Origin of the sequence: Rhizobium herbae (assembly GCF_017873135.1) — a bacterium.
Taxonomy (GTDB): domain Bacteria; phylum Pseudomonadota; class Alphaproteobacteria; order Rhizobiales; family Rhizobiaceae; genus Pararhizobium; species Pararhizobium herbae.
The window spans coordinates 110290-218416 of the sequence record NZ_JAGGJV010000004.1 but is presented as its reverse complement, the minus strand read 5'-3'; the positions used below and the strand labels follow the sequence as shown (position 1 = coordinate 218416).

119 protein-coding genes, 1 tRNA gene, 1 other RNA gene and 1 pseudogene (2 of these 122 running past the window's edge) are annotated in these 108127 nt (G+C 60.8%); 68 read left to right on the top strand and 54 right to left on the bottom strand.

What is annotated here, in order from left to right:
* Positions 1 to 882 carry the 3' portion of a GGDEF domain-containing protein gene (locus J2Z75_RS12710; protein WP_209852834.1) on the top strand. The gene continues 27 nt to the left of window position 1, outside the view, so only the last 882 of its 909 coding nucleotides appear in the window; its start codon lies beyond the left edge, outside the window; it ends in the stop codon at positions 880 to 882.
* Position 883: 1 nt separating this feature from the next.
* Here J2Z75_RS12710 and J2Z75_RS12705 read toward each other — a convergent pair whose 3' ends face one another.
* From J2Z75_RS12705 to J2Z75_RS12690, 4 genes are read right to left on the bottom strand one after another with little or no spacing between them, the layout of a single operon-like run.
* On the bottom strand, positions 884 to 1168 hold the full coding sequence (locus tag J2Z75_RS12705) for a YciI family protein (RefSeq protein WP_209852832.1): 285 nt from the start codon (positions 1166 to 1168) through the stop codon (positions 884 to 886).
* A 2-nt stretch (positions 1169 to 1170) separates the two neighbouring features.
* Positions 1171 to 1962, bottom strand: a complete 792-nt coding sequence (locus J2Z75_RS12700) for an aminotransferase class IV family protein (protein WP_234937319.1) — start codon at positions 1960 to 1962, stop codon at positions 1171 to 1173.
* Complete coding sequence (locus tag J2Z75_RS12695) at positions 1959 to 3116, bottom strand: aminodeoxychorismate synthase component I (RefSeq protein WP_209852829.1); 1158 nt, start codon at positions 3114 to 3116, stop codon at positions 1959 to 1961. Before J2Z75_RS12695 ends, J2Z75_RS12700 begins: the two co-directional genes overlap by 4 nt.
* A gap of 27 nt (positions 3117 to 3143) precedes the next feature.
* A complete protein-coding gene (locus J2Z75_RS12690) occupies positions 3144 to 5006 on the bottom strand; it encodes a M3 family oligoendopeptidase (protein WP_209852826.1) in 1863 nt (620 codons plus the stop codon).
* A gap of 204 nt (positions 5007 to 5210) precedes the next feature.
* Here J2Z75_RS12690 and J2Z75_RS12685 point away from each other — a divergent pair, with 204 nt between their 5' ends.
* The 4 genes from J2Z75_RS12685 to msrA all read left to right on the top strand — a co-directional run bounded on the left by J2Z75_RS12685 (position 5211) and on the right by msrA (position 10059).
* Positions 5211 to 6755, top strand: coding sequence for a sigma-54-dependent transcriptional regulator (locus J2Z75_RS12685; RefSeq protein ID WP_209852824.1), 1545 nt, complete (start codon positions 5211 to 5213; stop codon positions 6753 to 6755).
* Positions 6756 to 6939: 184 nt separating this feature from the next.
* On the top strand, positions 6940 to 8808 hold the full coding sequence (locus J2Z75_RS12680; protein ID WP_209852822.1) for a DUF882 domain-containing protein: 1869 nt from the start codon (positions 6940 to 6942) through the stop codon (positions 8806 to 8808).
* 286 nt (positions 8809 to 9094) lie between these two features.
* Entirely contained in the window at positions 9095 to 9544 is a 450-nt protein-coding gene (msrB, locus tag J2Z75_RS12675) for a peptide-methionine (R)-S-oxide reductase MsrB (RefSeq protein WP_209852820.1), read from the top strand.
* Entirely contained in the window at positions 9541 to 10059 is a 519-nt protein-coding gene (gene msrA / locus J2Z75_RS12670) for a peptide-methionine (S)-S-oxide reductase MsrA (RefSeq protein WP_209852818.1), read from the top strand. Before msrB ends, msrA begins: the two co-directional genes overlap by 4 nt.
* A 112-nt stretch (positions 10060 to 10171) precedes the next feature.
* On the opposite strand, the gene J2Z75_RS12665 is transcribed toward msrA, so the two are convergent.
* The 3 genes from J2Z75_RS12665 to J2Z75_RS12655 form a co-directional block, all read right to left on the bottom strand.
* Positions 10172 to 10435, bottom strand: a complete 264-nt coding sequence (locus J2Z75_RS12665; protein ID WP_062584009.1) for a DUF2312 domain-containing protein — start codon at positions 10433 to 10435, stop codon at positions 10172 to 10174.
* A 139-nt stretch (positions 10436 to 10574) separates the two neighbouring features.
* Complete coding sequence (locus J2Z75_RS12660) at positions 10575 to 10880, bottom strand: DUF1244 domain-containing protein (protein ID WP_209852806.1); 306 nt, start codon at positions 10878 to 10880, stop codon at positions 10575 to 10577.
* A gap of 22 nt (positions 10881 to 10902) precedes the next feature.
* Positions 10903 to 11697 (bottom strand): N-formylglutamate amidohydrolase, encoded by a 795-nt coding sequence (locus J2Z75_RS12655; RefSeq protein ID WP_209852804.1) that lies wholly within the window; start codon positions 11695 to 11697, stop codon positions 10903 to 10905.
* 192 nt (positions 11698 to 11889) lie between these two features.
* On the opposite strand from J2Z75_RS12655, the gene J2Z75_RS12650 reads away from it, so the two are divergent.
* Together J2Z75_RS12650 and pyk are read left to right on the top strand one after the other, a co-directional pair.
* Complete coding sequence (locus J2Z75_RS12650; RefSeq protein ID WP_209853377.1) at positions 11890 to 12366, top strand: DUF1036 domain-containing protein; 477 nt, start codon at positions 11890 to 11892, stop codon at positions 12364 to 12366.
* Complete coding sequence (pyk, locus tag J2Z75_RS12645; RefSeq protein WP_209852801.1) at positions 12366 to 13805, top strand: pyruvate kinase; 1440 nt, start codon at positions 12366 to 12368, stop codon at positions 13803 to 13805. Before J2Z75_RS12650 ends, pyk begins: the two co-directional genes overlap by 1 nt.
* A gap of 194 nt (positions 13806 to 13999) precedes the next feature.
* On the opposite strand, the gene J2Z75_RS12640 is transcribed toward pyk, so the two are convergent.
* Positions 14000 to 14275 (bottom strand): hypothetical protein, encoded by a 276-nt coding sequence (locus J2Z75_RS12640; RefSeq protein WP_209852798.1) that lies wholly within the window; start codon positions 14273 to 14275, stop codon positions 14000 to 14002.
* 147 nt (positions 14276 to 14422) lie between these two features.
* Positions 14423 to 14632 carry a cold-shock protein gene (locus J2Z75_RS12635; protein WP_209852795.1) on the bottom strand — a complete coding sequence of 70 codons (210 nt, stop codon included), beginning with the start codon at positions 14630 to 14632 and terminating at the stop codon, positions 14423 to 14425.
* Between the two features lie 395 nt (positions 14633 to 15027).
* Here J2Z75_RS12635 and J2Z75_RS12630 point away from each other — a divergent pair, with 395 nt between their 5' ends.
* The 3 genes from J2Z75_RS12630 (at position 15028) to J2Z75_RS12620 (ending at position 18041) form a co-directional block, all read left to right on the top strand.
* A complete protein-coding gene (locus J2Z75_RS12630; RefSeq protein WP_209852793.1) occupies positions 15028 to 16470 on the top strand; it encodes an ATPase domain-containing protein in 1443 nt (480 codons plus the stop codon).
* Positions 16467 to 17507 carry a sensor histidine kinase gene (locus tag J2Z75_RS12625; RefSeq protein ID WP_209852791.1) on the top strand — a complete coding sequence of 347 codons (1041 nt, stop codon included), beginning with the start codon at positions 16467 to 16469 and terminating at the stop codon, positions 17505 to 17507. The genes J2Z75_RS12630 and J2Z75_RS12625 overlap by 4 nt, the downstream gene beginning before the upstream one ends.
* Before the next feature lie 162 nt (positions 17508 to 17669).
* A complete protein-coding gene (locus J2Z75_RS12620; RefSeq protein WP_209852790.1) occupies positions 17670 to 18041 on the top strand; it encodes a response regulator in 372 nt (123 codons plus the stop codon).
* Positions 18042 to 18049: 8 nt separating this feature from the next.
* On the opposite strand, the gene J2Z75_RS12615 is transcribed toward J2Z75_RS12620, so the two are convergent.
* The 6 genes from J2Z75_RS12615 to J2Z75_RS12590 form a co-directional block, all read right to left on the bottom strand.
* A complete protein-coding gene (locus tag J2Z75_RS12615; RefSeq protein ID WP_209852789.1) occupies positions 18050 to 19048 on the bottom strand; it encodes an alpha/beta fold hydrolase in 999 nt (332 codons plus the stop codon).
* Between the two features lie 120 nt (positions 19049 to 19168).
* The gene (locus J2Z75_RS12610) at positions 19169 to 19762 is read right to left on the bottom strand and encodes a tetratricopeptide repeat protein (protein WP_234937318.1); all 594 of its coding nucleotides are present in this window, start codon (positions 19760 to 19762) and stop codon (positions 19169 to 19171) included.
* Positions 19763 to 19928: 166 nt separating this feature from the next.
* On the bottom strand, positions 19929 to 20054 hold the full coding sequence (gene ykgO / locus J2Z75_RS12605) for a type B 50S ribosomal protein L36 (RefSeq protein WP_034855034.1): 126 nt from the start codon (positions 20052 to 20054) through the stop codon (positions 19929 to 19931).
* 184 nt (positions 20055 to 20238) lie between these two features.
* Positions 20239 to 21288, bottom strand: coding sequence for a 5-(carboxyamino)imidazole ribonucleotide synthase (locus J2Z75_RS12600; protein WP_209852787.1), 1050 nt, complete (start codon positions 21286 to 21288; stop codon positions 20239 to 20241).
* The gene (purE, locus tag J2Z75_RS12595; RefSeq protein WP_113242139.1) at positions 21285 to 21749 is read right to left on the bottom strand and encodes a 5-(carboxyamino)imidazole ribonucleotide mutase; all 465 of its coding nucleotides are present in this window, start codon (positions 21747 to 21749) and stop codon (positions 21285 to 21287) included. Before purE ends, J2Z75_RS12600 begins: the two co-directional genes overlap by 4 nt.
* 115 nt (positions 21750 to 21864) lie before the next feature.
* Positions 21865 to 22068, bottom strand: coding sequence for a YdcH family protein (locus J2Z75_RS12590; protein WP_018327895.1), 204 nt, complete (start codon positions 22066 to 22068; stop codon positions 21865 to 21867).
* Positions 22069 to 22311: 243 nt separating this feature from the next.
* Here J2Z75_RS12590 and J2Z75_RS12585 point away from each other — a divergent pair, with 243 nt between their 5' ends.
* On the top strand, positions 22312 to 22485 hold the full coding sequence (locus J2Z75_RS12585; RefSeq protein ID WP_209853375.1) for a YdcH family protein: 174 nt from the start codon (positions 22312 to 22314) through the stop codon (positions 22483 to 22485).
* A 226-nt stretch (positions 22486 to 22711) separates the two neighbouring features.
* Here J2Z75_RS12585 and J2Z75_RS12580 read toward each other — a convergent pair whose 3' ends face one another.
* Positions 22712 to 22972: an ArsR/SmtB family transcription factor gene (locus J2Z75_RS12580; RefSeq protein WP_209852786.1), complete on the bottom strand. Its 261-nt coding sequence runs from the start codon at positions 22970 to 22972 to the stop codon at positions 22712 to 22714.
* A 143-nt stretch (positions 22973 to 23115) separates the two neighbouring features.
* Positions 23116 to 23895, bottom strand: coding sequence for a sulfite exporter TauE/SafE family protein (locus J2Z75_RS12575; RefSeq protein ID WP_209852784.1), 780 nt, complete (start codon positions 23893 to 23895; stop codon positions 23116 to 23118).
* A gap of 103 nt (positions 23896 to 23998) precedes the next feature.
* Between J2Z75_RS12575 and J2Z75_RS12570 the strand changes: the two genes are divergently transcribed.
* From J2Z75_RS12570 to J2Z75_RS12540, 7 genes are all read left to right on the top strand, one after another.
* On the top strand, positions 23999 to 24652 hold the full coding sequence (locus tag J2Z75_RS12570; RefSeq protein ID WP_209852783.1) for a thiamine phosphate synthase: 654 nt from the start codon (positions 23999 to 24001) through the stop codon (positions 24650 to 24652).
* Positions 24653 to 24661: 9 nt separating this feature from the next.
* Entirely contained in the window at positions 24662 to 25843 is a 1182-nt protein-coding gene (locus tag J2Z75_RS12565; RefSeq protein ID WP_209852781.1) for a tetratricopeptide repeat protein, read from the top strand.
* 105 nt (positions 25844 to 25948) lie between these two features.
* Entirely contained in the window at positions 25949 to 26512 is a 564-nt protein-coding gene (efp, locus tag J2Z75_RS12560) for an elongation factor P (RefSeq protein ID WP_209852779.1), read from the top strand.
* A gap of 70 nt (positions 26513 to 26582) precedes the next feature.
* On the top strand, positions 26583 to 27383 hold the full coding sequence (locus J2Z75_RS12555) for an inositol monophosphatase family protein (RefSeq protein ID WP_209852778.1): 801 nt from the start codon (positions 26583 to 26585) through the stop codon (positions 27381 to 27383).
* Between the two features lie 159 nt (positions 27384 to 27542).
* Positions 27543 to 28643: a MotA/TolQ/ExbB proton channel family protein gene (locus J2Z75_RS12550; protein WP_209852776.1), complete on the top strand. Its 1101-nt coding sequence runs from the start codon at positions 27543 to 27545 to the stop codon at positions 28641 to 28643.
* 3 nt (positions 28644 to 28646) lie between these two features.
* Positions 28647 to 29678 (top strand): peptidoglycan -binding protein, encoded by a 1032-nt coding sequence (locus tag J2Z75_RS12545; RefSeq protein ID WP_209852774.1) that lies wholly within the window; start codon positions 28647 to 28649, stop codon positions 29676 to 29678.
* Positions 29679 to 29810: 132 nt separating this feature from the next.
* Positions 29811 to 31454 (top strand): FAD-binding dehydrogenase, encoded by a 1644-nt coding sequence (locus J2Z75_RS12540; RefSeq protein ID WP_209852771.1) that lies wholly within the window; start codon positions 29811 to 29813, stop codon positions 31452 to 31454.
* Between the two features lie 53 nt (positions 31455 to 31507).
* On the opposite strand, the gene J2Z75_RS12535 is transcribed toward J2Z75_RS12540, so the two are convergent.
* Positions 31508 to 32497 (bottom strand): Bug family tripartite tricarboxylate transporter substrate binding protein, encoded by a 990-nt coding sequence (locus tag J2Z75_RS12535; RefSeq protein ID WP_209852768.1) that lies wholly within the window; start codon positions 32495 to 32497, stop codon positions 31508 to 31510.
* A 119-nt stretch (positions 32498 to 32616) separates the two neighbouring features.
* Positions 32617 to 34422 (bottom strand): ABC transporter ATP-binding protein/permease, encoded by a 1806-nt coding sequence (locus J2Z75_RS12530; RefSeq protein ID WP_209852765.1) that lies wholly within the window; start codon positions 34420 to 34422, stop codon positions 32617 to 32619.
* A 217-nt stretch (positions 34423 to 34639) separates the two neighbouring features.
* On the opposite strand from J2Z75_RS12530, the gene rpmE reads away from it, so the two are divergent.
* The 8 genes from rpmE to J2Z75_RS12490 all read left to right on the top strand — a co-directional run bounded on the left by rpmE (position 34640) and on the right by J2Z75_RS12490 (position 39135).
* The gene (gene rpmE / locus J2Z75_RS12525; protein ID WP_209852762.1) at positions 34640 to 34861 is read left to right on the top strand and encodes a 50S ribosomal protein L31; all 222 of its coding nucleotides are present in this window, start codon (positions 34640 to 34642) and stop codon (positions 34859 to 34861) included.
* A 147-nt stretch (positions 34862 to 35008) separates the two neighbouring features.
* Entirely contained in the window at positions 35009 to 35338 is a 330-nt protein-coding gene (locus tag J2Z75_RS12520) for an ArsR/SmtB family transcription factor (RefSeq protein WP_209852760.1), read from the top strand.
* Positions 35335 to 35817, top strand: a complete 483-nt coding sequence (locus tag J2Z75_RS12515) for an SRPBCC family protein (protein ID WP_209852757.1) — start codon at positions 35335 to 35337, stop codon at positions 35815 to 35817. The genes J2Z75_RS12520 and J2Z75_RS12515 overlap by 4 nt, the downstream gene beginning before the upstream one ends.
* A 79-nt stretch (positions 35818 to 35896) precedes the next feature.
* Positions 35897 to 36313, top strand: coding sequence for a GFA family protein (locus tag J2Z75_RS12510; protein WP_209852753.1), 417 nt, complete (start codon positions 35897 to 35899; stop codon positions 36311 to 36313).
* A 191-nt stretch (positions 36314 to 36504) separates the two neighbouring features.
* Positions 36505 to 37149 carry a lysophospholipid acyltransferase family protein gene (locus J2Z75_RS12505; RefSeq protein ID WP_209853373.1) on the top strand — a complete coding sequence of 215 codons (645 nt, stop codon included), beginning with the start codon at positions 36505 to 36507 and terminating at the stop codon, positions 37147 to 37149.
* The gene (locus J2Z75_RS12500; RefSeq protein ID WP_209852750.1) at positions 37146 to 38096 is read left to right on the top strand and encodes a phosphatidate cytidylyltransferase; all 951 of its coding nucleotides are present in this window, start codon (positions 37146 to 37148) and stop codon (positions 38094 to 38096) included. Before J2Z75_RS12505 ends, J2Z75_RS12500 begins: the two co-directional genes overlap by 4 nt.
* Complete coding sequence (locus tag J2Z75_RS12495; RefSeq protein WP_209852747.1) at positions 38081 to 38488, top strand: hypothetical protein; 408 nt, start codon at positions 38081 to 38083, stop codon at positions 38486 to 38488. Before J2Z75_RS12500 ends, J2Z75_RS12495 begins: the two co-directional genes overlap by 16 nt.
* Positions 38485 to 39135: a CDP-alcohol phosphatidyltransferase family protein gene (locus J2Z75_RS12490; RefSeq protein ID WP_209852744.1), complete on the top strand. Its 651-nt coding sequence runs from the start codon at positions 38485 to 38487 to the stop codon at positions 39133 to 39135. The genes J2Z75_RS12495 and J2Z75_RS12490 overlap by 4 nt, the downstream gene beginning before the upstream one ends.
* Before the next feature lie 82 nt (positions 39136 to 39217).
* Here J2Z75_RS12490 and rcdA read toward each other — a convergent pair whose 3' ends face one another.
* From rcdA to J2Z75_RS12475, 3 genes are all read right to left on the bottom strand, one after another.
* On the bottom strand, positions 39218 to 39736 hold the full coding sequence (gene rcdA / locus J2Z75_RS12485; RefSeq protein WP_209852741.1) for a protease adaptor protein RcdA: 519 nt from the start codon (positions 39734 to 39736) through the stop codon (positions 39218 to 39220).
* Between the two features lie 388 nt (positions 39737 to 40124).
* Positions 40125 to 40313 carry a DUF1192 domain-containing protein gene (locus tag J2Z75_RS12480; RefSeq protein ID WP_209852737.1) on the bottom strand — a complete coding sequence of 63 codons (189 nt, stop codon included), beginning with the start codon at positions 40311 to 40313 and terminating at the stop codon, positions 40125 to 40127.
* A complete protein-coding gene (locus J2Z75_RS12475) occupies positions 40310 to 41587 on the bottom strand; it encodes an MFS transporter (protein ID WP_209852734.1) in 1278 nt (425 codons plus the stop codon). Before J2Z75_RS12475 ends, J2Z75_RS12480 begins: the two co-directional genes overlap by 4 nt.
* A gap of 189 nt (positions 41588 to 41776) precedes the next feature.
* Between J2Z75_RS12475 and J2Z75_RS12470 the strand changes: the two genes are divergently transcribed.
* Positions 41777 to 41932, top strand: a complete 156-nt coding sequence (locus tag J2Z75_RS12470) for a hypothetical protein (protein ID WP_209852731.1) — start codon at positions 41777 to 41779, stop codon at positions 41930 to 41932.
* Here J2Z75_RS12470 and J2Z75_RS12465 read toward each other — a convergent pair.
* The 6 genes from J2Z75_RS12465 to tkt form a co-directional block, all read right to left on the bottom strand.
* Positions 41929 to 42846, bottom strand: coding sequence for a PhzF family phenazine biosynthesis protein (locus J2Z75_RS12465; RefSeq protein ID WP_209852728.1), 918 nt, complete (start codon positions 42844 to 42846; stop codon positions 41929 to 41931). The two genes, J2Z75_RS12470 and J2Z75_RS12465, sit on opposite strands and share 4 nt — an antisense overlap.
* A gap of 168 nt (positions 42847 to 43014) precedes the next feature.
* Complete coding sequence (locus J2Z75_RS12460) at positions 43015 to 44040, bottom strand: class I fructose-bisphosphate aldolase (RefSeq protein ID WP_209852725.1); 1026 nt, start codon at positions 44038 to 44040, stop codon at positions 43015 to 43017.
* Positions 44041 to 44287: 247 nt separating this feature from the next.
* On the bottom strand, positions 44288 to 45487 hold the full coding sequence (locus J2Z75_RS12455; RefSeq protein WP_209852722.1) for a phosphoglycerate kinase: 1200 nt from the start codon (positions 45485 to 45487) through the stop codon (positions 44288 to 44290).
* 13 nt (positions 45488 to 45500) lie between these two features.
* A complete protein-coding gene (locus tag J2Z75_RS12450; protein WP_209852720.1) occupies positions 45501 to 46064 on the bottom strand; it encodes a putative glycolipid-binding domain-containing protein in 564 nt (187 codons plus the stop codon).
* Positions 46065 to 46068: 4 nt separating this feature from the next.
* Positions 46069 to 47079, bottom strand: a complete 1011-nt coding sequence (gap, locus tag J2Z75_RS12445) for a type I glyceraldehyde-3-phosphate dehydrogenase (protein WP_209852718.1) — start codon at positions 47077 to 47079, stop codon at positions 46069 to 46071.
* Positions 47080 to 47151: 72 nt separating this feature from the next.
* Positions 47152 to 49134, bottom strand: a complete 1983-nt coding sequence (gene tkt / locus J2Z75_RS12440) for a transketolase (RefSeq protein WP_209852716.1) — start codon at positions 49132 to 49134, stop codon at positions 47152 to 47154.
* A 338-nt stretch (positions 49135 to 49472) separates the two neighbouring features.
* On the opposite strand from tkt, the gene J2Z75_RS12435 reads away from it, so the two are divergent.
* The 3 genes from J2Z75_RS12435 to ssrS all read left to right on the top strand — a co-directional run bounded on the left by J2Z75_RS12435 (position 49473) and on the right by ssrS (position 50375).
* On the top strand, positions 49473 to 49745 hold the full coding sequence (locus J2Z75_RS12435) for a DUF4164 domain-containing protein (RefSeq protein WP_209852714.1): 273 nt from the start codon (positions 49473 to 49475) through the stop codon (positions 49743 to 49745).
* A gap of 32 nt (positions 49746 to 49777) precedes the next feature.
* Positions 49778 to 50155, top strand: a complete 378-nt coding sequence (locus J2Z75_RS12430) for a cell division protein ZapA (protein WP_209852713.1) — start codon at positions 49778 to 49780, stop codon at positions 50153 to 50155.
* A 60-nt stretch (positions 50156 to 50215) separates the two neighbouring features.
* A non-coding RNA gene (gene ssrS, locus J2Z75_RS12425) (6S RNA) lies at positions 50216 to 50375 on the top strand.
* Between the two features lie 22 nt (positions 50376 to 50397).
* Here the strand turns inward: ssrS and J2Z75_RS12420 are convergent.
* From J2Z75_RS12420 to J2Z75_RS12415, 3 genes are all read right to left on the bottom strand, one after another.
* Complete coding sequence (locus J2Z75_RS12420) at positions 50398 to 51270, bottom strand: LysR family transcriptional regulator (RefSeq protein WP_209852711.1); 873 nt, start codon at positions 51268 to 51270, stop codon at positions 50398 to 50400.
* Positions 51271 to 51450: 180 nt separating this feature from the next.
* Positions 51451 to 51573 carry a hypothetical protein gene (locus J2Z75_RS29515; RefSeq protein WP_268842077.1) on the bottom strand — a complete coding sequence of 41 codons (123 nt, stop codon included), beginning with the start codon at positions 51571 to 51573 and terminating at the stop codon, positions 51451 to 51453.
* 12 nt (positions 51574 to 51585) lie between these two features.
* Entirely contained in the window at positions 51586 to 51798 is a 213-nt protein-coding gene (locus J2Z75_RS12415) for a helix-turn-helix domain-containing protein (RefSeq protein WP_209852709.1), read from the bottom strand.
* Between the two features lie 280 nt (positions 51799 to 52078).
* Here J2Z75_RS12415 and J2Z75_RS12410 point away from each other — a divergent pair, with 280 nt between their 5' ends.
* The 6 genes from J2Z75_RS12410 (at position 52079) to J2Z75_RS12385 (ending at position 56317) form a co-directional block, all read left to right on the top strand.
* Positions 52079 to 52690, top strand: coding sequence for a 5-formyltetrahydrofolate cyclo-ligase (locus J2Z75_RS12410; RefSeq protein WP_209852706.1), 612 nt, complete (start codon positions 52079 to 52081; stop codon positions 52688 to 52690).
* Entirely contained in the window at positions 52668 to 53492 is an 825-nt protein-coding gene (locus tag J2Z75_RS12405; RefSeq protein ID WP_209852704.1) for a TIGR00282 family metallophosphoesterase, read from the top strand. Before J2Z75_RS12410 ends, J2Z75_RS12405 begins: the two co-directional genes overlap by 23 nt.
* Positions 53493 to 53672: 180 nt before the next feature.
* Complete coding sequence (locus J2Z75_RS12400; protein WP_209852701.1) at positions 53673 to 54512, top strand: MBL fold metallo-hydrolase; 840 nt, start codon at positions 53673 to 53675, stop codon at positions 54510 to 54512.
* A 17-nt stretch (positions 54513 to 54529) separates the two neighbouring features.
* Positions 54530 to 55006: a hypothetical protein gene (locus J2Z75_RS12395; RefSeq protein WP_209852688.1), complete on the top strand. Its 477-nt coding sequence runs from the start codon at positions 54530 to 54532 to the stop codon at positions 55004 to 55006.
* A gap of 87 nt (positions 55007 to 55093) precedes the next feature.
* Entirely contained in the window at positions 55094 to 55840 is a 747-nt protein-coding gene (locus tag J2Z75_RS12390) for a YebC/PmpR family DNA-binding transcriptional regulator (protein WP_209852685.1), read from the top strand.
* A gap of 120 nt (positions 55841 to 55960) precedes the next feature.
* Positions 55961 to 56317: a cupin domain-containing protein gene (locus J2Z75_RS12385; protein WP_209852682.1), complete on the top strand. Its 357-nt coding sequence runs from the start codon at positions 55961 to 55963 to the stop codon at positions 56315 to 56317.
* 47 nt (positions 56318 to 56364) lie between these two features.
* Here the strand turns inward: J2Z75_RS12385 and J2Z75_RS12380 are convergent, their stop codons facing one another.
* The gene (locus tag J2Z75_RS12380; RefSeq protein ID WP_209852679.1) at positions 56365 to 57366 is read right to left on the bottom strand and encodes an LLM class flavin-dependent oxidoreductase; all 1002 of its coding nucleotides are present in this window, start codon (positions 57364 to 57366) and stop codon (positions 56365 to 56367) included.
* Positions 57367 to 57540: 174 nt separating this feature from the next.
* On the opposite strand from J2Z75_RS12380, the gene ruvC reads away from it, so the two are divergent.
* Genes ruvC through J2Z75_RS12345 form a run of 7 tightly spaced genes read left to right on the top strand, consistent with a single transcriptional unit; the run spans position 57541 to position 61868 of the window.
* Positions 57541 to 58053: a crossover junction endodeoxyribonuclease RuvC gene (ruvC, locus tag J2Z75_RS12375; RefSeq protein ID WP_209853371.1), complete on the top strand. Its 513-nt coding sequence runs from the start codon at positions 57541 to 57543 to the stop codon at positions 58051 to 58053.
* Positions 58054 to 58110: 57 nt separating this feature from the next.
* On the top strand, positions 58111 to 58362 hold the full coding sequence (locus J2Z75_RS12370) for an AbrB/MazE/SpoVT family DNA-binding domain-containing protein (RefSeq protein ID WP_209852676.1): 252 nt from the start codon (positions 58111 to 58113) through the stop codon (positions 58360 to 58362).
* 2 nt (positions 58363 to 58364) lie between these two features.
* On the top strand, positions 58365 to 58778 hold the full coding sequence (locus J2Z75_RS12365; RefSeq protein ID WP_209852673.1) for a type II toxin-antitoxin system VapC family toxin: 414 nt from the start codon (positions 58365 to 58367) through the stop codon (positions 58776 to 58778).
* A 13-nt stretch (positions 58779 to 58791) separates the two neighbouring features.
* Entirely contained in the window at positions 58792 to 59409 is a 618-nt protein-coding gene (ruvA, locus tag J2Z75_RS12360; RefSeq protein ID WP_209852670.1) for a Holliday junction branch migration protein RuvA, read from the top strand.
* A 39-nt stretch (positions 59410 to 59448) separates the two neighbouring features.
* The gene (gene ruvB, locus J2Z75_RS12355; protein ID WP_209852666.1) at positions 59449 to 60489 is read left to right on the top strand and encodes a Holliday junction branch migration DNA helicase RuvB; all 1041 of its coding nucleotides are present in this window, start codon (positions 59449 to 59451) and stop codon (positions 60487 to 60489) included.
* The gene (locus J2Z75_RS12350; protein WP_209852664.1) at positions 60490 to 61362 is read left to right on the top strand and encodes a metallophosphoesterase; all 873 of its coding nucleotides are present in this window, start codon (positions 60490 to 60492) and stop codon (positions 61360 to 61362) included.
* Entirely contained in the window at positions 61362 to 61868 is a 507-nt protein-coding gene (locus J2Z75_RS12345; protein WP_209852662.1) for an NUDIX hydrolase, read from the top strand. The genes J2Z75_RS12350 and J2Z75_RS12345 overlap by 1 nt, the downstream gene beginning before the upstream one ends.
* A gap of 12 nt (positions 61869 to 61880) precedes the next feature.
* On the opposite strand, the gene J2Z75_RS12340 is transcribed toward J2Z75_RS12345, so the two are convergent.
* The 3 genes from J2Z75_RS12340 to J2Z75_RS12330 are packed head-to-tail and all read right to left on the bottom strand — an operon-like array spanning position 61881 to position 64916.
* The gene (locus tag J2Z75_RS12340; protein ID WP_209852660.1) at positions 61881 to 62798 is read right to left on the bottom strand and encodes an NAD-dependent epimerase/dehydratase family protein; all 918 of its coding nucleotides are present in this window, start codon (positions 62796 to 62798) and stop codon (positions 61881 to 61883) included.
* A gap of 13 nt (positions 62799 to 62811) precedes the next feature.
* On the bottom strand, positions 62812 to 63699 hold the full coding sequence (locus tag J2Z75_RS12335) for a glycosyltransferase (protein WP_209852657.1): 888 nt from the start codon (positions 63697 to 63699) through the stop codon (positions 62812 to 62814).
* A complete protein-coding gene (locus J2Z75_RS12330; RefSeq protein ID WP_209852654.1) occupies positions 63696 to 64916 on the bottom strand; it encodes an NAD-dependent epimerase/dehydratase family protein in 1221 nt (406 codons plus the stop codon). The genes J2Z75_RS12335 and J2Z75_RS12330 overlap by 4 nt, the downstream gene beginning before the upstream one ends.
* A gap of 126 nt (positions 64917 to 65042) precedes the next feature.
* On the opposite strand from J2Z75_RS12330, the gene ybgC reads away from it, so the two are divergent.
* Positions 65043 to 65486, top strand: a complete 444-nt coding sequence (gene ybgC, locus J2Z75_RS12325; RefSeq protein ID WP_209852652.1) for a tol-pal system-associated acyl-CoA thioesterase — start codon at positions 65043 to 65045, stop codon at positions 65484 to 65486.
* 1 nt (position 65487) lies between these two features.
* On the opposite strand, the gene ligD is transcribed toward ybgC, so the two are convergent.
* The 3 genes from ligD to J2Z75_RS12310 are packed head-to-tail and all read right to left on the bottom strand — an operon-like array spanning position 65488 to position 69252.
* The gene (gene ligD / locus J2Z75_RS12320) at positions 65488 to 68103 is read right to left on the bottom strand and encodes a DNA ligase D (RefSeq protein ID WP_209852649.1); all 2616 of its coding nucleotides are present in this window, start codon (positions 68101 to 68103) and stop codon (positions 65488 to 65490) included.
* 9 nt (positions 68104 to 68112) lie between these two features.
* Entirely contained in the window at positions 68113 to 68952 is an 840-nt protein-coding gene (gene ku / locus J2Z75_RS12315; RefSeq protein WP_209852647.1) for a non-homologous end joining protein Ku, read from the bottom strand.
* A 27-nt stretch (positions 68953 to 68979) separates the two neighbouring features.
* The gene (locus J2Z75_RS12310; protein ID WP_209852644.1) at positions 68980 to 69252 is read right to left on the bottom strand and encodes a hypothetical protein; all 273 of its coding nucleotides are present in this window, start codon (positions 69250 to 69252) and stop codon (positions 68980 to 68982) included.
* A gap of 308 nt (positions 69253 to 69560) precedes the next feature.
* On the opposite strand from J2Z75_RS12310, the gene tolQ reads away from it, so the two are divergent.
* The 5 genes from tolQ to pal all read left to right on the top strand — a co-directional run bounded on the left by tolQ (position 69561) and on the right by pal (position 73891).
* A complete protein-coding gene (gene tolQ / locus J2Z75_RS12305; protein ID WP_209852642.1) occupies positions 69561 to 70280 on the top strand; it encodes a protein TolQ in 720 nt (239 codons plus the stop codon).
* A gap of 31 nt (positions 70281 to 70311) precedes the next feature.
* Positions 70312 to 70770 carry a protein TolR gene (gene tolR, locus J2Z75_RS12300; RefSeq protein WP_209852639.1) on the top strand — a complete coding sequence of 153 codons (459 nt, stop codon included), beginning with the start codon at positions 70312 to 70314 and terminating at the stop codon, positions 70768 to 70770.
* A 10-nt stretch (positions 70771 to 70780) separates the two neighbouring features.
* Positions 70781 to 71848, top strand: a complete 1068-nt coding sequence (locus J2Z75_RS12295; RefSeq protein ID WP_209852636.1) for a TonB C-terminal domain-containing protein — start codon at positions 70781 to 70783, stop codon at positions 71846 to 71848.
* Between the two features lie 38 nt (positions 71849 to 71886).
* On the top strand, positions 71887 to 73188 hold the full coding sequence (gene tolB, locus J2Z75_RS12290; RefSeq protein WP_209852633.1) for a Tol-Pal system beta propeller repeat protein TolB: 1302 nt from the start codon (positions 71887 to 71889) through the stop codon (positions 73186 to 73188).
* A 178-nt stretch (positions 73189 to 73366) separates the two neighbouring features.
* Positions 73367 to 73891 carry a peptidoglycan-associated lipoprotein Pal gene (pal, locus tag J2Z75_RS12285; protein ID WP_209852630.1) on the top strand — a complete coding sequence of 175 codons (525 nt, stop codon included), beginning with the start codon at positions 73367 to 73369 and terminating at the stop codon, positions 73889 to 73891.
* An 83-nt stretch (positions 73892 to 73974) separates the two neighbouring features.
* Here the strand turns inward: pal and J2Z75_RS12280 are convergent, their stop codons facing one another.
* On the bottom strand, positions 73975 to 74820 hold the full coding sequence (locus J2Z75_RS12280) for an alpha/beta fold hydrolase (RefSeq protein ID WP_209852627.1): 846 nt from the start codon (positions 74818 to 74820) through the stop codon (positions 73975 to 73977).
* A gap of 324 nt (positions 74821 to 75144) precedes the next feature.
* Here J2Z75_RS12280 and ybgF point away from each other — a divergent pair, with 324 nt between their 5' ends.
* The 9 genes from ybgF to J2Z75_RS12235 all read left to right on the top strand — a co-directional run bounded on the left by ybgF (position 75145) and on the right by J2Z75_RS12235 (position 86905).
* Positions 75145 to 76140 (top strand): tol-pal system protein YbgF, encoded by a 996-nt coding sequence (gene ybgF, locus J2Z75_RS12275; protein ID WP_209852623.1) that lies wholly within the window; start codon positions 75145 to 75147, stop codon positions 76138 to 76140.
* Positions 76130 to 77533, top strand: coding sequence for a tRNA lysidine(34) synthetase TilS (tilS, locus tag J2Z75_RS12270; RefSeq protein WP_209852620.1), 1404 nt, complete (start codon positions 76130 to 76132; stop codon positions 77531 to 77533). Before ybgF ends, tilS begins: the two co-directional genes overlap by 11 nt.
* Positions 77534 to 77628: 95 nt before the next feature.
* Entirely contained in the window at positions 77629 to 79572 is a 1944-nt protein-coding gene (ftsH, locus tag J2Z75_RS12265; protein WP_209852617.1) for an ATP-dependent zinc metalloprotease FtsH, read from the top strand.
* 318 nt (positions 79573 to 79890) lie between these two features.
* A complete protein-coding gene (glmM, locus tag J2Z75_RS12260; RefSeq protein ID WP_209852614.1) occupies positions 79891 to 81243 on the top strand; it encodes a phosphoglucosamine mutase in 1353 nt (450 codons plus the stop codon).
* Between the two features lie 236 nt (positions 81244 to 81479).
* Positions 81480 to 82301, top strand: coding sequence for an outer membrane protein (locus J2Z75_RS12255; RefSeq protein WP_209852611.1), 822 nt, complete (start codon positions 81480 to 81482; stop codon positions 82299 to 82301).
* Positions 82302 to 82490: 189 nt separating this feature from the next.
* Positions 82491 to 83300: an outer membrane protein gene (locus J2Z75_RS12250; RefSeq protein WP_209852608.1), complete on the top strand. Its 810-nt coding sequence runs from the start codon at positions 82491 to 82493 to the stop codon at positions 83298 to 83300.
* 153 nt (positions 83301 to 83453) lie between these two features.
* Positions 83454 to 84632, top strand: coding sequence for a phosphoserine transaminase (locus J2Z75_RS12245; protein WP_209852605.1), 1179 nt, complete (start codon positions 83454 to 83456; stop codon positions 84630 to 84632).
* A gap of 77 nt (positions 84633 to 84709) precedes the next feature.
* The gene (gene serA / locus J2Z75_RS12240; protein ID WP_209852601.1) at positions 84710 to 86305 is read left to right on the top strand and encodes a phosphoglycerate dehydrogenase; all 1596 of its coding nucleotides are present in this window, start codon (positions 84710 to 84712) and stop codon (positions 86303 to 86305) included.
* A gap of 87 nt (positions 86306 to 86392) precedes the next feature.
* Positions 86393 to 86905 (top strand): GNAT family N-acetyltransferase, encoded by a 513-nt coding sequence (locus J2Z75_RS12235; protein ID WP_209852598.1) that lies wholly within the window; start codon positions 86393 to 86395, stop codon positions 86903 to 86905.
* A 5-nt stretch (positions 86906 to 86910) separates the two neighbouring features.
* Here J2Z75_RS12235 and J2Z75_RS12230 read toward each other — a convergent pair whose 3' ends face one another.
* Positions 86911 to 87816, bottom strand: coding sequence for a DMT family transporter (locus J2Z75_RS12230; protein WP_209852595.1), 906 nt, complete (start codon positions 87814 to 87816; stop codon positions 86911 to 86913).
* Between the two features lie 206 nt (positions 87817 to 88022).
* Here J2Z75_RS12230 and J2Z75_RS12225 point away from each other — a divergent pair, with 206 nt between their 5' ends.
* Positions 88023 to 89321 (top strand): adenylosuccinate synthase, encoded by a 1299-nt coding sequence (locus J2Z75_RS12225; RefSeq protein WP_209852592.1) that lies wholly within the window; start codon positions 88023 to 88025, stop codon positions 89319 to 89321.
* A 62-nt stretch (positions 89322 to 89383) separates the two neighbouring features.
* Entirely contained in the window at positions 89384 to 91639 is a 2256-nt protein-coding gene (locus tag J2Z75_RS12220; protein ID WP_209852589.1) for a hypothetical protein, read from the top strand.
* Between the two features lie 79 nt (positions 91640 to 91718).
* On the opposite strand, the gene rpoH is transcribed toward J2Z75_RS12220, so the two are convergent.
* The 7 genes and pseudogenes from rpoH to J2Z75_RS12185 form a co-directional block, all read right to left on the bottom strand.
* Complete coding sequence (rpoH, locus tag J2Z75_RS12215; RefSeq protein WP_209852587.1) at positions 91719 to 92624, bottom strand: RNA polymerase sigma factor RpoH; 906 nt, start codon at positions 92622 to 92624, stop codon at positions 91719 to 91721.
* Positions 92625 to 92860: 236 nt separating this feature from the next.
* Positions 92861 to 93118 carry a DUF2171 domain-containing protein gene (locus J2Z75_RS12210; RefSeq protein WP_209852584.1) on the bottom strand — a complete coding sequence of 86 codons (258 nt, stop codon included), beginning with the start codon at positions 93116 to 93118 and terminating at the stop codon, positions 92861 to 92863.
* A 136-nt stretch (positions 93119 to 93254) separates the two neighbouring features.
* A pseudogene (locus tag J2Z75_RS29680) lies at positions 93255 to 93428 on the bottom strand (DUF1127 domain-containing protein); the annotation flags it as partial.
* 170 nt (positions 93429 to 93598) lie between these two features.
* Positions 93599 to 93760: a hypothetical protein gene (locus J2Z75_RS12200; protein WP_209852578.1), complete on the bottom strand. Its 162-nt coding sequence runs from the start codon at positions 93758 to 93760 to the stop codon at positions 93599 to 93601.
* Positions 93761 to 93866: 106 nt separating this feature from the next.
* Positions 93867 to 94697 (bottom strand): helix-turn-helix transcriptional regulator, encoded by an 831-nt coding sequence (locus J2Z75_RS12195; RefSeq protein ID WP_209852576.1) that lies wholly within the window; start codon positions 94695 to 94697, stop codon positions 93867 to 93869.
* A gap of 138 nt (positions 94698 to 94835) precedes the next feature.
* Positions 94836 to 95720: an AraC family transcriptional regulator gene (locus J2Z75_RS12190; protein WP_209852574.1), complete on the bottom strand. Its 885-nt coding sequence runs from the start codon at positions 95718 to 95720 to the stop codon at positions 94836 to 94838.
* Positions 95721 to 95969: 249 nt separating this feature from the next.
* Positions 95970 to 96995 (bottom strand): RluA family pseudouridine synthase, encoded by a 1026-nt coding sequence (locus J2Z75_RS12185; protein WP_209852572.1) that lies wholly within the window; start codon positions 96993 to 96995, stop codon positions 95970 to 95972.
* A gap of 30 nt (positions 96996 to 97025) precedes the next feature.
* On the opposite strand from J2Z75_RS12185, the gene J2Z75_RS12180 reads away from it, so the two are divergent.
* Positions 97026 to 97409, top strand: coding sequence for a hypothetical protein (locus tag J2Z75_RS12180; protein ID WP_209852570.1), 384 nt, complete (start codon positions 97026 to 97028; stop codon positions 97407 to 97409).
* A gap of 12 nt (positions 97410 to 97421) precedes the next feature.
* On the top strand, positions 97422 to 98243 hold the full coding sequence (locus J2Z75_RS12175) for a TrmH family RNA methyltransferase (RefSeq protein WP_209852567.1): 822 nt from the start codon (positions 97422 to 97424) through the stop codon (positions 98241 to 98243).
* Positions 98244 to 98260: 17 nt separating this feature from the next.
* On the opposite strand, the gene J2Z75_RS12170 is transcribed toward J2Z75_RS12175, so the two are convergent.
* Together J2Z75_RS12170 and J2Z75_RS12165 are read right to left on the bottom strand one after the other, a co-directional pair.
* Positions 98261 to 99466, bottom strand: coding sequence for a DUF2046 domain-containing protein (locus J2Z75_RS12170; RefSeq protein WP_209852564.1), 1206 nt, complete (start codon positions 99464 to 99466; stop codon positions 98261 to 98263).
* 177 nt (positions 99467 to 99643) lie between these two features.
* Positions 99644 to 100177 (bottom strand): DUF1134 domain-containing protein, encoded by a 534-nt coding sequence (locus tag J2Z75_RS12165; RefSeq protein ID WP_407692763.1) that lies wholly within the window; start codon positions 100175 to 100177, stop codon positions 99644 to 99646.
* A gap of 336 nt (positions 100178 to 100513) precedes the next feature.
* Here J2Z75_RS12165 and chpT point away from each other — a divergent pair, with 336 nt between their 5' ends.
* Both chpT and J2Z75_RS12155 read left to right on the top strand, forming a co-directional pair.
* On the top strand, positions 100514 to 101161 hold the full coding sequence (chpT, locus tag J2Z75_RS12160) for a histidine phosphotransferase ChpT (protein WP_209853368.1): 648 nt from the start codon (positions 100514 to 100516) through the stop codon (positions 101159 to 101161).
* Between the two features lie 112 nt (positions 101162 to 101273).
* The gene (locus tag J2Z75_RS12155) at positions 101274 to 101636 is read left to right on the top strand and encodes a response regulator (RefSeq protein WP_209852558.1); all 363 of its coding nucleotides are present in this window, start codon (positions 101274 to 101276) and stop codon (positions 101634 to 101636) included.
* A gap of 217 nt (positions 101637 to 101853) precedes the next feature.
* Here J2Z75_RS12155 and ctrA read toward each other — a convergent pair whose 3' ends face one another.
* Positions 101854 to 102552 carry a response regulator transcription factor CtrA gene (ctrA, locus tag J2Z75_RS12150; RefSeq protein ID WP_056339603.1) on the bottom strand — a complete coding sequence of 233 codons (699 nt, stop codon included), beginning with the start codon at positions 102550 to 102552 and terminating at the stop codon, positions 101854 to 101856.
* A gap of 441 nt (positions 102553 to 102993) precedes the next feature.
* Here ctrA and J2Z75_RS12145 point away from each other — a divergent pair, with 441 nt between their 5' ends.
* The gene (locus J2Z75_RS12145; protein WP_037163972.1) at positions 102994 to 103344 is read left to right on the top strand and encodes a hypothetical protein; all 351 of its coding nucleotides are present in this window, start codon (positions 102994 to 102996) and stop codon (positions 103342 to 103344) included.
* 126 nt (positions 103345 to 103470) lie between these two features.
* Here J2Z75_RS12145 and J2Z75_RS12140 read toward each other — a convergent pair whose 3' ends face one another.
* Complete coding sequence (locus J2Z75_RS12140; RefSeq protein ID WP_209852555.1) at positions 103471 to 103752, bottom strand: GNAT family N-acetyltransferase; 282 nt, start codon at positions 103750 to 103752, stop codon at positions 103471 to 103473.
* Between the two features lie 408 nt (positions 103753 to 104160).
* Positions 104161 to 104436 (bottom strand): CtrA inhibitor SciP, encoded by a 276-nt coding sequence (sciP, locus tag J2Z75_RS12135; protein WP_004430042.1) that lies wholly within the window; start codon positions 104434 to 104436, stop codon positions 104161 to 104163.
* A 534-nt stretch (positions 104437 to 104970) separates the two neighbouring features.
* Between sciP and J2Z75_RS12130 the strand changes: the two genes are divergently transcribed.
* The 3 genes from J2Z75_RS12130 (at position 104971) to J2Z75_RS12120 (ending at position 107352) form a co-directional block, all read left to right on the top strand.
* Positions 104971 to 105717, top strand: coding sequence for a helix-turn-helix transcriptional regulator (locus J2Z75_RS12130; protein WP_209852552.1), 747 nt, complete (start codon positions 104971 to 104973; stop codon positions 105715 to 105717).
* A 191-nt stretch (positions 105718 to 105908) separates the two neighbouring features.
* Positions 105909 to 107105: a tRNA 2-thiouridine(34) synthase MnmA gene (mnmA, locus tag J2Z75_RS12125; protein ID WP_209853367.1), complete on the top strand. Its 1197-nt coding sequence runs from the start codon at positions 105909 to 105911 to the stop codon at positions 107103 to 107105.
* A gap of 170 nt (positions 107106 to 107275) precedes the next feature.
* A tRNA-Met gene (locus J2Z75_RS12120) sits at positions 107276 to 107352 on the top strand.
* A 200-nt stretch (positions 107353 to 107552) separates the two neighbouring features.
* On the opposite strand, the gene J2Z75_RS12115 is transcribed toward J2Z75_RS12120, so the two are convergent.
* A complete protein-coding gene (locus J2Z75_RS12115) occupies positions 107553 to 107720 on the bottom strand; it encodes a hypothetical protein (RefSeq protein ID WP_209852550.1) in 168 nt (55 codons plus the stop codon).
* A 166-nt stretch (positions 107721 to 107886) separates the two neighbouring features.
* Positions 107887 to 108127 carry the final stretch of an AraC family transcriptional regulator gene (locus tag J2Z75_RS12110; RefSeq protein WP_209852548.1) on the bottom strand. Its footprint extends 701 nt past the window's final position, so the window shows 241 of its 942 coding nt (coding positions 702-942); the start codon falls outside the window, past its right edge; the stop codon is at positions 107887 to 107889.

Genomic DNA, 108127 nt, shown 5'->3' with positions numbered 1-108127 from the left:
TCCCTGCGGGATGACACGGAAGCCTTTATAGCGCTCTACGACCAGCGGGATCGCCTGCGCTATGCCAACAGGGCTTTTCGCGCGGCCTTCGCGCTGAATGAGACGGAAACGCCGCTCTGGCCGGATCTGATGCGGCGAAATCATGCCCTCGGTCTCGGCACTGTCATCAGCGTGCCGGACTTCGAGGCCTGGGTCGTCTCCGCGCAGTCGCGGCGCGGCAAGGTGCCGTTCAGGGCGTTCGAGACCGATTTGGTCGATGGCCGCTGGCTCTGGATGACCGAGACCGTTGATCGCAGCGGCTGGATGCTGTGCATTGCCAATGACATCACCCATTTGCGCGCCGATGAACGAACCCTGCGGCAGGATCGCGATTTTGCCGTTAAGGCATCCCAGACCGACGAACTGACCGGTGTTTCCAACCGGCGCTACATGATGGCGCAGCTGGAAGCGATGATCCGCAGCCAGCCGGCGGATGGTCCCGTCAGCGGCTGCATATCCATCCTCGATATCGACTTCTTCAAGGGCATCAACGATCTCTACGGCCATCAGACCGGCGACGAGATCCTTTTGGACTTTGCCCGCCGGGTCCATCCGATCGTCCGGCGGCATGATTGCTTCGGCCGAATCGGCGGTGAGGAATTCATGCTGATCTTACCGGAGACGACACTGGCCGAAGGGGAATGGATCGTCGATCGGGTTCTGGAAACGGTGCGCACAGCCCGCCCGCTGCTCTCAGTGCCGCTGTTTTCCTACACCTGTTCCGCTGGAATTGCTGCCCTGCGACCGGGTGAGACGGCAAAGGAAATCTATTCGCGCGCCGATGCGGCTCTTTACGATGCCAAGCATTCCGGTCGCGACCGTATGGCGGTTGGCGCACGCTGACTTATTGCGACAGTGCTTCCAGGCCGGGTGCGGTTCGGGTTACCGCGAATTCGGTGATGTCGTAATCGGCAACGCCATGGATGGTGAACGGATCCGCCGCAACACGTGCATCGATTTCAGCTCGGGTGCCGCGTGCGAAGATGATCCCGCCGGTGCGCGGGATCTTCCGACCCGATGCGAGAAAGACGCCGCTGTCATAGCCGTCCTTCACCCAGTCCATATGCGGTTCGATATGGCGGTCCACCTCGGAGAGTTCGGCCGTGTAGGTCAGCGACAGGATGAACATGGTCAGTTCTCGGTCAAGAGTTGGGCGCGGATCAACCCGCGTAGCGAATTGCCCATGTACAGTGTGCCGCTCTGCAGGTCGGCCAGCGTCAAGCGCTGGATGCGGGCGCGGCGGGTACAGATCATTTCGGTTCGCAGCACGCCGGCTAGCAGCCCGCAGGAAATCGGCGGTGTTTTCAGGATGCCGGAACCGTCGTCGAGAAAGATCGAGGTGATGGTTCCTTCGCAGGGCTCGCCCTTTTCGTTGAGCAACAGGACTTCATCGGCAGCCGCGGGCGGATATTCGCCCCGCGCCGCCTCGTAAACAGCGCGCCGGGTGGTCTTGTGGCGCAGGAGCTTGTTGGCCGAATCGAGGCGGGCCGAGGCGATCGCGACGTGCCAGATGGTATTTTCGGGCAGTGGTGTGAAGGGCGCGGTGGTGATGGCGATCTCGCCGGCGGGGCTGAGGGTGAGGCGGATGCGGAGAGGGAATTGATCATTGGTTGTCCTGGCGGGGTTACCCCCCTCTGTCGGCCGGGCCGACATCTCCCCCTCAAGGGGGGAGATCAATCCGGAATGGGCTTTCGGGGGGGATGTATCCTGAGCGATCTCCCCCCTTGAGGGGGAGATGCCCGACAGGGCAGAGGGGGGTAAGCTTTCCCCAAGCGCTTCCGCCAGTTTTTCCTCCGCCCGTGCGGCTCCCACAAATCCCAGCCGTCCTGCCGAGCGCTTCAGCCGCGCCAGATGCAGCCGCAGGCGGATGATGCCGGCGCCGGGTTCCCATCGCATCGTCTCGATCAGCGAAAAATCCATCATCGTTCGATCCAGATATCGCCAATCGCGAAGCGGGCCTTCAGCAGGCATTCCTCGTATTCAGCCTCGGCGGTCGAATCGAAGACGATGCCGCCGCCGACGTTGAAGATGGCCTCGCCATCCGGAAAGAGAGACAGGGTGCGGATTGCGACGTTGAAGCGCATGGTGCCATCCGGCGCGATGAAGCCGATCGAGCCGCAATAGGCATCGCGCGGTCCGTCTTCCAGATCATGCAGGATTTCCATTGCCCGCATCTTTGGCGTGCCGGTGACGGAACCGCAGGGGAACAGCGCTTGGAAAATCTGCATGATACCGATATCGGGCAGAAGCTTTGCGCGGACATGGCTGACCATCTGGTGCACGGTCGGATAGGTCTCGATGTCGAACAGTCTCGGCACGTCGAGCGTGCCCACCTCTGCGATGCGGGAAATGTCGTTGCGCAGGAGATCGACGATCATCCGGTTCTCGGCCTGGGACTTCGGATCCTCGCGCATTTCGCGGATCAATTCCCGGTCTTCCTCGGGTGTTGCGCCGCGCCGGGCCGTGCCCTTCATCGGATGCGTCTCGATCCAGCCGTCCTTGTCGACGCGGAAGAACAGTTCGGGCGAGCGCGACAGGAGGATAGGACCGTCGAGCGAAACCAGCGCGCCATATTTCACCGGCTGCCGTTCGATCAGCGACCAGAAGGCGGCAAGCGGATCGCCATTCCAGCGCGCGCTGACCGGCATGGTCAGGTTCGCCTGGTAGCAATCGCCCTGCCGCAGGTGCCGGTGCAGCCGGTCGAAGCGCTCCTTGTAGGCTCCGAAGTTCCAGCTTGCGCGGGGCTCGGTGATGAACGGCTCGTTCTCGATGCGGCGGCGGGGCTCTGTGAGCGGATGTTCTTGCGCGGGCCCGTCGAAGACGCCGAAGGACATCAGCGGGGTGCGGCGGTTTTCCCCAGCGAAGGGGGCAAGCTTCTTTTCGAAAAGATGCCCTGCCTCATAGCTCATGAAGCCGGCAAGCCATTTCCCGGCCTTGTGGGCGGCTTCCATTTCCTTGAGGCCGCGCCAGAAGTCCGCTTGCGTACGAGCGGTGATGACGCGCGACGGCTCGGCGAAGACAGTCGTCCTGTCTTCGCTGTCGTCCCGGAACAGGACATAGGGGCCGGTGTCGGTCATGCCTTTGGTCGCCGATCGAGGTCTTGATTACGCCTGTCTATCAAGCGCCTCAAGCTCGTCGATCAGCCCTTCCAGCATCGACAGGCCCTGTGCCCAGAACGACGGATCGGTGGCATCCAGCCCGAAGGGGGCGAGAAGTTCGGAGTGATGCTTGGTGCCGCCGGCCTTCAAGAGCTCGAAATACTTCTGCTGGAAGCCGGTTTCGGCCTTCTGGTAGACGGCATAGAGCGAGTTCACCAGGCAATCGCCGAAGGCATAGGCGTAGACGTAGAAGGGCGAATGGATGAAGTGGGGGATGTAGGCCCAATAGGTCTCGTAGCCCTCGGAAATCCGGATCGCGGGTCCAAGGCTTTCCGTCTGCACCGACAACCAGAGCTCACCGATGTCGTCGGCCGTCAGTTCGCCGTTTTTCCGCGCAGTGTGGACCTTGCGCTCGAATTCATAAAAGGCAATCTGGCGCACGACCGTGTTGATCATGTCCTCGACCTTCTGGGCGAGCATGGCCTTGCGTTCGCGCTTGTCCTTGGTCTTGTCCAGAAGTGCGCGGAAGGTCAGCATCTCGCCGAAGACAGAGGCGGTTTCGGCGAGCGTCAGCGGCGTCGAGGCCATCAGGGCGCCCTGGCCGCCGGCCAGAACCTGGTGCACGCCGTGGCCGAGTTCATGGGCGAGCGTCATCACGTCGCGCGGCTTGCCCATGTAGTTGACCAGCACATAGGGATGCGCGGACGGCACGGTGGGGTGCGCGAAGGCGCCGGGCGCCTTGCCCGGACGCACCGGCGCGTCGATCCAGCCGCCATCGAAGAAGCGGCGGGCGATATCGGCCATTTCCGGCTCGAAGCCATTATAGGCCGACAGCACGGTTTCCTTGGCTTCGCTCCAGGGAATGAGCGATGTCGGGGTTTCCGGAAGCGGCGCGTTACGGTCCCAGAATTCCATCTGTTCCATTCCGAGCCACCTGGCCTTCATCGCGTAATAGCGGTGCGACAGGCGCGGATAGGCGTCCTTCACGGCAGCGGCCAGCGCATCGACCACGTCGCGCTCGACGCGGTTGGCCAGATGCCGGCTGTCGGCGATGTCGGTAAAGCCGCGCCAGCGGTCGGAGATTTCCTTGTCCTTGGCGAGCGTGTTGGTGATCAGCGTGAAGGTGCGGATATTGGCCTTGAAGGTCTCGGCCAACGCCTGAGCCGCTTTCCTGCGGATGGCCGGGTCGGCTTCCTGCAACATGCTCAGTGTCACTTCGAGCGGCAGCTCCTCGCCGTCGACATTAAAGGTCAGCGACGCCATCGTCTCGTCGAACAGGCGGTTGAAGGCGCTGGCACCGGTCATGGATTTTTCGAGGAAGAGCTGCTCCAGCTTGTCGTCGAGCTGGTAGGGCTTGTCCATGCGCAGGTCGACGATCCACGGCTTGTAGTGTGCCGCCAGCGCATCGTTTTCGATTGCCGTGTCGATGACGGCGTCCTCGATCCGGTTCATTTCCAACGAAAAGAACAGGAGATGGCTGGCCATGTCCGTCAGCTTCGACTGGGCGTCGCCATAGAGCTTGCCGTTGGCCGGATTGGACGTGTCGGAGAAATAGGTGAGGCCGGCAAAGGAGCCGATCTTGCCCATCAGATCCTCGAGCGCTTCGAATTCCCTGACCGCCGCGCCGATACCCTCATCGCCCGAAAGTGTTGCGGCTTGCGCGAGCTTGCCCTTCCATTTGGTCTCGAATGCCAGCGACATGGTCTCGGCCTTCGCCATGTCGCCGAGATATTCCTGAGATGTGGCCGAAGGGTAGAGATCCTCCAGTTTCCAGGACGGCAGATCGCCGAGAAGTGCCGCTTCGGCAGCCACTGAAGAGGCGGCATGGGCAACGCGCGAGGAGGGCTGGAAAGAGGGAAGATGATGCATGAGCGGTCACTCTTTTTGTCGATGCCGGCCCAGACGGGGACGGCGAAGCAGAGGGCGGATATGGGGCCATGACCTAACGTCGGCAATGGATAAAATGCAAGCATTTCTCAAAAGAGGATTTTCAGGCCTTTCTGACAGGAATGCTTCTCACGATACGGCACATGACGTGGCGATCGGGTTCTACGCGGAAAGCAGGAGGCCTTCATGACATCCCAAATTCTCGTCATCGATGACGATCCGGTCCAGCGCCGGCTGCTGACGAACATGATCGAGCGTCTCGGCCATATCGCGCATCTCGCCGACAACGGCCGCAGCGGTCTTGAGCTTCTTGAGCGCAAGCGCGGCCTGATCAGCGTCATCCTGCTCGACCTGATGATGCCGGAAATGAACGGCCATGGTTTTCTCGAAGCGATCGCCGAGCGCGGCATCGAAACGCCCGTCATCGTGCAGACGGGGCAGGGCGGCATCGAGACGGTGGTCATGGCGATGCAGGCCGGCGCCTTTGATTTCGTCGTCAAGCCGGTGTCGCCCGAACGCCTCTCCGTTGCCATCACCAACGCCCTGAAGCTGGAGCACCGCGACAGCAGGGGACGTGCACCGAAACGCTCGCGCAGCGGCTCTGTCGGTTTCGACGACATCGTATCGGCAAGTCCGGCGATGATCCGGGTGCTGGATCTTGCGCGCCGTGCCGCGCAGTCGAATATCCCGATCGTTCTCGAAGGCGAATCCGGCGTCGGCAAGGAAATGGTCGCCCGCGCCATCCAGCATGCGAGCGAGCGCGCCAACAAGCCTTTCGTCACGGTCAACTGCGGCGCCATCCCGCACAATCTGGTCGAAAGCATTCTGTTCGGCCATGAGAAGGGTGCCTTTACCGGCGCCACCGAAAAACATTCCGGCAAATTCGCCGATGCCGACGGCGGCACGCTGTTCCTCGACGAGATCGGCGACCTGCCGCTCGAGGTCCAGGTGAAGCTTCTGCGTGCGGTCCAGCAGGGCGAGATCGAGACGATCGGTGCCCGCCATCCGCAGAAGGTCAACGTCCGGCTGATCTCGGCCACCAACAAGGACCTGATCAACGAAGTGCGCGAAGGCCGCTTCCGCGAGGACCTCTATTACCGGCTGAACGTTTTCCCGATCGCCATGCCGGCGCTGCGCAAGCGCAAGGAGGACATTCCGGTGCTGGTGCGCACCTTCGTCGAGCGTTTCGCACTGGAGCAGCGGCTGGCGGCGTCGCTTTCGGTTTCAAGCGGCGCGATGGCGCTGCTGACCGCCTATGACTGGCCCGGCAATATCCGTCAGCTGGAAAATGCCATTTTCCGGGCGGTCGTTCTGGCCGAAGGCGCGGAATTGTCGGTCAAGGATTTCCCGCAGATCGCCACGCAGATTCCCGGCTACGTCGTCGCCGAGAAGTCCGGCTTTACCTGGGAAGAAACCGGGCCCTCCAGAACGCCGGTGGTGGAAGCCGATCATCTGCCGCCGGTCTACCCGCATTTCAGCGCCGCCGAGAGAGCGGAAGCGCGACATGCGGCCGAGCATCACCCCGAAAACGCGATCGCGAGCGTCGACGACGGTGGAAATGTGCGAAAGCTGGCCGATGTGGAAGAGGAGCTGATTCGTTTCGCCCTCAAATTCTACCGCGGACAGATGAGCCAGGTGGCGCGAAAACTCGGGATCGGACGCTCGACATTGTACCGTAAACTCAAGGATTATGGCATTAATCCGGACGATCCCTTCAGCGAGGCCGCTTAAAAGTAGGGATAACAATCCATCAAAGTCCGTCGTATTTGGCTGGTGTCGTTTAGACCTTGTTAGTGAACCATTCACTATATTATAAGGATAACCGATGACTGTGGCATATATGCCATGCTGTCACCGCATTTGACAGCCATCTGATCAGCCACGGGACGCGTTGTCCGTCGGACGGGGATTGAGTTTGCAAAATTTGTTCGGATTCAAGAAGCCTAACGGCTCCGTGATAACCCGCTTTTGCGCCGCGGTGGCCCTTAAGATGCCGCGTGTTCTCGCATCGCTTCTGATCGCAGCCTCCATGGTCACCCCCGGCATGGCGCCTCCTGTCGAGGCTGCCGGTCAGACGCGCACGCTCAAACTCTATTTCATCCACACCCAGGAAAAGGCCTCGATCACGTTCAAGCGCAATGGCCGCTATGACGCCAAGGGCCTGCAGCAGATCAACCGTTTCCTGCGCGACTGGCGCCGCAACGAGCCGACGACGATGGATCCGCGTCTTCTCGACCTCGTCTGGGAAGTCTACCAGAAGAGCGGATCGCGCGACTATATCCACGTGGTTTCCGCCTACCGTTCGCCTGCCACCAACGGCATGCTGCGGTCGCGCTCCAAGGGCGTCGCCAAGAAAAGCCAGCACATGCTCGGCAAGGCGATGGATTTCTACCTGCCCGACGTCAAGCTGAAGACGCTGCGCGAAATCGGCATGAAGTTCCAGGTGGGCGGCGTCGGCTATTACCCGACCTCCGGCTCGCCGTTCGTGCACATGGATGTCGGCGGCGTTCGCGCCTGGCCGCGCATGAGCCGCAACGAACTCGTGCGGCTGTTCCCGGATGGAAAGACCATGCACGTGCCGGCCGATGGCAAGCCTTTACCCGGTTATGAGGTTGCTGTTGCCGACTACAAGCGCCGAGTGGGCGCCAGCGCCATCGAAGTCGCCGGCGGCGGCTCCAAGGGCCCGGGCGACAAGGATACCAAGCGCAAGGGCAATCTGTTCGCCATGCTGTTCGGCGGCGGCGGCGACGAGGATGAAGAACCCAACGCAATTGCCAGCGCCGATCTCGAAGGTGCGGACGAGCAGCCGGCGGCAAAGACCAAGGTCACGCAGGTTGCGGCGGCTGAACAGGCCCTCCCGGGCGTGGAAAATTCCGTCGAGCAGACAGCTGCTCAGCAAGCAGATACCCAGCAAAAGGACGTCGCGGCTCCGGTTCCGGGCGTAAGGCCAGCTTTCAAGGACGCCGACGCCGGCGTGCAGACGGCGCTGGTTGCGCCGACCAAGGATACGACGCAGGAAGCCTGGGCCGCAGCTTTGCCGGCGCCAGCTGCGACCGAAGGCGAATATGCCGACTTGAGCGCGTATAAGATTCCGGTGCCGCAGATGCTCGGCAAGCGGGGAGCGAACGGTGATGCCGGCAGCGATACGCTGATGGCCTCGACGGATCCGAATGCGGCGGTGCTGCCTGAGGATGTCGCGGCGCTCGGCTTTGTTCCGGTTCCGGGTGCGCGCCCGGCGGGCGAGGAAGCCTTGATGGCCGTGGCCGACGCTGATGTCGCCGTACCGTCCTTTGCCGAACGGGTCCAGCCGCAGGCCGTTGCCTTGGCGCAGCAGCCGGTGGAAGCCGTTGCCGAGGCGCAGACGCGGGTTGCCCTTGCGCAGCCGACACAGCAGCAGCCGGTGGAAATGGCCGCTTTCGTGCCGCAGTCCGGCGCCGAAGCGCGCGCCGCGATCTTTGAGGATGCTTTCGACACCAATATTGAAGCTCCGGCCAAGGGCAAGCGTCCGAAAAAGCAGGAAGCCGACGCAGCGACCCGTTCGTCCGTTCGCACCGAGCCGAAGCTGACGCAGCAGATCATTTCCTCATGGGCCCTGACGAACGGCCGTATGGCAACCCTGTCGAAGCCGGTGAAAGCACCGCGTTTCGTCAGCAAGACGCTGCGTGCCTCGCCGACAACGGTCTATTCCGCCGGCTTCTCGAACGAGGCCGTATCCATAGACACAGCCCGGTTCAGCGGCAGTGCCGTGAATTTCCTGGAAGTGAAGAAGTTCAGCACCAACTGACGCGACAGATGCAAGAACAGACACAGGCCCGCTGGCGACGGCGGGCTTTTGCGTTCTGGCCATGCTTGGCTCTCAGGCCTCACGCGAACGTGTGCATGATGTGAGGTCTGGAGGTGCATCCCGTCTTTGACGGGCGTGGTAAAAGCGCTTTCGCCTTCCTATATCACCGTCATCTCTTTCGCTGGCCGCGCGTTTCCTCTGCCGCTGCAGTTCGCTGCGCGACGTGTTACGCATGCAATCGACGGCCGGAAAGGCGATCCCGCTGGAATGGACAAGGAGTGTGCGAATGCCCAAATACAGCAAGACCGCGGAAGCTATTTCCAAATTGTCTCCGGAACAGTATCGCGTCACGCAGGAAAGCGGCACGGAACGGCCGGGTACCGGGCAATATCTCGACAACAAGAAGCCCGGAATCTATGTCGACATTGTCTCGGGCGAGCCGTTGTTTGCGTCGTCCGACAAGTTTGAATCCGGATGCGGCTGGCCGAGTTTTACCAAACCGATCGATCCGGCGCACGTCGCCGAACTGCGCGATGCGACGCATGGCATGGTCCGGACCGAGGTCCGCTCGACCCACGGCGACAGCCATCTCGGACATGTCTTTAACGACGGCCCGCGCGATCGCGGCGGCCTGCGCTACTGCATCAATTCGGCCTCGCTCCGCTTTGTTGATCGCGACAAAATGGAGGCGGAAGGTTATGGTGACTATCTCGATCAGGTGGAGGATATCCGATGACAACTGAACGCGCAGTATTGGCCGGCGGCTGCTTCTGGGGCATGCAGGACCTTATCCGCCGTTATGACGGCGTGATTTCCACCCGGGTGGGCTATACCGGCGGCGACGTCAGGAATGCGACCTATCGCAACCATGGCAGCCATGCGGAGGGCATCGAGATCACCTTCGATCCGTCGCGGATCAGCTATCGCGACCTGCTGGAATTCTTCTTCCAGATCCATGATCCGTCGACGCTCAACCGCCAGGGCAATGACAGGGGCGCGAGCTACCGCTCGGCCATCTACTATACCAGCGACGAGCAGAAGCGCGTTGCAGCCGAAACCATTGCCGATGTCGATGCTTCAGGCCTTTGGCCGGGCAAGGTGGTGACGGAAGTCGAGCCCGTCGGTGATTTCTGGGAAGCGGAACCGGAGCATCAGGATTATCTTGAACGGATTCCGAATGGCTATACCTGCCATTTCGTCCGCCCGGGCTGGAAGCTGCCGCGCCGCGAGAAGAGCAGCGACGCCGCCTGAGGGGCATTTACGCTTGCCGTGGATGTGATTTCTGAAGAGTGAAAGGCCGGTCCTGTACCGGCCTTTTCAATATGCAGATGCTCACTGATGGGAGCATTGATACCTGACCGGATTATTCCGCGTCCGGCGCGTCGATCATGCCCAGCGCTGCGAGGTAGGTGTCGAGGATGGCTTCCTGTTCCATGCGCTCGTCCTTGTCCTGCTTGCGGATCGCGATGACCTTCTTGAGGATCTTGGTGTCGAAGCCGGTTCCCTTTGCTTCGCCGTACACATCCTTGATGTCGTCGGCGATGGTCTTCTTTTCTTCTTCCAGCCGTTCGATCCGCTCGATGAAAGAGCGAAGCTGATCGCGGGCGACGCCGTGGGCATCCGACATGGTCTTCTCCTTGTTGGGGGATGAATGGGGTTGGGGACTTTGAATTTGTGAGGCTGTGACCTGCCGTGAAGCGCGTTCAAGGTCAAGTGACATTGCGCAACATCACGCGGATTTCCGACCTTTGCGGGACTTAGCGGCGCTACTCCCTGGGCTTGTTCGCCTCAAAGGCCGCCTTTTGTTGGGCGGATGCCTCCTGCTGGTTCAGCGTCCGCCATTCCTCATAGGGCATGCCATAGACGATCTCGCGGGATTCTTCCTTTTCCAGCGGCACGCCGGCAGCGTTGGCTGCATCGCGATACCAGTTGGACAGGCAGTTGCGGCAAAAGCCGGCGAGGTTCATCAGGTCGATGTTCTGCACGTCGCTGCGTTCGCGCAGGTGGGAAACGAGGCGGCGAAAGGCCGCCGCTTCGAATTCAAGCTGTTGTTGCGGTGTCAGATCGGTCATCGTCTGTCTCTTTCTGCCGGTGTCAGAATGCGTAGGGTCCTGTGCGGGAAGGATAACGCCTGATCTCGTGCAATTCAGGGCGCGCGTTCAAATTGGCCAAAATCGGTCCCAGCCGCTTGTCCCATTCCGCCACGCCGCTGTCGTCGCCGATCAGGTCCTGGCGTACCTCGATCAGCGCGTGGGCAATGCCGGTTTCCATGCAGTGGCGGAACATCGTATCGCCACGCAGGGCGCCATCGTATGGCTCGTTGTCGCCCACCAGAACATCGCCCGAAGCCGCAAGCGCCTCGATCAGCGGATGGACCGCGCGTGGATCGCTGTCCCAGAGAACGGCGGCATGCCAGGGGCGAGGCACACCTTTCCAGGCGGGCGTGTAGGAATGAATGGAGATGACCAGCGGTGCCTTGCCGCTTGCCGCGCCGACCGCTGCGATGGTCTGCGAAACGGCGTGATGATACGGGCGGTGGAAACGATTGAGGCGGTTTTCCCATTCTTGCGGTGTGATCGGGTGATTGCCGGGAATGATGGCACCGTCGGAAATCTTCATGATCAGCGTCGGGTCGTCCTCACCCCTGTTCGGATCGATCAGCAAACGCGAAAAGCAGCTGAGCACGGCGGGAACGCCAAGCTGCGCGGCCAGCCGGCGGACGAGCGGCTCCACGCCGATATCATAGGCGATGTGCCGAGCGAAGGCGCTTTGCGGAAGACCGAGCCGGCCATATTCCGGCGGTAGCCGGTTCGTGGCGTGATCGGCCAGAAGCACCAGCCCGGCTGCATTGTTACCCTCAATGATCTCGAAAGGCGACGTTTCCGGCATACAGTATCAACTCGTTGCACACTTGACGAAATTTGATGGCATGCTGTGGCAGCAATCGCAAGACAATGGCGAAATTGCGATGTTTTGGTCAACAAAAAGCCGGATGTAATCGATTAGAGTCGCGTTGACATTCGAGCCCTAGCGTCGCAAGAAAGTGCCACGACAAATCACAACGGAGACCCATTGGAAACCGTGTCCAGATATCCTTTTTTCAGGCTGAATCTGCGGACCTGGTCCTTGAGCGCCACTCTCCTCTTCGTTCTGGCAGCGTTTTCGCCAGTTTTGATCGCGAGTGAAGCGCATGCCGAGTTCCGCGTCTGCAATGGCACCCAGAATCTGGTCGGCGTGGCCATCGGCTACAGGGCCAAGGAAGGCTGGATCACCGAAGGATGGTGGCAGGTTCCCGCGACCACCTGTGCGACCCTGATTGAGGGCGAACTCCAGTCACGATACTATTACCTCTACGCTGAGGATGCTGCCCGGGGTGGGCGTTGGACGGGCGATGTCAACATGTGCGTCGCCGAAAACGAGTTCAAAGTGACCGGCGTGCAGGACTGTTTCGCACGCGGTTTCCAGCGGATGGGGTTCAAGGAATACGACACGGGACGTCAGGGTAGCTGGATGGTTCAGTTGTCCGATACCCCAGGGACTCAAGAAAGCCACAACTGATGAAGCGGAATAGAAAAGTCAAAATCCTCGCAACGCTTGGACCTGCGTCCAACGAAGAAGAGATGATCCAGAAGCTGCATGAGGCGGGCGCTGATCTTTTCCGGATCAACATGAGCCATGCCAGCCACGACATGATGCGCACGCTGATCAAGCGCATCCGCAACGTCGAAGCGCGCTGCGGCCGCCCGATCGGCATCCTGGCCGACTTGCAGGGCCCGAAGCTGCGCGTCGGCAAGTTTGAAGCCGGCAAGGTCGATCTGGTCGCGGGCCAGACGTTCACACTGGACAGCAATGAGGCGCTTGGCGATGCCAAACGTGTCTTCCTGCCGCATCCGGAAATTTTCGAATCCGTCAAGGTTGGCCATCGCCTTCTGATCGACGACGGCAAGCTTCATCTGCGTGCGGAAAAATGCGACGGCAAGACGATCGTCTGCACCGTGGTTTCCGGCACGAAGATCTCCGATCGCAAGGGCGTGAGCCTGCCCGATACGTTGCTTGGCGTAGGTGCATTGACGGAAAAAGACCGCGCCGATCTCGACGCGGTTCTGGAAACCGAGGATGTCGACTGGGTTGCCCTGTCCTTCATCCAGCGGCCGGAGGATTTGTCCGAAGTCCGCAAGATTTCCCGCGGCCGCGTCGGCCTGATGTCGAAGATCGAAAAGCCGCAGGCGATCGAGCGGATCGACGAGATCATCGAGCTTTCCGACGCGCTGATGGTTGCCCGTGGTGACCTGGGCGTGGAAATGCCGCTCGAAGCCGTTCCGGGCCTGCAGAAACAGCTGATCCGTGCGGCCCGCCGCGCCGGCAAGCCGGTCGTCGTCGCCACGCAGATGCTGGAATCGATGATCACGGCACCGGTTCCGACCCGCGCCGAAGTTTCCGACGTCGCGACCGCCGTGTTCGAAGGTGCCGACGCCATCATGCTGTCGGCTGAATCCGCCTCCGGCGACTATCCCGTCGAATCGGTTGCCACCATGGCGTCGATTGCCAGCAAGATCGAAACCGACCCGCATTATCCGGGCATCATCTACGCCCAGCGCACGCCGCCGGAAGCAACCGGCGCCGACGCGATTTCGCTGGCCGCTCACCAGATCGCCGAAACGCTCAAGCTCTCGGCCATCGTCTGTTATACCTCGTCCGGCACGACTGGCCTGCGGACCGCGCGCGAGCGCCCGCAGGTTCCGATCCTGGCCCTGTCGCCGGTCATCCAGACCGCCCGCCGCCTTGCCGTCGTCTGGGGTCTGCACTGCGTCGTAACCTCCGATGCGACCGACCTCGACGACATGGTCAACCGGGCATGCCGTATCGTCGCGACCGAAGGTTTCGGCAAGCCGGGCGACCGGGTGATCATTTCGGCCGGCGTGCCGCTCGGAACGCCAGGCGCCACCAACATGCTGCGCATTGCCTATATCGGTTCCGACGGCCTCAGCGGCGTCTGAGCAAAGCTTCACTGTTGAAAAAACCGCTGGATCACTCCGGCGGTTTTCTCATTTGTGGGGTACTCTCGGATGCCGATGCTGGCGGGTCATTGGTTCGGTTCCCTTCAAAGCATACAAGGGTATCCGAGCCAGGAAATCTTCAATTTCGCCGCAAAAGAATAAGCGCTGACTTGGTATTAACGACGGCTACAAGGTCACGCTTTGTCGTAGGTGAACGAGGTCAATAGCGTGGTCACGAAATTGCTGGCCTTTTCCTTGACGAGAACCTCGGTCCATTCATCCGTGCCGCGCAGCATCAGCCCGGTATAAATGCTGTCGACCGCAGCCTCTTCAATGCGCTTGATATGCGAGTGGAACGACGCCTCGTCACCGGTTTTGTACATGTCCCGGACCACCATCCGCAAAATTTCCTGGATGGCAATCTGCCAGGCTGTATTGATCGCCTGGAGTTCATTGGTTGGCTCTGTCATCGGATCTCCGGGGAATATCGCCCGCAGCAGCCGGTACGGCCATGTCAGCAGGCACAAAAAAAGGCCAGGCAATGATGCCTGACCTCGATTGGTAGTTTGCTTTCGACAGTGCCAGTACATCCGTGGTCAAAGGAAAGCGATTACCGATTATACGGCCTGCAGGTTGCAGGCAGACATCTTGCCCGACTTGCTGTCGCGCTCGAGGTCAAAGCCGATCTTCTGGCCTTCGACGATTTCGCGCATTCCGGCGCGCTCGACGGCAGAGATGTGGACGAACGCGTCAGCGCCGCCATTGTCAGGCTGAATGAAGCCGAAGCCCTTGGTGGAATTGAACCATTTAACTGTGCCAGTGGTCATGATGAACCCTTTCATAGCAATAAGAGACGACCGCGACGCAAATGCGCTGCGGATGGTGATAACGATTTTTGAAAGGAAGGTTCGTTCAGGGCGCGGTGCTAATCGCGCGGTAACCAAAGCTCAGCAAGCAAATATCGACAATGCGATGTATGGACTGCCTTCCAGCTGATGTCAACTTTTAGTTTTTCTCCAGACCGAAGTACAATCAATGCGAGCCTTGATCTTCTAGCACAATCTTCGCCCGCTTTTCGCCATCACGTTCGGAGCGACCTCACATTACGGATCTGTATGTCATTGATGTTTTGAGAACCCCCCATATATCAGTTTCGCATCTTTCAAGGATGCGTGCATTCTCTTTCGGTAATGCGCCAACGGTTTTTGCGGAAGATTGATATATGCCAAAACGGAAAACGCCCGCTGTTGTCAGCACAGGTATTGCTGGATTGAACGAAATTTTGCGCGGGGGTCTGCCGGCATCCAATCTTTATATGCTGCAGGGGGCGCCTGGCTCCGGCAAGACGACGGCTGCATTGCAGTTCCTGCGGGCAGGCGTGGAGGCAGGGGAAAGCTGCATCTATGTCACGCTTTCGCAGACAGCCGCAGAACTTGAGGCCATCGCTGTCTCGCATGGCTGGACGCTTGATGGCATTCGCGTCGAGGAACTGACGACCTCGGGCACGGTCAGCGAGGCCGATGACCAGAGCATATTCCTGACTGCCGACCTCCGGCTTGACGAGACCCGAAAAGCGATCGAAGCGGCGATCGAGGAACACAAGCCGCGCCGCCTGGTCTACGATTCCCTTCTGGAAATCCGCCTGATAACCGGCGATTCTCCGAGGTTTCGCCGCGAGTTGATTGGCTTCAAGTCGTTTCTTGCCAAGCGCAATGTGGTGGCGCTGCTGCTGGATACGCAGACGCCCGGTTATGACCGCAGCGGTGAAGAGGTCGAAGGCCTGGCCCACGGGGTTATCCGCTTCGATAAGGCGTTGGAAGAGTATGGCGGAGTACGCCGCCGCGTCGAGGTCTCCAAGATGCGTGGCGTTCCTGTGGCTGACGGATATCACGACATGGCCATCCGGGAAGGCGAAGGCGTTGTCGTCTTTCCTCGGATCATGCCAAGCATGGTGTCGGAAACGACGACGCCGGAACTGATCAAATCGGGGGTCGCCGCCCTCGACGACATGTTTGGCGGAGGCCAGGAGGCCGGAACCACGACGCTGGTGATCGGACAGTCGGGTACCGGCAAGTCGACCATGTCATCGCTCTATGCGACAGCGGCGCTCGAACGCGGCGAGAGTGTCGCGCTGTTCCTGTTCGAAGAACGGCTGGAGACATTCTTCCGCCGCTCCGAAGGTTTGGGCATGCAGCTGCGGCAATTCCATAAGGATGGCAAGCTGATCCTGCGCGATTTCAACCCGAACGAAATCTCGCCGGGCGAATTTGGCCAGATCGTCCAGGACGCAGTCACGCAGAACAAGGCGCGTGTCGTCGTCATTGATAGCCTGACCGGGTATCTGAACTCGCTGCCACATCGGGAAAAGGCAGTTCGCGATATTCAGTCGCTTCTGAAATTCCTCGCCCGGTCCGGCGTGCTGACCATGCTGATCGTTGCCCAGCACGGCCTGATCGGTCAAAATGTGGGCATCGACGTCGACGTCAGCTTTCTCGGTGACACAGTGCTCCTGCTACGGATCATGGAGCACGAAGGACGCCTGCGTCGGAATATCACCGTGGTCAAAAAGCGCCATGGTCCGCACGACCTCAATATTCAGGAGCTGCTGATCGAGAGCGGCAGCGTCAGTGTCGTCTCCTACAATCCTCTTCCTGATCCGAAATGAATGAGACGCCGACCGAAAGCGAGCTGGATTGGGTGCTCGTCCTTGCTCCCTTTCGCAAGGATGCCGAATATATCGCTGCGTTTCTGCGTGAGGAGAAGGTCGCGGTCAATCATGGCAGGACGGGCAAGGATCTGATCCATCACCTGTCCTTGTCCCCCGGCGTCATTGTTATCACCCACGAGGCGTTGAGCCCGCCGGTTGTCGCCAGCATTGGCGAGCATATCGCGGCGCAGCCAGACTGGTCGGAAGTGCCGATACTGGTCCTGCTGGAGCGGGCAGCACCGATCACGCGAATTCGCAGTCAGCTCGAACGGTCATGGCCGGGTTCGCGCCTGTTGTTCCACACGCGCCCGATCGCTCCGTTGGAACTGGTGAACAGCATACAATCGAACCTGCTCGTGCGGTTGCGTCAGAAGCAGGTGCGGGATGCCATCGAGCGAGAGGTCGAACTGCGCCTGGAACTCAATCATCGGATCAAGAATATCCTCGCCAGCGTGACGTCGATCTTTCAGATGACGCGACGCGGTGCTGCGACGGTAGAGGATTTGGCTGCAGATTTTACCGGTCGGCTGCAAGCACTGTCCAAAGTGCATACGGCCGTGTTCGAGGCAGGTGGAGATGAGGTCTCTCTGTCGTCTGTCGTCGACCTGACCGTGTCACCCTATAACAGCGACGGGTTGAGCCGTATCCATGTTCGCGGCCCGGACGTGTCTATCGGGCGAAACTCAGCAACGACGATCGCCCTTTGCCTCCACGAACTGATCACCAATGCCCTCAAGTATGGTGCGTTGTCCCAGAAAGACGGCACCGTCGATATCGCCTGGGCGATTTCGGATGACGCCGCACCGCTGCTCTCCCTGCATTGGGACGAGGCAGGCGGCCCCAGGGTCATAGAGCCGACGCGACAGGGATATGGTACGAGGTATATTCGCGCGGCGCTCGCTTCCCTGTTTGGTTCCGCCCCCGATATCGCCTTCGCGCCGGACGGATTTCGATGCCGCGTCGTAGGCCCCCTCGGTCGGCTGCAGCAGAGCTGAGAGGAGGTTATGCTCCGGTATCTCGGTGTTCCCTGCGACACATTCAATAAATCACTGAAGAACATAAATAAATTCTCATGGATCATTCTGACGTCAAGCGCGTTAACCGGTCCGACGCCCTATCAAAAGATATAGCAACTGCACCACGACGGAGCTTCGGGGATGGGCTATAACGGCATAACGGTTCTGGTTGTGGAGGATGAAGTCCTTCTCCGGATCGACATTGCGCAGTCGCTGGAAGATCACGGTTTCAGCGTCCTTGAAGCATCGAACGCTGATGAAGCGATTGTCATTCTAAACGCGCAATCCGAAATCCATCTGATGTTTACAGACATCGACATGCCCGGCAGCATGGACGGGCTAAAGCTCGCTGCGGCGGTGCGGGACAGATGGCCGCCCATCAAGATCATCGTCGCCTCAGGCCACCGCGAGATGAGTGATGCGTTGCTTCCGGTGGAGGGGAGATTTTTCGCAAAGCCCTATGATCTGTCGCGGGTCATGAGTGCCATGCGTGATATGGTGGCCGCAGCGTAGGTTTAAGCTTATTTTACGACCGCTATCCCGGCCTCGGCCTGCCCGGCGAGCCTGGTCAGGTCGCGCTTCTTTCCAGCCAGCGTTTCGATTGCGGCAATCGCGAGGTCGGTGACGATATAATCCGGTTTATGGCCAAGGTTATGAATGCGTAGCAGCGTCGAGCCGGTGATGTCTTCATGCAGCTGGCGGGAGTGGATTTCGGGGAGGACGACACGGTCGGCGTCGCCGGTGATGATGGCAGTGGGCGCCTTGATCTCCCTGTAGCGCGGCGACACGCGCTTCACATATTCAAGCAGATTGGCGATATCGATGGCGTTGTTGCGAAAGGCGCGCGGCCTTATGGCCAGATAGGCGGCCGTCTCTTCGATATAGCCGTCCGGCCTGGGATTGGGGGCAAAGACTGCCTTCGTCGCCTTGTCTATGGCGGCAAGGCCTGCCGGCGGCGCAATCAGGGTGGCAAACAACCAGCCCAATACCGGTGTCCTGGTGACGTCATAGTACCATTCGATGCCGCCCGGCCACGGATGGGTGGCGGGCGAGAGAAACAGCAGGCCTGCCACCATGTCCTTGTGGTTCAAGGCAAAGGTTGCGGCGATCGCCCCACCGAAGGAGTGGCTGATGATGATGGCTTTCTTGATGCCGCGTTTCTTCATCAAGGCGGCGATGGCATCGGCCTGACCGTCGGGATAGGCATTCTGTGGGCCGCCACGTTCGGAAAAGCCCAGTCCCGGCCGGTCGAGAAACAGCATATCGGCGCGGCCCTCGAGCTTGTCCCTGAAGGCAACCATCGGGTCGCGAAGATTGGCGCTTGCCCCGTGGATGAAGACGAGAGTCGGAAGATCGGCGCTCTTCGGACGTGGTACGTAGACGCTGTTCATCCGATAGCCGCCGACGTCGATCAATTCGCCCGTATTCGGATTGTCTTTTTCAAAGGCCGCCGCCTTGTAGGAGCTGAAGCCGAATCCGGTAACCAGTACGGCAAGACATAGCGATGCAATGAACAGCATGAGTTTCCTGAAGGCAAAGGACATCAATCACTCTTCCGCGCGCCTGCGCAATCGGCCGGATGGTTTGGCTATCGTCCGATACGAAGGAAAGCGGTCTGCGGTTTCGCTAGTCAGGAAGAATCAAGTGCGGTTGCCGGCAAGTTTTTCCTCCAGCTCGCCAAGCTGTTCCTGCGCCCGGCGGTCGGCTGGATAGATATCGAGGAATTGTTCCCAGGCCCGAAGCGCAAGTTCATCCTTGCCGGCTGCGGTCAGGATCGCCGCCATGCCCGCGAGCGCACCGAAATGGCGCGGCTCGATCGCCAGCACCCTGTTGATGTCCGACATGGACTTTCGGTAGTTGCCCATCTGGTAGTGCAGCGTGGCACGCTGGTTCCAGCCTTCGACATATTGGGGTGAGAGCGTGATGACCTGGTCGAATATATCGAGGGCTGTTGCCTTGCGGTTTGATTCGACCGCTTTTGACGCCCACTGCATCAGAAGGTTCACGGAAGCGCTGCCGGAATCCTGCCATTCGATGCGGATTCGGTCCGAAATCTCGCGCGCCTTGTCCGGATCGCGTTCCCGCTTCAATTCGGAAAAGAGCGCGTCGAGCCGCTGTTTGGGTGTCGTCAGTTCCGACGTCGCGGAGGCCTGTGATGTGTCGGCCGCAAGGAGGGAAGGGGGGCCGGCAAAGGATGCTGCCAGCACGCAGCCAAGAATCAAAAATGAAGACATGAGTTTAGCCATGGCAAATAAGGTAGCCTGCCATGGCCGAAGATCAAATCAAATTTGAGACATCAAACCGGTGAACCGCTCGGGCACCAAAAAAGGCAGGCGCACGAACGCACTCGATCCATATGCGATCGCTCGGAAAACCTGGGTTTCCGGCTGACGCAATGGCTCAGCCCTGACGGGCCTTGAAGCGCGGGTTCAGCTTGTTGATGATGTAGACACGGCCCTTGCGGCGAACCAGACGGTTTTCGCGGTGACGGGCCTTCAGCGACTTGAGCGAATTTTTGATCTTCATTTTTCTGATCCGCAGTTTCGGCGAATCTGATTTCGCCGGTCTTTAACAATCAAAAGCGCGCTTGCAGACGTTTAAGGCCGAGCGCGCTCTTAGGGTGGCAGGCAAATAACCCGGCGTCGCAAAAGTGTCAACCACAGAGAGGCGGTTTTCGCGGCTACCTTCGGCTTTTCTGTGGGTTAAACCCTTATCGAAGCCAAGTGACGTGCCCCATTTTACGCCCTGGCCGCGCTTCTGTCTTGCCGTAAAGGTGAACGAGCGCGCCCGGTTTGGCGAGCCAGGCCGGCAGGTCGTCGATATCGTCGCCGATCAGGTTCTGCATCACGCAATCGGAATGGCGGGCGCCGCTCGCCAGGGCCAATCCGGCGACGGCACGAATGTGCTGCTCGAACTGGGACACCACGCAGGCGGCTTCCGTCCAGTGGCCGGAATTGTGGACGCGGGGTGCGATCTCGTTGGCGATCAACGTCCCGTCAGCCAGAACGAAGAATTCCATGCCGATGACGCCGACATAGCCAAGGGCCGTCAGCACGGCCGTGGCTGCAAGGCGGGCCGCCTCAGCGGTTGTCTCGCTGATTGTGGCCGGGACGGTCGAGGTGTGGAGAATGCCGTTGCGATGAATGTTTTCGGCGGGGTCGTAACAGGAAATCGTGCCGTCGGTGCTGCGGGCGGCAATGATCGAGATTTCCCTTTCGAACGCAACGAAGCTCTCGAGAATCAGCGGAACGCCGCCAAGCGCCCGGTAGGCGCCGGCCGCATCATCGCTCGCATCCTTGAAGACGCGCTGGCCCTTGCCGTCGTAGCCGAGACGGCGGGTTTTCAGCACGCCCCTGCCGGAGAAATCGGCGAGCGCCCGTTCAAGCTGTTCCTGATTGTCGACAGCGTGGAAGCGCGCGGTTTCGATGCCGCAGCCGTTGAGGAACTGTTTTTCGCTCACCCGGTCCTGAGAGACGGCCAGCGCCCTGGGCGGCGGGTAGACCGGAAGCGCGCGTGCAAGTGTCTCAGCCGCTCCGACCGGCACGTTCTCGAACTCATAGGTGACGATATCGCAGGCATCCGCAAGCTGCCTCAGCGCCGTCTCGTCGTCATAGGCGGCGACGATCTGGCCGTTGGCGACCTGCGCGGCCGGACAATCGACCTGGGGTTCCAGAATGATGGTGCGGAAGTTGAGCCGCGCCGCAGCCATGGCAAGCATGCGGCCAAGCTGGCCGCCGCCGATGATGCCGATCGTTCTCATGCCTGATCCACCGGATATTCGGCAACGGCCGCGCTTTGCTGTTCGCGCCAGTCGTCGAGACGATCGGCGAGATCGGGATCGCTGAGTGCTAGAACGGCCGCGGCAAGAAGCGCCGCGTTGATGGCGCCGGCGCGGCCGATGGCGAGCGTGCCGACGGGAATGCCGGCCGGCATCTGCACGATCGACAACAGGCTGTCCTGGCCGGAGAGTGCCTTGGACTGGACGGGAACGCCGAATACCGGCAGCGGCGTCATCGCCGCCGTCATTCCAGGCAGATGCGCAGCACCACCGGCACCGGCGATGATGACCTTGAAGCCTTCGTCGCGCGCGCCCCTGGCAAAATTGATCAACCTGTCCACCGTGCGATGTGCCGAAACGATGCGGGCGTCATAGGCGATGTCGAGGGCGTCGAGCGTGTCGGCGGCATTCTTCATGGTCTCCCAGTCGGACTGGCTTCCCATGATGATGGCGACGGGCGGGGTTGCTGCTTTCGTCACTGTGTTCGTTCCGCTTTGTTGCGAGGCCGAGGTGCGGGCCGGAGCGTTCGCAGCGCGCCCTTTCGGACACGCGGCAGGTTCAGGCGATGATATCGGGAATGATCTGGTCTTCGATCTTGGTGATCTTGTCCTTGATGATCAATTTCTTCTTTTTCATCCGCTGGATGCGCAGGGCGTCGCAGCCTGTCTGGATCATAGCATTGATCGCAACATCATAGTCTTCATGTTCCTGCCTCAGCCGCGCTACGCTCAGTCTGAGTTCGGCCTGATCCTGATCTGGCATGCAATGTTCCCCGTCGGCGCCGACAGCAGATAGTCTGCTATCCGCATAAAATCGAGCGTCGCTCTAGCACAGAATTGTTGGTAACGGGAAGTTATCCCAATACCAAATCTCGCCACCGAGATTTGATGTCGGCCATGATTTCGCCTTCGACAAATGAAAAATAGCATGGCACACTATCTCGGTTACAACGTGGAACATCCGGCATTTACGGATCGGGTGCAAGCAAAAGGAAGGGACTGCCACATGACCATTGAGGCTCATCTTGCAACGCTTGAGAAAAAACATGATGTTCTGGAGCAGGAGCTCCATTCGGCGCTTATCCAGCCGTCTGTCCAGGATCAGCACATCGCTGACATCAAGCGTCGGAAGCTGCGCTTGAAGGACGAAATCGAGAAGATTCGCTCTTCAACTCACTGATTAGGTAAAGCAATCTCATTCATCGGGAGACTTTTGTTCCAGCGCATAAATTGATAACCGGAAAGCCAGAACGAATTTTGGCAAAGTGACACTTGAAGCCGGTTTCAAGCGTTGTCGATAAGCGGATTTGTTTGGCGCGGACATGAAGTTCGCCAAAGCCCGCAGTAGTGAGTTTCCCGATGTCTGACCTTTCGAGGCCAGAAACCTCACAACCAGCCCGTAATCCTCACGACCAGAATTGATCCAGCCATAGGTTGACCCGATCGAAGCCAGGCTTGTTGATCGCGTAAATCCGCTTCGTGCCGCTTGGGGAAACGGAGACGAGATTTGAGTCCAGCAGTGCCTTGAGGTGCTGCGATACCGCCGGCCGGCTGATCGGCAAACCTTCTGCCAGTTCGTTCACGGTGCGCGGTGCGCGACGCAACTCCTCCAGCAGATATCGCCGGTTCGGATCCGAGATCGCGTCGAAGGGATCAGCGTGTGACATGCGCAAAAGCTAGGAGAATTCAAAGCACTCGGCAAGTAAATTGTGCGATGCGGCAATGGAATTTTGCTGTGCGGTATACAAGCCCGGCGTGCAGGATTTCCCGGTTTTAAAACATACCGCGCCGGTTGGAGCCGCAGATGCGCTCAGTGCGCCACTGCAAGCACCAAAACTCCGTCATAGACGAGTTTCAGGCCGGCCAGAAACGCCATCGTGTACATGAACGGGTAGAATGTCTGCGGCTGCATGCGCCGGACAAACCAGGCTCCGGCCATCGTTGCCAGCATCGCCAGCGGAAAAAGCGTCAGCGATGTGGTCAGGTTACTGAGATCCAGCTGCCCGAGCGCGAAATAGGGGATGAGCTTGACGACGTTGAGAATGGCAAAGAACCGCACCATCGTGCCGGTATATTCGCGCGGTGGCAACTTGAGCGGCAGTGCATAGATCTGGAAGGGCGGGCCGCCGGCATGGGCGACGAAACTGCCGTAGCCGGCAAAGGCGCCGAAGAACGTCGCCTGCACCGGCCTTTGCGGCTTGGCTGGGATGACGATACCGCGCCGCGCGCGCCAGAGATTGTAGACATACCGCAGAACGAAAAGGACGGTAATCAGGCCGATGATCAGCCGCAACGCATCGCGTGCAACATAGGCTGATGTGGCCCAGCCGATGGCGATGCCGACAAGGGCACCCGGCAACAGAATCTTCAACGTCTTCATGTCGCCATGCTGGCGCCATGTCCACAGCGCGACCAGATCCATGGCGATCAGGATCGGCAGCAGAAGGGCTGCCGCCTGCACCGGCGAAACGGCGAGCGACAAAAGCGGCACGCCCATGAGCGAAAGAGCTTCGCCCATGCCGCCCTTGCTGAAACCGACGAGCAGGACCGCGGGGATGGCGATGGCATAGAAGTGAAAATCGGGAAGCATGGGTATCGGTTGATCCTTTTGCCCGCAGGGTCTATCGCTTTTGCAGATCGAAATCGAGTAGGGATGGTGCGCGGACGCGCATTTCATCGGGAACAGAGACATTATGAGCAAACAAGACAATCGCTGCCGCCTCGTCCTCATTGCGCCGGATATCGCCGATGTCGATAGCCGCGCGCAGATGCTGGGCGGCGCATTGCGCGGCGGCGACGTTGCCTCGGTCATCGTGCCGCAATATGGGCTGGACGATCAGGCTTTTCAGAAGCATGCCGAGGTGCTGGTTCCGCTGATCCAGGAAGCGGGCGCCGCGGCTCTTGTTGCCGGCGATACGCGGGTTGCGGGCCGCGCAAAGGCGGATGGCCTGCATATCACCGGCAACGCGGCGGAACTGGCGGAGGCAATGGAGAAGTTTTCGCCCAAGCTGATCGTCGGCGGCGGCAATGCGACGGACCGCCATCATGCGCTGGAAATGGGCGAAATCCGTCCGGACTATGTGTTCTTCGGCAAGCTCGATGGCGATATCAAGCCGGAAGCGCATCCGAAGAATGTGGCGCTGGCCGAATGGTGGGCATCGATGATCGAGATCCCGTGCATCGTCATGGGTGGCACCGATCCGGAATCGGTGCTGACCGTTGCCGAAAGCGGCGCGGAATTCGTGGCGCTGCGTCTGGCCGTTTTTTCGGAGCCGGAGCAGGCGCCTGCCATCGTTGCGAGCGTGAATGCGCTTCTTGACGAAAAAGCGCCACGGTTTGAAGCTTAAGACATTTCCATGTTGATCCGTTCTTCTCCATCGCTGTGCCTATTGCCGCTTCTTTTGTTGGGCGGGGCCCTTTTGGGTGTGCCTGTCTGTGCTCGCGCCGACGATGCCCTGCCGGGCGTCAACGATACAGCGCCTGTGGTTGAACAGGGCGAGAACGATGAAGGCGCGGTTGCCAAGCGTGGCCGCATCACGCCGTTCAATGGTGCGGCCCTGCCCGAAGGCGAGATTCCGGCGCTGCAGTCTCCCGAGGAGGCCAAGAAAGTCGATGCGGAAAAGCTTGAGCCTTCGAGCGGCGTCAACGTGCTCGAGCGGATGGGCGCCGAACTGCCCGCCCTGCCGCAGGAAAAGCCCTTTGCCGGCAAGGCCGACGACGCCTATGGCGCATTCCAGCGGGGATATTATCTGACAGCGATGGAACTGGCCTTGCCGCGGGCGCAGCTGGGCGATGCGGCGGCACAGACGCTGGTCGCGGAAATCTTCGCACAGGGGCTCGGCGTTGCCCGCAATAACAAGGACGCGGCCTTTTGGTATGGCCAGGCGGCCAATTCCGGTGATCCGGCCGCCATGTTCAAATACGCGCTGCTGCTGATGGAAGGCCGCGATGTCCCGCGGGACAAGAAGAGGTCGGAAGAGCTGATGAAGAAGGCCGCTGATCTCGGCAACTCTTCCGCCCAGTTCAACTACGGCCAGCTTCTGGTTGCGGACATGCCGGGCGAAAAGGGCCTGAAAGCAGCATTGCCCTATTATGAAAAATCGGCAGAGCAGGGCATCGCCGATGCGCAATATGCCTTGTCGCAGATCTATCTGAATGTCGACGGCATCGATGAAAACAAGCGGGCGAAGGCGCGCGACTGGCTGCTGAGGGCAGCGCGGGCCGGCTTCGATACCGCCCAGCTCGATCTCGCCATCTGGATGGTTGACGGCATTGGCGGCGACCGCAATCTCGACGAGGGCTTTACGTGGATGCTGCGCGCAGCGAGGGGTGGCAACGTCGTTGCCCAGAACAAGCTGTCGCATCTCTATATCAATGCCATCGGCACGCGCCCCGATCCGATCGAGGCTGCCAAATGGTATGTGCTTTCGCGCCGGGCCGGGCTGAAGGACCTCGCTCTTGAAGATTTTTATCTCGGTCTGACCGATGAGCAGCAGAAGGCGGCGTTGAGCGCTGCCAACAAATACCGGTCGTCCTGATCCTGTTTTTGCCTCGAGACTTGAACTTTCAGGGGTTTTGTGGTCTTGAAGCGCCGGATTGGCTGGCCGCAGGGGCGGCTTTCGGTTCTTTAGGGAATACTCCCCATGAAAATCAACGGTAACGAAATTCGCCCCGGCAGCGTCGTCGAACACAATGGCGGTCTCTGGGCCGCCGTGAAGTGCAACACGGTCAAGCCCGGCAAGGGTGGCGCTTTCAATCAGGTGGAACTCAAGAACCTGATCGATGGCACCAAGCTCAACGAGCGTTTTCGCTCGTCGGAAACGGTTGAACTGGTCAGCCTCGAACTGAAGGACTTCCAGTTCCTCTATGAACAGGGCGATGCGCTGGTGTTCATGGACAATGAGAGTTATGAACAGCTGGAATTGCAGAAGGATTTCGTCGGCGATCGCGCCACCTTCCTGCAGGACGGCATGATGGTGACGGTCAAGCTCTACGACGAGAAGCCGATCGGCATCTCGCTGCCCGACCAGGTGGTTCTGACCATCGCGGAAGCCGATCCGGTGGTGAGGGGGCAGACGGCAGCGTCGTCCTACAAGCCGGCGATCATGGAAAATGGCGTTCGCGTCATGGTCCCGCCGTTCGTTGAGGCCGGCGAGCGCATTCTGGTCGATACCAATGAAATCGCCTATCTCCGCCGCGCGGACTGATCCGCAGCGGCACGTCTAAAATTCTCCGGCCGTTGCTGCGGCCGGTTTTCTGTTTCGAAGGAAAGCCAAAATGGCACGCTCAGCTCTTCTCAATGTCATGGTCCAGGCCGCGTTCAAGGCCGGCAAGTCCCTGGCGCGCGATTTCGGCGAAGTGCAGAACCTGCAGGTCTCGCTGAAAGGTCCAGGCGACTATGTTTCGCAGGCCGATCGCAAGGCGGAAAAGCTGGTCCGCGAAGAACTGATGAAGGCACGCCCGACCTATGGCTTCCTCGGTGAGGAAAGCGAAGAGGTTATCGGCACCGACGGCGCGCATCGCTGGATCGTCGATCCGCTCGATGGCACGACCAACTTCCTGCATGGCATCCCGCATTTTGCCATCTCGATCGCACTGGAGCGTCAGGGTGAAGTGGTTGCTGGCGTCATCCTCAATCCGGCGACCGACGAACTCTACACGGCAGAGCGTGGTGGTGGAGCCTTCCTCAACGACCGCCGCCTGCGCGTCGCTGCCCGCAAGAATCTGTCGGATGCCGTCATCGGCACCGGCACGCCGCATCTGGGCGTCGGCAACCACGGCACCTATCTGGTCGAACTGCGCCATGTGATGGGCGAAGTCGCCGGCGTGCGCCGCATGGGTGCTGCCTCTCTTGATCTTGCCTATGTCGCAGCCGGCCGCTTCGACGGCTTCTGGGAACGCGGCCTGATGCCCTGGGATCTGGCCGCGGGCATTCTTCTGATTCGCGAAGCCGGCGGATGGGTTGCCGACATCGACGGCGGCAACAAGCCGATGGACGACGGTTCGATCGTTGCGGGCAACGAATATATCCGCAGGGCGCTGCATGACGTGCTGCACCGTCCCGTACCGGGAAAATAATCCGGTTTCGGCCTGAACGGCCGGCTGTTTCATCCTGTTGATGTTGCCGGTTGTTTCCCCTTCAATTTGGCACAAACTTCCTCTAGTCTCCGCCCTGCGTCGCCAGGTCCGTATCTGCGGGCAGGTTCGTTGCACTGGAAAACCGGAGAAGTGAGCCCCATGGCGAAATTGGAACTGTCGGGATGGGATGCCGACGGAGGGTCGAACGAGGGGTATAATCCCAACAAGCTGTCGAGCCCGATGGTCTTCTTCTGGACCATGGTGATCTTCCTGATCATCGTCGGCTTCGTCGGAGCTATCCTGTTTCGTCAGGCACAGGCGGCTTTCCTGAGCAATCCCGGTCTGAACGGCCTTATTCTGGGCGTGCTGCTGATCGGTATTCTGCTGGTCTTCAACCATGTCTTCAGCCTGCGGCCCGAGGTTCGCTGGTTCAATTCCTTCCGTGCCGCCGGCAGCGCCGAAAAAGTCGGCCGCGATCCGGTCCTTCTGGCGCCGATGCGCGCGCTGATCGGCCAGCGCCATTCCATGTCGATCTCGACCACGGCGCTGCGTTCCATTCTCGATTCGATCGCCACCCGGCTCGACGAATCGCGCGACACCTCGCGATACCTGATCGGTCTTCTGGTCTTTCTTGGTCTGCTGGGCACCTTCTGGGGTCTGCTCGGCACCATCGGCTCGATCAATACGGTCATCCAGTCGCTGGATGCCGGAACGGGCAGCACCGAAGATGTCCTCGCGGCATTGAAGACGGGCCTGTCCGCGCCTTTGACCGGCATGGGCACGGCGTTTTCCACCTCGCTTTTCGGCCTGTCCGGCTCGCTGATCCTCGGTTTTCTCGACCTGCAGGCCGGTCGGGCGCAGAACCGCTTCTACACCGAGCTCGAAAACTGGTTGTCATCGGTGACGGACGTCAGTTCCGACCTGATGGCGATGCCCGGCAAGCCGGCTACCGCACCTGTCGAAGAACTTCGCCAGCTGACGGAACAGCTCACCCGCCTCAACCAGGACGGCGGCATGAACCAGCGCACGACCGCCGCCATGGCGAGCCTTGCTGAAGGTATCCAGGGACTGGTGAAGAACATGCGCGGAGAGCAGCAGATGCTGCGCGACTGGATCGAAGCGCAGCAGGAAGAAGCAAAGTCGATGCGCAAGACGCTGGACAAGCTTTCGGCGCGCATCGGCCAGTCCGATAAAATCGCCGTTCATCCGGACCGGACTCCGACCAAGCTTGCCCGCGTCGAAGACGCAGGGGGGGAGTGATCGATGGCACTTGCGCGCAAGGGCCGTTCGCAGAGAACTGTCGACTACTGGCCGGGTTTCGTCGACGCGCTGTCGACCCTGCTGCTCTCCATCATGTTCCTGCTGTGCGTCTTTGTGCTGGGGCAGTTTCTGCTCAGCCGCGAAATCAGCGGCAAGGATGATGTGCTCAACCGGCTGAACAGCCAGATCAATGAACTGACCCAGCTTTTGGCGCTGGAAAAGGGCGGCAAGCAGGATCTCGAGGATTCCCTTGCCAATCTGCAGGCGTCGCTGGCGTCATCGGAAGGGGAGCGCTCGCGGTTGCAGGCGTTGCTTGAGCAGGGCTCGGGAAGTTCCGATACGGCAAACCAGCAGATCGGCGACCTCACCGGAAAGCTGGACGCGGAGAAGCAGGTCAGCGCCCGGGCAATGAGCCAGATCGATCTTCTCAACCAGCAGATCGCCGCGCTGCGCAGCCAGATCGCCGCCATCGAGGGCGCGCTGCAGGCATCCGAGGCCAAGGACAATGCATCGCAGACGAAGATCGCCGATCTTGGCCGCAGGCTGAACGTCGCGCTGGCGCAGCGCGTGCAGGAACTCAACCGCTACCGTTCCGATTTCTTCGGACGGTTGCGGGAAATCCTGTCGGACCGCGAGAATATCCGCATCGTCGGCGACCGCTTCGTCTTCCAGTCGGAAGTGCTGTTTCCCTCCGGTGGCAACGAGTTGAACCCGGCGGGGCAGGAGGAGATGGCCAAGCTCGCCGCGGCGCTGCTCGATCTCGCCAAGGAGATTCCCTCGGAGATCAACTGGGTGCTTCGCGTCGATGGCCATACCGACAATGTTCCGCTCTCAGGCACCGGACGGTACGCCGACAATTGGGAACTCTCGTCGGCGCGGTCGACATCGGTCGTCAAGTTCCTGATCTCCAAGGGCGTTCCGGCAGACCGTCTGGTTGCCGCAGGCTTTGGCGAATTCCAGCCGATCGCCGAGGGTGACACCCCGGAGGCGCGTTCGCAAAACCGCCGCATCGAGTTGAAGCTGACCGAGAAGTGATTGGCTTCTCCGCCGGTTATTAAGGTGATTTGCAATCATACAAGTTGCTGACTGTGCGGCTGCGTTTCACCGTTGCCCTGACGTTTACGTGTGCGTAATGTTCGGGACAGGTGGAGTTGCAGGAGGGCGAATATGGATTGCGATGTTCTGGTGATCGGGGCAGGGCTTGCTGGTCTTGTTGCGGCGGTTGAGGCTGCCGATCGGGGCCTGCGGGTGATCGTACTGGACCAGGAGGGTGAGCAGAACCTCGGAGGCCAGGCCTTCTGGTCGCTTGGCGGTCTTCTGTTCGTCGATAGTCCCGAACAGCGTCGCATGCGTATCCGTGACGATCTCAATCTGGCGCGGCAGGACTGGATGGGCTCGGCGCAGTTCGACCGTCCGGAAGATTTCTGGCCGCGCCGCTGGGCCGAGGCCTATCTCGACTTCGCCGCCGGTGAAAAGCGCGCCTGGCTGCATCGCCAAGGTATGCGCTGGTTTCCTGTCGTCGGTTGGGCGGAGCGCGGCGGCGGACTTGCGCATGGTCACGGAAACTCTGTGCCGCGCTTTCATGTGACCTGGGGCACCGGGCCGGGTGTGCTGGCGCCGTTCATTGCCCGGGCACGGGCACTGGAGGCCAAGGGGCGCATCCGCTTCCGGTTTCGTCATCAGGTGGACGAACTGATCATCAGCAATGGCGCTGTTACGGGTGCGCGGGGATCGGTTCTTAAAAACGACGGCGTGCCACGCGGTCACCGCAGTTCGCGCGAGGTTGTCGACGAGTTCTGGTTCGAGGCCGGCGCCGTGGTGGTCTCGTCCGGCGGCATCGGCGGCAACCATGATCTGGTTCGCAAACAATGGCCGGTGGACCGCCTCGGACCGCCGCCCGAATTCATGGTCAGTGGCGTGCCGCATTATGTCGACGGGCGCATGGTGGAAATTGCCGAGCATGCCCGCGGCTCGGTGATCAACAAGGACCGCATGTGGCACTATACGGAAGGCTTGCGGAACTTCGATCCGGTCTGGCCGAACCACGGGATCCGCATCCTGCCCGGTCCGTCCTCGTTCTGGTGCGATGCCGACGGCAACCGGTTCGCCGCCCCCGCCATGCCGGGCTTCGATACGCTCGGTACGCTGAAGGCGATCCGCAAGAGCGGGGCCGACTATAGCTGGTTCATCCTGACCAGGGCGATCATCAAGAAGGAGTTTGCGCTGTCCGGCTCCGAACAGAACCCGGATCTGACGAACAAGGACATCCCGCTGCTTTTGAAGAGACTGGGCAAAAATCCACCCGGCCCGGTGCAGGCGTTCATGGACAAGGGCGAGGATTTTGTCGTTCGCGACCGGCTGGACGATCTGGTCGAGGGCATGAACAGGCTGAGCGGGGAGGACCGTCTCTCACGGGATCACCTGCGCCGGCAGATCGAGGCGCGGGATCGCGAGATCGACAATCCGTTTTCGAAGGACGCGCAAATCACTGCCATCCGCGGCGCGCGACACTATCTCGGCGACAGGCTGATGCGGACAGCCAAGCCGCACCGGTTGCTCGATCCGAAGGCCGGTCCGCTGATTGCCGTGCGCCTCAATATCCTGACGCGAAAGACGCTGGGCGGCCTGCAGACGGATCTCGACGGCCGGGTGCTGGAGCTATCCGGCGAACCAGTGCCGGGCCTCTATGCAGCGGGCGAGGTTGCCGGCTTCGGCGGCGGCGGCATGCATGGTTACAACGCACTGGAGGGCACGTTCCTCGGCGGATGCCTGTTTTCGGGACGGGTTGTCGGGCGCAGCGTCGGGGCCTGATGGGGCCAGCCGAAGGGAACAGCTCTCCGGATTGTCCGGAGAGCCCCTGAGAATCAATCCAGATGGACGTTGGCGTCCTTGACCACCGGACCCCATTTGGCAAGCTCGGCCGTCACATGGACTGCCAGTTCCTCTGGTGTCGATGCGACGATGGTGGCGCTGAAATCCTTCATCTTTTCGGCGACGGCCGGATCAGCCAAGGCTTTCTTTGCCGATGCGTTGAGCCGGTCGATGGCTTCCTTCGGGGTTCCGGCGGGCGCAAAGAGCGTATTCCAGGTGTAGGTTTCGTAGCCCGGAATGGTTTCGGCGATGGTCGGCACATCCGGGAAGGACGGCGCGCGTTCCTTGGTGGTCACGGCAAGCGCCCTGAGCGTGCCGGATTTGATATGGCCGGAGGACGAGGGCAGGTTGTCGAACATGATCGGCACCTGATTGCCGATGACGTCGTTCAGCGCCGGGCCTGATCCCTTGTAGGGAACATGCTGCATGTTGACGCCGGCCATTTTCTTGAACAGTTCGCCGGAGAGATGCAACGGCGTGCCGTTGCCCGAGGAGGCGTAGGAATATTGTTCCGGTGCCGCCTTCAGAAGAGCCAGAAGCTCAGCGACGTTCTTGGCCGGCAGTTCCGGATTGACGACGAGCACATTGGGCACGAGCACCAGCAGCGAGACCGGGGCGAAATCCTTCTCCGGATCATAGGGCTTGGTCTTCAGGATCAAGGGATTGAGCGCGTGGGTCGCGACCGTTCCCATCAGGATCGTGTAGCCATCGGGCTCGGCCCTTGCCACCCGGTCGGCACCGAGATTGCCGCCGGCACCCGCAACGTTTTCCACCACGACCTGCTGGCCGAGATCCTCGGACATCTTCTGGCCGATGATGCGGGCAACGACGTCGGTCGAGCCGCCGGCGGCAAACGGCACCACGAGGGTTACCGGGCGATCGGGAAATTCCTGCGCCTGCGCTTTGGTGCCCAAAGCAAGCGCCGATGCCGCCACCATTGCAAGACCCAGCGCAGTGCGCCGCTTCAACAAAGACAATGCCATTCAAATCTCCTCCCAAAGACGTTCCTGTCCGGAAAACGGCATGAAGCCGTCTCTACGTCAACAATAGCGCGGTATGCCAAGAGGGCAACCTTGGATGGAGGATTAACGGTTAAGCGGTTTTAGCCCAGCGTGACGACGTTGTTCGGCTCCGGGCCGTGATCGTTGAACTGCAACCGGGCAAGCTTGGCATAGAGGCCGCCCTGGCGAACGAGGGAGGCATGCGTTCCCTCCTCGACGATCCGGCCCTGGTCCATGACCAGGATCCGATCGGCCTTGAGCACTGTCGCCAGGCGATGGGCGATAACGAGCGTGGTGCGCTCGCGCATCAATCCGTCCAGCGCCTTCTGAACCAACGTTTCGCTCTCGGCATCGAGTGCTGAGGTCGCCTCGTCGAGCAGCAGGATGGGCGCATTCTTCAGGATGGCGCGGGCAATGGCGATCCGCTGGCGCTGGCCGCCCGACAGCGTGATGCCGCGTTCGCCGACCTGCGTGTCGTAGCCGTGATCAAGCCTTGCGATGAATTCGTCGGCCTGAGCGGCGACGGCGGCGGCTTTCACCATGTCGCGGGATGCCGACGGCAGGCCGAAGGCGATGTTGTCGTGGATCGAGGCGGCAAAGATCGTCACGTCCTGCGGCACGATGGCAATACGGCGGCGCAGTTTTTCCGGATCGACGGCGCGGATATCGACGCCGTCGACTGCGATCGTTCCCTTGACCGGGTCATAGAAACGCAGAAGCAGCGAGAAAACCGTGCTTTTGCCTGCACCGGACGGGCCGACGACAGCAACCGTTTCGCCGGGCTTGATGGCAAAGCTCAGCCCCTTGACGCTCTTGTAGCCCGGTCGCGAGGGATAGGCGAAGTGCACGTCGTCAAAGGTCACGGCACCCTGCGCCGGTTCCGGCATGGCGAGCGGATCGGCGGGCGCAGTGATCTCCGGCTGTTCGGCCAGCAGCTCACTCAGGCGCTCGGCTGCGCCTGCTGCCTGCGAGAGTTCGCCCCAGACCTCCGAGAGTGCGCCGAGGCTGCCGGCCGCAAAGACCGAATAGAGCAGAAACTGGCCGAGCGTACCCGCCGACAGCGTGCCGGAGAGGACATCCTGTGCGCCGAACCACAGGACGGCGACGACGCTGCCGAAGATCATGGTGATCGCAAATGCCGTCAGGATGGAGCGGGCCTTGATGGCCGAGCGTGCTGCTTGATAGGCGCTTTCGACGGCGCTGCCGTAGCGGGCTTGTGCTGCGGCCTCGCCATTGAAGGCCTGGACGGTGCGGGCAGCCGAGATCGCCTCGCCGGCATAGGCCGACGCTGTTGCCAGCGTATCCTGCGCCTCGCGCGAGCGGCGGCGCACCGATCGGCCGAAGCCGACCAGCGGGAAGACGATGACGGGGATTGCCGCAATCACCAGGCTCGACAGCTTCGGGCTGGTATAGACCATCATGCCGATGGCGCCGAGACACAGGATCGTGTTGCGCAGCGCCACGGAGGCGGTTGCGCCGACGGCGGATTTGATCTGCGTCGTGTCGGCCGTCAGCCGCGAGACGATCTCGCCGGACTGGTTGACGTCGAAGAAGGACGGGGAAAGCCGGGTGACATGATCGAACACATCGCGGCGCAGATCCGAGACGATGCGCTCGCCAAGCGTGATGACGAAATAATAGCGGGCGGCGCTGGCAAGGGCCAGCACGATCGCCAGGATCATCAGCATGGAGAAATAGGTGTTGATGAAGCCGGAATCGGAATTCGAAAACCCGTGGTCGATCATCCGGCGTACGGCCATCGGCAGCGTCAGGGTAGTGACGGCCGCGACGACGAGCGAAATGCCGGCACCGATGACGAGATTTCGGTAACGCCTTATATACGGCAGCAGCTTGACCAGCGGGCGGACGGACTTTCGCCCCGCCGGCTGAACGACTTCATTCGACACGTTGCCTCCAATAGCGGAAGAAGCTGCAAAACTCGCACGAGTCTTCTCCGGCGGTACTTGTTATCCCGGTGACCATCATGTATAGGCACGGCATCAAATTGGGAAGCCGTGGTCCCTTCAGTGGTCTGCGGCTTCATTTACGTGTTCGGTCCCCATGCCGCAATGGCCCGCAAATGGCTTGCGACAATTGGACCCTGGAACTTGCAGGAAGATTGTTATGAAGGCTGATATCCATCCCGCTTACCACATGATCAAAGTCGTCATGACAGACGGCACGGCTTACGAAACCCGCTCGACCTGGGGTACGGAAGGCCAGACCATGAACCTTGAAATCGACCCGAAGTCGCATCCGGCCTGGACCGGCGGCAACCAGCAGATGCTGGACCGCGGCGGCCGCGTTTCCAAGTTCAAGAAGCGCTTCGAAGGTCTCGGCCTCTAAGCTTTTCCTGCTGGATTATGATTTTTGAAAAGCCCGGTTCGTCCGGGCTTTTTGCGTTTCACGTTGGGCGGATGTTCTCGTGCGCGATAGTCTCGGGTTAAATGATTAGTATTGACTTATTGATTAGTGTGTACTATTTGATTAGCCATGATCGAAGTCACCAATATCACCGCTGTCCTGCGCACCCTCGCTGACCCGACACGTCGCGCCTTGTTCGAGCGGGTCGTCGGATCCGAGGAGATTACCGTGGTCGAGTTGACGCGCGGGAGCGGGGTGACACAGGGCGCGATCTCCCAGCATCTCAAATCGTTGAAGCTCGCCGGCCTGGTCGTTGAGCGCCCGGAAGGGCGCAACGTCTATTATCGTGCCCGTCCGGAGGGCCTCGAGCCGCTTGTCGACTGGATGAGCCATTACGGCGTCTTCTGGCGCGATCGGTTCGCAAATCTCAGAACCTTGCTCAAGGAGATCGATCCATGAACGATAACGCATTGAAATCCGTTACCCAGGATATCGTGGTCGACGAGGTCTTCCCGCATGCGCCGGAAACGATCTGGACGGCGTTGACGTCCGGCGACCTGATCGCCCGATGGTTGATGGCGCCGACCGGATTCGAGCCTGTGGAAGGTACCCATTTTACGTTCACGACGACGCCGGCCGGCGCGTGGGACGGCGTCATTCGCTGCCAAGTTCTGCAGGTGATACCGAATGAACGCCTTTCCTATGCCTGGAAAGGCGGACACGAGGGAAACGTCGGATACGGCTCGCCGCTGGATACCGTCGTCACATGGGTCCTCTCCAAGATCGAGAACGGCACGCGTGTTCGCCTTGTTCACTCCGGCTTCGTGCTGCCGAAGAACGACACCGCTTACAGGAACATGAGCGCCGGCTGGAAAAAGGTTGTCCGAAACCTCGATAGCGTCGCTGCCGAGCAGGATCCTGCGAAGCCGCTGCACTGATGCGCGGCGGGCGCAAACACGGACTTTCGATGCCTTCGAAGCATTTCATGACCTGACAGTATCTTGTGGGAGAAGAGAGATGAGCAAGCCTTACACGGGCGGATGCGCCTGCGGTCGAATCCGCTATGAAATTTCCGCCGAACCGCTTTTCATGAACGATTGCCAGTGCCGGGATTGCCAGCACAGGAGCGGCACTGGACACGGCTCCTATCTGACGTTTGCCGACAAGAAGGACGTGAAGCTTGAAGGGGACGCGACGGGCTGGGACGTTGCCGGCGATAGCGGCGGTATCAAGACGCATGCCTTTTGCCCCGCCTGCGGGTCGCCGGTGTATCTGACGTTCGCGGCGATGCCGGATCTTTTCGCGGTGCATGCCGCAAGCCTTGACGATCCGAGCCGGTACAATCCGCAGGCGGTGACATATCGCATGCGCGGTTACGCATGGGATCACCTCGATCCGTCCCTGCCGAAATTCGACAGGATGCCGCCGGCGTAGCGTGCCGGTTTGCGCGCAAGCCCGGCATCGCAAGCGCTGCCCGGCATCGCAAGCGCTGCCCGGCATCGCAAGCGCTGCCCGGCATCGCAAGCGCTGCCCGGCATCGCAAGCGCCAATGGCTGCTTTCCTCCTGCCGCAACCGTTGCTACAGTCACAGTAGCGTCATGGGACTGGCGGGGGGCGAAATCCGTATGAAGGCTTTGGTTGCGAAGATCGCTGCGGCGGCCGTCGTTCTGTTTGCCCGCGCGATAACCGCGGTTCGCGCCATCTGGCCGGAGGAGGGGCTGCCGTCCCGGCCTTGCGTCTATTTCGCCAACCATTCCAGCCATGGCGATTTCGTGCTGGTCTGGGCCGTGCTGCCGCCGAGGCTGCGGCATCTCGCCCGCCCGGTGGCCGGTGCCGAATACTGGCTGAAATCAAAGCTCAGCGCGTTCATCGGGCGCGACGTCTTCAACGCGGTGCTGATCGAGCGTGAGCGCGAGAATCGGACGCAGGATCCGATCGAACTGATGACCACGGCGATCGATGATGGCTCGTCGCTGATCCTCTTTCCCGAGGGGACGCGAAATCAGACGGACGCGCGGCTCCTTCCCTTCAAGAGCGGTATCTTTCATCTGGTCGCTGCCCGCCCGGATGTGGAGCTCGTGCCGGTGTGGATCAACAACCTCAATCGCGTCATGCCGAAGGGCGAGATCGTGCCGATACCGCTGATCTGCACCGTCACCTTCGGTAACCCTCTGCGCATAACGCCCAACGAGGGCAAGGACGCATTTCTCGAAAGAATACAGGCCGCTCTGTTGGCCCTGTCTCCGAAACCCTTGGGGAGCGGCGAATGAATACGGCAAGCTCCGATCTCTTGACCCTGGTTTTTGGTATTTTCGGCGTGCTCATCCTTGCCTCCGCGATCGGCTACATGCTGCAGCGGCGCTTTTCCGCCAATGGGCCGAATGCCGCGGTGGACAACCTCAACGCCCGCATCAAGGCCTGGTGGGTCATGGTCATCCTGATTGGCCTTGCCTTCATCGCAGGCCGGATCGGCGTCCTCGTCCTCTTCGCCTTCTGCTCCTTTGCCGCCCTGCGGGAATTCGTCACTCTCATCAATACCCGGCGCGCCGATCACTGGGCGCTGGCCTCGGCCTTCTTCATCGTCCTGCCGATCCAGTATTACCTGCTCTGGGCTGAAGAATACGGCATCTTCGCGATCTTCATTCCGGTCTATGCCTTTCTTCTGATGCCGATCATTTCCGTCCTGCGGGGGGATACGGAACGCTTCCTCCTCCGTATCGCCGAGGTGCAGTGGGCGCTGATGATCTGCGTGTTCTGCGCCTCGCATGTGCCGGCGCTGCTGACCCTCGACATACCCGGCTACGAGGGGCGCAACGTGCTTCTGATCGCCTTCCTGGTAATCGTCGTCCAGTTGAGCGATGTCCTGCAATATGTCTGGGGCAAGCTGTTCGGGCGCACCAAGATTGCCCCGAACCTGTCGCCGTCGAAGACGGTCGAGGGCTTTGTCGGTGGCGTGATCAGCGCGACGCTGATTGGCGCTTCGCTGTGGTGGATCACGCCGTTTACGCCATTCCAGGCAGGCCTATTGTCGTTCATCATCACCCTCATGGGCTTCTTCGGCGGGCTGGTGATGTCGGCGGTCAAGCGGGACCGCGGCGTCAAGGACTGGGGCAATCTCATCGAAGGCCATGGCGGGCTCATCGACAGGCTGGATTCGGTCGTCTTCTCGGCGCCGATCTTCTTCCACGTCGTGCGCTACTGGTGGTCGCTGTCGTGACGGCTGCGCTTCGGCGACTGGCGGGCAGCGGCACGGTGCATGTCCTCTTCGCCTTTCTGGCGATGGGCGGCTGGGCCGCCTTTGCCAATCGCGATCATGCCATGCCGCAGCCGCTCTATTCGGGGTTTCTGCAGGGAGCGCTTTCGGCCTGCTTGACGCTTTTCCTGAAATCCGTGATCGACGGTCTGTCGAAGCTTTTCATCGGCATGACGAGATTTTGGGCGCCGCCATTGATCGCATGCCTGGGCTCGGCAAGCCTGCTGGTGGCGCTGCATGCACTCATCAGAACGCCTGAGATAGCCCGCACCGTCGCGGTTCCGCTACTCGTGTCCACCAGCTATGCGGCGGTCTACAATTACTCGATTTCCAGAAGAAGAGGTGCCGGACGATGACGGAGACAGGCGACAGGCGGCCTCTGGCAAGCCGCGACACCCGATGGGCGGGCGCCATCGCACGATGGATGGCGGTGCGGGCAATCACGCCCAACCAGATCTCTCAAGCCAGCATGGCGGCGGCGGCACTGGCCGGGGTCATGTTCTTTTTGGCGGGAGAGGGTGCAGGCGCGGCTCGGATCGTCTGGCTGCTGTTGGCGGGATCGTTCTGCCAGCTCCGGCTGCTTTGCAATCTGTTCGACGGCATGGTCGCGGTGGAGGGCGGCAAGGGCGCACCGGACGGCCCCTTCTGGAACGAGTTTCCTGATCGGGTCGCCGATCTCCTGATCTTTGCCGGTGTCGGTTATGGCATCGGCATGCCGGGTCTCGGCTGGGCGGCCGGCGCCTTTGCCGTTCTGACCGCCTATGTCCGTGAACTGGGGCGGGCGACGGGGCAGCCGAGCGACTTTTCAGGCCCGATGGCCAAGCAGCATCGTATGGCGGTCATCACGGCGGCGGCGGCCATCTCCATCCTGGAGCCGCTGTGGGGAGGCCACAATCAGGTGTTGACGGCAGCCCTCTGGATCGTCGTCATCGGCGCGGCTCTGACGGCGATCCGCCGTGGCCGGACCTTGGTCCTTCGTTTGAAAGAGCCCACCAAGCAATAACCCGCGAAACTGCCGTTTGCGGACAATAAAAAACCCGGCTCAGTGGCCGGGTTTAACGTCTCAGGGTACAGCAGTTCCGGGATCAGTTGGTGCCGAAAGCGGTCTGCAACAGGCTGAGCTGTGCCTTGACGCCATTCTGGTTGTCCGGAAGAAAATTCTGGGCTTCCTGCGGGCGGTAGATTTCGCGATCGAGCAGGGCGACGCGGTTCTGCAGGCGCAGCGACCGGTCGATCAGGTCGCGAAAGCCTTCCGGCAAGTCGCCCCAGCCCGGTGCCGTGCGATCGACGTTGAAGCTGTCGAGGCGAACCTTGTTCTTCTCCGACAGGACCTGCTCGCGGTTCATCTCGCCATTGTTAACGGCGCGCTGAAGGAGAAGCCAGGATGCCATCTGCATCAGGCGGGTGGTGAGGCGCATCGATTCTGCTGCGTAGAGTACCGACGCCATGCGCGGCAGAACCTTGGAGGCTGCGCGACCGGGGCCGTCCAGATAGCTTGCGGTTTCTTCAACCAGGCCCATGCCTTCCGCGTACAGCACCTTGAACTGCGCCGAAGACGCAGCGTGCCCCGCGAAGCTCACAGTATTCAATCCCCGTTCGGACATGGCTTGATTCCCTGGTTAAACGCATCAACTCGGTCAGGTAACGAACGGGTTAACAAAAGGTTTCGTTCCGCTCGTCTTATGACTTGAACATGATCTCATAGCGCATTCCGCGCAAGCCTATTCTTAAGAAAGGGTTAATCTCCACAATTCTTTGCAGGTTGGGGAAAAAAGGACAAAAAAAGAGCCGCAAACGCGGCTCTCAAGGTAAAACAGGGAGAAAAATCAGACCATTCGCCAGTCGGGAAATTGTCTGAGTCCAGAGCGATCTGGATGTCCCAGTAATATCTTATAAGGCTTAATGAAGCGTTACGGCGACCGGATTCACGTCGAAGTGATGTCCTGTTTTCGACAATCGGGTCGGCCGATGTTTCTTTAAATCGCCGGGCCGCTATCGAAAGAAGCTTTCCGCGGCCGATTTACTTGCCGACTTGTTTGTTCTTTCCGCTTCAAGCCGCTCGATTTCCTGTTTCAGCAGGTCGATCCGCAACGAAAGCTCGTCGGCCGACAGCAGCGACAGGTCGCAGCCGATCTCGTGGGCCAGTTGTTTCTTCGGGCGATCATCGTCAAACAGGCTCATTCCGGCCCCCTTGCTGGCTTCTCGCCATTCGGTTCCTCAAACGGTGCTGCCCGTGGCGACAGCTGCAGGCTTTCCGGTGTTGTCAGCGTACCCGGGTTGATGGTGGAATAGGCGTCGCGTTCGGATGCGGGCACGGCTGCGCGCATGCGGCTGCGGAAGATCGCGTAAGCCGTGATCAGCACATGGGCGCAGGCGGTGATCATGAACAGACCGTAGGGGCCGGTGGCGGTCATGATCGGGCCGCCGATAGTCGGGCCGATGATCGTGCCGATGCCGTAAAGTAGCAAAAGGCCGCCGGAAATCTTGACGAAATCCTCCGGTGTGGCGAAGTCGTTGGCATGCGACACGGCGATCGGATAGAGCGCGTTCGCCGTCGCGCCGTAGATGCCGACAAGCGTGATCAGCATGATGACATGCGTGGGCTCGATGAGGAAGATCAGCGTACCGGCGACGGCAGCGATGGCAGCAAGCGCCGCCAGGACGTAGCGCCGGTCGATCATGTCGGAGAGGCGGCCGGCGGGAAACTGCATTACGGCGCCGGCAAAGATCGTCGTACTCATCATCAGCGCGACATTGCTGTCGGTGAGGCCGACCTGGCGGCCGAAGACCGCGCCGAGCGTGCCATAGGCGCCGTTGGCGATGCCGACGAGCAGGATGCCGAGAAAGGAGATCGGCGAATTGCGGTAGAGCCCGCGCAGGTCGAGGCTGACCTGTTTCAGCGGCTGCGGTGAGGCGGCGGTCGAGAGCAGTGTCGGCAGCATGGCAAGGCAATAGACGATGCCGCAGATCATGAAGAATGTTGTCGCCGATGTATCGCCGAACGGGATCATCAACTGGCCGCCGACAACGCCCATCAGGGTGATGGCGATGTAGAGCGAGAAGATCGCACCGCGGCTTTCATTGGTGGCGCGCTCGTTCAGCCAGCTTTCGATGATCATCGACGTGCCGGCTGTCGAAAATCCGGTAAAGGCGCGCAGCACCACCCACCAGATCGGATCGACCAGCAGGCCGGTGAGCAGGGCGATGATTGCCAGCAGCGCGGCAAAGCCGCTGAAGGCGCGCACATGGCCGGCGCGTTTGACGATCGCCGGCGCAAGCAGGCAGCCAAGCACGAAGCCGCTGGCCCAGGATGTGCCGAGCAGGCCGAGCAGCGTTGTCGAATAGCCTTCCGTCGTGCCGCGCACGGGCAGCAACAGGCTGTGCAGGCCATTTCCCAAGAAGAGAAACAGCGTTCCAAGCAGGAGAGCGGCGACGGGCAGGAGGTTTTTTCGCATGTGAAATCCGCTGGTTCCAGGCTGCAATTGAAAGGTAGAGCGACGCCGCCACAATTGCCAGCCGGAATTTTTCATGGACGGGAGATTGCAAAAGACAGCGCTACGGCCTAGCCCTGATCGCGCGCAATAGTGACGGGCGTGTGACGGGCCGCAAGTCTGCCAAGTTGTTTTCCACAAAAGAGAAAAACGATGTCGAAAGCGTTAACGGTGATCCTGCTTCTGGCCATGGTGATCCAGCTGTTGAAGCCGCTCAACCTGCCCGGACTGCGCCAGCGCCGCGACTTCTGGAAGATTGCGGTGTTTGCGATCGCGGTGATGATGCTGACGGTGCTGATCCGGCCCTAGAGGTTGAAGGAGCCCTGCATGACGGCCACGCAGCGTCCCGCGATCCGTACGCTGCGAACCAGCCCATCCGATTTGCGGACAGTCAGTTCGATCAGGCTCCGGCGTCCCATCTCGACGCCTTGCTCGATGGTGATATCGATCTCGGTGTCGCTATCCGGTTGCAGGGAGGCCAAAAGCGCACTCACAGCACCGGAGGCACTTCCGGTTGCCGGGTCCTCGATGACGTTGTCGAGAGGGGCGAACATCCGGGCGCGCAGATGCCATGGGCTTTCCGGCGCGCGCGTATAGAGAAACAGGGCGAACTGATCGTCTTCCGGCGAGTACCGCCGGCCGGCCTCGGCAAAGGCGGCGGTGTTCGGGCAGGCGCGGGCGAGCGTTTCGAGATCGGTCACCTCGGCAACCGCGAAAGGCAGGCCAACGGAAGCGATGACGGGGGTGTGGATCCCGGTGCGAATGTTGCCGGCCTCGATCGCGGCACAGCGGGCGATGGTCTCGCTATCGATCTGTGGTCCGAGCGACAGAGGTTGGGGCGCGACAATGCCGGCGCCGACGACATGCCCTTCGCCGCGTATCAGCACCGCCTCGACGATACCGGCCTTTTCCTCGAACCGGAGCACATCCCCGGCCGGCTTGCCGAAAATGTCGCCCTGGCCGCCGAGAACGAAGGCCGTACCGACATTCGGATGCCCGGCGAACGGGATTTCCATCGTCGGCGTGAAGATTCTCACCCGGGCGGTGTTGGCCGGATCGTTCGGCGGCAACACGAAGGTGACTTCGGAATAGCGGAATTCGGCGGCGATATTCTGCATCTGTGCATCCGACAGGCCGCGGGCATCCGGAATGACCGCAAGCTGGTTTCCGCAAAACCGTTCGGTGGTGAAAACATCGACGGTGACATAGGCGACGCTGTTCATATTGTTTTCTCCCCAGAGGCGTGATCCGGCTTTCAGGGGATATCGCAGGGCGGGGACTGTGCGAACAAGGTTCTTGTCACCCTGACAATCGGTTTCCGCACGCCATGAAAAAAGCCCGGCCGCTTGCGCAGACCGGGCTTCCTCCTCTCCCTCCGTAACTTTGAAAAATCACGCGGCTTTTTCGAGTTCCTTCTTCCATCCGCCCTTGGCGGCAAGGCTGCACATCTGCGCGCGGTGGCTGAAGGCGCGCTGGCCGGCGGCGATGTTTTCGGGCTTGCCGCCCCAGGCATTGAGCGCCTCGGTCTGCAACGCACGGCCATAGGAGAAGGTCATGCCCCAGGGCAGGTCGTAGCCGGCCTTCATGGCGGAGAGGTGCGCGGTTGCTTCCTCGGTGGACTGTCCGCCGGACAGGAAGGCGATGCCGGGAACGGCTGACGGCACGGTGCGCTTCAGCACCTTGACCGTGCGCTCGGCAACTTCGGCGACCGAGGCTTTGCGCGCCTTCTTGCCGTCGATGACCATGCTCGGCTTCAGGATGATGCCTTCCAGGCTGACCCGGGCGTCGCTCAGTTCCGCAAAGACGATGCGGAGCGTTTCTTCGGTCACTTCTTCCGAGCGGTCGATCGAGTGGTTGCCCGGTGCGCCGTCCATCAGCACTTCCGGCTCGACGATGGGCACGATGCCGGCTTCCTGGCAGAGCGCGGCGTAGCGGGCGAGCGCCTGCGCATTGGCCTTGATGGCGCCGAAGCTCGGCAGGACATCGGAGACGGAGATGACGCCGCGCCATTTGGCAAAACGGGCGCCGGCGTCATAGTAGGTCTTCAGGCGGGCGGCGAGGCCGTCGAGGCCTTCGGTGATCGTTTCGCCCGGAAACTTCGCCATCGGCTTGGCGCCGGTATCGACCTTGATGCCGGATACGGCGCCGGCGGCGCGAATGATGTCGACGAAGGGGGTGCCGTCGGCCGCTTTCTGGAAAAGGGTTTCTTCGTAGAGGATGACGCCGGAAATGCAGGATTTCATAGCTTCATCGGCGCGGAACAGCATCTCGCGATAGTCGCGGCGCGACGTCTCGGTCGAAGCGAGACCGATCGTATCGAAGCGCTTGCCGATCGTTGCGGTCGATTCGTCCGCTGCCAGCAAGCCCTGGCCCGTTGCCATCATGGCGGCTGCAATGTCTTCCAGTCTTTCGCTCATCACGTCTCTCCTATTCTTGGCTGTAGCTTTCGATAGCAGAAGAAAATCGATGCGAAAATAAAAATTAAACTTTTTAAAACGATTGAAATAAATTTAATCGATTGAATAGGCTGGGTTATTTCGAGCATCTGCCCGGTGAGTGGGCGAGTGCGATATCGCATGAACAGGAAATATAAACCCCTTGGCCCGGAAGCCAAAGGGTCTGACACATCACTTTATCGCGCAGGGTTTCGGGCAGGCCCGCATCCTACTTCTGCTGGTGCAGGATATCGACACCCGGAAGCGGCTTGCCTTCCATCCATTCGAGGAAGGCGCCGCCGGCGGTCGAGACATAGGTGAGATCGTCGGCGACGCCGGCATGGTTCATCGCCGAAACCGTATCGCCGCCACCGGCAACGGAAACGAGACCGCCACTCTTGGTGCGGGATGCCGCATGCTTGGCGACAGCGACGGTGGCCTTGTCGAACGGGGCGATTTCGAAGGCGCCGAGCGGGCCGTTCCAGACCAGCGTCTCGGCCTTGCTGACCCAGTCGTTGACGGCTGCGATCGACTTCGGACCGACGTCGAGTACCATGGCATCGGCCGGGATCGCCTCGATGTCGACGACTTCGTTCTCGGCGCCGGCCTTGAATTCGCGGGCAATGACGCCGTCGACCGGGAGTACGATGGCGCAGCCGGCGGTCGCGGCTTCGATCATGATCTGCTTGGCGGTATCGGCGAGGTCGTGCTCGCAGAGCGACTTGCCGACATTGGTACCGCGCGCGGCGATGAAGGTATTGGCCATGCCGCCGCCGATGACGAGGGCATCGACCTTCTTCACGAGGTTCATCAACAGGTCGATCTTGGTGGAGACCTTGGCGCCGCCGACGATGGCGACGACCGGGCGCTTCGGATTGCCGAGGCCTTTTTCCAGCGCTTCAAGCTCAGCCTGCATGGTGCGGCCGGCATAGGCCGGCAGCAGGCGGGCGACGCCTTCGGTGGATGAATGGGCGCGATGCGCGGCGGAGAAGGCGTCGTTGACATAGATGTCGCCATTGGCGGAAAGCGCCTTGGTGAATTCGGCGTCGTTCTTTTCCTCGCCCTTGTGGAAACGGGTGTTTTCCAGAAGCAGAACATCGCCGTTGCTCATGCCGGCGATCGCTGTCGCGGCCTTCTCGCCGATGCAATCGGCAGCGAAATGAACGCGCTGGTCGAGGATGTCCTCGACGGCTGGCGCGATCAGCGACAGCGACATGTCGGCGACCGGTTCGCCCTTCGGACGACCGAAATGGGCGAGCAGGATGACCTTGGCGCCTTTTTCCGAGAGTTCGCGGATGGTCGGCACGACGCGCTCGATGCGGGTGGCGTCCGTCACCTTGCCGTCCTTGACCGGCACATTGAGATCGACGCGCACGAGTACGCGCTTGCCGGCGATATCGGTGAGGTCGTCGAGGGTCTTGAAAGTCATGATCGGTCTCCGGTCATAGTCTTAGGAAAAGGGTGGGATAATCCGTCACCAGCCCGTCCTCGTCCACCGGCAGGTCGGCAGTGAAGGAGCGGTCCTCGGCCCCGTATCGATAGAGCCGCCCGTCTTCGAGGCAGGTATAGTTCTGGCCATCGGGAAATGGCTCGAACGTATCGAAAGGCAGATAGAGCATGGTGAGTTTAACGGTGCCGTCCTCAGGCTTCAAGCCGAGGCGGCGGATGGGCAGGGTATTGGTAAAGGGCGTTCCGGCAAGATCGATGTCGATGCAGCCATCCAAGGCGGGCAGGGCGGTGCCGTCCGCATCGTGCCAATGGCCTTTGCCGTCGGACGCCAGGGAAAGCTGGTGGCCGGCTGTCGTGTCGATGCGGAAGGACATGACGGTCCAGGTCTTATCGCAGTCTATGGTGTAGCGGACGCCATAAGGGCGGCCGCCGCGTTCGCCGATCAGGACACTGGAAGCGCGGATGCCCGCCTCGAAAGGTCCGACCGTCAGATGTTCGAGCCCTTCCCCTTCGAGCGGACGCCAGCGTACCGTCTTGAGGGGAAGGGGCCGAAACATGGCTTTAGATGAGCTTTGCCATCGCAACGGCCGTGTCGGCCATGCGGTTGGAGAAGCCCCATTCATTGTCGTACCAGCTGAGGATACGCACGAACTTGCCTTCGAGGACCTTCGTCTGGTCGTTGGCGAAGATCGAGGAATGGCTGTCGTGGTTGAAGTCGCGCGAAACCAGCGGCTCGTCGGTATAGCCGAGGATACCCTTGAGCGCGCCGTCGGCGGCTGCCTTGATGGCTGCGTTGATTTCGGCAACCGTGGTGTCGCGCTTGGCAACGAACTTGAAGTCGACGACCGAGACGTTCGGGGTCGGAACGCGGATCGAGGTGCCGTCGAGCTTGCCCTTGAGGTGCGGCAAGACGAGGCCGACGGCCTTGGCGGCGCCGGTCGAGGTCGGGATCATCGACAGGGCGGCTGCGCGGGCGCGGTACAGATCCTTGTGCATCGTGTCGAGTGTCGGCTGGTCGCCGGTGTAGGAATGGATCGTCGTCATGAAGCCGTGGTCGATGCCGACGACGTCGTCGAGGGTCTTGACGACCGGAACCAGGCAGTTGGTCGTGCAGGACGCGTTGGAGATGACCAGGTGTTCCTTGGTCAGCTCGTTGTGGTTGACGCCGAAGACGACCGTGAGGTCGGCACCGTCGGCAGGCGCGGAAACGATGACCCGCTTGGCGCCGGCCTGCAGGTGCAGGGCAGCCTTGTCGCGCGACGTGAAGATGCCGGTGCATTCCAGTGCGATATCGACGCCCATTGCGGCATGCGGCAGGGTTGCCGGATCCTTGATCGCGGTAACCTTGATCGGCTTGCCGCCGGCAACGCTAATGGTGTCGCCTTCGACCTGCACCGTGGCCGGGAACTTGCCGTGGATCGAGTCGTAGCGCAGCAGGTGGGCATTGGTTTCGACCGGGCCGAGGTCGTTGATGGCGACGACTTCGATATCGGTGCGGCCGGATTCGACGATGGCGCGAAGGACGTTGCGGCCGATGCGGCCAAAGCCGTTGATGGCAACTTTTACAGTCATTTCAGGTCTCTCCCTGTCTAAGGTCTCGGTGTGGAAAACGGAGCGCGTCGGGACGCGCTCCGAAACGGAAAATCAGGCGAGCTTCTTTTCGGCGGCCGCGACGATGGCGTCCGACGTGATGCCGAAATGCTTGAACAGATCCTTGGCCGGGCCGGAGGCGCCGAACGAGTGCATGCCGACGAAATCACCGTCATTGCCGATGAAATAGTCCCAGCCCTGGCGGACTGCGGCTTCGGCGGCGATCTTCACCGGTGCATTGCCGATCACGGCCTTGCGGTAGGCGTCCGGCTGTTCAGCGAAGAGCTCGAAGCAGGGAACGGAGACGACGCGGGTGGCGATGCCCTTGCCGTTCAGCACTTCGGCAGCCTTGACGGCCAGCTCGACTTCGGAACCGGAGGCAAAGATCGACACCTTGGCGTTGTCTGCAGACCGGAGTTCATAGGCACCCTTGGCGCAGAGGTTTTCAGCCTCGTATCCCAGGCGGGACGGCGCAAGGTTCTGGCGGGTCAGCGCCAGGCCGGACGGGCGATGCTGTTCCTTCAGTGCCAGCTGCCAGCATTCGGCGGTTTCCATCGCGTCGGCCGGCCGGAACATCAAAAGGTTCGGAATGGCGCGAAGGGCTGCCATGTGCTCGACCGGCTCGTGCGTCGGGCCGTCTTCGCCGACGCCGATGGAATCATGCGTCAGCACGTGGATGACGCGGATGCCCATGAGAGCTGCGAGGCGGATCGACGGACGGCAATAATCCGAGAAGATCATGAAGCCGCCGGAATAGGGGATCAGGCCGCCGTGCAGCGCGATGCCGTTCATGGCAGCGGCCATGCCGTGTTCGCGGATGCCCCAGTGCATGTAGCGGCCGGAAAAGTCGGTCGGGGTGATCGACTTCATCTGGCTGGTCTTGGTGTTGTTGGACGGCGTCAGGTCGGCCGAACCGCCAAGCGTTTCCGGCACGATGCCGTTGATGACTTCGAGTGCATCTTCGGAAGCCTTGCGGGTGGCAACCGTCGGCGGAGCGTCGGCCAGCTTCTTCTTGTAGACGTCGATGGCAGCATCAAGGCCGCCGGGCAGCGCGCCGGCAAAGCGGCGGGTGAACTCGGACTTCTTGCCGGCCTCGGTGGATGCGAGGCGGCCTTCCCATTCCTTGCGTTTGCCGACCGAATGGGTACCGACTTCGCGCCAGGCGTCGAGAACGTCTGAAGGCACAGTGAAGGCTTCGGCTTCCCAGTTGAGCGCCTTGCGGGTCGCGGCAATTTCCTCGGCGCCGAGCGGCGAGCCGTGGACCTTGTGCGTACCCTGCTTGTTCGGCGCGCCGAAGCCGATGACGGTCTTGCAGGCGATGAAGGTGGGGCGATCGGATGTCTGAGCGGCTTCGATGGCAGCGGCAATCTCATCCGGATTATGGCCATCGACGCGGATCGTGTTCCAGTGCACGGCCTGGAAACGGGCGATCTGGTCGGTGGAATCCGACAGCGACACGGCGCCGTCGATGGTGATGTTGTTGTCGTCCCAGAACAGCACCAGCTTGTTGAGCTTCAGGTGGCCGGCAAGGGCGATTGCCTCGTGGCTGATGCCTTCCATCAGGCAGCCGTCGCCGCAGAGCACGTAGGTGTGGTGGTCCTGCAGGTCGGAGCCGAATTCTTCGGCGAGCTTGCGTTCGGCGATCGCCATGCCGACGGCATTGGCAATGCCCTGACCGAGCGGGCCGGTGGTGGTTTCGATGCCCGAGGCATGGCCGTATTCCGGGTGGCCGGCGGTCTTGGAGCCGAGCTGGCGGAACTGCTTGAGGTCCTCGATCGTCATGTCTTCGTAGCCCGTCAGGTAGAGCAGCGAATAGATGAGCATCGAGCCATGGCCGGCCGACAGCACGAAGCGATCCCGGTCTGCCCAGAGCGGCGCCTTCGGATCGAATTTGAGGTAACGGGAGAATAGGACCGTTGCCACGTCGGCGGCGCCCATTGGCAGGCCGGGATGGCCGGAATTGGCCTTTTCGACGGCGTCCATGGAGAGGAATCGGATCGCATTTGCCATCCGGTCGTGTTTTTCGCGAGAGATCATTGACTGTTCCGCTTGAGTTCGGTGGACAGGGAACGGTCTCTATCCTCCAAAGACCGTATGAGAAGCGGCTGACACATAACAGTTGCTTCGACGGAGTCAACAAATACGGCCTTTTTGACCCGGCAGAAAGATGCTTTTTGAGCAGTTTCGGGCCTGATCCCGGCAAATGCGCCCGAGGCGTACTAATCGATTTAAAATTCGTGATCCACAGGTTACGCAGCCCGCGCAAGCCGTTGGCGTTGTGGAGACTTGCCGAATGGGTTTATTAGTGTGATTGGCTTGAAATACAGGCTCCGGGCGGCGATTCGACGTGGGCCGGCGCGTATCAGGAAAGCGTGATGGCGGCAGGAAAGACAGTCAAGGCAGCGATCGAAGAGTTGCGCGGCGCAGTCAGCAGCCTCGAAAATGCGATTGACGGGCGCTTCGACCGGGAGCGCGACCAAGGCGAAATCGAAGGCGAGGTTCGCCGCGTCAACACCGATCGCTCGCGTCTTGCCCAGGAACTGGACCAATCTCAGTTTCGCGCCAATCGCCTCGAGGAAGTCAACCGTGAAGTCTCGCGCCGTCTGGTGACGGCCATGGAAACGATAAGGGCAGTGCTGGACCGCTGAGACGGGGTCCGCCTGCGGGTCAGGTGACGAGTATGGCGCAAGTAACGGTGACGATCGACGGCAAGGCCTATCGCATGGCATGCGAGGAGGGGCAGGAAGATCATCTGACCGAACTGGCCACCCGCTTCGACCAATATGTCAGCCACCTCAAAACCCAGTTCGGCGAGATCGGCGACCTGCGCCTGACCGTCATGGCCGGCATCATGGTGATGGATGAGCTCAGCGAAGTGAACCGCAGGCTGAAAAGCCTGCAGACCGAAGCCGACAATCTGAAGCAGGGCCGCGACGCGACCCTGTCGGACCAGCAGAAGGCGGAGGAGGCCCTTGCCTCGGCGCTTTCCGAGGTTACCTCGCAGATTCATGGGATCGCGATGAAGCTCAGCGGCAAGGCGGCGCCGGTAGCTAACTGAATTTTGACAAGTTTGGGTAGCGCCACTGGCGCAAGCCACCGATGCACTCTATATTAAGGTTGCGGTCTGCGCTTCCCGACAGGACACCACAATCCCTGGGGCCATACTCGATCCAACGGGAGCTGTCCCTGACCTGGCCCGTGGGCTAGGTCACATGGCGCCCACCTACGTTTGTAGGCACCCAGGATCGTAAAAAGTCCATCGGTTGTGTGGATCGCACCTTTTCCCTTTTCCGAAAACACTCAGGCCTCGGCAAGTGGTCGAAACGCCTCGCGGATGGCGTTGGACATGCTTTCGACGATCCGCCTGTTGCCGCGCGGTCTGGTCTTCATGATGACGTTGGAAAAATCGATGACATCGTAGCCGTCGGCGGCGGTCAGTTCCCGGCATCCGGCGGGAATGCTACTGCGGGTGAGCGGGGCAATGGCAAGGCCGGATGTCACCGCGGCGATCAGGCCACTGCTTGTGCGGCTGACATAGGCGACGCGGTTCTCCAGTCCGCGCTTCTGCAGGCTCTTGAGCGCCAGTTCGTCGCACCACCCGTTCTTGAGGTAAGTGTATGTGGCGATCGGCAAAGGACGGCGCTCGTGTGCGCAATGCTGATCCGAGGTTACCCATACTGTGGGGTCCACCATCAGGACTTCGTTCCGCGTGTGGCCGCCCGGCTCGAAAACCACGGCGATGTCGATTTCGCCGGCATCGAGTGCCGCCAGGTTGGACATCGAAACTTCCTGCTGCACGGTCACTTCGACGCTCGGATGAATGGCGGCGAAAGCACCCAGCGCCTTCGGCAGGGTCGAATTGATATATTCCTCGGAAATGCCGATCCTGACCGAACCGTCGAGGGCCGGTAGCCGGATCGACGCGGCGGTGTCGTCCAGCAGCGTGACGATGCGGCGGGCATTGTCGAGAAGTCGCACGCCGTGACCGGTCATGTTGACGCCGCGCGATCCGCGCTCGAACAGCGTCTCGCCGAGAATATCTTCCAGCTTCTTGATTTGCATGCTGACGGCCGATTGCGTTCGGCCGACCGTTTCTCCCGCCTTGGTGAAATTGCCGCTCTCCGCCACGGCGACGAAGGTGCGCAGGAGATCGCTTTCAAGGGGAGGAAACATCGCATCCGCCATCATTTTTTCTAATGACAGGCATGTTCGCAATTCGTTGGCATGATGTCAATCGACGCCTGATACTTGGATGAATCCAAGGGAGTACCGAGCATGAAGCACGATCATGCGACACAGGGGCGGCTCAGTTCAACCGTCGAGGCCATTCTGCGCAAGTTGTCCCAATGGCAGTCAGAGCGTCTGGCGCGGCGGTCGCTCGCGCAGATAGCCGGAGGCAAAAACCGGCATCTGCTGGATGATATCGGGATGGAAGCCGGTTGCGGGTGTGGTCGGATCCAGGGCGACGAAAGACATCGCTTCTGGATGTTATGAAATCAGGTCCATGCGGGCGGCACGAAAAACCGCCTCGGCGACGTTGCTTGCCTGCAGCTTCTGCATCGCAGAATTGAAGGCTTCGTCGATCCTGTCATGGGCAATGTCTGTTTCGCGTGTGATGTCTTCCCGGGTCCGTCCACGCGCAGCCAATGACAGGCAGCGCAGTTCCAGTGGATCGAGTTCCTGCAGCATCTTGTCCTTCATGGACATATCCGGCTCCGCCTTAAAGCTGAACAGTTCCCCGCATCGCCGGAAGCGGGCACCGAACTGTTTTCCTGATGTGAATCGCAATCCCCTTTTGCATGGGCGGCTGAAAGCGTGAAAGCGGAACCGTTTTGCATAATGAACAGACCTCTAATGTTGTGCCAGATTGAACAGGCAACGACTTTGCGTCGCAAAAAGTTGCATAAGCGACGGGTGCACGGTTTCCCTGTCCCCGTTCGATGCACTAGAAATGCAGACTGGCAGGCAGGAGAGCATGTGCATGACACCCAGGGAACTGAAGGCAGCACTGCGCATGGAGCGCCTGGCGTTGCGCGATTCGATGACGCCGGAGGCGCGCATCGAGGCCAGCCTGGCGATGCTCGATCATGCCGGCGACGTCATCGAATTTGATCCCGGACAAGTGATTTCCGGATTCTGGCCGATCCGCTCGGAAGTCGATATCCGGCCGCTGATGGCGCGCCTGCGCGACCGCGGCGCCCGTCTCTGCCTGCCGGTCATCCTCGACAAGAAGACGATCGTTTTTCGCGAACTGGTGCCGGGCGCTCCGATCGTTCAAACCGGCTTCGGTACGACCGGGCCGGGCGAGGATGCGCCCGTACTCGACCCGGACATCATGCTGGTGCCGCTGTCGGCCTTCGACAAGGCGGGGCACCGGATCGGCTATGGGGCGGGATATTACGACCGTGCGATCGAGCGTTTGCGCCTGAAAGGCCATATGCCGAGACTGATCGGGATTGCATTTGACTGCCAGGAAGTGGCATCAGTGCCGGCGGAGCCGCATGATGTGGCGCTGGACGCCATGCTGACGGAAAGCGGGCTCCGGATCTTCGGGCTAGGAATAAGCAAATATGAGACTTCTGTTTCTGGGTGACATGGTTGGCAAGACCGGCCGGACGGCGGTCTGGGAAAAACTGCCCGGCCTGATCAGCGACCTGAAACTCGATTTCGTCATCGTCAACGGTGAGAATGCCGCCGGCGGCTTCGGTATCACCGAGGACATCTTTCTCGAGACCATCAATGCCGGTGCCGACGTGGTGACAACCGGCAACCATGTCTGGGATCAGAAGGAGGCCGTGTCCTTCTGCCAGCGGCACGACCAGTTCCTGCGTCCGGCCAACTATCCGGCCGGAACGCCCGGACGTGGCTCGAACCTTTATTTCGCCCGCAACGGCGCGCGCGTCCTTGTTGCCAATGTTATGGGGCGCGTCTTCATGCATCCGGAACTCGACGATCCCTTCAAGGCCGGAGAGGCGATCCTTGCTGCCTGCCCGCTGAAGGAGCAGGCCGATGCCATCATCTTCGATTTCCACGCGGAGGCGACCAGCGAGAAGCAGTGCTTCGGGCATTTCGTCGATGGCCGCGCCAGCTTCGTCGTCGGCACCCACACCCATGTGCCGACCGCCGATCACCAGATCCTCAATGGCGGCACCGCCTATATGTCGGATGCCGGCATGTGCGGCGACTACGACTCGTCACTCGGCATGGAAAAGGAAGAGCCGCTCAACCGCTTCATCTCCAAGATGCCGAAGGGGCGTTTCGAGGCGGCGTCCGGCCCGGCGACGATCTGCGGCGTCGGCGTCGAGATTTCCGACCGCACGGGGTTGGCGGAGAACATCGCGCCGCTCAGAATTGGGCCGCGGCTAGCGGAGACGATTCCGGCTTTCTGGGACTAAAACATTGCCGCCTGCCTTAAACGAGGAGGCTTCAATTGACGATGGCTCACATTCAGGATTGCCAATTTCGCTGAAATGCAATGACGCGATTGTGAGCAGTCGCACACAATCGCCGCTGGACCTCGCGCCCATCCTGCCTATCCTCAGCATCCATGCCAACCTTAGCCTGCGAGGTGCTGCATGATGTCGAGATCGCTTCTGCTCCCACTGGCCGCAATCGCGCTTGTACATGCACTGTGGCCGATCCCGGCACATGCGCAGGATGCGCGTCCACCGGTCAGCCAATGCCAGGCGATCGCGCAGGCACTCCCGGATGTTACCTTTGCCAGTTTCAAGCCGCCGGCCGCGCTCAAAGCCCAGGCGACCGTCAACGACGAGGTCGAGATCACCTATGTCGGCCACTCGACATTCCTCATCGAAACGCCCGGTGGGGTGTCAATCGCGACCGACTATAGCGGCTGGTATGCACCGCCGAACGTGCCGGATGTGGTGACGATGAACAAGGCGCATTCCAGCCACTACACCCTGACGCCTGATCCGGCGATCAGGCATGTGCTGCACGGGTGGGGTGATGACGGCAGGCCGGCGGATCACGATGTCGTCGTCGGCGATACCTATATCCGCAATGTGACGACGGACATCCGCTCCTTCGGTGGTGCGATGGAACCGGACGGCAATTCGATCTTCATCTTCGAGGTCGCGGGCCTCTGCATCGGCCATCTCGGCCATCTGCATCATGAACTTGACGATACGGACTATGCCGAGATCGGCCGGCTCGACGTGCTGATGGTGCCGGTCGATGGCGGATTGACGATGGGGGCTGAAAGCATGAGCCGTGTGGTGACGCGGCTGCGCTCGGCGCTGATCCTGCCGATGCACCGGCGCGGTCCGCCGGTCACCAGTTTCCTGCAGATGTTCGGCGATGGCTTCGACAAGAGTTTCGCACAGCAGGCGAGCGTTACCGTGTCCCTGCGTTCCTTGCCAAGGAAGCCACTGATTTATATCCTGCAGGGAGTCTGACCCCCGGGATTCATGGAATGAAATTTTTCACTGCCTGCATTCTTGCATTTCTCTCAATGACATCTCTTGGTCTTGCCGATGGAGCGCCTCCTCCACGCCTGCCGACAGCAGACGGCGACAAGACGGTTGCCGTGCCGGAGACGAAATCCTACGGCCGGCAGGAGGAATTCGTTCTGCCGTCCGGCAATATCGGCTGCACCTACACGCCGGAAGGCGGGACGGAGGTCTACCAGCCGTCCGATGGCGGCCCGGAACTGTCCTGCGACCGCATCGCGCCACGCTATGTCCGGGCGACGCTGGCCCGAAGCGGGGCGGCGGTTCTTCTCAAGGATGTCGGCGATCAGGGCTGCTGTTCCGCCGGTTCCGTACTCGATTACGGCGAGACCTGGACCGCCGGACCTTTCTCCTGTCTTTCGACGCGGACGGGACTGTCCTGCGAGCGAAACGACGGCCATTCGTTTTTTCTCAGCCGGAGGCGGCTGAACGTAAACTGAAAAAAGGCGGCCCCTTCTGGACGGAAAGCGCCAATGAAACTATAAGGCGCCCAATTCCAAACATGACTAGCATGAGAAGAGGGCGCCATGGCCGGCCATTCACAGTTCAAAAACATCATGCACCGCAAGGGCCGTCAGGATGCCGTGCGGTCGAAAATGTTCTCCAAGCTCGCGCGCGAAATCACCGTCGCGGTCAAGGGCGGCCTGCCTGACCCGACGATGAACGCGCGCCTGCGCCTGGCGATCCAGAACGCCAAGGCGCAGTCGATGCCGAAGGATAACATCGAGCGCGCCATCAAGAAGGGCTCCGGCGCCGATGGCGAGAACTACGAGGAAGTCCGCTACGAAGGCTACGGCCCGGGCGGCGTTGCCGTCATTGTCGAGGCTCTGACCGACAACCGCAACCGCACCGCCTCCAACGTCCGCTCGACCTTCACCAAGGCCGGCGGCGCGCTGGGTGAAACCGGCTCGGTGTCCTTCTCCTTCGACCGCGTCGGCGAAATCTCCTACAAGCTGTCGGCCGGCGATGTCGACAAGGTGATGGAAGCGGCGATCGAAGCCGGCGCTGAGGACGTGACGACCGACGAAGACGGTCACTTCATCATCTGTGGTTTCGAGGATATCGGCGACGTTTCCAAGGCGCTTGAAGCGACGCTCGGCGAAGCCGATACCGTCAAGGCGATCTGGAAGGCCCAGAACACCGTGCCGGTCGACGAAGAGCGCGCCCAGTCGCTGATGAAGCTGATCGACACGCTGGAAGACGACGACGACGTGCAGAACGTCTACACCAACTTCGAAGTCTCCGACGAAGTGATGGCCAAGCTTTCGGCCTGAGCCGACCAAGAGTGAACCGGACAGCATTGGGCCGGTTCACGTCACGGCCTGTCGGAATTGGGGAGTCAGCGTTCCCCGCCGCAGAATAGGCTTCGCCTTTTCGAACAAGGATAGCTGATCATGCAGACCGTGACGAAACTCGCCGCCCCCGTGCCAGCAGACGGCGACCCGGCCACATTGGACGGCTGGGTTGTCGTATCCGGCACGCCGTCGATGAAGACATGGGCGCTGCACACATCATCGGACGGCTCGATGGTCTCGGGGTATTGGGAAGCGACGCCCGGCACCTACCACGCGACCTACACGGCCTATGAATTCGTGCACATGATCGCCGGCAAGATCATCATCACGCCGGATGGCGGTACGCCGGTCACTGTCGTCGCCGGCGACGCTTTCGTCGTCGAGGCCGATTTCAAGGGCACGTGGGAAATCGTCGAGACCGTGCGCAAGCATTTCGATTTCAAGGCTTCGGCCTGATCCGGGGTTGAGGTGAAGGGATACCCCGGATTTCTCCGGGGTATTTTTTATGCGGCTTTCGCCAGTTGCTGCTGTGCATCCGCAAACAGCCGCACCGATTTCAGCCGCGCATCCATGTCGTAGATCGGCATGGAGACGATCAGTTCGTCGGCTTGCGTCTGATCGAGGAAGCGGTCGAGCTTGGTCTTGATCGTCTCCGGTCCGCCGACCACCGCATAGGTCATGGCGTGATCGACGAAGATCTTTTCATTGTCGCTCCACAGGCCATCCATCGAATCCACCGGCGGCGGGAACTGGCCGCGGGCATTGCGGCGCAGCGCGACGAAGGACTGCTGCATCGAGGTGAAGAGGTGGTTGGCCTCGGCGTCGGTATCGGCGGCGACGCCCATGATGCCGACCATGGCATAAGGCTGGTCGAGATATTGCGACGGCTCGAAACGCTCGCGATAGATTTCCAGCGCCGACAGCAACATGTCGGGCGCGAAATGCGAGGCGAAGGCGAAGGGCAGGCCAAGCATGCCGGCCAGATGCGCACTGAAATGGCTGGAGCCGAGCAGCCAGATCGGCACATTGCTATCGGCGCCGGGCACGGCGATCAGGTCCTGGCCGTCCTTGAGAGGCCCGAGCAGTGCCTGCAGTTCGACCACATCGTTCGGAAAGTTGTTGGCGCTCGCCTCCATGTTGCGGCGAAGTGCCGATGCCGTGCGCATATCCGTGCCGGGGGCGCGGCCGAGGCCGAGATCGATGCGGCCGGGATAAAGCGCCGCCAGCGTGCCGAATTGTTCGGCAATCACCAGCGGCGAATGGTTCGGCAGCATGATGCCGCCCGAGCCTACCCGGATGGTTTTCGTGCCGGCGGCCACATGGGAAATGACGATCGACGTCGCCGCGCTGGCGATCCCCTTCATACCGTGATGTTCGGCCAGCCAGAAGCGCTTGTAGCCGGACGCTTCGGCTTCCTGCGCCAGGCGGCGGGAATTCTGCAGGGCCTGCGATGCATTTGACCCTTGCGTGATCGGAGAAAGGTCGAGGATCGAAAAGGGCACCATGGGGAAAAGCCTTTGATGAATGGAACTGATAGAAACCTATGTAAGATCGAATTTCGTAAATCCAAGCCTGCGAGGCAAATGCAACGAGGCTATAGCCGCCACATTCTTGCGGATGTTTTTGTTTTGTTCACATTTTGCTGGCAGCGTCCGGGCATGAGTATTAAGCTCCCGACCATGCACAACACGATTCGTATCATCGGCATCGATCCAGGCCTCCGGCGTACCGGGTGGGGTGTCATCGACACACTCGGCAATTCCCTGCGTTTCGTCGCCTCTGGTACCGTGACGTCCGATGGCGACATGGACCTCGCTTCGCGGCTCTGCCAGCTGCATGACGGCCTCGTCGACGTGATCCACACTCACAAGCCGGACGAGGCTGCCGTCGAGCAGACCTTCGTCAACAAGGATGCGGTGGCGACGCTGAAGCTTGGACAGGCGCGCGGCATCGCCATGCTGGTGCCGGCGCGCGCCGGGCTGCAAGTCGCCGAATATGCGCCGAATGCGGTGAAAAAGGCTGTCATCGGCGTCGGTCACGGCGAGAAGCGGCAGATCCACATGATGCTGAAGATCCTGATGCCCAAGGCCGAATTCAAGGGCGACGATGCTGCCGACGCGCTGGCGATTGCCATTTGCCATGCGCACAATCGTGGCGGCGCACGGATGCGGATGGCGGCGCTCGCCGGATAGTTTGTTCTTGACTTGTTCTTGTTGTAAGGATATTTCTTACTTTGAAGGAGCATGTCGATGCGTGTTACATCAAAAGGTCAAGTGACCATCCCCAGGGATCTGCGCGAGCTGGCGGGCATAGAACCGAACAGCGAGGTGCTGTTTTCGATGGAAGGGGGCAAGCTGACCATTGTTCCCAAGGATGGCCATCAGGAGCGGGAAGACCGCATGCGTCTTGAGCGGTTCCTCGGTAGTCTGCAGCGGCTGGAAGGTACGGGTGATCAGGATATCGATGCAGAGGCGCTGATGGAAATGACGCGGGACCGCTGATCATGGCGACTTTGGTGGATACGAATGTTCTGGTCGATATCGCCGTGCGCGATCCTCTTTGGCTTGGCTGGTCGAAGGCGCAGCTCCTGTCTGCAGCGAAGCGTGGTGCGGTCGTCATCAATCCAATCATATACTCAGAGTTTTCCGTGCGTTATCAGCGCATGGAAGATGTGGATTTGCTGTTGCCCGAGCCTGATTATAGCCGGGAAAACCTTCCCTGGACGGCTGCCTTTGCGGCGGGCGCTGCTTTTCGGAAATACCGGCAAGCAGGCGGCGGACGCGATCGGGTGCTGCCCGATTTTCTCATCGGCGCGCATGCGGCCATCCGGGGACACATCATTTTGACCCGCGATCCAAAGGGTTACCGTACCTATTTCCCCTCCGTCGAACTGATCACGCCGGAAACCCACCCATGAAGGATGTTGCGCCATGATCGGCAAGCTCAAGGGAACGATCGACGAGATCGGCGACGACCATGTGGTCGTGGATGTCCATGGGGTCGGCTACGTCGCCCATTGCTCGGCGCGGACATTGTCGCGGATCGGCTCGCCGGGAGAGGCCGTGGTCCTGTTCATCGAGACCTATGTGCGTGAGGATCAGTTGCGGCTGTTCGGATTCCTGACCACGCTGGAGCGCGAATGGTTCCGGCTACTGCAGAGCGTGCAGGGCGTCGGCTCCAAAGTGGCGTTGGCGGTTCTGTCCGTGCTGACGCCCGGCGAACTGGCCAATGCCATCGCGCTGCAGGACAAGACATCCATTTCGCGAGCGCCGGGTGTCGGTCCGAAGGTTGCCGTACGCATCGTCACCGAACTGAAGAACAAGGCGCCGGCCTTTGCCGGCGGGGCGGGCGCCAATATCGGCCTGAAGCAGGAACTGGGTGAAGGCGTCGCCTCCGCACCGGTTTCGGACGCGGTTTCGGCGCTCAGCAATCTTGGCTACTCGCGTGACCAGGCTGCCAATGCGGTCGCTGCGGCCCTGAAAAATGGTGGCGAGGGGCTCGACAGCGCCAAGCTGATCCGGCTGGGGCTGAAGGAACTGGCGCGATAGCGCGTTGCCATTGCGCTCGCAGCATGAGATTGAGTTTTTATGAGTGAAGAGCAGAGACTGATCACACCGGAAAAGCGCGGCGAGGACCTCGATACGACGCTGCGGCCGCAATCGCTGGACGAGTTTACCGGCCAGGCGGAGGCGCGCGCCAATCTGAAGGTGTTCATCGAGGCGGCGAAGAACCGCGGGGAGGCGCTGGATCATGTGCTGTTCGTCGGGCCGCCCGGTCTCGGCAAGACGACGCTGGCGCAGATCATGGCGAAGGAGCTCGGCGTCAATTTCCGCTCGACCTCGGGACCGGTGATCGCCAAGGCCGGCGATCTGGCAGCGCTCTTGACCAATCTTGAAGATCGCGACGTGCTGTTCATCGACGAAATCCATCGGCTGAACCCGGCCGTCGAGGAAATTCTCTATCCGGCGATGGAAGATTTCCAGCTCGACCTGATCATCGGCGAAGGGCCGGCGGCGCGCTCGGTGAAGATCGACCTGTCGAAGTTCACGCTCGTCGCGGCAACGACGAGGCTCGGGCTTTTGACGACGCCTTTGCGCGATCGTTTCGGCATTCCGGTGCGCTTGAATTTCTACACGGTCGAGGAACTGGAACTGATCGTTCGTCGAGGTGCCCGGCTGATGGGGCTCGGCATCACCGATGACGGTGCGCGCGAGATTGCCCGCAGAGCGCGTGGCACGCCTCGTATCGCCGGACGGCTTCTGCGCCGCGTGCGCGACTTTGCCGAAGTGGCGAAAGCGGAGGCTGTAACAAAGCAGATTGCGGATGAAGCGCTGACCCGGCTGCTCGTCGACAATATGGGGCTCGACCAGCTCGACAAGCGCTATCTCAACATGATCGCCCTCAATTTCGGCGGCGGACCGGTGGGCATTGAAACGATCGCGGCAGGACTGTCCGAACCCCGTGATGCGATCGAGGATATTATCGAGCCCTACATGATCCAGCAGGGTTTCATCCAGCGCACGCCGCGCGGGCGTATTTTAACCGCAAATGCATGGAAACACCTTGGATTGCAGGTGCCGAAGGATCTGGAAGCCACCCAGTTCCGCCTGTTCCAAGAGGATGATTGATTGATTTCGCGCCGCGGTTTTCTGAGGACGATCGGGAGTCTCATGCTGAGCGGCGTGGCCACAGGTGCCTATGCCGTGGGGATCGAACCGATCCGCCAGCCCCGCGTGAAGCGCTATCAGCTCGTTCCGACCAATTGGCCGGCCGGATTGAAGCTCAGGCTGGTCGTTCTCGCAGACATTCACGCCTGCACGCCCTGGATGTCCCCACAGCGGATCGGGGAGATATGCCAGCAGGCCAATGCTCTTGGTGGCGACATGATCCTGCTGCTTGGAGACTTCCTGTCCGGCATGCGCCTGAGGACGGGGCATGTCGAGCCGGAGGATTGGGCGCGCGAACTTGCCCGTCTCTCCGCGCCGCTCGGCGTTCACGCGGTTCTTGGAAATCACGACTGGCTGGACGATCCCGGCGCAATGGCAGCCGGCAGAGGGCCGACATTGGTCCACGGTGCGCTCGCATCGATCAATGTGCCTGTCTATGACAACCGCGCCAGCCGTTTCGAGAAAGATGGCCAGCCATTCTGGCTTGCAGGCCTTGCGGATCAGATCGGTCCGTGGGAGGGGCTGGACGATCTGCCGGCCACGATGGCGCAGATCAGCGATGAGGCGCCCGTTATCCTGATGGCCCATGAGCCGGATGTTTTCCCAACCGTGCCCGAGCGGGTCTCCCTTACCCTTTCAGGGCACACCCATGGCGGACAGATTCGGCTCTTCGGCTATTCCCCCGTCGTTCCCTCGCGCTTCCGGAACCGTTATGTCTATGGCCACATCGTCGAGAATGACCGCAGCCTGATCGTCTCCGGCGGGCTGGGCACATCGGTCCTGCCTGTTCGTTTCGGCTCGCCGCCGGAGATCGTCGTCGTGGAGCTTGGTTGATGTCCAAGCGCAGGATGATCAACATCGACGTTCCGCCGCGCCGGTTCAATTTTCGCATCGCAGGCCTCGGGTTTCGAGATGGCCACGTACTGGTCCATCGGGCGACGCATGAGGAATTCTGGACGTTTCCGGGCGGGCGGGCGGAAATCGGCGAGACGTCGGTCGAGACGCTGAAGCGCGAGATGATCGAGGAGCTGGGTGTCGAGGTCAGCGTCGGACGCATGCTTTGGACGGTGGAGAATTTCTTCCGCTATGAGGATCGGGATTATCACGAGATCGGCTTCTATTACCTGATGGAGATCCCGGAAAGCTTTCCCTTTCATCCAATTGATGTTGTCCACCGCCTGAAGGACGGCAAGAACGATCTGGAATTCAAATGGGTGAAAGCCAGCAAAGCGGCGCTGACGGAACTCGATATTCCGCCCTATTTCATTGCCGAACAAATCGAGGATTTGCCGCAGACGCCGGCCCACATCATCTGGGATGACGGCAATCTCGATCGATAGAGCGCTTCGCTTTCAAGTCGACTGCGGACTTTCAGGACTTTGCCAAGTCAACTGTTCGATCGTCTGTCGCAGCAAATCCATCCCGCCGGGCTTCCAGCTCAATGTCTCGATCTTGCAGGTGCCCATGGCGTTGCAGGCCGCCGCATCCGCAGCCGGCGGCAAGGGATGGGGACAGTGCGTGGCATGTTGCAAGATCGACAGGATCTCGCGTGTGTCGGTCAGGATATCCGACACGTTGAAGGTTTCGCCGTTGATCCGCACGGTGTCTGATTCCAGCAGCAGCCTAACGGCCCGGGCGACATCGTCGCCGTGCACTTCGGTGCCGGCACGGGGCTCAACGGGCTTGCCTGCCAGATAGTCTTTAAAGAGCGATGCCCACTTGTGTCGCCGGCCCGGCCCGGCGGGGCCGTAGATGCCTGTCGCGCGCAGGCTTGCGGTGACAAAGCCGTGGCCGCAGAGGGAAAGCAGACTGCGCTCGGCCTGCAGCTTCACCTCGCCATAGAGGGTATCCGGCTTGCCATGCATGTCTTCCGTCAGCTGCGTGCCCGGCGCCTGAGGACCATAGGCAGCGCGGCTCGACAGGAAGACGCAGCGGCGGACGCCAGCATCACGCGCAGCCTCAAACAGGCGCACGGTTCCGTCCAGATTGGCGCGCCGAAATCCATTGGGATCATCGCCTTCTCCGCCGCGATATTTCCCTGGCAGGTGATCGAAGGCGGCGTGGACGAAATAATAGACGTTGTCGAAAGCCTCGATCTGGTCCGCGTCCGGATCAAGCCTGAGCGGCACGAAGGAAACGCTCTTCGAGAAGAAGCCGGGCTCGGGCGCTGTGCGTCCACCGACGGTGACCTTGTAGCCGTTGGCCAGAAGATGCTCGACGATGAAGCGGCCGGCATAGCCGGTGCCGCCGGAAACGAGAACGCGTGTCATGAGCTTCCTGATTTCAGCCCGGGGTTGGCAGGCTTCGGTTTTGCAGGCTGGGATTTGGCAGATCGGCAATGTCCGGAATGTTTTCGCCGGTCAGGAAAGCATGCCAGAGATTGATCAGCGGGCGCAGTCTTTCCGCCTTCGGATGATCGTTTTCCCACGGTTTTTCATATTGATAGTGCAGCACGCCGATCGATGACCAATCCCACAGCGCCGGCATGTTGAACCAGACATATTGCAGCATGTTCATCGTGACAGGGAGGCCGTGCCAGTCCGGGAAAAAATTCTGCAGAAAAGTCTGATCGGTGCGCGGCCAGAAGGCATCCGGTGCATCCAGCCGCTCCAGCATGGCTTCGAAGGTCTGGAGCGAAGGCTTGGCGACGAAGACGCCGGAGTTGAGCCGGTGAAAATCGGCGAGGCTTTCATAGACGTTGGGTGCGGCGGAAAATTCGGGATAGGCGAAATAGCGGTCGATGTTCTTCAGCACCAGCGCATCGGCATCGATGAAGATGCAGCGCTCATATTCGATCAACTGCCAGAGGCGCAGCTTGCAGAAATTGTCGAGCGGCGAATGGAAGTCCGGTTTGCGCCCCTTGGTGAACGGCGCTGCGCTGTGAACGTTCTTGCGGGCATGCCTCTCGTTGAATCCGTCGGACAGCGGCAGAAGGTCCGTGGTGACGAGCCGGCAGCTGAATTCGGCAAGCGGTGTCAGCAATTCCGAACCGACGCCGCCAGTGTGAAGCACGACAATATCGGCATCCGTTCCCGTCCTCCTTATGGAGCGGGCCAGCGCCGTTGCGCCCACGGCATAGTCGGCATTCGTCACCAGCGTGACGAATGCGTGACGCGACCCGGCGCGATCGGAAGGCGCGACTCCACCTGGAGCCGAATCTGGCTGTGTCATGAAACCGATTTCAGCCTTCTTCCTTCGGGATCGTGGTTGATCTTGGCGGCGATGTCCCTGGTCCAGGCGGACACGGCCGGAACGCGGCTGCGATCGACGCGGTAGGCGTATTTCTTGCCGACATCGACGATTTCCGCAAGCAGGCCGTCCTGCAACGTGGTCGGGTTGAGACCGAGTTCGCGGAACTTCTCGTTACGCACGACGAGGTCGTTTTCGGCGGCTTCCTTGCGCGGATTGGGCAGCCAGGCGATCTCAGAGCCCGTGAGGCCGGCGATCATCTCGGCAAGATCGCGGATCCGGTGCGTCTCGGTCATCTGGTTGAAGATCTCGACACGCGCGCCGCGCTGGGGCGGGTTTTTCAAGGCCAGATCGATGCAGCGCACGGAATCCTGGATATGGATGAAGGCGCGGGTCTGGCCGCCGGTACCGTGCACGGTCAGGGGATAGCCGATCGCCGCCTGGATGAGGAAGCGGTTGAGCACGGTGCCGTAGTCGCCGTCATAGTCGAAGCGGTTGATCAGCTGCTCGTGGCGGCGGGTCTGTTCGGTGTGGGTGCCCCAGACGATGCCCTGGTGCAAATCGGTGATCCGCAGGCCGTCGTTCTTGGCGTAGAATTGGAACAGCAGCTGATCGAGGCACTTGGTCATGTGGTAGATCGAGCCGGGATTGGCCGGATAGAGGATTTCCTGCGTGGCTGTCCGGCCATCCTGCGTCTCGATGCCGACCGGGAGATAGCCTTCCGGAATGGCGGCGCCGACGGTCGAATAGCCGTAGACGCCCATGGTGCCGAGGTGGACGAGATGGGCGTCGAGGCCGATCTCTACCAGGGCGTTCAAGAGATTGTGGGTCGCGTTGACGTTGTTGTTGACCGTGTAGTTCTTGTGCCTGTCGCTCTTCATGGAATAGGGCGCGGCACGTTGTTCGGCGAAATGGATGATGGCATCCGGGCGATTGTCCTTGAGCCAGTTTTTCAGGAGCTCGTAGTCTCGGGCAAGATCGATCAGGTGGAAATGGATGCGCCGGCCGGTCTCCGCATGCCAGATGCGGGTCCGTTCCTGAATGGAGTCCATGGGGGTCAGCGACTGGACGCCGAGTTCCGTATCGATCCAGCGGCGCGACAGGTTGTCGAGAATGTGGATGTCGTGTCCGGCATCGGACAGATGCAAGGCTGTCGGCCAACCGACAAAGCCGTCGCCGCCAAGGACTGCAATCTTCATGCGCCAATCTCCTGTGGGATGGGAAGTCATGCGCTGGTGATAGGAGAACATTGTGACAAGCCTGCAATGCTTGCAAAAGCCCTTTGGTTCCTGCACAGGAAAAAGAATAATTTTGCGAGGGCGCCTATGAGTTTGATTTCGCTCGCCGGTGAGCTGACCGACAACGGACACCGGCTCGTTCAACGGGTCTACTATGAAGACACGGACTTTTCCGGCGTCGTCTATCACGCCCGTTATCTGCACTTCATGGAGCGGGCGCGCACCGACTATTTGCGGCTGCTCGGCGTCGAGCAGGCGACGCTCGCCATCGAGGGCGACACGGAAGGCCTCGTCTTCGTCGTCCACCGCATGGAGATCGATTTCAAGCAGCCGGCGCGCATGGACGACATCCTGACGATCACCACGGCAACGGAAAAGGCCGGTGGTGCCAAGATGGTACTTCAGCAGGAAATCCGGCGCGAAGGCACGCTGCTGATCGCCGCCAAGGTGATCATTGCCGTCATCAACGGGCAGGGGCGGCCGAGGCGGCTGCCGGAGGCGCTGGGCAAGAAGTTTCTCGGACAGGGCTAGTTCAGCCTTCGGTGCCTACGGATTTCAGCATCGATTTCGTCAGGCCTTGTTTCCAGTCCTTTGCCTCGGCCCAGGGATCGGTGCCGCTCTCCAGGCGCTGGAGGATGTCGGGGATATGGAAGCCGTTGGCGGCATCGAGATCGCCAAGTTCGTCCCAGCTGACGGGCGTGGCGACCGGGCCGCCTGCACGCGCGCGAACCGAATAGGGGGCGACGGCGGTGGAGCCGCGCTCGTTGCGCAGCCAGTCGATGAAGATGCGGCCCTTGCGCTTGGCCTTCGACATGGTGGCGATGTAATTGTCCGGATCATTGTCGGCAATTTTAGCCGAAAGCGCCTTGGCAAAGGCCTTGGCATCCTCCCATGGCGCAAGCCGCAAAAGCGGCACGATCACGTGGATGCCCTTGCCGCCGGAGACCATGGCGACGGATTTCAGGCCCAACGTTTCCAGCGCATCGCGAAGGGCGATGGCGGCGTTCTTGACCGTCTCGAACGTGACACTCGGATCCGGATCGAGATCGAAGACCAGCCGGTCTGCCGCATCCAGCCTGTCGACGGTCGAACCCCAGATATGAAGCTCGATCGTACCCATCTGCACAGCGGCAACCAATCCCCTGGCATCATCGACGTAAAGATAATTGGCAATGTCGCCATCGGCTTCCTCGATCGGTACCTGATGGATTTCGTCCGGAAAGCCGTCGCTGGCGTGCTTCTGGTAGAAGCACTGATGGTCCGGTCCCTGCGGGCAGCGCAGGATCGAGGCTGGATGCCTGGCGGCAAAGGGCAGCATGCGGTCGGCGACGACGCCGTAGTAGCGGGCAAGATCGATCTTGGTGATATCCGGATCGGAGAAGAGCAGCCGGTCGGCATGGGTGATGCGGATGCCGAGCACATCGCCGGCCGTATCCTTTTCCCGCGCCAGGCGCTTCTTTTCCAAGGCCGGCTTGGATTTTGCAGGGTCTTCCGGCTTCTTCGCCGTTGCTTTGGCTGGCGTCTTCTTCGTTTCCGGTGTCACGGCGGAAGCCTCCTTGTCCTCGCGCAGGCCTTGGAAAGCCCCGTGGCGGATATGACCATCGTCGGTAAACTCGGCGAAATCGACCTCGACGACAAGCCCCGGCGTCAGCCAGACGGCATCACGGGCGATGTCCTTCGGCACCGCCTCAAATGGCGAGGTCTTGCGCTTCAGCTTTGCAAACCGGGTCGCCAAGTCTGCCATCGTGTCTTCATCGAAACCCGTTCCGACGCGGCCCTGATAGACGAATTTATCGCCTTCGTAGGCGCCGACAAGGAGGGAGGCGAAGGCACGGCCGCGCTTGTCCGACGGAGAATAACCGCCGATGACGAATTCCTGCCGTCTGGTGCATTTGATCTTCAGCCAGCTGCCGACGCGGCCTTCGCGATAGGGTGCATCAGCACGCTTCGCGATGATGCCTTCCTGGCTGGCGTTGCACATGGCCTGGAAGACTTTCTCGCCGTTGCCGCGAACATGTTCGCTGTATTGAACCGCGCGGCTGGGACCAAGCGTATCGAGCAGGCTCTTCAGGGCTTTTTTCCGCTCGATCAGCGGTTTCCTGCGCAAATCCTTGCCGTCGAGATGCAGGAGATCGAAGGCATAAAAGCGCGTTTCGCCGCCGGTCTTGATGGCTTTCTGCAAAGCGGAGAATTTCGAGCCTTCCTCCGAAGCGGCCACGGCTTCCCCGTCGATCAATGCGCTGTCGCAATCCAGCGCGGCAAACCCGTTGATGATATCGGGAAACTTTTCGGTCCAGTTCAGACCCGTCCGGGTAAAACAAGTGACCCCGCTCTTGCCGAGGGCGATCATCAGCCGGTAGCCGTCGAACTTTGCCTCGTTCAGCCAGTCGTCACCCGCCGGTGGATCGGAGACGAGGGTCGCAAGCTGCGGTTTGACAAATGCTGGCGATTTGCCGCTGCGCTCGCGTCTTGCCTGCAGAGCGGGCGGTTCCTCGGCAATGGCGCCTGCCTTGACGTTGGCAGCGGCACTTGTACTGGATTCCCAGACATGCGCTTTCTTTTCGCCGCTCCCTGACGCGATCTCTTCCATCGAGCGGCCGGTTTTTACGCTGGTCAGATTTTCCGTGAGCAGGCTGTCGCCATCCTCGCTGGTCTCCTCGTCATGCTCCTTGATCAGCAGCCAGTTCTCGCGTTTCTCGCCGTCGCGCGGTTTCATGCGCACCAGCGTCCAGCCGCCATGCATGCGCTGGCCGTGGATGTGGAATTTCAGCTTGCCTTCTTTCAACCCTTCATCGGGATCGTTGTCCGGTTCCCACCAGCCGGTGTCCCAGAGCATCACCGTGCCGCCGCCATATTGCTTCTTCGGGATCGTGCCTTCGAAATCGCCATAGGCCAGCGGATGGTCTTCGGTGCGCACGGCAAGACGCTTGTCTTCCGGGTTGATGCTCGGGCCGCGCGTCACCGCCCAGCTCTTCAGAACGCCTTTCCATTCGAGGCGGAAGTCATAGTGCAGCCGGGTCGCGTCATGTTTCTGGATCAGGAAGAGCTTTCCCGCCTTGGCCTGTTTCGTCGCGCCCTTGGGTTCGGCGGTCCTGGTGAAGTCGCGCTTGCGATTGTATTCAGTGAGGGAGTCTTGATGCTGGACCATGGCGCTGCCTCATGCGGATTTCTTCTTCGGGGTCGCTTTCTTTGGCGCGGATTTCTCGCCACTACCTTCGAGGCTCTTCTTCAACGCCGACATCAGGTCGACGACGTTGTCGCCGCGCTTGACGGGGTCTTCCTCGTCTTCGACTTCGATCTTTGCTTTCTTGCCCTTGAGCTTTCTCTGGACGAGTTCCTTCAGTGCGGTCGAGTAATTGTCCTTGAAGGTCGTGGCGTCGAAAGGTGCTGTCTTCTTGTCGATCAGTGCCGTTGCGACGTCCAGCAGGTCCGCGTCGGAGGTTTTTCCCGAAAGGCCGTGGAACATCGGATCGGCCTTGCGCAGTTCGTCGGCATAATGGAGCGTTTCGAGCAGCAGCCCGTCGCCGCAAGGCTTGATGGCGGCGATATATTCGCGGCCGCGTAGCGTCAGCTGGCCGAGCCCGATCTTGCCGGACTTGCGCAGCGCATCGCGGACCACGCGATAGGCGTCCTCGGCCAGGTCGTCGGAGGGGACAACGTAGTAGGGCTTGTCATAGTAGATCGGCGAAATTTCCGAGGCATCGACGAACTGAACCAGTTCCAGCGTCTTCTTGGTCTCGAGCTTGACGGCGTCGATTTCTTCCGGCTCGAGCAGGACATACTTGCCGCTCTCGTATTCGTAACCCTTGACGATCTCGTCGGTATCGACCGGTCCGATGCCATCGACCACCTTGTCGTAGTGGATGGGTTTGCCGGAGGGTTCGTGAATCTGGCGAAAGGCAAAGCGCGCACCGGTCTTTGTCGCGCTGAAGACCTCGACGGGAATGGAAACGAGGGATAGGCGCAGCTGCCCTTTCCACAATGCACGCGATACCATGTTTCCACCTTTTCTATGTGCCGTGCGTCAATGCGGGATGTTCCTGTGGTTCGCGTCGCGGGCGAGCAATCGCTCGAGCGACGCGACGTCTTCGCTGGTGATGGCGGGAACGGGATCCGATACCATGGCCTGGAGAATCTCCGGCGAAATGGCGCCGTTCTCTGTTGCCCACGTCAAGGCTTCGCGCGTCTCGCGCTCGGCCTTCAGTTGAGCGTAAAGCGCGAGAATCAGGCGGTCGCGATGGTCGAAATGCGGCCTGGATGGTTGTTGGGACGATTTCTTCGGAGTGATGGCGCTCATGGCCGACTAACGCTGCGGGGTGCGGAATGTTCCGGCGGAAAGTCTTTGCATGCCCTCCATTGCAGTGCGGTAAAGTAATACTCTCTTAACCATAATGATGTCTTAATGCCCATATTAGGGTTTTGTGCAGTGCACGTCATCCTTTCACCAAGATTGAACGCAAGAAGGCAGACAGGAAGCTTAAAGACCGGCATGACGCCGGTTATCGGCAGCTGCCGGGTCAATCTTGCAACAATGACGTTTGAGCACCCTGGCTGTGAGCATGAGACTGCTCTTGCCGGGCGTTTGGATTCGGGGATTTGAGAACGATGGAACAGGTTGGATTGGCTGCCGCGACGACGGACGTAACGCTGTGGTCGCTATTCATGCAAGCAGGCTTCGTGGTGAAGCTGGTCATGCTGGGGTTGATTGGCGCCTCGGTCTGGACCTGGGCGATCGTCGTCGACAAGACGCTGAAATTCGGCAAGGTGCGCCGTCAGCTGGACGCCTTCGAACAGGTGTTCTGGTCCGGCCAGTCGCTGGAAGAGCTTTATCGGACGCTGTCCGACCGGGCGACGTCCGGCATGGGGGCGATCTTCGTCTCCGCCATGCGCGAATGGAAAAAGTCGTTCGAGCGGGGCGCCCGTTCGCCGATCGGCCTGCAGATGCGTATCGACCGGGCAATGGACGTGACGCTGTCGCGCGAAGCCGAAACCCTTGAAGCACGGCTCGGGTCGTTGGCGACCATCGGCTCGGCCGGCCCGTTTGTCGGTCTGTTCGGCACGGTCGTCGGTATCATGACCTCGTTCCAGGCGATCGCCGGATCGAAATCGACCAACCTCGCGGTTGTGGCCCCCGGTATCGCCGAAGCGCTTCTTGCCACCGCGATCGGCCTTCTCGCCGCTATCCCGGCGGTTATCGCCTATAACAAATTCTCCGCCGATGCCGGCAAGCTGACGGCCCGCATGGAAGGGTTCGCCGACGAGTTCTCGGCCATTCTTTCGCGCCAGATCGATGAGAAGCTGCAGCCGCGCCAGGCCGCGCAATAAGCTGCCAGCGGCACGAAGACGGAGATAGACCATGGGTATGTCAGCAGGTGGATCGAAGGGTGGCGGCCGGCGCCGCGGCGGTCGTAGCGGCCGTGGCGGCAAGGCCATCATGAGCGAAATCAACGTGACGCCGTTCGTGGACGTCATGTTGGTGCTCCTGATCATCTTCATGGTTGCAGCACCGATGATGACGGTCGGCGTGCCGATCGACCTGCCGGAAACGCAGGCAAAGGCGCTCAATTCCGAAACGCAGCCGATTACCATCTCCGTGAAAAGCGACGGTCAGGTCTTCCTGCAGGAAACGCCGATCCCGGTCGAAGAGGTCGCCGCCAAGCTCGAGGCGATCGCCACGACCGGCTACAGCGAGCGCATCTTCGTGCGCGGTGACGCGACGTCGCCTTACGGCGTGATTGCCGATGTCATGTCGCGCATCCAGGAAGCCGGCTTCAAGAACATCGGCCTCGTGACCCAGCCGAAAAAGGACCAGTAGAGCGCGTACGATGAAGACCAGTCTCATCACATCCGCTGTACTGCATGGCCTGGTGCTGACCTGGGCGTTGGTTTCGCTTGGCAGCCCGGAAAAGTTCGAGGTTTCCAATATGGAGGCCATGCCGGTCGATATGGTGTCGGTCGAGGAACTGACCCAATCCCAGCTCGGTGACGAAAAGGCTCCGAAATCCGAAAAGCCATCGCCGGTTCCGACGAAGAAGCCGGCCGAGGTCAACAATGGCGAAAATGTCGGCGATAACACCGTCGATCTGAAGACGCCGCCGAAGCCGGAATCCAAGCCGATCGAGAAGGAATCGACAGGCGCAATCAAGTCCGAGGACAAGCCCCTTCCGACCCCCGAGCCGGTGAAGGAAGACACGCCGGAAGTGACCGAGGAAAAGCCGGCCTCCGAGCCTGCGACCGAAGTTGCCTCGCTGCCGGAACCGAAGGAAGAGGTCAAGGTGGACCCCAAGCCTGCGGAGACGCCGGCCGAGGAGAAGCCCGCGGAAAATCCGGATGCGGAAGCCCTGCCGGACAAGGTTCCGACACCGGTGGCCAAGCCCAAGGTGGAGCAGCAGGCCCAGACGGCGAAGACGCCTGATCGCAAGAACGAAGAGAATAAGACCGAAAAGAAGAAGACCTCGACGGCTATGAAATCGGACTTCGATGCCGATGAAGTGGCAGCGCTTCTCAATAAGCAGGATTCGTCCGGCGGCGGCACGAAGAGGGCAACGGAGACTGCGTCGCTCGGTGCCAAGAAAACAACCGGAAACACGCTTTCCGTCAGCGAGATGGACGCGTTGCGCGGCCGAATTGAGAATAACTGGTCCGTCGTTGCCGGTACCTCCGGTGCCGAAGGGTTGACGATCAAGGTTACGATGCAGCTGGACAAGAATGGCGAGATTGTCGGAAGGCCCGAAGTGGTCGCTTCCGGCGGATCGGAATCCGCGCGCAGAACCTTCGAGGGAAGCGTTCGGCGGGCGATCATGAAATCCGCGCCGTTCGATAATTTGCCGGCAGACAAATACGATTCTTGGAGCGAAGTGGTCGTCAATTTCGACCCGAGCGCCATGCTTTAGAACATCACACGAATGAATGGCTGAAAGGCTCCGCAATCATGAAACGCAACCCCTTCCGTTTTCTCATCGCGCTCGCGGCGATGGTCACCCTGATGACCGCGCCGGCGCACGCCCTTGTGGAAATCAACATCAACAAGGGCAATGTCGAGCCGTTGCCGATCGCCGTCACCGACTTCCTTCAAGGTGAGCTCGGCCAGAAGATTTCCGATGTCGTCGCCGCCGACCTCAAGCGTTCCGGCCTGTTTGCGCCGATCGACAAAAAGGCCTTCATCGAGAAGATCTCCAATCCGGACGCCGCACCGCGCTTTGAAGACTGGAAGGTTATCAACGCGCAGGCGCTGGTCACCGGCCGAGTGACGCAGGAAGGCGATGGCCGCCTGAAAGCAGAGTTTCGCCTGTGGGACTCGTTTGCCGGCCAGCAGATGACCGGCCAGCAGTTCTTCACCCAGCCGGAAAACTGGCGCCGGGTCGCCCATATCATTGCCGATGCGATCTATGAGCAGATCACTGGCGAAAAGGGTTATTTCGATACCCGCATCGTCTACGTCGCGGAAAGCGGTCCGAAGACGGCGCGCAAGCGGCAGCTGGCGATCATGGACCAGGACGGCGCCAATGCCCGCGCGGTTACCAATTCCAACGATATCGTGCTGACGCCGCGTTTCTCGCCGAACAAGCAGGAAATCACCTACATGTCGTTCGAAGGCAACGAGCCGCGGGTCTATCTTCTGCAGCTTGAAACCGGACAGCGCGAAGTGGTCGGCAATTTCCCGGGAATGACCTTCTCGCCGCGCTTTTCGCCGGATGGCCAGCGGGTGATCATGAGCCTGCAGCAGGACGGCAACGCCAACATCTACACGATGGACCTTCGTTCGCGCACGACGACACGCCTGACCTCGACGCCAGCCATCGATACCTCGCCGTCCTATTCGCCGGATGGCAGCCAGATCGTCTTCGAAAGCGATCGCGGCGGCCGCCAGCAGCTTTACGTCATGAGCGCCGGCGGTGGCGGACAGAACCGCATTTCCTTCGGCGACGGCTCCTATTCGACGCCGGTCTGGTCGCCGCGCGGAGACCTGATCGCCTTCACCAAGCAGTCGGGCGGCAAGTTCTCGATCGGCGTGATGAAGCCGGACGGTTCGGGCGAGCGTATCCTGACGACCGGCTTCCACAACGAAGGCCCGACCTGGGCACCGAACGGCCGCGTGCTGATGTTCTTCCGCCAGAATGCCGGTGCCGGTGGTCCGCAGCTCTACTCGATCGACCTCACCGGCTACAACGAACAACTGGTGCCGACACAGGGGTTTGCCTCCGATCCCGCCTGGTCGCCGCTGCTCGAATAGCATTGTGACAGCGTGGCGGGAAATGTGGCGAAGTTGCCGCTTTCTCGCCGCAAAGGACTGATCTAGCAAGCCTCATACGTATTTTGTCATTCTGTTAACCATACCTGTTGAAGGTGGATTAACCGCTTCCGGTTACAGTTCGGCAACCCTGATTTTACACATCCAAGGAGACCGGCCCATGAGCCGCATTCACGCCCAGGCCGAAGGCCGCATGCAGACCATCGCCCGCAACCCGGTCATGGTTGCCCTGTTCATGACGCTCGCCATTGCCGGCTGCGCCTCAAAGAAGAACCTGCCGAACAGCGCTGGCGAACTCGGCCTCAACGCTGCGACCCCGGGCTCGGCGCAGGACTTCACGGTCAATGTCGGCGACCGCATCTTCTTCGACACGGACTCCACATCGATCCGCGCCGATGCGCAGTCGACGCTTGACCGTCAGGCTCAGTGGCTGGCCAAGTATCCGAACTACGCCATTACCGTCGAAGGCCATGCCGACGAGCGCGGTACCCGCGAATACAACCTTGCGCTTGGTGCGCGCCGCGCTGCCGCGACCCGCGATTACCTTGCTTCGCGCGGCATTCCGGCCGGCAAGATCAAGACGATCTCCTACGGCAAGGAAAAGCCGGTCGCCGTTTGCGACGACATTTCCTGCTGGTCGCAGAACCGCCGCGCCGTCACCGTTCTCGGTGGCGCCGGCATGTAAAATCCGTCGGCCTGTATGAAGGCCGCGGACTTCTTCAGATTTGGAACGGGCCGTGTGAATGCTCACGCGGCCCGTTTTTCATGTCAGGAGATCCGGGCGTGCGCAGCGATTGCGGCTGTGATCTGCGGCCAGTCGTTCCTGTGCAGTTCATGGCCGCCGCCTTCGATCCGCTGCAGCGTCGCGCCGCTGACGGCGTTCGCCAGAGCCTCGCCATGGGCGATCGGAAAGATCGGGTCCGCGGTTCCGTGAATGACGAGGAGGGGAACGCGCAGCTCGGCCGCGGCCGGGCGCCTTTCACCGTCGCCGCCTTCAAGCATGAAGTGGTTGGTCGCGCTCGCGAAAGAGCGGGCGCGGTCCATGTCCCGCTCGACCAACAGCCGCGCGGCGGCTGTGTCGTGCGGATGTGTTGTGCTGGCAATCATGCGTACGTCGCGCAGCATGAAGTCGAGGACATCGGCGCGGTCGGTCCAGTCGATGCTCTCTCCTGTCGCCGCGTGCTCGCCATAAGCATCCGTGAACGACGGCAGGCCGTCGATCCCCAGCGGGCTTGAACCCATGACGGTCAGCGTCCTGACGCGATCGGGATAGGCAAGCGCAACGCGCTGGGCGATGAAACCGCCCATCGAAATGCCGACGATGTCAGCGGTTTCGATCCCGTAACCGTCGAGGATCGCTACCGCATCCTCCGCCATGTCGGAAAGGGTATAGTGGAGTTCTCCGGGCGGATAGGTCGTGGACAAGCCGGTATCGCGGTTGTCGTAGCGAATGACGAAACGCCCTTGAGCGGCAAGGTTCTCGCAGAATTCTTCCGGCCACCACAGCATCGAGGCCATTGCCCCCATGATCAGCAGCAGGGCTGGGTTGGAAGGTTCGCCGAATGTCTCGGTGGCAAGCTCCACCTCGCCGCGCCTGATCGTCAAATCCGCCATGTCTGGTCCTCCTTTTGCATAAGCATCGTTGTCTTGGTCTGGAATGCCGCCGCAACGCTGGCACGCGATGTGATTGCTAATTAAAACCAGTTGCATAGTGCATGCGCTTTGGAGTTTGGGCAAGAGGATTCTGCTGATTGCAGCGGTTGCGGCCAACGTGCGGCGAAAAGGCCGGCAATTCGGACCGTTCCTTTCTTTTTTGTCACACTTTCACCGAACTCCGTTGCTTTTTGAGGTCAATTGGAAAACTGTGCGGCAATCATCCAAAGGCCGATTTGAACCCGGTTGCGGGTGAGAGTGGGATAGACAAACAGGACACATGACATGAAACATTTTGTCGTGGCGGGAATGATCGGCCTGACCGCCTTTGCGGGTTTTGGGCAGACAGTCGCCGCCATGCCGCTTTCGGCGCTGTTTAACCGCGTCATTCACGGCGAAAACCAGTCGCCGGATAAGGCGCCGCTGCTGAAAGTCCAGTCGAACGAGGTTGGACGCATCGGGCAGCTTGAGGAAACGATCCGCTCGCTCAACGGGCGTATCGAGGAAATGAGTTTCCAGCTTCTGCAGATGCAGGAGCAGATCCGCAAGTTCCAGGAGGACAACGAGTTCCGTTTCCAGGATCTGGAAAACGGCAAGTCCGGCTCCACCAAGAAGAGCCAGCTGGAAACACCGCGTACGAATGATCAGGCATCCGGCACCGCTCCGGCAACGACTGATCAAGCAACGGCAATCGATCCCAACGCAGGTTTGGGATCGGTTATCGCTGACGGTGCGAATGCCGGCGCTCCACCCTCGACGCTCGGCCAGATCGAATTCGATAAAAACGGCAATCCGGTTGCCGCAACCCGGGACACGTCGAGTCTCGAAACGACGCTGCCAGGCGTCGACCAGGGCATCAACCAGACCCCGGATACCCAGCAGCAGACGGCGGCGCTCGACAATCCCGGCGATCTCTATCAGTCGGCCTATGGCCACGTACTGACGGGTGATTACAGCCAGGCCGAAAACGAATTCCGCAGCTATCTCGAGGCGTTCCCGAAAGGCGAAAAGGCAGCCGATGCCAGCTTCTGGATGGGCGAGGCGCAGTATTCCCAGGGCAAGTTCAACGATTCCGCCAAAACATTCCTGAATGCGCACCAGGCCTATGGCAAATCGCCGAAGGCGCCTGAAATGCTGCTGAAACTCGGCATGTCGCTTGCCGCTCTCGACAACAAGGACACGGCCTGCGCCACGCTGCGCGAGGTCAACAAACGCTATCCGAAGGCCTCGCCGGCGGTGAAGGCCAAGGTCACCAGCGAACAGAGCCGCCTTGCCTGCTGAGGCGGACCGCGCTGCGCCGCACGCCGCCGTCGAAGCGGCAAAACAGTTTCTCTCCACCTTCAAGACAACGGGCAAGACACCCGGCCTGATCCTCGTTGCCGTTTCCGGCGGTAGCGATTCGAAGGGGCTGCTTCTGGCACTGCATGAAGCGATCATGCGTGGCGGCCTTTCGGCGTTTTCTCTGTCGGCCTGCACGATCGATCACGCATTGCGGCCGGAATCCGCAGATGAAGCGCGCGCCGTCGCGGCTTTCTGTGCCGAAAGAGGTATTCGCCATAGTGTCCGTCGCTGGCAGGGGGAAAAACCGGCGACCGGCATCCAGGCCGCTGCTCGTGCAGTGCGCTACAGCCTCTTGGCCGATGCCGCGCAGGAAATGGCTGCTTTGTGCCTTGTGACGGGCCATACAGCCGACGATCAGGCTGAAACCATCACCATGCGGCAGGGCCGCTCGGAGCCGGATGCACCCGGCCTTGCCGGAATGGCGGCCGGGGTGCTTGTCGATCGCCGCGCCTGGGTGCTGCGGCCGTTCCTCAGTCTGCGTCGGGCCGAGATTCGCGACTATCTCAAGGCGCGGGGCGAGGGGTGGCTCGATGACCCGAGCAATAGCAATTCGAGTTTCGAGCGCGTCAGGGTCCGGCATTCGATGGGCGGCGATATCCGCGCTGCGATGGATGTGTTTGTTGATGCCGGCGAAGCGCGCCGACGCTCCAGCGAACGCGCGGCCAGCCTGCTTGGCACGCAGGTCACCGTTTTCGAAGGCCTCGCGGCACGGCTCGATCGGGCTCTCGTCGCGGATATGGCCAATCCGGATTGCAGACGTGCGGTGCTTGCGGTCACTGCGGTGATTGGTGGGCGCCCGTATCTTGCCGGTCGCGAGACAGCAAGGCGGCTTACGGCGTTTCTCACGGGTGGGGAGGGCGGGCGCATGACGGCCGGCCGCGTGGTTTTCGACGTGCGCCGTTCGGGGGCATATCTCTATCGCGAGGCAAGGGATCTGCCCGAGATCGTTGTTCAACCCGGTCAGAAAGAGATATGGGATGGGCGCTTTCTCGTTGCCAACGACAGTCCGGAGTCCATCGTGGTTGGTGCTGGAGGCGAAACGGCCGAACTTCGCGCGAGACTGATTGCCGCAGGTCTGCCGGAGCCGGTGACCAAGCGCGCTGTCAAATCGGCGTTGACATGGGCGCCGGCGCAGCCGCCGGAGGAACGCCCGGACGCCCCCCTGTCTTTGCCGTCAACACCCCGCATCGAAAGCAGTATTAGCCTTTACGACACCTTTTTGCCGTGTTTCGACCTGATGATGGCCAATAGCATCGCCACACTCTTTGGCCGTGACCGGTATCTTGCTCCTCCGGTTCACGATGTTTTGACGGAAAAGACAGCTTGGGCCTGAGTTTGCCTTGGCAAGCCGGTCACGCAACCCTATGTTAGGCGCAAGAATGCAGCCACAAATCATTGCGGGTTGCGACAGAGGTTCCGGGGAGTTCGATGAACCCTAATTTCAGAAATTTTGCCCTATGGGCAATCATTGCCCTGCTGCTGATCGCGCTTTTCAGCATGTTCCAGCAGCCGACCGAGCGTAGCGGATCGAAGGATGTGCCCTTTTCCCAGTTCCTGAAGGACGTTGACGGCAGTCGCGTCAAGGAAGTGGTGATCACCGGCAACAAGGTGATCGGTTCATACGCCGAAAGCGGCGCGACGTTCCAGACCTATGCGCCTGCGATCGATACGGCTTTGACCGAGCGCCTGGAAGCCAAGAACGTGACCGTGACGGTTCGCCCCGAAACCGACGGCTCTTCCGGCTTCCTCAGCTATGTCGGTACGCTGCTGCCCATGCTGCTGATCCTCGGTGTCTGGCTGTTCTTCATGCGGCAGATGCAGGGCGGCTCGCGCGGTGCGATGGGCTTCGGCAAGTCCAAGGCCAAGCTTCTGACCGAAGCGCATGGCCGCGTGACGTTTGACGATGTCGCCGGCGTGGACGAAGCCAAGCAGGACCTGGAGGAAATCGTCGAATTCCTGCGCGACCCGCAGAAGTTCCAGCGGCTCGGCGGCCGTATACCGCGCGGCGTGCTGCTCGTCGGCCCTCCCGGCACCGGTAAGACACTGTTGGCCCGTTCGGTCGCCGGCGAAGCCAACGTGCCGTTCTTCACGATCTCCGGTTCGGACTTCGTCGAGATGTTCGTCGGCGTCGGCGCAAGCCGTGTCCGCGACATGTTCGAACAGGCCAAGAAGAACGCCCCTTGCATCATCTTCATCGATGAAATCGACGCCGTCGGCCGGCATCGTGGCGCCGGCCTGGGCGGCGGCAACGATGAACGCGAACAGACGCTCAACCAGCTGCTGGTTGAGATGGACGGCTTCGAGGCCAATGAAGGCATCATCCTGATCGCCGCGACCAACCGTCCCGACGTTCTCGATCCGGCCCTTCTGCGTCCGGGCCGTTTCGACCGTCAGGTCGTCGTTCCGAACCCCGATATCAACGGCCGCGAACGCATCCTCAAGGTGCATATCCGCAACGTGCCGCTGGCGCCGAATGTCGACCTCAAGGTTCTGGCCCGCGGCACGCCCGGCTTCTCCGGTGCCGACCTGATGAACCTCGTCAACGAAGCCGCCCTGATGGCTGCGCGCCGCAACAAGCGCGTCGTCACCATGCAGGAATTCGAGGATGCCAAGGACAAGATCATGATGGGCGCGGAACGCCGCTCGTCCGCCATGACCGAAGCCGAAAAGAAGCTGACCGCCTATCACGAAGCCGGCCATGCCATCATGGCGCTGAAGGTTCCGGTTGCCGATCCATTGCACAAGGCGACGATCATTCCGCGCGGTCGTGCCCTCGGCATGGTCATGCAGCTTCCGGAAGGCGATCGCTATTCGATGAGCTACAAGTGGATGGTGTCGCGCCTGGCCATCATGATGGGAGGCCGCGTTGCCGAGGAAATCACCTTCGGCAAGGAGAACATCACCTCCGGCGCATCCTCCGACATCGAGCAGGCGACCAAGCTGGCGCGTGCAATGGTCACGCAGTGGGGCTTTTCGGACCAGCTCGGACAGGTTGCTTACGGCGAGAACCAGCAGGAGGTCTTCCTCGGTCACTCCGTGTCGCAGTCGAAGAACGTTTCCGAGGCGACTTCGCAGAAGATCGACAATGAGATCCGCCGCCTGATCGACGAGGCCTATCTGGAAGCCAAGCGTATCATCACCGAGATGCATGGCGAGTTTGTCGCCATTGCCGAAGGCCTGCTTGAATACGAGACGCTGACCGGCGACGAGATCAAGGCGTTGATCCGCGGCGAAAAGCCTGCCCGTGACCTTGGCGACGATTCGACGCCGCATCGCGGTTCGGCCGTCCCCTCCGCCGGAACCAAGAAAGATGGCTCGGTCGGCAACAAGGGTGATGAGCCTGAAGGCGGATTTGAACCGCAGCCGCAATAGACTTGTACGGAGTACAAAACCGAAATAAAACCGCCGCTCCTTGAGGTGCGGCGGTTTTTCTTTGCTCCAAATGGATCAATATAGTTTCGGCAGGTTCCCTATTGGTAACATGCTGTAATGAATTCTGATGATACAAGCAGGATGCTGTTGCGAATGTTTTATGGCAAGAATACGCAGGCGCAGTTTTCCGCGTGATCGCAATCTGGGGCATCCATGCCGGCAAGATGCGACCCGGCAAGCCGATATTGCTGAAAGTGGCTCCCTGATGGGCCTGTCGGCGATGGTGTGTTGGCGTCTTTGACAAGAATTGGAGTTTTTATGAAACGCAAATATTTCGGTACGGATGGTATCCGCGGGCAGTCGAACGTGTTTCCGATGACGCCGGATCTTGCGATGCGCGTCGGTATCGCCGTTGGCACGATCTTCCGCAATGGCGCGCATCGCCACCGGGTGGTGATCGGCAAGGACACGCGGCTGTCCGGCTACATGCTGGAAAATGCGCTGGTGGCCGGTTTTACGGCCGCGGGACTCGATGTCTTCCTTTTGGGGCCGATCCCGACCCCTGGCGTGGCCATGCTCACCCGGTCGCTGCGCGCCGATGTCGGCGTGATGATTTCCGCCTCGCACAATCCCTTCGAGGACAATGGCATCAAACTGTTCGGCCCGGACGGCTACAAGCTTTCCGACGAGATCGAAGCACATATCGAGGAGCTGCTCGATAAGGACATGACGGCACAGCTCGCCAAGTCGCACGAGATCGGCCGCGCCAAGCGTGTCGAGGGCGATATCTATCGTTATATCGAGCATGCCAAGCGCACGTTGCCGCGTGACGTGACGCTGCAAGGCTTGAGGGTCGCGATCGATTGCGCCAACGGCGCCGCCTACAAGGTCGCCCCGCTGGCCCTTTGGGAACTCGGCGCCGATGTCGTGACGATCGGGAACGAGCCGAACGGTACCAATATCAACCTCGACTGCGGATCGACCCATCCGGCGACGCTGTCGAAGAAGGTGCATGAGGTGCGTGCCGACATCGGTATCGCGCTCGATGGCGACGCCGATCGCGTGCTGATCGTCGACGAGAACGGTACCGTTATCGATGGCGACCAGCTGATGGCGGTGATCGCCGATAGTTGGGCGGCGGATGGCATGCTCAAGGGCGGCGGCATCGTTGCCACCGTGATGTCCAATCTTGGCCTGGAGCGCTACCTCAACTGCCGCGGCCTCGACCTGCATCGCACCAAGGTTGGCGACCGCTACGTCGTCGAACACATGCGCCAGCATGGCTTCAACGTCGGCGGTGAGCAATCCGGCCATCTCGTTCTTTCCGATTTCGGCACCACCGGCGACGGTCTCGTGGCCGCGTTGCAAATTCTCGCCTGTGTCAAGCGTCAGGGCAAATCCGTCAGCGAGGTTTGCCATCGCTTCGAACCGGTGCCGCAGGTTCTCAAGAATGTCCGGGTTTCGACCGGCATGTCGCTCGAAAATGTCACCGTTCGCCAGGCGATCGCTGACGCGGAGGCCGAGCTTGCCAAGAACGGCCGGCTGTTGATCCGTCCGTCCGGCACCGAACCGTTGATCCGCGTCATGGCGGAAGGCGATGACCGGGCCCAGGTCGAGCGGATCGTCGACGAACTGATCGGCGTGATCGGCGGCTTGCGCAACGTCCCCTGATCTTTCCATCTGTTGAAGAGACGTGAAGAAGGCCGGGTTTTGCCCGGTCTTTTTTTGTCCGTTGTTACGTCGGCGCAGCCGGGTTGCTTGGCAATGAATCAAAATCATTAACAGTTACGGTAAATTTTTGTAGTTAATCGGACCTTAACCTTTCCTATCCATGATCCACACCAACACCATTTATTGGAGGCCGGTCTGCCGGCTGACCAAGCAACAAGAAGTATTGGAGTGAGGCCATGAAGACTATTTTGATTGGCGTTGTTGCAGCTATGCTCGGCGGCACTGCGACCTTCGCCGCGGACTTTTATGAGCCGCCCATCGAGCAGCCGATCGCAGAGCCGGTTCAGATCACCGAGGCCAGTGGCTGGTATCTGCGCGGTGACGTCGGTTATGCCTTCACCAATCTTCGCGGCGCCCATTTCTACCAAGGGCCGGGCCGCTCCGTTCGGGACTTCGATGAGGCAGATCTTGACGACACCTGGACGATCGGCGGCGGTGTCGGTTACCAGATCAACAACTACCTGCGCACCGACGTGACGCTCGACTATCTCGGCAACGCCGATTTCGAGGGATCGACAACAGGTGGCTGCGGTGTCGCCGTCGCCTGTACCTCGCGCGATGTTTCGGCAATCGCCGCCTGGAGCCTGATGGCCAACGCTTATGTAGACATTGGCACTTACGGTTCCTTCACGCCCTATGTCGGTGCCGGTATCGGTGGCACGCAGGTTCGCTGGGACAAGCTGCGCAACACGAGCTGCGAAACCGGCAATCCGGCCAATTGCGATCCGACTTTCGAGCATGACGGCCGCAGCAAGTGGCGCTTCACCTACGGCCTGATGGCCGGTACGGCGATCGACCTGACCTGCAATCTGAAGGCCGATGTCGGCTATCGTTTCCGCCACGTGCTGGGTGGCGACATGTTCGGCTACAACGCCAATAGCGGCCCTGGTTCGGACGAGGGTATCTATGTGCACGAAGCCCGCGCCGGTCTGCGCTACTCCTTCGGCGGCTGCCCGGAAGCCTACGTTCCACCGGCCGAGCCTGCTGTCTACAAGTAAGCTCCACGGCACATCCCTTTCAAAGGCCGTCCGGTTTCGGGGCGGCCTTTTCCGTTTCTGCGGGGCCGCAGTGGTTAAGAAGCATGCTTAACCTGAGGTTAACCGGTCGATGCGATGATTAACGCTCGGAGACGCGAGCGGTAAGGGTCAATCCCGCCGCCGCGGATGGCTTTTCCAAGGACGGTACCAATGAACTGGCGGCACGCTCTTCTCAATGCATCTGCGCTCACGCTGCTGCTTGCCAGTGGCGAGGCGATTGCGGCGGACGATCTCTTCAATGCGCCGGAAGTCACCATATCGGCGGCGGAATCCGGCACGCAGGGCTTTTATCTGCGTGGCGATCTCGGTTATGCCGGCTGGACCGACGGAGGCGATCCTTCGCTTCGCCTGTTCGACGCCGGCACTGGTGCTACGAACTCGGCGTCCTTCGACGCAAATTTCGACAAGCCGTTTTCCGGCTCCCTGGGCGTCGGATATCAGTTCAACGACATGTTCCGTGCTGACCTGACCGGCGACTATTTCGAAGGAGACGTCAACGGGTCGGGAGAGGCGGACATTCCCTGCGGCGGCGAAGCGGCCGGCACGACCTGCGCGGGGCGTCTGGGGGCCGATTACAAGGCAATGGGCCTCATGGCAAACGGCTATGTCGATATCGCGACCGTGGCAGGCCTCACCCCTTATGTCGGCGCGGGCCTTGGTGTAACGCAGTTTCGCTGGAGTGATGTCGCGCTCCGCACCAGCTGCGTGCCCGGCGCTGCCGGCTGCTCCGGCGCTGCTCCCGTCAACCAGTCCTTCGACGGCGATAGCAGCTGGCGCTTCACCTATGCGCTGATGGCCGGCGTTTCCTACGACATGACGGAACGGTTGAAGCTCGATGTCGGCTACCGCTATTCGCAGATTGCCGATGGCGACATATTCGGCAGCAGCGACATTGACGGCCTCGACGACGGCCTCGGCCGCCACGAAATTCGCGCGGGTCTGCGGCTGTCGCTTTGGTAGGCGAGGCCGCCGGCGACCCCGACCATGCTCGCAACGTCAAAAATCTTTTCAACAGCGACATATCATTCTTGACTTCCTTCCCGCTCCGCCATATTCACGGCGGCAGGCCACCTCTCCCTAACGAGAGGCTTTCTATCTGGAAGGATAGCTTTGATGACGACCCCTGCGACACCGGAATTGCGTCCGGCAAACACCCATTTTTCTTCTGGTCCCTGCTCCAAGCGCCCCGGTTGGTCGCTTGATGCGCTCTCCGATGCAGCCCTCGGGCGCTCGCACCGTGCCAAGGTTGGCAAGAGCAAGCTGAAGCAGGCGATCGACCTTACCCGCGAAATTCTGCAAGTGCCGCCGGACTACCGCATCGGCATCGTGCCTGCGTCCGACACCGGCGCCGTCGAGATGGCGCTCTGGTCGCTGCTTGGGCCCCGTGGCGTCGACATGGTCGCCTGGGAAAGCTTCGGATCCGGCTGGGTTTCCGATGTCGTCAAGGAGCTGAAGCTCCCCGACACCCGCAAGTTCGTCGCCGACTACGGCAAGCTGGTCGATTTCAGCCAGGTCAATTTCGATCGCGACGTCGTCTTCACCTGGAACGGCACCACATCTGGCGTCCGTGTTCCGAATGCCGATTTCATTCCAGCCGACCGCAAGGGTCTGACCATCTGCGACGCGACGTCCGCCGCATTCGCTCAGGACCTCGACTTCGCCAAGCTCGATGTCGTCACCTTCTCCTGGCAGAAGGTTCTGGGCGGCGAGGGCGCGCACGGCATCCTCATCCTTTCGCCGCGCGCTGTCGAGCGTCTTGAGAGCTATGAACCGGCCTGGCCGCTGCCGAAGATCTTCCGCATGACCAAGGGCGGCAAGATCATCGAGGGCATCTTCCAGGGCGAGACGATCAACACGCCGTCGATGCTCTGCGTCGAGGATTATATCGATGCGCTCAACTGGGCGAAGTCGCTCGGCGGTCTCAAGGCGCTGATCGCCCGGGCCGATGCCAACGCAAAGGCCATCGATGATTTCGTCGCCAAGACGGAGTGGATCGCCAACCTCGCAATCGATCCGGCCACGCAGTCGAACACCTCGGTCTGCCTGAAGATCGTTGACGCCGACGTCGCCGCTCTCGATGCCGCCGGGCAGGATGCCTTTGCCAAGGGCATGGTCGCGCTTCTCGAAAAGCAGGGTGTCGCCAACGATATCGGTGCCTACCGCGATGCGCCGTCCGGTTTCCGTATCTGGGCCGGTGCGACCATCGAGACCTCGGATCTCAAGGCGCTGATGCCCTGGTTCGACTGGGCTTTTGCGACCCAGAAGGCAACGCTTTCCCAGGCTGCGGCCTGACAGGATTCTGGCCGCGCCAACAGGGCGCGGTCCTTTCATACCCTTTCAATTTTTGACGAAACCAATGGAGGCCTCTCATGGCACCTCGCGTACTCGTATCCGATGAACTTTCGGAAACTGCCGTCCAGATCTTTCGCGATCGCGGCGTCGAAGTCGATTTCCAGCCGCAACTCGGTAAGGACAAGGAAAAGCTTGCCGCGATCATCGGCAATTATGACGGTCTCGCCATCCGCTCCGCCACCAAGGCGACGGAGAAGCTGATCGCGGCTGCGACCAACCTCAAGGTGATCGGCCGCGCCGGCATCGGCGTTGACAATGTCGATATCCCGGCCGCCTCGCGCCGCGGCATCATCGTCATGAATACGCCGTTCGGTAATTCGATCACGACGGCCGAACATGCCATCGCGCTGATGTTCGCCGTCGCCCGCCAGCTGCCGCAGGCCGATACGTCGACCCAGGCCGGCAAATGGGAAAAGTCGAAATTCATGGGTGTCGAAATCACCGGCAAGACGCTCGGCGTCATCGGTGCCGGCAATATCGGCGGCATCGTCTGCGCCCGTGCCATCGGCCTGAAGATGCACGTGCTTGCCTATGACCCCTTCCTGTCGAAGGAACGGGCCGAGGAGATGGGCGTGACCAAGGTCGAGCTGGACGAACTGCTTGCCCAGGCCGATTTCATCACCCTGCACGTGCCGATGACCGACAAGACGCGCGGCATCCTCAACCGCGAAGCGCTGGCTAAAACCAAGCCCGGCGTGCGCATCATCAACTGCGCCCGTGGGGGCCTCGTCGACGAGCATGCGCTTGCCGACGCCATCAAGTCCGGTCATGTCGCCGGTGCCGGTTTCGACGTGTTCGAAGTCGAGCCCGCCACCGAAAGCCCGCTGTTTGGCCTGCCGAACGTCGTCTGCACGCCGCATCTCGGCGCCTCCACCACGGAAGCGCAGGAAAATGTCGCCCTGCAGGTCGCCGAGCAGATGTCGGATTATCTCGTCAAGGGTGCCGTCTCCAATGCCATCAACATGCCGTCGATCACGGCCGAGGAAGCGCCGCTCCTGAAGCCGTTCATCCGGCTTGCCGATGTTCTCGGCGCCTTTGTCGGCCAGGTGACGGAAAGCGCCATCAAGGAAATCGAGATCCTCTACGACGGCGCGACGGCCGGCATGAATACCAAGGCGCTGACGAGTGCGGCACTCGCGGGCCTCATCCGGGCGCAGGTGGCCGACGTCAACATGGTTTCGGCACCGGTGATGATCAAGGAAAAGGGCATCATCCTGTCCGAAGTCAAGCGCGACAAGTCGGGCGTCTTCGACGGCTACATCAAGCTGACGGTGACGACTGAAAACCAGACGCGCTCGGTTGCCGGTACGGTCTTCTCGGACGGCAAGCCGCGCTTCATCCAGATCAAGGACATCAATCTCGACGCCGATGTCGGTAACCACATGGTCTACATCACCAATACCGACGTTCCCGGCATGATCGGCTTCATCGGCATGACGCTGGGCGATGCCGGTGTCAACATCGCCAACTTCCAGCTCGGCCGTCACAATGCCGGCGCCGATGCCATCGCGCTGCTCTATGTCGATGGCGCGGTATCCGAAGACGTGCTCGACAAGCTGCGCGCCAACCCGGCGATCCGGGCCGCCAAGCCGCTGGTCTTCAACGTCGACTGATCTCCCGGGGAATTGTGGTTCCAAGGACTGACAGACAGACGCGCCGGATAATCTCCGGCGCGTCTGTCGTTGACGAAAGCGAATGGCATGACTGAGAAAAATACGGCCTATCGTTGGCGCCCCGCCGATCCGGCGGACATCGGCGTCATCTATGACATCCAGTGCATCGCCCATGACCTTCAGCCCGAGGCGCAGGACGTGCTTCTGGAACGGCTGCTGCTTTGCCCGCAGGGATGTTTTGTGCTGGAAAACGATGGCGTGGTTTCGGGATACGTTCTCAGCCATCCGTGGATCCGGCGCTCGCCGCCGCCGGTCGACGCCCGGCTTGGCGCGATCCCGGTGGAGGCGGACATATGGTATCTCCACGATCTGGCGCTGCTGCCGGCCACGCGCGGCTCCGGCGCCGGCGCCAAGGTTTCGGCGCTGCTTGCGGAGCAGGCCCGTCAGGCCGGCTTCACAACGGTGGCGCTTGTCTCGGTTAATGGATCGCAGGGCTTTTGGGAGCGACAGGGTTTCTCGGCGCACATGGATGGGGCACTTGCCGGAAAGCTTGAAAGCTATGGCGGCCAGGCCGTCTATATGGAACGGGATGTCGCTTAGAAGACCTATCGCGCTTTTACGTCTTCCGGCAGGCGCGGCCGTCCGCGCTCCGCCACCGCGATGCCGCCAAGGACCAGCGCCAGGGCGACGATATGGAACGTCTGCAGCGCCTCGCCGATCAGCACGATCGACAGCAGCGTGCCGAAGATCGGGATGGTGTTGATGAACAGCCCGGCGCGGTTGGGACCGATCAGTTCGACGCCGCGGACATAGAGGATCTGCGACACCAGCGAGGGCAGGAAGCCGGCATAGGCGACGATGACCCACCCTTGCGTATCGGGCCAGATCATCCGGTTTGTCGCGATCTCCCAGCCGAGCAGCGGGATGCTGCTGACGAGCGCCCCGAAAGCCGAGATGGCGATCAGGCTCTTCCAGTGGATCTCGGGTTTCCAGCGCAAGGCCACGGTATAGCCGGCATAGACAAGCACGGCAGCCATCATCAGGGCATCGCCCTGGTTGAGTTGAAGGGAGAGAAGCGTGGTGAGGTCGCCATGCGATGCGGTCAGCGCCACGCCGAACAGGGTCAGCGTGAAGCCGGCGATCTGCGCCATCGAAAAGGCGGTGCGAAACAGCACGTAGTTCAAGACGAAGATCACCATCGGAATGCCGGCCTGCTCGATGACGGCATTGATGGCGCTGGTGAATTGCAGCGCGGAATAGAGGAAGGCGTTGAAGGCCGTAAAGCCAACGGTGCCGTAGCCGAGCAAAAGCAGCCAGTTCCTGCGGATCACCGGCAGATCGCGGCGGACCTGGGGTGCGGCGAAAACCAGCAGTACGGTGCAGGCGATCACCCAGCGCAGGCTCGTCAGCATCATCGGGCTGACATGGCCGACAGCCATCTTCCCGGCAACCGAGTTCCCGCCCCAGATCAATGTGGTGATGCAGAGAATGACATAGGCTTGGAGGTTCAAAGGTGGTGATTCCCTAGACTGCTTTGAGCCTCGTTGTGAACCCGAAGCTTCCGGAGGCTTCCTGATATAGGCTAAACCGCGTGAATGCCATGCAAAAACCCCCAATCCATGCCTAAACAGGGTCGCTTTCCAAAAAACAAAACAGTATAGATGCGCGGGTTTGAAGACAGCGCAGTGACTGGCGCCAAGGAAACAGGAAATCTGAAATGACGAATGTCGTGGTGGTCGGATCGCAATGGGGTGATGAAGGCAAGGGCAAGATTGTCGACTGGCTCTCCGAGCGCGCCGATATCGTCGTGCGCTTCCAGGGTGGGCACAATGCTGGCCATACTCTGGTGATCGACGGCATAAGCTACAAGCTGTCGCTCCTGCCCTCCGGCGTCGTGCGTCCGGGCAAGCTCGCCGTCATCGGCAATGGCGTCGTCATTGACCCGCATGCGCTGATCGCCGAGATCGAGAAGCTCGACAAGCAGGGCGTCACGATCACGCCGGAAAACCTGCGCATTGCCGACAATGCCACGCTGATCCTGTCGCTGCACCGCGAGCTCGACGGTATCCGTGAGGATGCTGCCTCCAACAGCGGCACCAAGATCGGCACCACCCGCCGCGGCATCGGCCCGGCTTACGAAGACAAGGTCGGCCGCCGCGCCATCCGCGTCATGGATCTTGCCGATCTTGACACGTTGCCCGCCAAGGTCGACCGCCTGCTGACCCACCACAATGCGCTGCGCCGCGGTCTTGGCGAAGCCGAGGTCAGCCATGATGCGATCATGACCGAGCTTTCCTCGATCGCTGCCCGCGTCCTGCCATTCATGGAAACCGTCTGGCTGCTGCTCGACCGCCAGCGCCGCAAGGGCGCGCGCATCCTGTTCGAGGGCGCGCAGGGCACGTTGCTCGACATCGACCACGGTACCTATCCCTTCGTCACCTCGTCCAACACGGTGGCTGGGCAGGCGGCAGCAGGTTCCGGCATGGGGCCAGGCGCGCTTGGATATATCCTCGGCATCACCAAGGCCTATACGACGCGCGTCGGCGAGGGGCCTTTCCCGACCGAGCTGCATGACGAGATCGGCCAGTTCCTGGGTGAAAAGGGTCATGAATTCGGCACGGTCACCGGCCGCAAGCGCCGTTGCGGCTGGTTCGATGCAGCGCTGGTGCGTCAGTCGGTTGCGACCAACGGCATTACCGGCATCGCGCTGACCAAGCTCGACGTACTCGACGGTCTGGACGAGTTGAAGATCTGCGTCGGTTATACTCTGGATGGCGTCGAGATCGATCATCTGCCGGCAAGCCAGGCACAGCAGGCGCAGGCCAAGCCGGTCTACATCACGCTGGAAGGCTGGAAAGAATCGACTGTCGGCGCCCGCAGCTGGGCGCAGCTTCCGGCCCAGGCCATCAAGTATGTGCGCCAGGTCGAAGAGCTGATCGGGGCGCCGGTGGCGCTGCTTTCGACCAGCCCGGAGCGTGACGACACCATACTTGTGACAGACCCGTTTGAGGACTAGTCTTCACGTTTACGACTAGGCAGAGTTTGGCGTAAACACGCCGATGGTATGAGAAAGTTCTGATGGCGGATTTTGTTGCAGTTATTCGAAGGACCGTCGACGGTCTGTCGGACAATGTTCCCGAGATGCGGGCCAAGGTCTATGAAAAGGCCCGTGCTGCCGTCCGCCGTCAGCTTGAAAGCATGAAGCCTCGTCCTTCGGACGAGATGATCGAACGCCAGATGGTCAAGCTGGAGGCGGCGATCAACGAGGTCGAGGACGACCACGCCGAGGCTCTTCCTCCGCTTGACGAGCAGCAGCCTGATTCGGCGCCCGAGATCGCCGAGGTCGAGGAACATGTCGCCGAGCCTGCCGTAGACGAGGCGCAGCAAGAGGCTCCCGAGCCGGCGGAAGAGCAGGTCGCGACCGTTGTGCCGGTCGAGGCTTCCGAGGCACCCGTCGCGGAAGAGCATGCGGATCATCCGCCAGAACCGGTGACGGAAGCCGGGACCGAGGCCTATTCCGAGGAGGAATATGTTCCCGAGCCGGTCCATTCGGCAGAACCCGAAGAGCATCAGCCTGAACCGGAACTCGCTCCATCCGATGAGCCGGAGCATTCCGTTACCGCTGCTTTTGAGCAGCCGGATAAAGGCGAAGCCGCGCCGCTTGACACAAGCCATGCTGAAGAAACCCATACTGAAGAAACGGGCGAAGCGGAACATGTCGTCGAGCACCATGGCGAGCCGGAAGACGAGAAGCCGGCGCGCCCGGCATCTTCCGAGTGGGAATTGCCGGAATGGAGCGATCCGGTTCCGGCTGCCGCTCATGGCGAGCCGGTCTGGACGGAAGCCGCCGACGAGATCCCCGACCTGACGAACGCCGAACCCGTCGAAACGGTGACGCCGCTGCGCGATGTCACGGAGGGCAAGGATCAAGCTGCCGCCGAGCCGTCGAAGTCCTGGGCGTGGGATGACAACGATCCCTTTACCGAGAGCGCAGGCCCGGCCGCCGAAACGTCCGAGCCCCCGATTTCGGACTGGTCGTGGCCCGTCGAGAAATCGGCGGCTGTGGAGCCGGAACAGCAGAAGGCCGCCAATAACGGCTGGACCGATATCGACGAGCTTCTGGAACATGGCAGCTCCGCAGCAGCCGTTGGTGGCGCATCCGCGTCGCAAGCGGCCGGAAGCTTCACCGGATTGGGCGAAGACGTGGGCGTACCGACAAGGCCGGTCTCCTATCGGGTGGAGCCGAAGCGTTCGACGTTCAATGTGAAGGCTATCGGACTTGCCGCTGTGTTATTGCTCGCCCTCGGCGGCGGCGGTTATGCCTATTGGCAAAATCAGACCGTGGTAAATTCCTGGGTGTCCGGCATGCTGGACACTGTAACGGCGCAGATGCCGGGGCAGACGAAACCGGATACATCGACGCCGGAAGATGGCACCAAGGGCCTGACGACGCCACAAACCAACAATCAGACACAGACACCGGCGAACACCGACGTCGCCTCGCTCGAGGGCACGACCAAGTTCACGCAACGCCTGCAGCAGGACGGAACCGAGGTCGATCAAGGCCCCGCTGCCGCGCCGACTGGCGAGAACCCTACTGAAGAAGGCAAGTCCGTGGCTGCGCAAACCGAGGCGGGAAAGCCGGTTGACACCGCGCAGGCAACGCCGGCAGTTCCGGCAGGCCAGACCACCGGAGATACGCAACCCGCGCAGCCGGTTCCCGGACAGCAGGTGGCGGCCGACCCGGCAACGCAGCAGGTGCCCGCCGGTGCCCAGAAGATGTTCCTTTATGAGGAACGGCTGGGTCAGTCCGCGCCGACTGCGATCGAAGGCAATGTCGCGTGGTCCGTCAAGGAGGAATCGCCGGGCGGCGATGCCAAGCCGGAGCCGGTCATCCAGGCGCAGATCAATGTGCCGGATCGCGGTCTGACGGCGCTGATGACGATCAAGCGCAATGCCGACTCGTCGCTGCCGGCAAGCCACGTGATCGAATTCGTCTTTTCGCTGCCCGAGAATTTCGAAGGCGGCAGCATCGACAGCGTGCAGCGTGTGGCCATGAAACGCAACGAGCAGGATCGCGGCGATGCGCTGATCGCGGTGCCGGCCAAGATCACCGAAGACTTCCACATGATCGCGCTCAATGACTTTCCGGAAGCTGTCACAACGAACACAGAGCTTCTGCGCAGCCGCAGCTGGATCGATATTCCCCTGACCTATCGCAATGGCCGCCGCGCGCTCCTGACCCTTGAGAAGGGGCCTGCGGGCACTGAGGCCTTCACCAAGGCCATGCAGGCCTGGAGCCTCATTGCGAAGCCAAATCCTGCCGGTCAATAGGACGATCGGAAAACACGGACGCGAAAAAACCGGCTGGAGCGATCCAGCCGGTTTTTTATTGGGTCGGCTTGCGGGCTGCTCAGGCGTCTTCGACGACCCGAAGCGCGTTCTGGCGATCCTGTGCCGCCTTGCGGACGGCATCCTGGACCTTTTCAAAGGCGCGGACCTCGATCTGGCGGACACGCTCGCGACTGATGTCGAACTCGGTCGACAGATCTTCGAGCGTTACCGGATCCTCGGTCAGGCGACGGGCCTCGAAGATGCGGCGTTCGCGATCGTTCAGAACCTTCATTGCGCTCGACAGAAGACTGCGTCGGCTTTCCAGCTCGTCCTGCTCGATGAGCATGTCTTCCTGGCTCTCGTGGTCGTCGACGAGCCAGTCCTGCCACTGTCCGGATTCGCCTTCGCCGGCCTTGATCGGCGCGTTCAGCGATGCGTCCCCGGAGAGGCGCTGGTTCATCGAGATCACTTCGGCCTCCGAAACCTTCAGGGTCGTGGCGATATGCGCGACCTGATCGGGCTTCAGATCGCCCTCGTCGAGGGCCTGGATCTTGCCCTTGAGGCGGCGCAGGTTGAAGAACAAACGCTTCTGGTTGGCAGTCGTGCCCATTTTAACGAGCGACCAGGACCGCAGGATATATTCCTGGATCGAGGCCTTGATCCACCACATCGCGTATGTTGCCAAGCGGAAGCCGCGTTCCGGATCGAACTTCTTGACGGCCTGCATGAGGCCGACATTGCCTTCGGAAACGACTTCGCCGATCGGCAGGCCATAGCCGCGGTAGCCCATGGCGATCTTCGCCACGAGGCGCAGATGGCTGGTCACGAGCTGATGGGCGGCCTTGCGGTCGTCATGCTCCTGATACCGCTTGGCGAGCATGTACTCTTCCTGCGGTTCAAGCATGGGAAACTTGCGGATTTCATCGAGGTAACGATTAAGACCGCCTTCTCCGGCGGTAATGGACGGTAATGTGCTGCGGGCCATGATGCACCCCCCTTTCGCGTTCCGGCCTCCTTCTGGCAGGCCGGGCATGTGGGTCTGTCCGACCCCACATGCTCATAGATAAGTGCGGCGAAAGCATGATTCAAGCACTCCGGTTTCACAGAGACGTGAAGCCGGAGAAGCGAATGCTCCAGGCGGGTTACAGCCTGTAAATTGTGTCCGCCTTCGAAATATCAAGGGCGGAAAACATCAATTCTGGCGATTTTCGACGTTTGCGATCAGTGGATCGGCGAATTGTCTTCTTCTTCCTCGAACATCACGGCAACATCGCCATTGGCGCTGAGGCGGATGCGGTTTTCGTCGACGCTTGCGACCAGTTCGAGGGCAATGAAATGGTGATGGCCCTCGTGACCGGAGCCGCTGTCCTTCCTCGTCAGCTTGATGCGGTCGCCTTCAACGCGATCGACCGTGCCGACATGAAGGCCGTCGGCGCTGATAACTTCGGCATGTTCTCTGATCTGTGCAACATCAACCATCGGGTTTCTCCTTTTGCTGTCCCCCGAAAACGCGCCAGACCGGGAAAGGATGCATGGGACTTGAAAGATCCGGGCTGTCTTCCGGTTGGCTTGTCGTTGAATTGGCTTCGGCGCTTTCGCTCGGGTTTGCCTGCCGATAACGGCTGTATTCCCCACAGGCCTGGCATCGTGAGAGGCCGATGTCCTTCAACTGATCGTCGCTGAGTTCAAGCAGCGCCAGCCGATTGCGCCGCTCGCGCAATGTTCTGACGACGAAGCCGAGAAACCGGCGCGGCCGGGGAAAACGAGTTGCGAGGGCCGGTACGCCAATTGCTTCTTCGTCTTCGATGCTCAGCAACGCAAGCTTCAGTTCCAAAACAAGGTCGCGTTCGTTCGGCACGCGATCGCCGATCACATGGGCTTCGTTCTTCATGATCTCTCTCCGGGAGATGCCGGCCCTTTATCGGGCCGGCGCGGCAGGGCAGGGGACCGGTTCCGGTCTTATCCCTTCGATGCCTGGGTGATGTGGATTGCAGCGTCCGCTTCCCGCAGGGCTTGCGCACATTCTTCGCAGCAGACCTCGACGGTCTTCCCGCCGATCTTGACGGCGATGCGGCTTGCATCGAGTTCGCAGTCACATGCGGCACAGGTGTTTTCCTGCATGATCATTCCTCCGTTTGGTTGGTTTCGACCGGGAGAGAAGACCATTTCGGCCGTGGAGGCGCTGTCAGATTCTTTAGCAATCTCGCCCGCTGCCCAAACGGTGGGATCAGCGCAGGCCGGCGAAGCGCTGGAATTCGGCTGGCGTGCGGCCATAGGCCTGGCGGAATGAGGCCGAGAAATGGCTGTGGCTCGAAAAACCGAGATCGAGGCCAAGCCCTGTCAGATCGTCATAGCTTCCAAGCAGGTCGAGCGCCTTGGCCAGCCGCAGCCGCAGATGATAGCGATAGAGCGGCGTTCCCTCGACCTGCTGGAAGACCTGGGTGAGGTAGACCGGCGAAACGCCGGCTTCGCGGGCGATCTCTGCCAGCGTCCATCGCCGGGCGAGGTCGGAGGACAAAATGAGCTTGGCGCGGTCTACGAGTTTCTGCCTGCCGATGCTGGCAGTCGCGGCGCGCGCGGTGCGCTCGCCGACGGCGCGGCGCACCAGCGTCATCGCCAGCGTTTCCGCCTCCATGGTTTCCGCTCTGCCCCTGATGAGGCTGTGGCGCAACAGAGCCACGAGTGCCTGAGCGCGCGCGTCTATTCTCAGGCGCTGCTTGTTGAAGGCGAATGGGCTCCTCGCGGCCCGGTGAACCTTGGGAACCAGCTCCTCAAGCGCGGCCTCGTGCACGGCCATGCTCAGGCAGGCATCGCCACCGTCCACCGGATGGCTGATGCGATAGTCCTCGTCGCGGTTGAAAAACAGGACCTGATTTGCCTCGGCAACCGCATCGTTGCCACCGACATGGCGCAGGAAAACGCCGCGATAGGGGAAAACAAGACTTGTGACGCGCGAGCATTCCTCGTCGCTCCTGTGCCGGCATTCGCCGCTGCACAGGACGTCGTGGACGGTAACCATCTCGGTTTCGAGAATTTTCCTGGCCGAAAACTGGCTCATGGAGCCTCCCGTTGGACGGGAGCATTATAGCCTGCTGCGGGCCGGTCCGTGAACTCGTAAATGCGGAATGACCGGGATAAGTGGACAACGGCCTGTCCGCCTCTGGTGATCAGAAGGGACAAGCCGCCGTCCAGCGTCCTATTTCAGCGGCAGGAACAGCTCCGCGATCGTCTCATGCTCCGGCACCTCGGGGAAGAAGGCGAGGCGCTGGCAGTAGAGAGGGAAATCCCTTGTCTCTTCGCCGCTGGCCGGCAGCCAGTCGCGATAGAGGTAGAGAGCGGCTGGCTCCAGATTGTCGGTATTGCCGACGACGCGCAGCACGGCGCAGCGCCCGCCGGGGATGAAACCCGCCACGACGCCCTCGTCATTCGGTCCCGGCGGGAAATCGATGCCCGTGCACAGGTCCATCCGGTAATCGGCCGGGGACGCGGGCCGCCGCTCGGAGCGGAAGACGTTGAAGATCGGGCTGGTCTTGGGGGATGACAGGCCATGGGCCTTTCGCCAGGCGATGAACCGCTGGATGGTATCGCCGATGGTTGCTGGGTCGCCCCGATGCTCCATGATCGCCACCGGCGTCGGGGTCACATCGCGGATCGTCACATCTTCATGGGTATAAGTTTTCTGCATGAGCTTGCTCCTGGCGTTGTCGAGAGGCCCGAAGGCCGCAAGCCACGTTTCCCATTCGGGAGACTTTCGGAATGACGAAGGCGATTGCCCGAACCTTTGCCGAAAGGCGCGGGCGAATGCATCCGGTGCGTCGTAACCGGCATCCATCGCTATGTCCGTGACGCTCTGAGCGTCCCTGTAGGCCAGCCGGTACGAAGCGCGCTTCATGCGGGCGAGTTGGACATAGCGATGCACGGACAACCCGAAGGTGGACGTGAACTGCCGGTGGAAATGGTATTTCGAGAACGCCGCGACGCCACTCAAAACCTCCAGGCCCAGATCGTCGTCCAGATGCTGGTCTATGTGGTCCAGCACCCGCTGCATTCGGGCATGGTAGTTTTCAAGCGCCGCCTTCATTGTCTTTTCCTCCGTGGCGACACCAGCTAGGCCCTTCCGGACATATCGCGCTCGACCGATCTTGCGATTTGGCCGGGATCAACAGGTGCCGGCCAGCAATGGCTTGCAGGCAGGCCAGATCTACGGTTGAACGGCACCATATGGGCGCTGCGACCCGCCGCGTTGCCACGCGCGACGACAAGCTGGCCATAACTTCCTCGCTATGATTCATGCGTCGCTGGCGGCGCTTATGAACCCGCCGCGGCCGTTTCAGCGGCCGCGCAGCGCTTCGACCAGTTCCTGCATGTCGTCGGGCACGGGGGATTCGAAATGCATGGTCTTTCCAGTGGTCGGATGTTCGAAGGCCAGCATGAAGGCGTGCAGGGCCTGGCGGGGGAAACGGTTGACCACGGCCTTGGCAGCATCCGGCAGCAGGTTGGCCTTTGTCTTGAACGCTGCGCCGTAATCCGGGTCGCCGATCAGCGGGTGGCCGATATAGGCCATGTGGACGCGAATCTGGTGGGTGCGGCCGGTTTCGAGATTGCACCTCACCATCGCGGCAAGCGCGGTGGAGTCGGGTTTTTCAAGATAGCGTTCGACAACCTGATAGTGGGTAATCGCCTCGCGCGCGTCATCGGCACCCTCCTGCTTGACCGCGCGCTTGATCCGGTCGCCGGCGCGGCCGAGCGGCGCGTCGATGGTGCCCTTCAGGCCGCGCGGACGGCCCCAGACGATGGCCATATAGGCACGCTCCAGCGGCCCGGTGCGGCCATGGTCTGCAAACTGGTCGGAGAGGTGGCGATGGGCGATATCGTTCTTGGCAACGACCATGACGCCGCTGGTGTCCTTATCCAAGCGGTGGACGATGCCGGGGCGCTTGACGCCGCCGATGCCGGACAGGCTCGCGCCGCAGTGATGAATGAGCGCATTGACCAGCGTACCCGTCCAATTGCCGGCTCCCGGATGGACGACGAGACCCGGCGGCTTGACGAGTACGATCAGGTCGTTGTCCTCGTAGAGTACGTCAAGCGGGATATCCTCGCCCTTGGGCTCAGGGTCTTCAGCCTCGGGCATGCCGATCTCGAAGACGTCGCCGGGCTGTACCTTCTTCTTGGCTTCCTTGACGGTCTTGCCGTTGACGGAGACCTCGCCCTGCTCGATCAGGCTCTTGATGCGGTTGCGGGAAAACTCGCCGCCCAGCGCTTCCGTCAGGAACGCGTCCATGCGGCCGCTCGCGTCCTCATTTGCCGTGAGGACTTTCCTAATCGCCGGGGCTTGTTTAAAGGGGTCGTTCATTCTTATTCCATTCCGCAGATAAGGTCAGCCATGTCCAATCAGAAACCAGTCGAACAGGAAGACAAGCCGCTCGATCCGGTGATGGAGAATGTGCGCCGCAAGATGATCAAGCTGCAGCTGGTCTCGGCCGGTATCATGTTGGTGATGCTTATGGCCGTGCTTGGGGCGGTTGTCTACAAGGTGACGCGCTCCAATGACAAGGATGTGGCGCAAACGGCCGCCGTTGCCGTGCCGAGCGATGCGCCGCTGACGGCAATCGCCGCGCTGCCTGCCGGGTTTGAAGTCTCCGATATCGCTCTGTCGGGCGGCCAGATCCTGTTCTATGGTGCGGTTGCCGGCGGAGACCGCAAGGCGATCGTCTTCGACATCGCCGCCGGCCGCATCGTCGCGGATATCTCCGTCAAGACCAACTGAGAAGGCTGCGCCGTGACCCCGGTCCGCATCGACGACCCGGCTGATCCGCGCATTGCCGGCTTCGTCTCGATCAAGGAGCGCGATCTCACCGGCCGGCATGGCCGGTTCATCGCCGAGGGTGCCGTCGTCTTGCGCATGCTGGCGGCCGCGCACCGTTCGGGTCGCGGCATCGAGGCCGAGGCGATCCTGCTGCTCGAAAACCGCGTCGATGGTCTTGGCGATATCCTCGCTGATTTTCCGGCCGGCATTCCGGTCTATGTGGCAAGCGCTCCGGTGTTCGATGCTATTGCCGGCTTCAACATGCACCGGGGCGTCCTGGCGCTGGGCAAGCGTGATTCTGTGCCGCGCCTAGACGCGCTCATCGGCGCGCTTCCCGCCAAAAGCCTGGTTCTGGCGGCCTGCGGCATTTCGAACCACGATAATATGGGCTCGATGTTCCGAAATGCCGCTGCTTTCGGCGTCGATGCCGTGCTCATGGATGAAACCAGCTGTGATCCGATGTATCGCAAGGCGATCCGGGTATCCGTCGGTTCGGTGCTGAGCGTTCCCTTTTCTCGCGAGGGCTCGGTGACGGCGCTCATCGGTCGCCTGCGGGCGGAAGGCTTCGCGATCTGGGGGCTGTCGCCGCGCGGGCAGGCCGATCTGCACGACATTCTGCCATCGCCGCGCACCGCCCTTCTGGTGGGCACCGAGGGCGAGGGGCTGCCGGACAATATCATGGCGTCGATCCGTACCGCGCGGATCCGCCAGCGGCCGGGCCTCGACAGCCTGAATGTGGCGACTGCAACCGGCATCGCGCTGCATCAGGTCGCGATGATCAACGGTCTCATCTGATAGCAGCAGGCAGGACTTTACTGATGTTCCGGCGGCAGCATGTCGTGGGCGCGGCTGGCGAGGCTTTTGCCGGTAGCGTCAGGCCGCGCGCCTGCCGGTTTGAGAAGAGCAGGGATCGGCGATCCCTGGCCTTCCTTCGCCGCGGTCAAGGCCACCATGGTTGCCGCGATGTCGGCGATTTCTTCCCGCAGCGCATCGTCGTGGGAGGCTGTCGTCGAGCCGAGCAGCCGTTCCGAAAGCGCTGCCGCCCGGTTGCGCGCGTATTCGGCGGGTACGGTCAGATCGATGGTCGCGACCGGCGAGGTTGAGTTTTCCACACTGATACCGTCTCCTGCGTCAAGGGAAGACGCGCCGCCTGTTGGAAGGTCCGCGGCGGCCGGTTTTTTCTCGCGGCGCACGGGCATTGTCAAGCCGGCAGCGCGCAGGGCTTTGGACGCATCGCGCAGGTCGGTGCCTGCATCCCTGACCTTGGCCTTCAATCGTTCGATTTCGCTGGCCCGGCGCTCAAGAAAACTGTCCTTGTCGGCGTTGGCCGCCATTTCCCTGGCGAGCTTGGCTTCGAACTGGCGAAGGCGGGTTTCGTCCCGCGCGAGCCGGGCTTCCAGTTCCCGCGCCCTGGTGCTTTCCGCCTTCAGCTCGTTGCGGAGGTTTTCCCGCTCGTCCCTCAGGCCGGCAATGCGGCTTTTCAGGTTTTCCGCTTCGGCATCATGGGCTGCAACGTCGATCCTCAGGCTGTCGGTATCGGCAGACACATGGTCCAGCTGACGCGTCAAAGTCTTGATGTCGATGTTTTTCTTGACGCTGTCGCGCTCGACATCCGCCAGCGTCGCCTTCAGCCGCTCGATGTTCTGTTCCAGCTGGCGGGTGGAGGAACGCAGATCAGCCGCCTCGACGTTCATATCGGCGAGTTGTGCATGAAGGTCGGCATTTTCGCCGGCGAGGCGCTGGGCTTCCTTCAGGACGGAGCCATTCTGCAACAGGAGAGCGACGTTCTTGTCGCGTTCGCGTTTCAGCGTCTGGCTGGTGCGGGCGTTTTCGGCGGCATAACTGGCACGGGCTGCGTCCTTCTGGGCCCGCACTTCCTGCGGCGACAGCGGCATCGTCGCCTTCAGCCTGTCTTCGGCAAAGCGGACGATGCGCTTGTGGACGACCGGCGCGGCCAGCAGGCCGAGGATAGCCGCGGTCAGGAAGCCCAAGGCAAACAGGAGTGCGAATTCAATCACGGGCTGGCCATTTCAATTCGAAGCACGCAGCAACACGCGCCATGCTCGGAGTTTTCGTTTTATTGGCTCGAAAGCATAACGATAATATCACTTCAAGTATTCGCGAATGCACCTTTTTTTCAAGCCAGGCAGCGCCTGCGAAGACTGTGGGAGGAGCGCGAGACGGTTTCTCCCGGCTCAGAAGGGATTCCAGGTCGGCTGCTGGGTGAGTTTCAGATAGCCGACATTGATGCCAAGCCGGGCGCCGATGCCGGTGCGAATCGGAACGAGAACGATGTGCTCGTCGGTCAGCACCGTCATGCCGACGCCGGCGACCACATAGGCCGAGCCGGAGACGCCGCCGAAGCGCTTGTAGAGCGCGGGAACCGCCGGCAGGTTATAGACAAGCATCATAGCCCGGCTGCCCTGGCCGCCCCAGTCGATGCCGAGCGACGGGCCTTGCCAGAACACGTTGTGCTGGCCGGCATTCTTTGTATAGAGGTCGCCTTCGCCATAGGTGAGGCCGGCCACGAACGCGCCGGAGCCTTCCTGCCCGAGGATGTAGCCGTTCGGCAGTCCGTATTTGGAAAATGCGTTCTCGACCACTTTGGCAAGGCCGCCCGACGTCGAACCGAAGAAGCCGTGACCGGCATCGACGATTTCCTGCATCGTGTACTGCGTGCCGTTGGCATTTTGCGCGAGCGCTGCGGGCATGAGGCTGAAGACAGCCATCAGCGTCACGAAAGCCTTGAGGCAGGTGGTTTTCACGGCACTGGCAATCCGTTGCATGGTTTTCTCCGTAAAGTCAGGAAAGGCCGGGATTGTGCGTCCGCGGGCCGCTAACCTGTCCCGTTGCTGGTTGTCACGGGGTTCGGGCTGATTGTCAGCAATTTGAACCGATGATCTTAACAATCGGTTTACCAAATGTGGTGTCTTTATGATCTTCGCCCCGACGCTATGCCCGCGCAATCTTCGTGGGCTAAAGAATGCTGGGTAAGAGGATCGCGGAAGGCCGCCTGATTACGCTTACGAGCCGGAAGCCGAATGACGGCTATTAAGGATACGACCATGGGAAAGAACCCGAACCTGACCTTGACCGGTCCCGATCTCGCAGCACTTCTGTGCAGCCGCGTCTGTCACGACATCATCTCGCCGGTCGGCGCCATCAACAACGGTCTCGAACTCCTGGATGAGGGCGGGGCGGATGCCGATGCCATGGATCTCATCCGCACCAGCGCGCTCAATGCCTCGGTGCGATTGAAGTTCGCCCGGCTGGCGTTCGGCGCTTCGGGCTCGGCCGGTGCGTCGATCGACACCGGCGAGGCGGAAAAGGCGGCGAAGGATTTCGCCTCCGTCGAAAAGAAGACGGAAGTCACCTGGAACGGTCCGCGCGTCATCATCGCCAAGAATCGCGTCAAGCTGCTGCTCAATCTCTTCCTGATCGCCTATGGTGCGATCCCGCGCGGCGGCTCGATCGAAGTCGTCCTGGAAAATCCGGAATATGACGCGGCCTTCAAGCTGATCTGCAAGGGCCGGATGATGCGCGTGCCGCCGAAGCTGGTCGAGCTTCTCTCCGGCACGCTCGAAGAAGCCGTTGATGCCCACACGATCCAGCCTTACTACACCGTGCTTCTCGCCGACGAGGCCGGCATGGAGATCGAAGTCAACTCGACATCCGAGGAAATTGTCTTTTCTGCGAAAATGGTTGCAGCCTGAGAGCGGGAGATAATTGCTTTTTAGGTCCGGCGGTAACTGAATCTTTGCCAAACCGGCATACGGTTGTTGATAGGGGATTAACTCCCGCTTAGGTGTAGACAAGGAGCCGGAAATGCAACGCTTGATGATTGCCGATGATTCAGACGTCGTACGCAAGGTCGGAAAGCGCATTCTCTCCGGCTTGAATTTTCTCGTTTCCGAGGCCGCCAACGGACTGGAAGCGCTTGTGCGCTGCGAAGCGGAGCTCCCGAATATCATCATCGTCGATGCGGCGCTCGATGGCGCGCTGGACCTGATCGCCAACATCCGAAATCTGCCAAACGGCAAGAGCGTGCGTATCTATTACTGCGTCGTCGAAGCGGACCTGAAGAAGATGATGGCCGGCAAGCGCGCCGGTGCCGACGACTTCCTCCTGAAGCCGTTCGACCGCAAGATCCTGACCAGCGTCTTCGGCAGCCTGTCGATCGCTGCCTGACCAACAATTGAACATGACATCTGTCTGAGGAAGCCGCCACCTGCAGGTGGCGGCTTTTTTCGTGTGATCTGAATGGTTGCGGGTGCTGGATAATATCTGGAAATGCAAAAAGCCCGCCTTCATTGGCGGGCTTTTCGAAAGTCTCGGCAAGTTCAGCCGTGGCATCCCTGCATTATGCGGGATGCGGAACACCGACGGCTGGAATGCCGACCCGGTATCAGGCGCTTTCTGCGAGATCGCCTTCCGGTTCGCGCAGCACATAGCCGCGGCCCCAGACCGTCTCGATGTAGTTGGCGCCACCGGCTGCATTTGCAAGTTTCTTGCGCAGCTTGCAGATGAACACGTCGATGATCTTCAGTTCCGGTTCGTCCATGCCGCCATAGAGGTGGTTGAGGAACATTTCCTTGGTGAGCGTCGTACCCTTGCGGAGCGAAAGCAGCTCCAGCATCTGGTATTCCTTGCCCGTCAGGTGAACGCGCTGGCCGCCGACTTCGACGGTCTTTGCATCCAGGTTGACGATAAGCTCGCCCGTCGAAATGACCGACTGCGCATGGCCCTTGGAACGGCGGACGATCGCGTGGATGCGAGCAACCAGTTCGTCCTTGTGGAAAGGCTTGGTCATGTAGTCGTCGGCGCCGAAGCCGAGGCCCCGAACCTTGTCCTCGATGCCGGCCATGCCGGAAAGGATCAGGATCGGTGTCTTGACCTTGGACAGACGGAGCGTTCTCAAAACTTCATAACCGGACATGTCCGGCAGGTTGAGATCGAGCAGAATGATGTCGTAATCATAGAGCTTGCCGAGATCGACACCCTCTTCACCAAGGTCGGTGGTATAAACGTTAAAACTTTCCGACTTGAGCATCAGTTCGATGCTCTGCGCTGTCGCGCTGTCGTCTTCAATTAATAGAACCCGCATATTTGTCCCCTTTTCCGCCGCCGAAAGGTCGTTGTGGCCCCCTTACGCGATACGGATCCAGTCGTTGCCTGATTTGGAGGCTGCCAGTAAATGGTTAACAAATTCTGATTCACTCTGGCAAGGTGTATCGGAAATGTTAAATATTTTTTGCAGTCCTCTGATTTTACATGTGAATCTAGAATGACATCCTTAATGCACAACGTTAAGAAAATCAGCTATCTGACTCATCTGACTCAATCTATGCCGACCATCAAATTTAATGTCCGGCATTTACTGACCCTTAAATGATCGTCCCTATGATTAACGATGCCCGTAAACGAAAGGTTACCAGCGGTAGGATTTTGTTAAGATCGCTGTAATTTTTTTTGTTTCCGACGCCGTAAGGTCGGTTAAACGGGCCAAATCCAGTAACCGGGGTCTCGCATCACGGGAGTATTGCGTATGAAGTCACGTGAGAGCCTTGTTCGCCTGAAGGAATTTCAGGTGAAGGAGAAACAGCGTCAGTTGAGCCAGCTGCAACTGATGATGTCCGAATTTGAGCGGATGACCAAGGAATTGGAAAATCAGATCACGTTCGAGGAAAAGAAATCGGGGATCTCCGATCCCGCCCATTTTGCCTATCCGACGTTTGCCAAGGCTGCGCGGCAGCGGGCCGACAATCTCCAGGTCTCGGTTCGGGAACTGAAGGTTCAGCAGGATGCGGCGGAACTGGCGCTGGAAGAGGTTCAGGCGGAATTCGCCAAGGCCGCGGCGCTCGAAGAGCGGGACAGCGGCGCTCGCATGCGCGCCTAAGGCGCGCTTGAGAATTGCTCAAGGCCAAAAGGCCCTTCTCACGGACTTGTCCTAAGTCCGTGAGAAGGGCCTTGTGCATTTTCGGGTCAGGTTTTGATCGTACCGGCTTTGCTAAGCCGGCTTTTGCTAAGCCTGGATGGCATCCTGCCATTCGGGATGGCGCAGCGTCTGGGCGCGCATGAAAGGGCAGAGCGGAATGATCTTCCAGCCGCCTTTGCGGGCTTCCTCGATCGCATGGGCTGCGAGCGCCTGGCCGACGCCTTTGCCGCGTAGCGCGTCTGGAACGGCTGTATGATCGATGATGATCAAATGCGGCGATGACCGGGAATAGGTCATTTCGCCGGTGTGGCCCTCGACCGTCGCACTGTAGCGGCCGTGCGAGCCGGTTTCTTCAACCTGTATGTCCATGATCCACCCGTCAAATTGCTGGCTGCGCCTTATACCAAGGATCGATGATAGGAACCATGGGATGGTTCATACTGGTCTTTCGGCTAGGCGCTGTCCGAAGAGCGATGCTTGCGCATCGGGCGAGGATCGCAACGACGCCCAAAGGCCAGTATGAACCACCTTCGGTCGGCTTCTCTTCGTCTCCGGCGGCGTCGAGGCTCTTGCACGATGCGAAGGCATCGTGGCTGCGAACCTCTCCTGGCCGGAAACGAAGATCGAGCCGATCCTATGGGTTCCTATCATCGATCCTTGGTATTGTATGGCATGGGGCGGAGCCGGCGCGAAGGGTAGGGCGCTTTAAAAAACGCTTCGGGCGGCTGCCCGGTTCATGGCCGCCGCCCGAAAAAATGTTCTCCTGATATGTATCGATCAGTGACGGTACTGCTGGATGCGCGTCGTGCGCAGGCCGGCAAGACCATGGTCGCTGATCGAGGACTGCCAGGACAGGAATTCTTCGACGGTCAGGGTATAGCGTTCACAGGCTTCTTCCAGGCTGAGAAGTCCGCCACGCACGGCGGCGACGACTTCTGCCTTTCTGCGGATCACCCAACGGCGGGTATTGGCCGGAGGCAGATCTGCAATTGTCAAAGGGCTGCCATCGGGTCCGATGACATATTTCACGCGGGGTCGTATCATTTCGGTCATTGGACTCTCTACACATACTCAAGACCATATGAGTTCAACTTACCCTGCCACATTTAACATTTGCCTAAGCGCCCGGTAACAATTTGCTCATAATTTTAGAGACTTCGAGGACCTGCCATTGATAGGCAGGCAATTTGCGCGCTCGCATGGTGGTGGTGCGCAAGCGGCTATCGGCCGGTTGCTGCGCGTGGTGTTAAATGCCTCTCGTCATTGTCTTTTTCCCGTCCATCAAAGTGAGTAAGGCTACAAAATGAGCTTCTGCATGGGAGCTATGCAAATATATCGGTTCAATTTGCCTAAAATTATTGCTATATCCGCCTTGTAATTGAGCATAGGCGTCATTTTATGATGCTCCGGAATGCTCTCTGCATCGTTTTATTTCCAAGCCTCGGTCTGTTGCTTCGATCGCGCCCCATTCTGGCGCCTTCGAAGTTTTGTCGGTGGCTGGTTTGATTTGGCAGATTCAAAAAAATTCCGGATTGAGAATTTTTTGAGGCGCCGGCGCTGTAGGCCGGCAAATTGGTGATCGAAACTATGAGAGACCCTGACAAGCTGGCCTTGCGAAGCGAGGCCTATGCTGATTTCCTTTCGGGCATGACCAGTTCCACAGTTCAGACGGAGTATGAAGTGCTCCACCTGATGCGCCAGTGCACGGCACAGTTCGGCTTCAGCCACTTCATGATCGCGCGTATTCCCTTCGGCGAGCAGCAGCGCTTTGCCGAGCGTCTCGCATTGAGCAGCTGGCCGTCCGAGCTCGTGCGGGACTATGACACCGCCACGGTTTTCCACGCCAGCGCGCTGATCGAGCGGTTGCGCCATACCAAGCTCCCCGTCTTCGGCGAAACCGCATCCCTGCTCAACGTCCACGGCTCGAATGCGCTTGATGCCATCCCTGCGCTGTTTGCCGGGCCCGCGATGCGCAACACCTTTGCGGTCATGCTGCACACCACCCATGGCGAAGCGTTCGCCGTCCTGCTCTCCGGTTCCCGCGGCGAGCCCGACAGGGGCGAGATTGCCGATCTCTATCTCACCTTGCTGCAGCTTTTCGAGACACTCGAGCGTACCTTCGAGGTCGGCGCCTCTGCGCGTGACAAGCTGTCGGCGCGCGAGATCGAATGTCTGCGCTGGGCGGCGGCCGGCAAGAGCAGTGATGAGATCGCCATCATCCTGGGCATCTCCGTCTATACGGTCTCCAGTTATTTCAAGACGTCGACGCGCAAGCTCGATTCCGTCAACCGGATGCAGGCGATCGCCCGTGCCATGCGGATGAAGCTAATCTGAGCGGCAGCGCCGGGCTGTTGCCCATGCCCTTGTTCAATTCCCCGCGACTTTCTATATAGCGGCCTTGCGGCACGGTCCCTTTGAACCGGCGTCGCTTCGCTGCGGCGTTGGCCGTTTGCAGGAAACAGGGTATGGTCGCGCGAAATTGCCCGATGAACCCGCCGATGGACCGGAATGCCGGATTGGATGCCGTGAACAGTCTCGATTTTGATCGCAAGCCCGAAGATACGCGCGTCGTCGTTGCCATGTCCGGTGGCGTCGACAGTTCCGTGGTGGCCGGCATCCTGAAACGCCAGGGCTATGACGTCCTCGGCATCACCCTGCAGCTCTACGACCATGGGGCTGCCGTCCACCGTGCCGGCTCCTGCTGCGCCGGCCAGGACATCGATGATGCCCGCCGCGTCTGCGACGTTCTCGGTATTCCGCATTACGTGCTCGACTATGAACAGCGTTTTCGCGAAACGGTGATCAATCCCTTCGCCGAAAGCTATGTCGCCGGCGAAACGCCGATCCCGTGCGTCGCTTGCAACCAGACCGTCAAGTTCGCCGATCTTCTGGCAACCGCGCGGGAGCTTGGCGCCGACGCGCTGGCAACCGGCCACTACATCCGTTCCAAGGCGAACCCGCAGCCAGGCGCGCCTAACCGCCGCGCGCTGTTTCGCCCGACGGATGCCGATCGCGACCAGAGCTACTTTCTCTTTGCCACGACGCAGGAGCAGATCGATTACCTGCGCTTTCCGCTCGGCAGCCTCACCAAGGCGGAAACCCGGGCGCTTGCCGAAAACATGGGCCTCGTCGTCGCCAAGAAGGCCGACAGCCAGGACATCTGTTTCGTGCCGCAGGGCAAATATGCCGATATCATCAACAAGCTGAAGCCGAATGCGTCCTTGGCGGGCGACATCGTCCATCTCGACGGCCGTGTGCTCGGCAGCCATGATGGCATCCTGCACTATACGATCGGCCAGCGTCGCGGCATCGGCGTCGCCACCGGCGAGCCGCTCTATGTCGTCCATCTCGACGCCCGCTCGCGCCGCGTCATCGTCGGCCCGAAGGAAGCGCTGGAAACCCGCCGGGTCTACCTGCGCGACGTCAACTGGCTCGGCGACGGCGATATTCGCGATGTGGCGGCCGATGGCTTTGCCTGCTTTGCCAAGGTGCGCTCCACCCGCCAGCCGGCGCCGGCCATCCTGCGGGCTGACGAAAGTGGCATATCGGTCGAGCTTCTGGAAGGCGAGGCGGGCGTTGCCCCTGGCCAGGCCTGTGCGCTCTATTCCGGCATCGGCGAAGACGCCCGCGTCTACGGCGGCGGCTTCATCCTGCGCTCCGAACGCGAAGCCGCGGCCGAAGCAGCCCTCAAGGACCTGCTGCAGAGCGTTGCCGCTGCCTGATCGCGGGCAAGGTCCCGTGCATCGTGCAGCCGCTCAAACGTCTTGTTCTGCCGGCTTTGGAAAACTTCCGTTTTTTTGAAACGGCTCGGCTTGACACCGGCATGAACCGCACCTTATAAGCCGCCATCTGACGACGGCAACGCGGCCAAACCCGCTGTTTCCGTCCCGGCGGCGGGGTAGCTCAGTTGGTTAGAGCACGGGAATCATAATCCTGGGGTCGGGGGTTCGAGTCCCTCTCCCGCTACCATTTTTCCAGTGTCCATTCCTGAGACATAGGTAACAGTTTTTCCCGAACACACGGGGTGTGGCATCACGCCACTTTTTGCGTTTTTACCAGCGCTTTTTACAAAAGTGTAGATTTCAAGCTTCGCTCCGAGCGATGCGGCGGATGCCGGCGGCAGCGGTGTTCTTTAGGGCAATAGGCGAGGGCCAGGGCAGCCGGCTGCTTCAGCGCGTGGCGAAGTAAATCACCGCGCCCCAGAAGGACACGCCGACGAACACGGCCGCGGCGATGGCTTTTATGCGCAGCGTCGGCGAGAAGGCACCCTTCGATGCACCGAGCTCCCGGTGATCTTCTGAGAACGCTGAGTAAGCATCTCTTCGATGTTCCGTCATGGCACGATCCTCCGCTTGTGTAGAATAAGGATACGCAAACGCTGTTAAGGAAGCATCCGAAAAAAAGCTAAAATTCTAACCACGGGAAAAATCGCCGGTGGGGCTGCCATGGAAAGCATTGTTTGCAGCGAGCTCACGAAATACGCATCGCGTCCTTCGGCGATGCTCACCCCTCGCTCAACATTTCCATACTGCCGGTGAGCCTGCCCATCAGGCTGCGGCGGACGCGGCCGACATCCCGCAGCGGCGGTTCGCCGAACTGGCGGGCATATTCGCGGCTGAACTGCGACTGGCTTTCATAGCCGACCTGATGGCCCGCCGATCCGGCGTCCAGCATGTCCTCCAGCATCAGCCGGCGCGCTTCCTGCAGCCTGAGCTGTTTCTGGTACTGCATCGGGCTCATGGCG

Excerpts from the sequence above, each read along its gene's own strand:
- J2Z75_RS12450 (WP_209852720.1), bottom strand. The coding sequence starts at position 46,064 with ATGTTTCGGCCCCTTCCCCTCAAGACGGTACGCTGGCGTCCGCTCGAA.
- J2Z75_RS12535 (WP_209852768.1), bottom strand. The coding sequence starts at position 32,497 with ATGGCATTGTCTTTGTTGAAGCGGCGCACTGCGCTGGGTCTTGCAATG.
- J2Z75_RS12460 (WP_209852725.1), bottom strand. The coding sequence starts at position 44,040 with ATGAGCGAAAGACTGGAAGACATTGCAGCCGCCATGATGGCAACGGGC.
- J2Z75_RS12410 (WP_209852706.1), top strand. The coding sequence starts at position 52,079 with ATGACACCCAGGGAACTGAAGGCAGCACTGCGCATGGAGCGCCTGGCG.
- J2Z75_RS12515 (WP_209852757.1), top strand. The coding sequence starts at position 35,335 with ATGAACGATAACGCATTGAAATCCGTTACCCAGGATATCGTGGTCGAC.
- ybgC (WP_209852652.1), top strand. The coding sequence starts at position 65,043 with ATGAGTTTGATTTCGCTCGCCGGTGAGCTGACCGACAACGGACACCGG.
- J2Z75_RS12365 (WP_209852673.1), top strand. The coding sequence starts at position 58,365 with ATGGCGACTTTGGTGGATACGAATGTTCTGGTCGATATCGCCGTGCGC.
- J2Z75_RS29515 (WP_268842077.1), bottom strand. The coding sequence starts at position 51,573 with ATGTCTTTCGTCGCCCTGGATCCGACCACACCCGCAACCGGCTTCCAT.
- ftsH (WP_209852617.1), top strand. The coding sequence starts at position 77,629 with ATGAACCCTAATTTCAGAAATTTTGCCCTATGGGCAATCATTGCCCTG.
- J2Z75_RS12580 (WP_209852786.1), bottom strand. The coding sequence starts at position 22,972 with ATGTCACACGCTGATCCCTTCGACGCGATCTCGGATCCGAACCGGCGA.
- J2Z75_RS12600 (WP_209852787.1), bottom strand. The coding sequence starts at position 21,288 with ATGAGAACGATCGGCATCATCGGCGGCGGCCAGCTTGGCCGCATGCTT.
- J2Z75_RS12335 (WP_209852657.1), bottom strand. The coding sequence starts at position 63,699 with ATGACACAGCCAGATTCGGCTCCAGGTGGAGTCGCGCCTTCCGATCGC.
- J2Z75_RS12610 (WP_234937318.1), bottom strand. The coding sequence starts at position 19,762 with ATGTCTTCATTTTTGATTCTTGGCTGCGTGCTGGCAGCATCCTTTGCC.
- J2Z75_RS12330 (WP_209852654.1), bottom strand. The coding sequence starts at position 64,916 with ATGAAGATTGCAGTCCTTGGCGGCGACGGCTTTGTCGGTTGGCCGACA.
- purE (WP_113242139.1), bottom strand. The coding sequence starts at position 21,749 with ATGGGAAGCCAGTCCGACTGGGAGACCATGAAGAATGCCGCCGACACG.
- rpoH (WP_209852587.1), bottom strand. The coding sequence starts at position 92,624 with ATGGCCCGCAGCACATTACCGTCCATTACCGCCGGAGAAGGCGGTCTT.
- J2Z75_RS12630 (WP_209852793.1), top strand. The coding sequence starts at position 15,028 with ATGCCAAAACGGAAAACGCCCGCTGTTGTCAGCACAGGTATTGCTGGA.
- J2Z75_RS12220 (WP_209852589.1), top strand. The coding sequence starts at position 89,384 with ATGGCGGATTTTGTTGCAGTTATTCGAAGGACCGTCGACGGTCTGTCG.
- ku (WP_209852647.1), bottom strand. The coding sequence starts at position 68,952 with ATGGTATCGCGTGCATTGTGGAAAGGGCAGCTGCGCCTATCCCTCGTT.
- tolB (WP_209852633.1), top strand. The coding sequence starts at position 71,887 with ATGAAACGCAACCCCTTCCGTTTTCTCATCGCGCTCGCGGCGATGGTC.
- ykgO (WP_034855034.1), bottom strand. The coding sequence starts at position 20,054 with ATGAAGATCAAAAATTCGCTCAAGTCGCTGAAGGCCCGTCACCGCGAA.
- J2Z75_RS12570 (WP_209852783.1), top strand. The coding sequence starts at position 23,999 with ATGAGCAAACAAGACAATCGCTGCCGCCTCGTCCTCATTGCGCCGGAT.
- pyk (WP_209852801.1), top strand. The coding sequence starts at position 12,366 with ATGAAGCGGAATAGAAAAGTCAAAATCCTCGCAACGCTTGGACCTGCG.
- msrA (WP_209852818.1), top strand. The coding sequence starts at position 9,541 with ATGACAACTGAACGCGCAGTATTGGCCGGCGGCTGCTTCTGGGGCATG.
- sciP (WP_004430042.1), bottom strand. The coding sequence starts at position 104,436 with ATGACCGAAATGATACGACCCCGCGTGAAATATGTCATCGGACCCGAT.
- J2Z75_RS12140 (WP_209852555.1), bottom strand. The coding sequence starts at position 103,752 with ATGGACATACAGGTTGAAGAAACCGGCTCGCACGGCCGCTACAGTGCG.
- J2Z75_RS12130 (WP_209852552.1), top strand. The coding sequence starts at position 104,971 with ATGAGAGACCCTGACAAGCTGGCCTTGCGAAGCGAGGCCTATGCTGAT.
- J2Z75_RS12185 (WP_209852572.1), bottom strand. The coding sequence starts at position 96,995 with ATGAACGACCCCTTTAAACAAGCCCCGGCGATTAGGAAAGTCCTCACG.
- J2Z75_RS12310 (WP_209852644.1), bottom strand. The coding sequence starts at position 69,252 with ATGAGCGCCATCACTCCGAAGAAATCGTCCCAACAACCATCCAGGCCG.
- J2Z75_RS12250 (WP_209852608.1), top strand. The coding sequence starts at position 82,491 with ATGAACTGGCGGCACGCTCTTCTCAATGCATCTGCGCTCACGCTGCTG.
- J2Z75_RS12255 (WP_209852611.1), top strand. The coding sequence starts at position 81,480 with ATGAAGACTATTTTGATTGGCGTTGTTGCAGCTATGCTCGGCGGCACT.
- J2Z75_RS12470 (WP_209852731.1), top strand. The coding sequence starts at position 41,777 with ATGTCGAAAGCGTTAACGGTGATCCTGCTTCTGGCCATGGTGATCCAG.
- J2Z75_RS12420 (WP_209852711.1), bottom strand. The coding sequence starts at position 51,270 with ATGTTTCCTCCCCTTGAAAGCGATCTCCTGCGCACCTTCGTCGCCGTG.
- J2Z75_RS12505 (WP_209853373.1), top strand. The coding sequence starts at position 36,505 with ATGAAGGCTTTGGTTGCGAAGATCGCTGCGGCGGCCGTCGTTCTGTTT.
- J2Z75_RS12405 (WP_209852704.1), top strand. The coding sequence starts at position 52,668 with ATGAGACTTCTGTTTCTGGGTGACATGGTTGGCAAGACCGGCCGGACG.
- J2Z75_RS12115 (WP_209852550.1), bottom strand. The coding sequence starts at position 107,720 with ATGACGGAACATCGAAGAGATGCTTACTCAGCGTTCTCAGAAGATCAC.
- J2Z75_RS12180 (WP_209852570.1), top strand. The coding sequence starts at position 97,026 with ATGTCCAATCAGAAACCAGTCGAACAGGAAGACAAGCCGCTCGATCCG.
- J2Z75_RS12295 (WP_209852636.1), top strand. The coding sequence starts at position 70,781 with ATGAAGACCAGTCTCATCACATCCGCTGTACTGCATGGCCTGGTGCTG.
- J2Z75_RS12145 (WP_037163972.1), top strand. The coding sequence starts at position 102,994 with ATGAAGTCACGTGAGAGCCTTGTTCGCCTGAAGGAATTTCAGGTGAAG.
- J2Z75_RS12345 (WP_209852662.1), top strand. The coding sequence starts at position 61,362 with ATGTCCAAGCGCAGGATGATCAACATCGACGTTCCGCCGCGCCGGTTC.
- J2Z75_RS12385 (WP_209852682.1), top strand. The coding sequence starts at position 55,961 with ATGCAGACCGTGACGAAACTCGCCGCCCCCGTGCCAGCAGACGGCGAC.
- J2Z75_RS12225 (WP_209852592.1), top strand. The coding sequence starts at position 88,023 with ATGACGAATGTCGTGGTGGTCGGATCGCAATGGGGTGATGAAGGCAAG.
- J2Z75_RS12620 (WP_209852790.1), top strand. The coding sequence starts at position 17,670 with ATGGGCTATAACGGCATAACGGTTCTGGTTGTGGAGGATGAAGTCCTT.
- J2Z75_RS12685 (WP_209852824.1), top strand. The coding sequence starts at position 5,211 with ATGACATCCCAAATTCTCGTCATCGATGACGATCCGGTCCAGCGCCGG.
- J2Z75_RS12455 (WP_209852722.1), bottom strand. The coding sequence starts at position 45,487 with ATGACTTTCAAGACCCTCGACGACCTCACCGATATCGCCGGCAAGCGC.
- J2Z75_RS12705 (WP_209852832.1), bottom strand. The coding sequence starts at position 1,168 with ATGTTCATCCTGTCGCTGACCTACACGGCCGAACTCTCCGAGGTGGAC.
- J2Z75_RS12590 (WP_018327895.1), bottom strand. The coding sequence starts at position 22,068 with ATGCCAGATCAGGATCAGGCCGAACTCAGACTGAGCGTAGCGCGGCTG.
- serA (WP_209852601.1), top strand. The coding sequence starts at position 84,710 with ATGGCACCTCGCGTACTCGTATCCGATGAACTTTCGGAAACTGCCGTC.
- J2Z75_RS12625 (WP_209852791.1), top strand. The coding sequence starts at position 16,467 with ATGAATGAGACGCCGACCGAAAGCGAGCTGGATTGGGTGCTCGTCCTT.
- J2Z75_RS12635 (WP_209852795.1), bottom strand. The coding sequence starts at position 14,632 with ATGACCACTGGCACAGTTAAATGGTTCAATTCCACCAAGGGCTTCGGC.
- J2Z75_RS12665 (WP_062584009.1), bottom strand. The coding sequence starts at position 10,435 with ATGTCGGATGCCCACGGCGTCGCCCGCGATCAGCTTCGCTCTTTCATC.
- J2Z75_RS12585 (WP_209853375.1), top strand. The coding sequence starts at position 22,312 with ATGACCATTGAGGCTCATCTTGCAACGCTTGAGAAAAAACATGATGTT.
- J2Z75_RS12575 (WP_209852784.1), bottom strand. The coding sequence starts at position 23,895 with ATGCTTCCCGATTTTCACTTCTATGCCATCGCCATCCCCGCGGTCCTG.
- pal (WP_209852630.1), top strand. The coding sequence starts at position 73,367 with ATGAGCCGCATTCACGCCCAGGCCGAAGGCCGCATGCAGACCATCGCC.
- tolQ (WP_209852642.1), top strand. The coding sequence starts at position 69,561 with ATGGAACAGGTTGGATTGGCTGCCGCGACGACGGACGTAACGCTGTGG.
- tolR (WP_209852639.1), top strand. The coding sequence starts at position 70,312 with ATGGGTATGTCAGCAGGTGGATCGAAGGGTGGCGGCCGGCGCCGCGGC.
- J2Z75_RS12340 (WP_209852660.1), bottom strand. The coding sequence starts at position 62,798 with ATGACACGCGTTCTCGTTTCCGGCGGCACCGGCTATGCCGGCCGCTTC.
- J2Z75_RS12370 (WP_209852676.1), top strand. The coding sequence starts at position 58,111 with ATGCGTGTTACATCAAAAGGTCAAGTGACCATCCCCAGGGATCTGCGC.
- tkt (WP_209852716.1), bottom strand. The coding sequence starts at position 49,134 with ATGATCTCTCGCGAAAAACACGACCGGATGGCAAATGCGATCCGATTC.
- J2Z75_RS12490 (WP_209852744.1), top strand. The coding sequence starts at position 38,485 with ATGACGGAGACAGGCGACAGGCGGCCTCTGGCAAGCCGCGACACCCGA.
- efp (WP_209852779.1), top strand. The coding sequence starts at position 25,949 with ATGAAAATCAACGGTAACGAAATTCGCCCCGGCAGCGTCGTCGAACAC.
- chpT (WP_209853368.1), top strand. The coding sequence starts at position 100,514 with ATGGGAAAGAACCCGAACCTGACCTTGACCGGTCCCGATCTCGCAGCA.
- ruvC (WP_209853371.1), top strand. The coding sequence starts at position 57,541 with ATGCACAACACGATTCGTATCATCGGCATCGATCCAGGCCTCCGGCGT.
- J2Z75_RS12700 (WP_234937319.1), bottom strand. The coding sequence starts at position 1,962 with ATGATGGATTTTTCGCTGATCGAGACGATGCGATGGGAACCCGGCGCC.
- J2Z75_RS12615 (WP_209852789.1), bottom strand. The coding sequence starts at position 19,048 with ATGCTGTTCATTGCATCGCTATGTCTTGCCGTACTGGTTACCGGATTC.
- J2Z75_RS12210 (WP_209852584.1), bottom strand. The coding sequence starts at position 93,118 with ATGGTTGATGTTGCACAGATCAGAGAACATGCCGAAGTTATCAGCGCC.
- J2Z75_RS12235 (WP_209852598.1), top strand. The coding sequence starts at position 86,393 with ATGACTGAGAAAAATACGGCCTATCGTTGGCGCCCCGCCGATCCGGCG.
- ybgF (WP_209852623.1), top strand. The coding sequence starts at position 75,145 with ATGAAACATTTTGTCGTGGCGGGAATGATCGGCCTGACCGCCTTTGCG.
- rcdA (WP_209852741.1), bottom strand. The coding sequence starts at position 39,736 with ATGTCCGAACGGGGATTGAATACTGTGAGCTTCGCGGGGCACGCTGCG.
- J2Z75_RS12465 (WP_209852728.1), bottom strand. The coding sequence starts at position 42,846 with ATGAACAGCGTCGCCTATGTCACCGTCGATGTTTTCACCACCGAACGG.
- J2Z75_RS12690 (WP_209852826.1), bottom strand. The coding sequence starts at position 5,006 with ATGCATCATCTTCCCTCTTTCCAGCCCTCCTCGCGCGTTGCCCATGCC.
- gap (WP_209852718.1), bottom strand. The coding sequence starts at position 47,079 with ATGACTGTAAAAGTTGCCATCAACGGCTTTGGCCGCATCGGCCGCAAC.
- J2Z75_RS12540 (WP_209852771.1), top strand. The coding sequence starts at position 29,811 with ATGGATTGCGATGTTCTGGTGATCGGGGCAGGGCTTGCTGGTCTTGTT.
- J2Z75_RS12520 (WP_209852760.1), top strand. The coding sequence starts at position 35,009 with ATGATCGAAGTCACCAATATCACCGCTGTCCTGCGCACCCTCGCTGAC.
- J2Z75_RS12510 (WP_209852753.1), top strand. The coding sequence starts at position 35,897 with ATGAGCAAGCCTTACACGGGCGGATGCGCCTGCGGTCGAATCCGCTAT.
- msrB (WP_209852820.1), top strand. The coding sequence starts at position 9,095 with ATGCCCAAATACAGCAAGACCGCGGAAGCTATTTCCAAATTGTCTCCG.
- J2Z75_RS12565 (WP_209852781.1), top strand. The coding sequence starts at position 24,662 with ATGTTGATCCGTTCTTCTCCATCGCTGTGCCTATTGCCGCTTCTTTTG.
- J2Z75_RS12500 (WP_209852750.1), top strand. The coding sequence starts at position 37,146 with ATGAATACGGCAAGCTCCGATCTCTTGACCCTGGTTTTTGGTATTTTC.
- rpmE (WP_209852762.1), top strand. The coding sequence starts at position 34,640 with ATGAAGGCTGATATCCATCCCGCTTACCACATGATCAAAGTCGTCATG.
- J2Z75_RS12660 (WP_209852806.1), bottom strand. The coding sequence starts at position 10,880 with ATGACCGATCTGACACCGCAACAACAGCTTGAATTCGAAGCGGCGGCC.
- J2Z75_RS12640 (WP_209852798.1), bottom strand. The coding sequence starts at position 14,275 with ATGACAGAGCCAACCAATGAACTCCAGGCGATCAATACAGCCTGGCAG.
- J2Z75_RS12190 (WP_209852574.1), bottom strand. The coding sequence starts at position 95,720 with ATGAAGGCGGCGCTTGAAAACTACCATGCCCGAATGCAGCGGGTGCTG.
- J2Z75_RS12390 (WP_209852685.1), top strand. The coding sequence starts at position 55,094 with ATGGCCGGCCATTCACAGTTCAAAAACATCATGCACCGCAAGGGCCGT.
- ruvB (WP_209852666.1), top strand. The coding sequence starts at position 59,449 with ATGAGTGAAGAGCAGAGACTGATCACACCGGAAAAGCGCGGCGAGGAC.
- J2Z75_RS12155 (WP_209852558.1), top strand. The coding sequence starts at position 101,274 with ATGCAACGCTTGATGATTGCCGATGATTCAGACGTCGTACGCAAGGTC.
- J2Z75_RS12695 (WP_209852829.1), bottom strand. The coding sequence starts at position 3,116 with ATGACCGACACCGGCCCCTATGTCCTGTTCCGGGACGACAGCGAAGAC.
- ruvA (WP_209852670.1), top strand. The coding sequence starts at position 58,792 with ATGATCGGCAAGCTCAAGGGAACGATCGACGAGATCGGCGACGACCAT.
- J2Z75_RS12165 (WP_407692763.1), bottom strand. The coding sequence starts at position 100,177 with ATGGCTGTCTTCAGCCTCATGCCCGCAGCGCTCGCGCAAAATGCCAAC.
- ctrA (WP_056339603.1), bottom strand. The coding sequence starts at position 102,552 with ATGCGGGTTCTATTAATTGAAGACGACAGCGCGACAGCGCAGAGCATC.
- J2Z75_RS12555 (WP_209852778.1), top strand. The coding sequence starts at position 26,583 with ATGGCACGCTCAGCTCTTCTCAATGTCATGGTCCAGGCCGCGTTCAAG.
- J2Z75_RS12655 (WP_209852804.1), bottom strand. The coding sequence starts at position 11,697 with ATGCCGGAAACGTCGCCTTTCGAGATCATTGAGGGTAACAATGCAGCC.
- J2Z75_RS12430 (WP_209852713.1), top strand. The coding sequence starts at position 49,778 with ATGGCGCAAGTAACGGTGACGATCGACGGCAAGGCCTATCGCATGGCA.
- J2Z75_RS12395 (WP_209852688.1), top strand. The coding sequence starts at position 54,530 with ATGAAATTTTTCACTGCCTGCATTCTTGCATTTCTCTCAATGACATCT.
- ligD (WP_209852649.1), bottom strand. The coding sequence starts at position 68,103 with ATGGTCCAGCATCAAGACTCCCTCACTGAATACAATCGCAAGCGCGAC.
- J2Z75_RS12545 (WP_209852774.1), top strand. The coding sequence starts at position 28,647 with ATGGCACTTGCGCGCAAGGGCCGTTCGCAGAGAACTGTCGACTACTGG.
- J2Z75_RS12480 (WP_209852737.1), bottom strand. The coding sequence starts at position 40,313 with ATGAGCCTGTTTGACGATGATCGCCCGAAGAAACAACTGGCCCACGAG.
- J2Z75_RS12200 (WP_209852578.1), bottom strand. The coding sequence starts at position 93,760 with ATGCAGGAAAACACCTGTGCCGCATGTGACTGCGAACTCGATGCAAGC.
- J2Z75_RS12280 (WP_209852627.1), bottom strand. The coding sequence starts at position 74,820 with ATGGCGGATTTGACGATCAGGCGCGGCGAGGTGGAGCTTGCCACCGAG.
- J2Z75_RS12195 (WP_209852576.1), bottom strand. The coding sequence starts at position 94,697 with ATGAGCCAGTTTTCGGCCAGGAAAATTCTCGAAACCGAGATGGTTACC.
- J2Z75_RS12475 (WP_209852734.1), bottom strand. The coding sequence starts at position 41,587 with ATGCGAAAAAACCTCCTGCCCGTCGCCGCTCTCCTGCTTGGAACGCTG.
- J2Z75_RS12400 (WP_209852701.1), top strand. The coding sequence starts at position 53,673 with ATGATGTCGAGATCGCTTCTGCTCCCACTGGCCGCAATCGCGCTTGTA.
- J2Z75_RS12380 (WP_209852679.1), bottom strand. The coding sequence starts at position 57,366 with ATGGTGCCCTTTTCGATCCTCGACCTTTCTCCGATCACGCAAGGGTCA.
- J2Z75_RS12245 (WP_209852605.1), top strand. The coding sequence starts at position 83,454 with ATGACGACCCCTGCGACACCGGAATTGCGTCCGGCAAACACCCATTTT.
- J2Z75_RS12415 (WP_209852709.1), bottom strand. The coding sequence starts at position 51,798 with ATGAAGGACAAGATGCTGCAGGAACTCGATCCACTGGAACTGCGCTGC.
- glmM (WP_209852614.1), top strand. The coding sequence starts at position 79,891 with ATGAAACGCAAATATTTCGGTACGGATGGTATCCGCGGGCAGTCGAAC.
- J2Z75_RS12435 (WP_209852714.1), top strand. The coding sequence starts at position 49,473 with ATGGCGGCAGGAAAGACAGTCAAGGCAGCGATCGAAGAGTTGCGCGGC.
- J2Z75_RS12550 (WP_209852776.1), top strand. The coding sequence starts at position 27,543 with ATGGCGAAATTGGAACTGTCGGGATGGGATGCCGACGGAGGGTCGAAC.